Consider the following 115,343-nt stretch of genomic DNA (forward strand, 5'->3'; position numbering starts at 1 on the left):
ATTGCTTTTCTAACATACGTTCCTGGTACTAAAAGACGGTTGATTTCGTTTGTTCCTTCAAAGATCCGGTTGATTCTAGAATCACGGTAAGCTCTTTCCACTTCGTATTCTGCCATAAAGCCATAACCACCATGTAATTGAACCGCCTCATCCACTACATAATCTAGAACTTCTGTAGAGAAGAACTTATTTAGTGAGCATTCTATTGCATATTCAGCTATAGACTTCGCTACTTCTTTACCGTCTTTGACTTCTTCATCACTCAGTTGACTCATTCTGTCATCAAATAGACCCACTGTACGGTAGACAGAGCTTTCAGCTGCATAAATTTTACTTGCCATTGTTCCGAATTTTTCCTTCGTTAAATTAAAGGCAGAAATAGGCGTACTGAATTGTTGACGTTGGTTAGCATAAGTGACCCCTAATTTAAAGGCATGCTTAGAACCCCCTACTGCACCTACACCAAGTTTGTAACGACCAATATTTAAAATGTTAAAGGCAATGACATGACCACGGCCAATTTCACCTAATACATTTTCAACTGGTACTTGTGCATCTTCTAAAATAAGTGTTCTTGTCGACGAGCTCTTAATACCCATTTTCTTTTCTTCAGCACCTGTTGATACGCCCGGATATTCTCTCTCAACAATAAATGCTGTGAATTGGTCACCGTTTATTTTGGCATAAACAACGAACACATCGGCAAACCCAGCATTCGTAATCCATTGTTTTTCCCCATTTAATACATAATGTGTGCCTTCTGCGTTTAATTTAGCGGTTGTTTTTGCTCCTAATGCATCAGATCCTGAACTTGGTTCTGTTAGTGCATAGGCAGCTAATTTTTCACCTGTCGCCAGCACAGGTAAGTATTTTTGCTTTTGCTCTTCATTTCCAAACAATACAATTGGAAGAGAACCAATACCCACATGGGCACCGTGTGAGATAGAGAAACCACCAACACGTGACATTTTTTCAGCGATAAGGGCTGAACTTACCTTATCTAAGCCAAGTCCACCGTATTCTTCTGGCACATCTGTACCAAGTAAGCCTAAGTCACCAGCTTTTTTCAATAGTTTTACAGAGCGATCGAATTCATGTTGTTCTAAATAATCCACTTGTGGTACCACTTCGTTTGTCACATAATCTTCTGTCGTTTTCGCAATCATGATTTGCTCTTCGCTAAAATCCTCTGGTGTGTACATATTTTCATAAGAAATATCTTCAATTAAAAAGCTTCCACCTTTAATAAATTTTTCAGTTTGTTTTGACATGTTCTTCATCCTCCATCTTCATTCTTTTTGCAGTTTCGTTAACTTTGTTATTTACAAATTTCTATTTCGCTTCATTGCTCCTTAGACACTCGTTTTCTGCAGGCTGACTCAAAACTTCTTTGATCTATTTCCTGTAGGAGTCAAGTGTCTTCCGCTCTATCACACGATTAGTTTTAAAAAGTAGTCAAAAGTTCAATCGTTACGAACATAGTGTTTTTAAAGAAGTTCAAACACACCTGCGGCACCCATTCCGCCACCAATGCACATCGTTACCACACCAAATTGCTCGTTTCTACGCTTCATTTCATGAATTAATGATAGTGTTAGCTTAGCACCTGTACACCCAAGTGGATGTCCTAAAGCGATAGCTCCTCCGTTAACATTCACTTTCTCTTCATCCAACCCTAACTCTCTAATTACTTGAATGGATTGAGAAGCAAAGGCTTCATTTAGTTCGAATAATCCGACATCTGATAGTTCTAACCCAGCTAGTTTTAAAGCTTTTGGAATCGCTACAATCGGTCCAATCCCCATAATCTCTGGCGGTACGCCACCGACAGCAAAGGAACGGAACTTCACTAAGGACTGCAGTCCTTGGGCATCTGCTTTCTCTCTGTCCATAATCATTACAGCTGCTGCACCATCACTTGTTTGTGATGAATTTCCCGCTGTAACTGAGCCTTTCACATTAAATGCTGGTCTCAGTTTCCCTAAAGTGGCAACTGTTGAATCGCTCCGTACACCCTCATCTTGTGAAAACTGAAAGGAGCGTTCTTTCACTTTATTATCCGCTGCAATTTGACGGAGTGTTACATCAACCGGAGTAATCTCATCAGCAAATTTACCTTCACTTATTGCTTTCGCTGCTTTTTGATGACTACGAACAGCGAAGGCATCTTGCTCTTCTCTTGAAATGCCGTATTTTCCAGCAACTTGCTCAGCTGTATGCCCCATACTCATATAATATTCAGGAGCTGTCTCGGCTAAAGTTAAATTAGGACGGACAACATGACCCATCATTGGTACAAGACTCATTGATTCTGCTCCACCGGCAATCACTGTATCAGCGTGACCAAGCATGATTTTTTCCGCGCCATACGCGATAGACTGCAACCCTGATGAGCAATAGCGATTGACGGTGATTGCTGGTACCGAGTCTGGAAGCCCAGCTAATGCACCAATATTTCTAGCCATATTCAAACCTTGCTCTGCTTCTGGCATGGCACATCCGATAATTAAATCATCAATATTGCCTTCATAATTTCCAGCTCGTTTCAATGTTTCTTTTACAACAAGTGCACCTAAGTCATCCGGGCGAACAGTGGCAAGTGAGCCTTTTTTTGCTTTACCGACAGGTGTTCTAGCACCTGCAACAATAACCGCTTCTTTCATTGCTTTTTCCCTCTCCTTCTACTCTTTGTATCTCTTATTCTTTCTAGCAATCTATGTTTAGTTACGGAGTGGTTTACCCTTTAAGAGCATATGTTGCATCCGTTGTTGAGATTTTGGCTCTGCAATAAGTTTTAGAAATGCTTCTCTTTCAAGGTCTAACATATATTGTTCATCCACTTCTGTACCAAAAGGCACCTTACCGCCAGCAATTACATACGCCAGTGCTTTGGCAATTTTTAAATCATGTTCAGAAATATAACCAGATAAATGCATAGAATTAGCACCTAAAAGTAATGCAGCATACCCTGTTTCACCTACAACTGGGAATTTCGCTTTTGCTGGTGGAACGTAGCCTGCAGCTGCCAATGCTAATACTGCTTGTTTGGCATCATAAATGAGATGATCTCCATTCACACTAATTGCATCCGAAGCATTCAAGAAATTATTTTCTCTAGCCTCTTCTCCTGAAGAAGATACCTTTGCCATCGCAATTGTTTCAAAGACTTTATTTGCTACGCTTTGTAGATCAAACTGAACTCCTTTAGGCATGCTTGCTAAATGCTTCAAATATAGTGACTTGTTACCTGCACCGCCAGGAATTAAGCCAACTCCTGCTTCCACCAAGCCCATGTAAGTTTCACTAGATGCTTGAATATGCGCCGCACTTAAAGCTACTTCCGCACCCCCACCAAGTGTCATACCGAATGGTGCCACGACGACTGGTTTTGCACTATACTTGATTTTCGTCATTGCGTTTTGGAAATGCTTAATGACCATATCTAATTCGAAGTAATTATCATCTTGAGCTTCCATTAACATCATTCCGATATTGGCACCGACACAGAAGTTCTTCCCTTGATTGGAGATAACAAGACCTTTATAATTTTTCTCTACCTCATCAATAGCAAAATTTATCATTTGAATAATGTCTAAACCAATCGCATTACTCTTTGAATGAAATTCTAAGATAGCGACGCCATCGCCTAAATCGATTAAGCTTGCTCCAGTATTTTTCTTAATGACACCTTGCTTTTCTTTTAATTGCTTTAAGTTTATTACTTTTGGGTTCAATTTAATCGGCTGATACTCTCCATTCTCATACACAAAAGTTGTCGCGTTCTCTTCCTTATAAAACTGTGTATGTCCATCAGCGATCATTTTTTCGACCCAGTGTGGAATGTCTATCCCTTCCGCTTTCATTTTGTTTACTGACTGTTCCAAGCCAATGGCATCCCATGTTTCAAATGGGCCCATATTCCAACCAAAACCCCATTTCATTGCATCATCAATGGATTGAATATCATCGGCAATTTCCCCTAGGAGTTGGGCAGAATAAATTAATGTTGGTGATAACACCTTCCACAATAATTCTCCAGCAGGGTCATCTGCGTATACAAGCGCTTTCATTTTGTTTGCTGTCCCTTTTTGTTGTTTAGCTATTTCTACCGCTGCCGTTTTCAACTTTTTACGAGGACCGTATTCCAATGTATTAGGATTTAATTCTAAAATTTCTTTCCCTTGTTTTAAGAAAAATCCTTGGCCTGTCTTACTGCCTAACCAGCCTTTGTCTAACATCTTATTCATAAAATCTGGTACATCGAATACTTGTTTTTCTTCGCCATCTACTTGGTCATAGACATTTTTCGCAACATGGGCAAACGTATCTAAACCGACAACGTCTAGTGTACGGAAAGTCGCACTTTTCGGTCTACCAATGAGTGGTCCCGTAATTGAATCAACTTCCCCAACAGTAAACCCGCCCTTTAACATTTCTTGTACGGTTACAAGGAGACCGTATGTGCCGATTCTATTGGCAATAAAGTTCGGCGTATCCTTTGCTATAACCACACCTTTTCCTAAAACATCCTCACCAAAAGTTTGCATAAAGGAAAGGACTTCAGGCGATGTTTCCTTAGTTGGGATGACTTCCAATAGTTTTAAATAACGCGGCGGATTGAAGAAATGAGTGCCTAGGAAATGCTTTTTAAAGTCTTCTGAACGTCCTTCAGCCATTGCTTCGATAGAAATACCAGATGTATTAGAACTGACAATTGTCCCAGGGCGACGATATTTGTCAACTTGGGCAAATACATCTTTTTTCACGCTGAGATTTTCTACAACAACCTCAATGATCCAATCAACTTCTTTCAAGCGCTCCATATCATCCTCGAAGTTACCCGCCTCAATAAGATGGATATTTTTCTTTGCTGTTAACGGTGCAGGTTTTTGCTTTAATAGTTTTTGCTTACCACTTTCAGCAATTTTATTTTTGAACTTTTTATCCTTAAGGGTGATCCCCTTTACTACTTCTTCTTTACTTAATTCGCGAGGAACAATATCTAATAAAAGTGTTGGTATACCAATATTCGCTAAATGTGCGGCTATTCCAGAACCCATAACACCTGAGCCTAAAACAGCAGCCTTTCTAATCTGTTTGGTCAACTGTTCTTCCTCCTTCGATTTTGAATGAATGCTCATTCATTTTTTCTGTAAAAAATTTTGGAAATTCCTTTGATACTTATAATAATAAAATATTTGCAAAATTTAATCAATCATTTTCCTTACAGATTTTCATTTCTTTTTCTCTTTTTTCTTTCTGCATAAATTTTTCAGCAATTGACAAACTATTTTTGAAGAGAATCATCAAAATGGAGGTATTGGGATGCAACAACAAAATACAAACTTTTCGAATCAACAAGGAATTATGCAACAACCCCCAGTTATGGTTTCGACAAAAGATGCACTTTACTTTAATGATATGCTTTCTTGGAATTTATTAGCGATGAAAAAAGCTCATTTTTACGCCGAACATTGTCAAGATCCTGCTTTAAAAACTGCTTTCGAACAATGTGGACAAATGCATCAACGTCATTATGAGCAAGTTTTGAAACATCTTAATACGACACAACCGTTTAATAATATGCAATAAGGAGGAGACTCAATGACTAATTCAAAAAAAGTACAAAATCCTGAAAAACAAATAGCTAAAACATCTCAAATGAATGATCGTGATTTTACAAACGACCTACTAGCAATGGAAAAGTACATGAGTGATTCTTATAGCATTTATTTAAATGAAGCTAGTAATCAAACGCTGTATGGAGATTTTATGCGTATATTTACTGAAACGAAGAATGAACAACGTCATCTATATAACCTTATGTTTGAAAGAGGTTGGTACAGTCTTGATGCAGCAGATCAACAAAGTCTGCAACAATCTTACCAACAATTCCAGGGATACTCTACACAATTTCCCTATGGAACAAACGGTAACATTCAATAGTTAGGATAAAGAAGTGATAAAACAAGAACAGATGTTGACAAGCAATCATCATCTGTTCTTGTTATCTCTATTTATTCATCAGTTTTTTGTTGAAGCCGCTGTTTTTCATTTAATTCTTTTATCTTTTTAATCATTTCCATCATTTCTTGCTTCCCATCAGGGTACAATTGATTCCAATGCTTCACTAAAGGTGGCATCTGTTTAGCGATAAATGAGTAAATTATCCATGATTTTACTTCTCTTTGCAATGTTTCATCACTTTCTCCTACTAACAATTCCGTATATTTTTCTACTAGTGCCTCTATCTTTTGCTCCATATCGTAAGCCAACTTATATCTCTCCTTTACCATTTTTAATCCTCATTCATAATGACAACAAATTTGGTAACAATATTCAGTAGATGCATTTAATACTTCTGATTGACGGTGATACCTTTGAGCATATGGGATAAGTTTAAAAAAATCAAAGATGATGGTTGGAAATCTTTATTAAAGCAGTCAACTGATTTTCAATCTACCTATTATTTTAATGAAAAAACGAATGAACGATTTGGTTTTCATTTTTATGCGACTTTAGTAGATGAACAAATTATCCAGGAAAGTGCTTTACCGGCGCTTTTAACCAAAAAATTTGAATCACTGGATGATTTGCACAAAATTGTTCCCATAGCAGACATTCATATTTTAAAAAACCCAAAGGATATAGAACAAAAGCTATTGAATGGATATGTACTTGTCACACTAGATTCTGATAAAAATCGTTTTGGGTTTATTGCCGCTCAAAAAGAAATTGTCCGTTCTCTCAGTCAACCTGAAATTGAGTTTTCTGTAATCGGACCGAAGGAAGCGTTTGTTGAGGCTATCGGTCAAAATTTAAACTTGATTAGAAAAAGATTACCTATTAAAGAATTAATTTCGCAAGAGTATACTGTTGGAAAACTTTCGAAAACAAAAGTAGCTGTCTTACATATAGAAGGAATTACGAATAAAGACAATGTCGATACTGTGAAACAACGTATACGAAATATTGAGATAGACACGATTTCCGATAGTTCTAATATTGTTGAATTATTAAGTGATAATTCCAATTCACTATTTCCACAATTGCTTGACACCGAGAGACCCGATCGTGTAGCAGCTATTCTTGCTGAAGGAAAAATCGCCATCATTGTGGATGGATCACCACATGTGTTAATAGCGCCCACAACGTTAATTGAATTTTTTAGCGCTTTCGAAGATTATTTTCTCAATTGGATTGTCGCTACATTTTTTCGTTTAGTGCGATTTTTTGCTGTTGTCTTTTCAGTTCTGGTTACACCGGTTTACGTTGCAGCTATGACTTATCAATATGAGCTCATTCCGCCAGACTTATTAGGGATATTGGTCACTTCAAGAAGAACCATTCCGCTCCCACCCATTCTCGAAGCATTATTTCTTGAGCTAACTATTGAATTATTGCGCGAAGCCGGAGCACGCCTCCCTACAAAAGTCGGGCAAACAATTGGTATCGTAGGCGGTATTGTTATTGGTACAGCATCTGTTGAAGCCGGTCTTACGAGTAACGTACTATTAATCTTTGTTGCATTAGGCGCATTAGGCTCCTTTACAACACCTGTTTATAAAATGGGTAATACAATCAGGGTTCTACGCTTTCCCTTTCTTCTTTTTGCACAATTTTGGGGTGTGTTAGGGATCGTTTTTTGTTTCTGTATTCTCATTGCCCACTTATTACGTCTGACTTCACTAGGAAGACCTTTTTTGGCGCCGATATATCCACTTAGATTAGCTGATATGAAAGATACACTTATTCGCACACCATTACAAAAAATGTCCAAGCGTCCACAAGTCTTAAGAACGCAAAAACCAAAACGATTTAATAAGAAGAAAGCAGAAACCCCAAAAGACATTGATGAATAATCCCAGCCTTAGTAGAGGTGATTAATATGCAAAGCCAAACGATTCCCAATAACTTAAAAATATCTCCCTATCTCGTTTTTTATGTGATTATCTCTATGCAAATTGGCATTGGCGTTCTAGGATACCAAAGAATTATTGCCGACTATGCTGGACATGATGCATGGATTTCCATTCTCATTCTTGGTAGTTATATTCATCTTGTATTATGGATGATGTACAAATTATGTGAAATGGTTAATGGAGATATTATTACCGTTCATGAGTTTCTTTTTGGCCGATTCATTAGTAAGGTGGTAAGCTTCGCCTTTATTTTATTTTATATCATTTATCTTCTATCCTTTATATTGAATTTTATTGAAGTTATTCAAATATGGATGTTTCCAGATATAAATAATTTTGTCTTTTCATTGTTTTTCTTACTTTTATCCATATATATTGTATACGGTGGTCTTAGGACAGTTGTGGGTATTTGTTTTTTTGGAACTATATTACCAGTCTATTTAATATTTACATTCACCTTTACTCTAAAGTACGCCGACTTCACCCACTTATTACCGATTTGGGAACATAATATTACTGAGTTACTACAAGCTTCCTATCATATGTCCCTCACTTCTGTTGGATTTGAAGCTATTTTATTCATCTATCCATTTATTAACAAACCAGAGAAGTCGAAAAAATGGGCACATATCGGAGTCGCCACCACAACAATTTTTTATACGGTATTAGCGATTATTGCTTTTTCCTATTTCTCAAAAAAGCAATTAGAAAATACAATTTGGGCTACACTTTCTATGTGGCAAATGGTGCAATTTCCATTTGTTGAACGCTTCGAGTATATTGGGGTCGCCAATTGGTGTTTGATATTATTACCGAATATATGTCTCTCTCTTTGGGTCGCTTCTAGGTTACTAAAAAGAGCCACTAAACTAAAGCAAAGAAAAGGTGCCATACTGATTTCAACCATCGCTGTTATTATTGTTACTCTTTTTGAGAAAGGCGTAGACATTGAAAGTTTTAATAACATTGTTGAACAGATGACTGTTGCTTTTGTATTCGTTTATATTCCCTTATTGTACTGTTTATCCCTCATTATAAAGAAGGTGAAAACATGAGAAAATGGATTTGTATCATTTGCTGCCTGTTCATACTATCTGGGTGTGTAGAAAAAAGGATTATAGATGAACTTAATATTGCGGTCGCAACTGGCTTTGATCCTGATACGAGTGATGAGCATTTGTTAAAGACAACTTTTCTTATGCAAATATTTAATAAAGAAATGAGTGTAGAGAACAAAACTGTCACAACAAGCGGCGACCTCAGGAGAGAGACATTGTATAAAGCAAACCGGCAATCACCCTCGCCTATTGTGGTCGGAGGTTTAAGGCTTACTTTATATAATATTGCCATTGCCGAACGTGGATTAACTCCTTATGTAGATGCTTATCAGCGAGATGCATCCATTGGAAAACGAATCTACTTCGCAACCACAGATAGTAGTACAGAAGAAATATTAAAAGGAGAATACGGCCCCCAAGGGAATGGAACCTTTATATCAGACTTAATTGATCATAATATTGAATATGGTGATTTACCTAAAACGAACTTAACCTTATTTATGAGAGATTTTTATCAAGAAGGGAAGGATGTTTTTTTACCACACATCAAAAAAATAAATGAGCAGGAAATTGAACTAGACGGGATATCTTTATTTAAAGATCATGCTTCATATAAAATTCTTCCAAGTGATAAATTATTTTATTTTAAATTACTAGTTGACCGTTATAGTAAAGGCGATTTCGCTATCGACTTGCCGGATGGTGAAAAATTAGCTATTAAAAGTATACATTCCAGTCATAAATATAAATTAGACACCAATAATCCAACAAACATCACCATTAAAATCAAAGTCCAAGGGAATATAAAGGAATATTCCGGAAATAATTTGAATGATGATAAAATAAAAGAAATAACGAAATTTATCGATAAGAAAATAAAAAATGAATGTACAGCGCTTATTCAGTCTTTTCAAGAAGATAATGTCGATCCAATCGGAATAGGGAAGGAATATAGCACAAAAATCAGGAATTTTGATTATGAAGAATGGAAAAAGGGATATCCCGACTTAAACATTAAAGTTGATACGAAGGTAGTTATATTGGATATTGGTACATCTATCTAAATAGCATTAACCCGAGAATAAAGATTCTCGGGTTTTTTCTTACGATGATCTGGAAAACATGTATCGTTTACTATGAAAACCAATTGAAAAAATCAGCCCCATGGCCAGCATATTGCCCATGAGCGAGCTTCCTCCATAACTTATGAATGGTAGTGGAATCCCAGTAATCGGTAAAACACCAATTGTCATTCCGATATTTTGAAAGACATGAAAGGTAATTAAACTAATTACCCCTACACAAACATAGGTATAGAATGGCGTTCTCGTACTAATGCCTACTTTAGTCAAATGATAAATTAATAAGAAAAATAAACTCACTACCACACTTGCCCCAACAAAACCGAACTCTTCTCCTATAATACTAAAGATAAAATCTGTGTGACTCTCTGGTAAGTAAACTTCTCTTGTGCCATATCCCTTTCCTGTTGTCTCTCCAGAACCAATTGCAAGTAAGGAACGCGTTAATTGAAATCCTGTAGAACTTTGATAATTATAAGGATCGATCCAAGAATAAATTCGCCCTAATTGGTATTCCTTCACGCCCAAATATTTTTCCAACAACTCTGGGTGCCACAATACAAAATAAAAAATAGAAACAACTAGCGTAACACCTACACTTACAATAGGTGCGAGTATTTTCCATGTAATACCTGAAATGAAAACCATTCCGAGCATTATGGCTAAAATTACTAAGGAAGTGCCTAAATCCGGTTGTTGCATGATGAGTAATAAAGGGAATCCCGTAACAACTAGCATTTTAAATAATAGGAAAAAATCTGTTTTTACTGTTTTTAATTGTGTCTTTTGATGATGATCATCGATGACCCTGGCTAGAGCGAGTATAAGAAAAACCTTAACTAACTCAGCTGGCTGTATTTGCCCAAGACCAGGCAGTCGTATCCATGATTTAGCGCCATTAATTACCGGAGCAATACTCTCAGGTGCGACAACAAGAAATCCAAGTAGCAATAGTCCAAAACCGTAAGCATACCAAGAGATTTTCTTTAATTGCTCAGCATCTAATGTTATGACCGCTAGTATAATCCCTATACCCACTACATACCATACAATTTGCTTAAGTAAAAAATTTTCACCGTATTGTTCAGTTGTTTGTGCACTATATATGGAAATACAGCTAACTAAAAACAATAAAAATAAAATAAGAACTAAAGTATAATCAATTCTCGATGTTGTCGTTCGTTTAGAAGTCATTAATCAATCTCCTTATGAAACAAAGGCTCTTCATTAAAAATAATCTGTGTACAATACTTCATTATATTTTTTTTAGATAAAAATCACAACTGCTACGTATATTTCTTTTTTGTAACAGAGTAATCATTCACCTATAATTGTACATATTTACTTTGAATATCTTTTACCATCCACATAATATTATTAGGTACTTGCGGCAAGAAAAATCCGATAAAAAGCGGACTTGTTACGTATCGAGGGACAATCTTTGCATATATCTCATTCTCAAAATGGTAAAAAAATAGATTATAACTGTTACATGTAAATGGAAAATCTCTCAGAATATATTTCGTTGCCATTTGAATATATTTAGCAAACGCTGCTATATCCCTTTTCTCACCTAATTTAACATTAAATTCATAAAAGCCAATACGTGGTTTATTCGATAGAGAAAATTCAGTATCACCATGTTGATCAATTAATTCTCCTACAAAATCGTCAACCTGAACTTTATGTTGATACACAATATCATATAAGCCAACAATTTGCATATGAGGATGAGCAATGCTTCCACCTGAATGAGGTCCATGATTCTTGAAAAAAATCACAGATTTATATTTATCACTTTTCTCCATACTTAACCATTTGTCTAAACCAAATGTAATCAAGCTGACTAAATGCTTGTCATCATATTGTGAAAGTTCCGAGTTACACTTATCTGTCTCGATTAAGACCGTTTGATGAGCATTTTCTAAAACGGGATATTTATTCTCCAACCAAATGATTGGACCTTCCTCCGCAATAATATTCGTCAATTGCTCTCTCTGACAGAATGGACACACTTGTTCTTTATTCCTTATACTATTAGGTTTCTGTTTACCAATGCTTGTATTAAAAAATAAATGAGTATTTGTCATTAGCTATTCTCTCCTGATTTCAATTACTTACTTCTATTATAAAGGGCTTCTTCTTTATAGTGTGAAAGTTTGATTATGATTAGTATAAAATTCATCAATATTAAAGGCAACTTCACTTGCTTAACAAGAAAACTACCTATTAAATAAGCTAAAAAAGATATCTGCATATGCAAATATCTTTCTTTTACCGTTAATTTACTATGACCTCAAACTCACTATGTTCATGTAAACCTTCATCGTTTTCAACATGAACGACAATCTTGTATGTTCCATTATCAGTAAATGCATAGGTTGCTGTATACATCCCACTAGTTTGCTCTGCTGCATCTACCCAAGCCACCTGATGTTCATCAATTGTTTGAACGATTTCTAACCTCACATTTGCCTCTTCAAGTCCATGTTCTTCTTTAGTTATATGAATATCAAATGGCGTTTCCTCATTCGTCTTAATATCAGCAGTAGGACTTATATGTATCGCTACATTTCCATCATGCTCATGTGCGCTGTGGCCTTGATTTTCTTCTTCGTTATCTATTATAGCACTACCTACCGCCACTTTAACCTTAGGCATCGTGTGCATACTTCTTGCTGTGACATGTGACTGAATATGATAGATAGCATCTTTTTCAAATGTATAAGATGCCACATACTTTCCATCATTCTCGTGATCAGCTTCTATTAATTCACTATTATCCTTTTTCCCATCTTCCCACACTTCAAATTTCACTTCATCTGCATCTTCCACAGACTCGTCTCCCTGAGTAACGCTCACTTCCAAACGCACTTCTTCGTTCCTTGTAATCTGACTTGGTATTGAGATACTGGCATCGATTGCAGCAGGAACTGATCCTTCGCTACCACTAGAATCTGCATCATTCCCCGCACTTCCACAAGCAGCTAGAAAAGTAATCATGATTACAGAAAACATTGTTGATATCCACTTCTTCATAAAAAGCCCCTCTTTCTTAAACTTCTAATCCTTCTTATTTTATTTTACTAATAATATGTGTTAGAAAAGTGAAATAATTTGTTAATAATAAAAATAAGTAAAGTGAAGAAATAATAGGTATAAGAAAAGATTCATTTGGAGAAACTTTTATTACAAGTGTAAATCCCCCTTTTTAGCTTCCATTTATGGAAGCTTTTTTTATGGACTATTCAATATAGCTTTAACTAGATGCTAGAAGCTGGTTTTAAAACTTAATCATACAAAAAAAGCTCATAAATCTTATAAAAGATTTATGAGCTTTGACGCGCCTTAGAGGATTCGAACCTCTGACCCACAGCTTAGAAGGCTGTTGCTCTATCCAGCTGAGCTAAAGGCGCAAACTAAAAATATGTATGGCTCCGCAGGTAGGATTCGAACCTACGACCGTTCGGTTAACAGCCGAATGCTCTACCACTGAGCTACTGCGGAATAATATAAATGGTGGGCCTAAATGGACTCGAACCATCGACCTCACGCTTATCAGGCGTGCGCTCTAACCAGCTGAGCTATAGGCCCCTATTTAAGCGGGTGAAGGGAATCGAACCCTCATCATCAGCTTGGAAGGCTGAGGTTTTACCACTAAACTACACCCGCATTTAAGAAATTCAACATACCGGTGGTCGGGGTCGAACCGACACTCCCGAAGGAACACGATTTTGAGTCGTGCGCGTCTGCCAATTCCGCCACACCGGCATAAAGGCAACACCCGGATTTGAACCGGGGATAAAGGTTTTGCAGACCTCTGCCTTACCACTTGGCTATGCTGCCATAACTGGGCTAGTAGGGTTCGAACCTACGAATGACGGAATCAAAATCCGTTGCCTTACCACTTGGCTATAGCCCAATAAAAATATTTAAAATGGGGCGGCTGATGGGAATCGAACCCACGAATGTCGGAACCACAATCCGATGCGTTAACCACTTCGCCACAACCGCCATAATTGGCAGGGGTAGTAGGAATCGAACCCACATCAAAGGTTTTGGAGACCTTCGTTTTACCATTAAACTATACCCCTAGATGGTGGAGGGGGGCAGATTCGAACTGCCGAACCCGAAGGAGCGGATTTACAGTCCGCCGCGTTTAGCCACTTCGCTACCCCTCCAAAAAAGACTAAATGGTGGCTCAGGACGGAATCGAACCGCCGACACAAGGATTTTCAGTCCTTTGCTCTACCGACTGAGCTACTGAGCCAAAATAATGAATATGTAAATGGCGGTCCGGACGGGACTCGAACCCGCGACCTCCTGCGTGACAGGCAGGCATTCTAACCAACTGAACTACCGGACCAGATTGCGGGGGCAGGATTTGAACCTGCGACCTTCGGGTTATGAGCCCGACGAGCTACCGGACTGCTCCACCCCGCGATAATAAATATTAATGGCGGAGGAAGAGGGATTCGAACCCCCGCGGGCTTTAACACCCCTGTCGGTTTTCAAGACCGATCCCTTCAGCCAGACTTGGGTATTCCTCCATTAATAGAAAAGCAATAGCGGCGGAGGGGATCGAACCCCCGACCTCACGGGTATGAACCGTACGCTCTAGCCAGCTGAGCTACACCGCCATAGTATATATTGTATAAAAATTGAATTGGTGGAGCCTAGCGGGATCGAACCGCTGACCTCCTGCGTGCAAAGCAGGCGCTCTCCCAGCTGAGCTAAGGCCCCTAGAAAGTATTCGTGGTCGGGAAGACAGGATTCGAACCTGCGACCCCTTGGTCCCAAACCAAGTGCTCTACCAAGCTGAGCTACTTCCCGAAACAAAACGCGCCCGAGAGGAGTCGAACCCCTAACCTTTTGATCCGTAGTCAAACGCTCTATCCAATTGAGCTACGGGCGCATATGGAGCGGAAGACGGGATTCGAACCCGCGACCCTCACCTTGGCAAGGTGATGTTCTACCACTGAACTACTTCCGCAAATATTGAAAATAAAAATGGTGCGGGTGAAGGGAGTCGAACCCCCACGCCTTGCGGCGCCAGATCCTAAGTCTGGTGCGTCTGCCAATTCCGCCACACCCGCATATATAAATGGTGAGCCATGAAGGACTCGAACCTTCGACCCTCTGATTAAAAGTCAGATGCTCTACCAACTGAGCTAATGGCTCGTACAAGTGGTGCCGGCCAGAGGACTTGAACCCCCAACCTACTGATTACAAGTCAGTTGCTCTACCAATTGAGCTAGGCCGGCAAATATGCACAAAAATGGTGGAGGATGACGGGATCGAACCGCCGACCCTCTGCTTGTAAGGCAGATGCTCTCCCAGCTGAGCTAATCCTCCAAAATGGTGACCCCTACGGGATTCGAACCCGTGTTACCGCCGTGAAAGGGCGGTGTCTTAACCGCTTGACCAAGGGGCCAAAAAATAACCCCAAAAATGGGGTAGCTTGCCCGGCAGCGTCCTACTCTCACAAGGGGACAGCCCCTAACTACCATCGGCGCTGAGAAGCTTAACTTCCGTGTTCGGTATGGGAACGGGTGTGACCTTCTCGCTATCGCCACCGGACTATGAAATTGTAAGGGAATCGTTCCCTCAAAACTAGGTAATGTTGAAGAAGATTGTTTTGAGTAATCGCCTATGCGTTGCTAGTTGGCTACTACTTACGTAGTGCTGTCTAGCTGCGGCGCCTAGGTGCTCGAGGTCATAAGCCAAATTTGTCATGAGGTTAAAGAACAACCTCCTGTCAAATTTGGCTTATGCTTGTCGCACCTGGGCAAGGCGCCTCCGCATTTCGAATTGGTTAAGTCCTCGATCGATTAGTATTAGTCAGCTGCATGTGTCGCCACACTTCCACCTCTAACCTATCAACCTGATCATCTTTCAGGGATCTTACTAGCTTACGCTATGGGAAATCTCATCTCGAGGGGGGCTTCATGCTTAGATGCTTTCAGCACTTATCCCTTCCGCACATAGCTACCCAGCGATGCCTTTGGCAAGACAACTGGTACACCAGCGGTGCGTCCATCCCGGTCCTCTCGTACTAAGGACAGCTCCTCTCAAATTTCCTGCGCCCACGACGGATAGGGACCGAACTGTCTCACGACGTTCTGAACCCAGCTCGCGTACCGCTTTAATGGGCGAACAGCCCAACCCTTGGGACCGACTACAGCCCCAGGATGCGATGAGCCGACATCGAGGTGCCAAACCTCCCCGTCGATGTGGACTCTTGGGGGAGATAAGCCTGTTATCCCCGGGGTAGCTTTTATCCGTTGAGCGATGGCCCTTCCATGCGGAACCACCGGATCACTAAGCCCGACTTTCGTCCCTGCTCGACTTGTAGGTCTCGCAGTCAAGCTCCCTTGTGCCTTTACACTCTACGAATGATTTCCAACCATTCTGAGGGAACCTTTGGGCGCCTCCGTTACTCTTTAGGAGGCGACCGCCCCAGTCAAACTGCCCACCTGACACTGTCTCCCATCCCGATAAGGGATGTGGGTTAGAATTTCAATACAGCGGGGGTAGTATCCCACCGACGCCTCCACCGAAGCTAGCGCTCCGGCTTCTAAGGCTCCTACCTATCCTGTACAAGCTGTACCAAAATTCAATATCAGGCTACAGTAAAGCTCCACGGGGTCTTTCCGTCCTGTCGCGGGTAACCTGCATCTTCACAGGTACTATAATTTCACCGAGTCTCTCGTTGAGACAGTGCCCAGATCGTTACGCCTTTCGTGCGGGTCGGAACTTACCCGACAAGGAATTTCGCTACCTTAGGACCGTTATAGTTACGGCCGCCGTTTACTGGGGCTTCGATTCAAAGCTTCGCGTGAGCTAACCTCTCCTCTTAACCTTCCAGCACCGGGCAGGCGTCAGCCCCTATACTTCGCCTTGCGGCTTCGCAGAGACCTGTGTTTTTGCTAAACAGTCGCCTGGGCCTATTCACTGCGGCTCATCAAGGCTTTAACACCCTAATGAGCACCCCTTCTCCCGAAGTTACGGGGTCATTTTGCCGAGTTCCTTAACGAGAGTTCTCTCGCTCACCTTAGGATTCTCTCCTCGCCTACCTGTGTCGGTTTGCGGTACGGGCACCTTATTCCTCGCTAGAGGCTTTTCTTGGCAGTGTGGAATCAAGAACTTCGGTACTAAATTTCCCTCGCTATCACAGCTCAAGGTATGTGACCATGGGATTTGCCTCATGGTCCCTCTAACTGCTTAGACGCACATCCAATAGTGCGCTTACCCTATCCTCCTGCGTCCCCCCATCACTCAAACAGAATACGGTGGTACAGGAATATCAACCTGTTGTCCATCGCCTACGCTTTTCAGCCTCGGCTTAGGTCCCGACTAACCCTGAGCGGACGAGCCTTCCTCAGGAAACCTTAGGCATTCGGTGGATGGGATTCTCACCCATCTTTCGCTACTCATACCGGCATTCTCACTTCTAAGCGCTCCACCAGTCCTTACGGTCTAGCTTCAACGCCCTTAGAACGCTCTCCTACCACTGAACATCTACGATGTTCAATCCACAGCTTCGGTGATACGTTTAGCCCCGGTACATTTTCGGCGCGGAGTCACTCGACCAGTGAGCTATTACGCACTCTTTAAATGGTGGCTGCTTCTAAGCCAACATCCTGGTTGTCTAAGCAACTCCACATCCTTTTCCACTTAACGTATACTTTGGGACCTTAGCTGGTGGTCTGGGCTGTTTCCCTCTTGACTACGGATCTTATCACTCGCAGTCTGACTCCCATGGATAAATCTTTGGCATTCGGAGTTTGTCTGAATTCGGTAACCCGATGAGGGCCCCTAGTCCAAACAGTGCTCTACCTCCAAGATTCTTACGCATGAGGCTAGCCCTAAAGCTATTTCGGAGAGAACCAGCTATCTCCAAGTTCGATTGGAATTTCTCCGCTACCCACACCTCATCCCCGCACTTTTCAACGTACGTGGGTTCGGGCCTCCATCCAGTGTTACCTGGACTTCACCCTGGACATGGGTAGATCACCTGGTTTCGGGTCTACGACCACATACTATATTCGCCCTATTCAGACTCGCTTTCGCTACGGCTCCGTCTGTCCAACTTAACCTCGCATGTAATCGTAACTCGCCGGTTCATTCTACAAAAGGCACGCTATCACCCATTAACGGGCTCTAACTACTTGTAGGCACACGGTTTCAGGATCTCTTTCACTCCCCTTCCGGGGTGCTTTTCACCTTTCCCTCACGGTACTGGTTCACTATCGGTCACTAGGGAGTATTTAGCCTTGGGAGATGGTCCTCCCTGCTTCCGACGGGATTTCTCGTGTCCCGCCGTACTCAGGATCCACTCTGGAGGGAACGAAGTTTCGACTACAGGGCTTTTACCTCCTATGGCGGGCCTTTCCAGACCTCTTCGTCTATCTCGTTCCTTTGTAACTCCGTATAGAATGTCCTACAACCCCAAGAGGCAAGCCTCTTGGTTTGGGCTAATCCCGTTTCGCTCGCCGCTACTCAGGGAATCGCGTTTGCTTTCTCTTCCTCCGGGTACTTAGATGTTTCAGTTCCCCGGGTCTGCCTTCCATACCCTATGTATTCAGGTATGGATCCTATCCCATAACGGATAGGGGGTTTCCCCATTCGGAAATCTCCGGATCAAAGCTTACTTACAGCTCCCCGAAGCATATCGGTGTTAGTCCCGTCCTTCATCGGCTCCTAGTGCCAAGGCATTCACCGTGCGCCCTTATTAACTTAACCTATGTTTGGGTTGCTTTCGCTTCCCTCACGGTTGTGTTCATTAAAAAAAGTTTAGTATTTCATGCTCTATATAATATAGAGAGAAAATAACTAAGGTGGCGATTACTCGGTAATCTTCTTCATTACATTATCTAGTTTTCAAAGAACGATTGAATTGAGAGATTATACTCTCAAAACTGAACGAACAATCTAACATCAAGTTAATTCCGTATATTCCTTAGAAAGGAGGTGATCCAGCCGCACCTTCCGATACGGCTACCTTGTTACGACTTCACCCCAATCATCTGTCCCACCTTAGGCGGCTGGCTCCAAAAGGTTACCCCACCGACTTCGGGTGTTACAAACTCTCGTGGTGTGACGGGCGGTGTGTACAAGGCCCGGGAACGTATTCACCGCGGCATGCTGATCCGCGATTACTAGCGATTCCGGCTTCATGTAGGCGAGTTGCAGCCTACAATCCGAACTGAGAATGGTTTTATGGGATTGGCTAAACCTCGCGGTCTTGCAGCCCTTTGTACCATCCATTGTAGCACGTGTGTAGCCCAGGTCATAAGGGGCATGATGATTTGACGTCATCCCCACCTTCCTCCGGTTTGTCACCGGCAGTCACCTTAGAGTGCCCAACTAAATGCTGGCAACTAAGATCAAGGGTTGCGCTCGTTGCGGGACTTAACCCAACATCTCACGACACGAGCTGACGACAACCATGCACCACCTGTCACTCTGTCCCCCGAAGGGGAAAGTCCTATCTCTAGGATTGTCAGAGGATGTCAAGACCTGGTAAGGTTCTTCGCGTTGCTTCGAATTAAACCACATGCTCCACCGCTTGTGCGGGCCCCCGTCAATTCCTTTGAGTTTCAACCTTGCGGTCGTACTCCCCAGGCGGAGTGCTTAATGCGTTTGCTGCAGCACTAAAGGGCGGAAACCCTCTAACACTTAGCACTCATCGTTTACGGCGTGGACTACCAGGGTATCTAATCCTGTTTGCTCCCCACGCTTTCGCGCCTCAGCGTCAGTTACAGACCAGAAAGTCGCCTTCGCCACTGGTGTTCCTCCAAATCTCTACGCATTTCACCGCTACACTTGGAATTCCACTTTCCTCTTCTGCACTCAAGTTCCCCAGTTTCCAATGACCCTCCACGGTTGAGCCGTGGGCTTTCACATCAGACTTAAGGAACCGCCTGCGCGCGCTTTACGCCCAATAATTCCGGACAACGCTTGCCACCTACGTATTACCGCGGCTGCTGGCACGTAGTTAGCCGTGGCTTTCTGGTTAGGTACCGTCAAGGTACCGGCAGTTACTCCGATACTTGTTCTTCCCTAACAACAGAGTTTTACGATCCGAAAACCTTCATCACTCACGCGGCGTTGCTCCGTCAGACTTTCGTCCATTGCGGAAGATTCCCTACTGCTGCCTCCCGTAGGAGTCTGGGCCGTGTCTCAGTCCCAGTGTGGCCGATCACCCTCTCAGGTCGGCTACGCATCGTCGCCTTGGTGAGCCGTTACCTCACCAACTAGCTAATGCGCCGCGGGCCCATCTGTAAGTGATAGCAGAACCATCTTTCAATCTAATTATATGTATAAATAGATATTATCCGGTATTAGCCCCGGTTTCCCGGAGTTATCCCAGTCTTACAGGCAGGTTGCCCACGTGTTACTCACCCGTCCGCCGCTAATCATCGGGAGCAAGCTCCCTCCGATTCGCTCGACTTGCATGTATTAGGCACGCCGCCAGCGTTCGTCCTGAGCCAGGATCAAACTCTCCAATAAAGTGTTTGATTAGCTCGTTTGCACCTATGGTGCTTTGTTGCTGATAAATCAGCTTTTTTAGAATTACGCTTGACGTTTTATGTTCGTTCAGTTTTCAAAGAACAATCTCGTTCGCTTCATAAGCGACTTTCTTAATATATCACCCAGTGCGTTTGATGTCAATAACTTTTTTAAAAAATCTTATGTAAGTTACTGCGTCATTAACGACTGCTTTAATATAGTAGCACTTGTTATTATTATTCGTCAATAACTTTTTTTAAATAAAATTAAACCATTTCAATTAATCCCTTTATATAAATAAAAAGGTGTCAGCACTTTCATTTTATGCTAACACCTTTTACATTATAATATTTGCGATAAGAATGCTTTCGTCCTTTCATGTTGTGGGTTATCAAATAATTCTTCTGGAGTACCCTCTTCAACAATTTCACCGTAATCGAATAGAACAATACGGTCAGCTACTTGGCGAGCAAACCCCATTTCATGTGTAACAACTACCATTGTCATTCCAGATTCAGCTAACGTCTTCATTACATCCAATACTTCTTTTACCATTTCAGGATCTAACGCTGAGGTCGGTTCATCAAATAACATGATTTTCGGTTGCATTGCCAACGCTCTCGCAATTGCTACCCTTTGTTGTTGCCCACCTGAAAGTTGACCTGGGTATTTTTCAGCTTGTTCAGGAATACCCACTCTTTCAAGCAATTCCTTCGCGATTTGTTCAGCTTTATTCTTCTTCCACCTCCGAACCCAAATCGGTGCTAAAGAAATGTTCTTTAGAATTGTCATATGTGGAAAGAGATTAAAAGATTGAAAAACCATTCCTGTTTCTTTTCTTATTTCTTCTATATTCCTTAAATCATCAGTCAACTCAATACCATCTATTTTTATTTGTCCTTGTTGAAACTCTTCTAAAGCATTAAGGGTGCGAATAAAAGTAGACTTCCCTGAACCAGATGGTCCCAGTACAACAACAACCTCACCTTGTTTCACATTAATATTTACATTTTTTAAAACATGCAGTTGTCCAAACCATTTATTTAATTCCTTCACTTCTATTATATTTTCTCTTCTTTCAATAGGTATATCTAATTTCTCAACTCCAAATATACTTTCCATGTCTATATATCCTCCTAACGCTCTCCGGCACCTAATGTATTTTCTAATCTTCTACTTACATATGACATAAGCGAACAGAATATAAAGTAAATAAACGCGATAAAAAGAAATACTTCCATGTTCTTACCTAAAAAAGCGGGATTTGCAATCACCTTTTGTCCCATTCCTAATAATTCAGTTAATCCTACAATCGCTACTAGAGAAGTATCTTTGAAAATTGAGATAAACTGACCGACACAAGCCGGAATAACAGCTTTGATAGCCTGAGGAAGAACAATAAAACCCATAGTATATGTGGAATTTAAACCTAAAGCATGTGCTGCCTCGAACTGTCCTCTCGGGATCGATTGCAATCCGCCTCTAATATTTTCAGCTAAATACGCCGCACTAAATAATGTGAAACCAACCATCGCCCTTAGGACATTACTCACTTCAATACTATTGCCTAGAAACAACGGCAACATTAACTGAAATACAAACAGAATAGTAATTAGAGGAATTCCTCTTATCAATTCAATATAAATGATACAAAACCATTTCACTACAGGGAGTTTACTTCTTCTTCCTAGAGCTAATAAAACGCCCAATGGGAAAGAACAAACAATTGCCACGCTTGCAATAAGTAGCGTTAACAAGAAACCTCCCCAAATATTAGAATTTACTTTTGGCAAAATACCGAAACCATTAAATAGAGAAATAACAAGCGGAATAAATAGAATCCATAGTAATAAGACTGGTATTTTTAGTTTTGTTACTTTTCTTCCTATGATATAAAAGAGGAAAATGCAAATAATATTTCCAACGAGAATGAGCCTCGTATTTGTTTGAATAAATGGTAGGATAAGCGAAACGACCATTAGCCCAGCAATAACCAACGCCACATGTCTCATCACTCCTCGCCATAGCCCCCATGAACTTCCTAAAAGAGCAGAAATGAGAAATACAGCTGCCCAAACTCTCCAAGTCTCCTCTAATGGAAATTGACCAACCATGAGTAAACGAAAGTTCGATTCTATAACTGTCCAATCAGCTAAAAAAATAAATTTGCCTGTATGGAAGACAACATATGAAATAATGGTAGCTGACACGATGGTTAATATAATGTTTGCCCAACCACTGAATAAGTTCGTCTTTAACCAACCACCTACACCGACTGTGTTTTTAGGGGGCCCCACAACCGATGAATCAGAAGTTGCATTTATTTGAGGTTCATTGTTCATGCTTACACCTACCTTTCAACGAGTTGTGCTTTTTTATTAAAGTAGTTCATCAATAAAGAAGTAATTAAACTAAAGGTTAAATAAACAGCAATCATTATCGCAATGGCCTCTATCGGTCGTCCAGCTTGATTCATTACTGTGTTTCCAATACTCACAATCTCTTGATAACCAACAGCAACCGCCAAACTTGAATTCTTAGTTAAGTTCAAATATTGACTTGTTAAAGGCGGAATGATAATTCTAATGGCTTGGGGGAAAATCACTAATCTTAGAGCTGTAGAATTCTTTAACCCTAATGCCTTTGCGGCTTCAGATTGTCCCTTATTGACTCCATTGACACCAGCGCGTATGATCTCTGCAATAAACGTCGATGTATAAATGACTAACCCGAGTAATATTGCGGAAAATCCAGGTGATAGGACAAAACCACCATCAAACCCATTTCCTGCAACAGTCGGAGTATGGAAGGATACCGGTGCGTTTCCAGTAACTACGTAAGAGACAATAGCAACCACCACAATAACACCTAGCGCCCATAATGATGGGAAATTTTTCTTCCCTGACTCTATTTGTTTCTTTAACATCAAACGATATACAAAGAATGCAATAACGAAAGATACGAGAAATAAAATGCCCCAGAGTAAAATCCCTTGATTTTTTTCGTACCAAGGAATAGCTGTCCCTCGATTTGAGAAAAGCATAGGTCCCATTTGAAGGGCTTCTTGAATTTTTGGCATTGGTAAGAAAACGGCATAAAACCAAATGAATATTTGTACAAGCAATGGCGTATTTCGAAAAATTTCGATGTATGCTCCAGCAAGTTTACTTAATAACCAGTTTTTCGACATTCTTGACAAACCGACAATCAATCCAAGAATAGTCGTCAAAATGATACCAAAAAATGCAACCCTCAAAGTATTAAGCATGCCTATGACTAAAGCTTTTCCATATGTATCTGTCGGTTGATAATCAATCATCGCCTCAGAAATTGAAAACCCCGCTGTATTGGCAAGGAAATCGAAACCTAACTGTATACCTATTTGTTTAAGCCCACTTAATGCATTATTAATTAAAAGATAGCCTAACGCTAAAATGATTATGGCAAATACAACTTGTAGAATTATCGGGATAATCTTCTTATTTCGCCAAAATGGTGGAGAAATCGTCTTCTTCTGATTCAACAGTTTACTCACATCTTACACTCCCTTCTAAAGGTAACTATTTGACTAAGGGTTAAAAAAAGACCTGCTATAGAGAAGTCTCATCAAGCAGGTCTATCTTTACTTAACGGAATGGAGGAGAATAAAGAATTCCGCCATCAGTGTGTAATGCGTTTAATCCTCTATCTAATTTGAATATGGTTTCAGCCCCAAGATTCTTCTCAAAAATCTCACCATAGTTCCCTACTTGCTTAATAATCTGGTAGGCAAAGTCTTTTGGTAGACCTAACTGTTCTCCAAGATTCCCTTCAGTTCCTAACAATCTTCTAATTTCAGGATTTTCCGATTCTAAAAATTCATCCACATTTTTAGAAGTGATACCAAATTCTTCAGCTTGAATCGTAGCAAAAACCATCCAATTAACCGCATCGAACCATTTATCATCTCCACCTTTTACTGATGGTCCTAGGGGCTCTTTCGATAAGTTCTCTTCTAAAATCTTGTGGTCATCAGGATTTTCCATAACCGCCTGCCTTGCAACTAATCCTGATTTATCTGTAGTCCAAGCATCAATACTTCCTGATTCATACGCTGCTACTACTGCATCTTGACCATCAAACACAACCGCATCATGCTCAATACCAAGCGCTCTCATCTGATCTGCTAAGTTCAGTTCTGTTGTGGTTCCTGTATCTACACCAATACGCATACCTTTTAAGTCCTCAAGAGACTCTACTCCACTGTCAGCTCTTACCATAATACCTTGGCCATCATAAAATGTTGTTGGAGCAAAATTCAAGCCAACTTCCGAATCACGGTTTGTTGTCCAAGTTGTATTTCTAATTAACACATCAACTTCGCCTGTTTGCACAGCTGTAAATCTCTCTTGAGCAGATAAAGGTCTAAATTCAACGGCTTCTGCATCCCCTATCGCACCCGCTGCAAGTACTCTAGCGAAATCAACATCAAACCCAACGTTCTTACCACTCTCATCAATGTATCCAAACCCTGGCAATTCATCATTCACTCCAGCTACTAACTTCTTATTATCAATCACCTTACTAAGAATAGAACTTCCAGATGATCCGTTACTTGAATCCCCGCTTTCCTTTCCGCCTGTGTCTTCATTTGAGCAACCTGTTAGCGTAAGCAACACTACTAAAACGCAACTCATAAACACAAAAGAAATCTTCTTCATCATTGCCCCCCTTTATTCTGTTGTTTAACAGAATTTTTAGATATTTAACAATAGTAATAGATTCACTATGTAAGATTGTCTACCACCATATGTTATATATTAACTTTATTGTTTTTTATAGTCAACATCACATTTTTAATTTTCTTAAAAATTAAACTATTCATAATTAATAAATATATTATTGTACTTTACTAAAAAGTAATCTCTTCCTATACTAATGGGGTCTAATGAGGTGCACTTTCAAATGAACAGTATTTCTTAATCATGTATGATTGTTTAACTAACGCTCATGCTAAATACCTATTCTACTAATCAGATTAATATTCTTTTTTTGCAAAACGGGCAACATCTTACCATCCCTTTTCTTCATTAATTGTTCCGGGATCGTTTCAGGAAAGTAGTTTTCAATATAACATTTTACCTTCTTTTGACGTATTAATTAATGAAAGCGATATATCTTTAGATTACAAATGCCAAACGATTATACTATTGATGAGGTGAATAAATTTGGGTAGAGATAGAAAGTTCTCCATTACAGAATTATACGAACATACACAAGTATTATTACTAGAAGTTGGATATGAAGCATTTACGTTTAGTTTATTGGCAGAAAGGCTAAATGTAGCAAGAGGGACAATTTATAAGTATTTTGATAATAAGGATGAACTTATTACGGCTTTTATGATTTATGAAATGAATCAATTTATGAAAAAATTAGAACAAATCGAGGAGAAAGGGGATTTTGAGCAGCAATTTGCGTACTTAATGGAAATTATCTTTGAACGAACTGAAATTCAGGAATTAATCAATATTACTATGCAAGTGAATGCAACAAACGAAAAAGCGGTCGCAAATCAAACTTATTTCAAAGACATGAGAATCAATATGTATACATGCTTACAAAACTTTATCCGATTAGGAAAGCAAGAAGGAAAGTTAAACCCCTCCTTGCCAGATACAATGATATTAGGCTTTATTTTTCAATCAGTAGCCATTCCAAATCATTTTCAGTTACCCCGTGAGAAATGGATTCAATCCATAATTGAAATGGTAAGTAACGGGATACGCACTTAATAATTGACACATGTGTCACTTTGGAGCAGAATATGATAGAACAATTGAATTTTTATGATATTTACCTCAACCTAATTTGAAAGGAAGTCCTATCAAATGAAAAACTTGCTCCATACTATTACCGATCGAGTAGCAACGAAAAAAGGGGCGTGGACTACCATCGTCTGTTGGCTAGTCATCGCACTAGGCTTAGCATTTTTTGCTCCTAATGCGAAAGATTATCAAGTGGGGAGAATTGCTACGCTCCCAGAAGATAGCCAATCGATTATCGCCCAAAACAAATTAGAAAAATATTTTCCAAGCGCTGACGGTATTCCTGCTATCCTTGTCTTTCAGGATAAAAATGATGAGCAACTCGCAACCTCTGTATTAGCAGAACAGCTAAATAGTTTTAAAAATAATGACATTAAAGGAATAACTGAAACCATTCCACTAGAACAATTACCACCTGAAGCACTTAAAGGGTTTTTCTCTGATGATCAATCTATAGCAGTCATTCCACTACAATTTGCATCAAGTATGGAGAGCGGAGATATTCAAACTTCCATTCACCAAATGCAAGATATCGTCAAGGATCAAACAGACCTAAACTTTTGGGTAACTGGGCCTGCTGGCATTAGTGCTGACTCTCTTGACCTATTTTCAAGAGCTGATGTTGTCCTTATTTTATCAACTGTCGCTTTAATATTAGTCTTACTGATTGTTATTTATCGGTCGCCACTGCTTGCTATCATCCCTCTATTAGCAGCTGGTTTTGTTTATGAAGTCGTTATGAAGTCATTAGGTATTTTCGGAAGTCTAGGATTAGATCTTAGTCAACAAACGATTTCGATTATGTTGATCTTGTTATTTGCAGCAGTAGTTGACTATTCGCTTTTCGTATTTTCCCGTTTTAGAGAAGCATTAAAAAACCAAGAAAACTCTTTTGAAGCGATGAAAGTGGCAATGAGAAGCGTTGGCACACCTGTTTTCTTCTCTGGAGGGACAGTTCTCGCCGCTATGCTTGTTCTGTTTTTTGCCGAGTTTGGTGATTATCGAAACTTTGCACCAACTTTCGCAACAGCAATGGCGATTATCATGATCTCATCAATAACGCTCATTCCTGCTTTATTTGCGCTATTTGGGAGAAAAGCATTTTGGCCAAAAGTACCGCAAGTGGGAGAGCATTCAGTGAAAGGAAGTTCTTTCTGGAGCAAGGTAGGGCAATTCGTTATCAAAAAACCGATTGTATCAGTTATATCTGTCGGGATTATCTTAGTCGTTTCAGCATTAAATATTTCAAACTTAGACTATGAATTTGATACGATTAAATCTTTCCCTGAAGATATGCCATCTCGGGTCGGTTATGAGGTATTAGAAGAAAACTTCTCTAGCGGAGACCTTGCACCAACAACTGTTTTAGTTGAATCATCACAGACATTATCTGAAGAACAAATTGCTTCTCTTGTCGAACAACTTTCAACAAGATCAGAAGTAAATGAAGTTAGACCTTCGGGAACAACTGAAAACGGTCAAGTTCTTCAACTGCGCATGACTTTCAATGATAGTCCTTATGCAATTGAAAGTATTAATGAACTAGAAAAAATAGTAAATGAGGAAAAAGCGTTATTAGACAACAGTAATATCGATGGCGACATATATTTTGCAGGTGAAACAGCATCATCATTAGATGATCGTAAAGTGAATAATAATGATATCCTTTTGATTGTTACACTTGAAACGGTCCTCATCTTCTTGCTCCTTATTGTTTTGACCAAATCGATCAAAATGCCAATCTATATGATGGGTACCATTCTCGTATCATTCTTGGCAGCATTAGGATTGGGAACATTTTTAACAGAGATATTCTTCGGTATCGATGCTGTAAGTAACCGCGTTCCTTTATATGCCTTCGTATTTCTTGTTGCACTTGGAATCGATTATAATATTATGCTCGTTTCCCGCTTTCAAGAAGAAAGAAAGCACCATAGTGTAAAAGAAGCTGTTCAATTAGCTGTTTCTCATACAGGTGGCGTCATTTCTTCTGCCGGCTTGATTTTAGCCGCAACATTCGCTGTTTTAATGACACAACCTATTGAACTACTATTTGTATTCGGCTTTATTGTAGCTGTCGGCATTTTGTTAGATACATTCCTTATAAGAGGTGTACTTTTACCAGGATTAATTGTTTTATTAGAGAAAGATAAACAACCGGAAAAAGAAAAGTCAGTCCATAACAAATAGAATGGGTAATAAATGTTTTTCACTGCCACAAATAAAGTTTTGTGGCAGTTTTTTTATGACCTGCTTAGACTTAGAGGCAAGTTTACCTAGCATCCAATTGTTGCATTCTCCTTTTTACTTATTGTTACATCCTCTTTGTTATATCTATTAACAGATTTTTCGTTCTGTTCATATAGTACGTCCTTTTCTTCCCATCTTTAAGGTCTATCGCAAATAAAAGGCTTAACATTAATGTTGTATCTAATCTATATATATTTTGGATGAGGGAGTCAGTCTGTTCAAGGAGACTCTCACCGTACCCCTTCATAAATTCCTTTTCATCCAATTCCTTTGACTCGAAGATTCGCGTCAATTCCATAATAGGATCACCTATAAAGGCATTGTCCCAATCAATAAACGCCCTTAAACGTCCATTCTCTGTAAAGATATTCGGTGGTCTAACATCTAAATGCATTAGTACATTTGGATTTGTTGATGTATTTAGTATTTTTTCGATCTCAGCTTTATTAGGAACAGTAAATTCAGCAGATAACAATGTATTCACTTGATGTAGGCGATCCACTATTCTTGTAGAAATTATGTTAGGTAAGGATTGATTATGTTGATCTATTATAGATAGGCCCTCAACAGGGAGTTGGTGTAATTCATTTATTTTTTCACCAATTTGATCACTTCTGTAGTTATCATGTTGACCAGATATGTACTCAGATAATAGAAAATTGATATTCTCTCCTATATATAATTGATACACTTTTGCAACTGGGAAACCATGAGCATAGCAATGTTTAGAGAGTTGATATTCTTTTTTTAAAGAAATTTCACCACTCTCTCCTTCTATTTGCCAAGGGGTTCTTACTGCAAACTTTCCTTTTAATCGGTCTTGAATTAGATAAACAGCATTCACTACGCCTCTTCCTATAAAGGATATATCCTCCAATTGCCAAGACCCTTCAGATTCTAATGCTATTCGAATTTCTTTCTTTAATTGCTTATCCAACTTACTATCAAAAACCACATTAGATTCCCCTAACTATTCTAATGTTTCTATACATATTTCGATTGCCCTTGTTAAATCATGTTGACTCCAACTAGGCAGTTTACTATTGGTTAAAGCTAATCGATGAGACGCGGGAATATGAATAAACCCTGCTGGGATATTGATGTTTTGCTTTTTTAAATAATACAGTACTTGGTACATCACATGGTTACATAAATAAGCTCCTGCAGTATTAGAGATTTTTGCTGGGAAACCCTGATGATGAAGCCTTTCGACCATTTGCCTAATAGGTAGTGTAGAGAAATAACCATCGTCGCCATCCATATGAATGGGCTCATCCATTGGTTGAACTCCATTATTATCAACGGGGCCATCATTTACATTAATCGCTATCCGCTCGGGTGTTATTTTATCTCTACCAGCTGCTAGTCCCAGTAGTATCACGGCATCTGGGTTCATTTCTTCTAGTTTGGTTATCATTGCCTGCTTTACATGTTTAAAAGAGACGGGGAGCAAGGCCGTTTGAACATGATAATCCCCGATTACTTTGCCATCCAATGCTTCTACAACTTCCATGGTTGGATTAATTGGAAAATCTAAAAAAGGTTCAAAACCGGTTAATAATAATTTTTGCACTTTCTCACCTTCCATTATGTAGAATATTCAATCATTTGTTCAAAAAGAGAAACGCTTCTGTATTAAAACAAGAAGCGATTTCGTTTTTAAGAATCTTTCCCTAACATTAATTGATCATTGTTTTCCTTGTGATCTGTAAGGAGCTTGTCGGAATCAACATATACGCGAGTGCTTTCTAGCGCAATGATGACACCTTCTTGCTCTAGAATATCAAGGATTTGAAAGTTAATATTCTCTTTAATTTTAAGGAATTCTCCCCAATTGGTTGTGTTCGTAAAGAAATATAAAAATAAGTCATATGAATTATCTTTGATTTCATCGAAAGTAACAAAGATGGTTTCTGGATGGATGTCATCATTATTTACTAAAGTTGTATGAATCCTATCGACAATACGTTGCAGTTTATGTCTTGGTGTCTCATGTGAGATTGATAAATTAAACGTAATTTGTCTTTTTCCCATTCGGCTCCAATTCGTTATAGGTTCATTCGCAATTGTCCCATTTGGTAACGTAACAATCGCTTGTGCGAATGTCCGGACTTTTGTACTTCTAAAGGAAATATCCTCTACCGTCCCTTCCACGCTCGGCGTCATAATCCAATCACCGATTGTAAATGGTTTCTCGGTAATGATGACAAAACCTCCGAATAAATTACCGATAGCATCCTTCGCCGCAAAAGCAATAGCAGCACCACCGATACCAAGCCCTGCTACAAGACCACTGATTTGGTATCCAAATTCTTGCAAGATAATACTTGCAGCAATAACCATAATCACTATTCTTAACATACGTGATAAAAATGGAATGAGAATATCATCCACCTCTAACTTATACTTATCACGCATTTTTATAAAGACCGCTGATGAAGCTGATGCCACATTATATAATCCCCAAGCGATCATAGTGATAAAAGCGGATTTTACAAGAGCAACAAATATCCTATTATGTTGTTCAAAATATGGGAAAAAGTCCATTGCGATATATAGACCCACAATGATGAAAATCCATTTCACCGGTTTTTCAAATGAAAGAAAGATATGAGATAAAAGCTGAGAGTTTGCCTTATTACTCACCTTCATTAATAGCTGAAACAAATATTTTGCAAAAATACCGCGAAAAATCAAAAAAAGTATCAAGATTCCTATTGATATCCCTAGCTGAATCCAGGTGTTATCAGAATCAAGGAATGAAAAAGCGCCTTCCATTTATCTGCCCCTCCTTATAATCTAGTGTTTATCATAACATAACACCGCTTGTTACCATTAGTAAAAAATATTCCTTTATGTAAATAACTGTCCCACAAGTTAACAAACCTGATGAACGAAAATAATGCGAATGCCTCTTTCTCTCTGCCTTCTTATTCTTTCTCATTTTTAACTATTCTACCTTGGAGATTTATGTTAAGTAATGTTGTCGAAAAATATTATGCACATTATTATTGATTTTATAATACTGTATGATATACACTATAGTTATTAACGAGGTGATAACAATTGAAAGAACTATTACATTCCCTTACCACGGAGCTTAAACGCGGAACTCTTACATTAGCGGTTTTAAGTCAGTTAGACCAACCACAATACGGATACTCTTTAGTACAAAACTTAGAACAATCAGGCATAGAAATAGAGCAAAGTACTTTATACCCTTTACTTAGACGGTTGGAAAAACAAGAACTTGTCACTAGTAGCTGGGACACAACCGAAAGCAGACCGAGAAAATATTATCAGCTTAGTGACTATGGGAAAACAATATTCGCAGCATTAAAGGAGGAGTGGACAAAAATGTCTACTGAAATGAATTTATTATTAGAGGGGGAAAAGAAGAATGGAATGGATTGAGGTCTATATACATGAAGTAACAAAGCGCCTTCCTGAAAAACAACGGAATGACATTGCTTTAGAGCTAAAGTCGTCCATTTTAGATGCACTACCAGAGAATTATACGCTCGACGATGAAAAAGCTGTATTGGCGGACTTAGGAGATCCTGCAGAAATCGCGAAGAATTACCGCGACGCCCCCTCCTACTTAATCGGTCCTGATTATTATGATTTATTCATGACTACTGTGAAGATGATTTTACAGCTTGCCATAGGCTTTGCTATTGCTTATATCGTTTTTGAAGGAGTAGTCACATACCTAGACAGCAACCAAGATTGGACTTATATTTTCACTGTCTTTGGTAAAGGAATTTGGACGGTTCTATCCACAGCTATCCAAGTTGTATTCTGGGTCGCTTTTGTCTTCATCATTATGGAAAGAACTGGCGTCGCACCTTATGAAATCGCTGGTACAGGAGCAAAATGGACACCAGATGATTTAAAAAATATTACTGTTATTCCTAAGAAAAAAGGAATCACGAAGGTCGATATTTTTGCCGCCTTCCTCTGGACTGCCATTTGGGGTAGTATTTATTTCTTCGCCCTTGATATAGTCGGTATCTATACACAAAATAATCAAGAAACAGGGTTAACCCTACTGACACCGATCTTCAACCAAGAATTTCTTCTCTCATTCTGGCCACTTGTTTTAATTGTTCTTTTATGCGAGCTCACATTGACGGTATACAAATGGGTGAAGAGGCAGTGGACAAAATCTTTAGCAACCATTAATACGGTATATCAACTCTTGTATACTATCGTGTTCCTGTTAATTATTCTGCAACCAAACCTTTTTCATAGCGATTTAATCAATGAACTTAGCCAAATTTTCAACACAACAGCAGCAAATATAAGTTCCATTCTTGACACAATTATCGGGGTCTCTATTGCTGTTACAATCATTTCAGCTGTTTATGCTTCATATGATGGATTTAAGAAAAGCAAAATAAAAAATGATACTTTACTGTAACTAAAAAGAAGCGCGAACGAAAGTCCGCGCTTCTTTTAGTTATTGTTCTTTTTGTCTTTTCTTCGGCTTAATATATAAACCCAATTCTTTCTTTTCTTGCATTAATGAACGATAAATTGAAATCATCATTAATATCATTATAAATGAGAAAGGAAAAGCGGATATAATTAATGCGTTTTGTAAACCTTGTAATCCTCCACTATATAGGAGTATTAAGGCTACTAATGATTGGGCAACTCCCCAAGTCAGCTTGACTGAATTAAGAGGATTCAAAGATCCATAAGTTGTTTGCATACCTAGTACAAATGTGGCGGAATCTGCTGAAGTAATGAAGAAAATCGCTACTAATACGATGGCAATAATCGAAATTACCATTGACCATGGAAACTCGCCAAAGACGGCAAATAATACTTGTTCCGTTGGAAATTGACTTAAATCCACCGCTCCACTTCTTTGAACGTCAATGGCTGATGTGCCAAATACCGCAAACCAGAACATGCTAACCAATGCTGGAGCTAATAATACACCTGAGATAAACTCCCTTATTGTTCTGCCTTTTGAAACACGCGCGATAAAAATCCCGACAAATGGAGACCATGAAATCCACCATGCCCAATAAAAAATGGTCCAGTCATTTATCCATGATCGATGTTCCTCATTCAGTGGAGAGATACTAAAACTCATTCGCATTATATTTTGTATATAACCACCTATCGTATCAGTGAACATATTTATAATAAGTACTGTTGGTCCTAACACAAATACAAGTAGTACCAATATAACTGCTAATACCATATTTACATTACTTAAATATTGAATACCTTTACTCAAGCCTGACCAAGCGGAAAGCATAAATAATACTGTTACAATCGCAACGATGATTACTTGTACTAGAAAACTGTCAGGGATCCCGAATAAATACGTTAATCCTCCATTAATTTGTGCTGCACCAAACCCTAAGGTTGTTGCTACACCGACAACTGTTGCAAATACAGCCAATACATCAATCAGTGTACCCCAAAAACCGTCCATCGCTTTTCCAAAAAGAGGCTTTAATGTTGCAGAGATTAAACCAGGTTCGTCTTTTCTAAATTGAAAATACGCTAATACTAAAGCGACAATTCCATATATAGCCCACGCATGTATGCCCCAATGGAAAAAAGTATATCGTAAAGATTCTCTAAACGCTTCGTCTGTTTCTCCGTTAGCCAGTGGAGGTGTCACATAATGAGATACGGGTTCTGCCGCTCCCCAGAACACAAGCCCAATGCCCATACCAGCACTAAACAACATCGCAAACCAAGAGATAGTAGAGAATTCCGGTTTAGAATCTTGTTTTCCTAACTTAATCGAGCCTATGGGACTGAAAATAAGAAACAGACAAAAAGCCACTATGATTGTAACCAAAATAAGATAATACCATCCAAAACCATTTGTTAAAAAACCTTGTAAATTAGCCGTTACCCTCTCGAACACATTAGGAATAGCTACACCTACAGCCACAAAAATAAATACAATTACTACAGTAATCCAAAAAACATTCGATACTCTCTTCATAGATTATTCCTTTCCCAAAAATCTTTTCTACACTTTAATCTGCTTCTAAAATTCCTTTGTTATAGTTTAAGACAAATTTTATTTATTATTCTTTGTCTGACAGAATACACAACCGTTCGATAAACCCCTTACACTTTTTACCCAAATAAATATAACTTAAACTCGATTCTCTAAGCGTTAGCCTTGTATCTTTGCACCAGTCCACTTATAAAATAAAAAAAATGCCTCTATCCATTATCAGCATAGAAGGCATTTTTCGATTTAATATTGATCCATACAACTTGTATCAATAATCCACGGTTCCCCAGTATTCATATCAATCATCTTAATATGACCAGTCGTAAGTGGATAGGTCGGTAAATAAGTTAATGTGTATTGATGCTTTTCTATATTCTTTCCCCAGCTTAATTCCATAAAAAGTTTTTCCTTAATCAATTGTGTTGCATCTTTGAATGAAAGGGTTGAAGCAAATGATACATGTGAGAAATCTTGGAGTACCTCACTATCTACGTCTACGTATTTCACCAAACCCTTATCGTCTATTTGAATATGAACAAAAGCATCAGCAACTTGGACGCCTCTTTCTTGTCGAATAAACGTATAATCATATATGCCGTTTGTCGGTTTTTGATTGATTACATCATCGTCTAATTGTTGCAGTTTAAAATAATCATGAGGGTTATGATAAATGGCTTGCAACACTGATGTAGCAGTTAAAAGCGCCACTTTCGACTGAACATGTCGAGAAGCAACCGTTTCAGAATCATCTAAGCCCATTAATTTAAGCAGTCTTCCTTCCGAATTGAATACAAATTTTATAGCATGAGGGATATCTAGTTCATCATCTAATAAATCTTCCTCACTCACCCGTAAGGACTCTTTAGATAATTGACTCCATACCTCTAGTCTACCACTCTTCTTTTTTACTTCAGCTACAAGCATATGGTCTTCCGTCATTCCTGCCAAAGTATAAATATCAATATCATCGGCTAAATGGGGTAATGATGTCACTAGCGTTTTGCTTACACCAAATGAATCCGAGGTAAGTACCTCCCCATTTGTGTGTACACCATAAATAAAATCCTCCAACTGATAAACATAGTGATAGCCATCGTCCCCATCGACAAATACGTCTTTATCATATTTCGCTATGACAGGAACCATGTGTAAATGGTTTAAATAAATCCGCTTCGCCTCTTCATTCGTAATCAGTTTTTTTGGATAGACTAGTTCAAAATCCATGCTTTCTCTTTCGACTGCACTTAATACACCATTACTCAGCATTGTAAAACTAATGCCGGAATGAGGAAGTTCCTTATTCAATCGTTCATCTTTGCGATTATATAAAATCATATGATATTCACCTAAGTCAATATATGCTGACAAATATAACCCATGTCTGAAAGTCGAATCATAGAACTTTTCTATAAACTGCTCTGCTTGCATGATCATAGCAAACTTACTCATTTCCCCTGGGATTTCATCCAGTTCATCTGTATAAATGAAAAATTCTGCCACGCCTAATTCATCCATACGAACCGAGCCAATTGACTCTCCCCAATCTTCCAGCAGGATATCATACACATTTTCTTCAAATTCCATCTGCTCCATAACTAAATCATCTGGATTGATTCCTTTAAAATAGATTTTAAGTTGTTCCATTATTAAGTGATTCAAAGCAGCTGTTCTCCTTTAGATATGATTTAATTAGTATACAGGAAATGAAAAGTTAACATTCAATCGTTTCTATTTTAAGGTTCTCTTTAATTCTTCCCATAATTATGACATCTTTAAATTCACCCTGGCTGAAATGAGCCTTATGCAAATAACCTTCTTGTCTAAAATGAAAAAGTTCATATAAAGCGATTGCCCTTATATTATCTGCACATACATCTAACTCTAATCTGATGAGCCCTAATTCTTCATCGGCTAGCTTTACTATTCGCTCAAGAAGCGTCTTACCAATCCCTTTCCCTTGTACTTCTTCATTAATTGAGATGGACACATTACCACTATACCTCAACTTTCCACTTCTCTCTTCTAAAGAGGCTATTCCCATAACATGACCGTTCCATTCTGCAACAAATACATGGTCTTGATGCGTAAGTCCTTCAATATAATCTTCAATATTTTTTAATCGCCCTGATGATAAGGCCATAGTCTGCTGAATAATAGAATCTTGCCTATGCATTTCATGAATATCTCTTGCATCATTTATATGTATCGGTCTAATCTTTATTTCTTCTCCCATATAAAAACTCCTTTTTTTGTAAAACTGTTCTGAATGAAAACTTATAAAACTTTATCTATTTACGAATGAACAATATAAAAAGTTCCTTACTGACATAATCACTACGATACAAAATATATATGAAAGGAGGCATCGAGATATTTAATCAGCATCTAAAGGAGGGTCATTTGCATATGCTTGCTTTGTTCAGTCTATTTCTAATTGTCGGTTACAGTTTCTTTTTCTTTATTAGTGCCGTTAGAAAAAACAAAGATATAGCTACCCAATATTCTAAATGTATTCCCATGGTGGTTGGTATGACAAGTAGTTTAACAATCGGTTTAATTATATCTGTATGGTTACCAGAAATGGCGAAAGCAACTGTATTATCTATTCTCATTAGCGCTGTCATTGCCGTTTTTATAGGACTGCCGTTTAAAACAAACGGACTCGTTGAAGCTCAAGCGTCAAGTCTCATGGGAAGTATGATGGGGGCAATGCTAGGCATCATGTTAGTACCAAGTGAAGTTACATTTATGATCATTAGCATGGATTTGATTTATTTAATTAGTATTTTTGCCATGATGCTTCTCATGCACAAAAAACATTCATTAAAGGAAGCATTGAAAACTCGACCTCTTCCCTTCTATCTAACATTCTTATTAAGCATCGCCATTATCTGTGCATCGGGCATTCATCAAGAAGTGAGGAACCCAATTCATCCGATAGAAGAAAACACCCCACAGGTAGAACACCATCACTAATTTTTTGAATAATTTTAATTACATTATTGACTTTTCATGTAATAGATAATATTATGAATATAATTTAATAAAGCATTTTCTCTTATAAAGAGCGGCTGAGGGACTGGCCCTGCGACGCCCGGCAACCATTCATATACCCATATGAACAGGTGCTAAATCCTGCAAAATACTTTTTGGTATTTTGATATATGAGAGAGGTTACTACTATTCTAGTATATTTATGCCTCTCATGATGAGAGGCATTTTTGTTTTTTATTATCACATCAAAGAGAAACGAGGAGAGGAAATGACTGCAACAATCGTTAAAGGGGCGCCTGGATATTATTTATTAGATTCAGGTATCTTAACAGAACTCCCCAACCTACTTAAAGAAATTTCTGTTTCCAAATACCATATAATAACCGGTAAAAAAGCTTGGCAAGCCGTACAGCCATACTTGCCTAAGGAAGTAATCGATCACAACATTCGCCTTCATTACATAGATGGTCACACTACTTTAAAAAAGGTCCATGCCATCCAAGAAGTATTAACAAATGATGGTGCTAATGGCGTAATTGGGATTGGTGGTGGAACAGCATTGGATATAACAAAAGCAGTTGCGATTGAAGCATCAGTTCAATCCATTCTTATACCGACAATCGCTGCAACCTGTGCCGCATGGACACCATTAAGTGTTTTTTATAATGAAGAAGGAAGCTTTACTCATTATACCGAGTTTCCTATTGCGACAACCCTCGTATTGGTTGAACCTGAAATCATTGCTAAAGCGCCTCTTGCTTATTTAAAAGCAGGAATCGGGGATACATTAGCCAAGTTTTATGAAGCTGAAGCCCTAATTGAAAGTTTTTATCCTGAAGAAACACTACCTGTGCCTAAACAAATTTCTCAATTTTCAGCCAAAATTTGTCGAGAGACATTGCTTAATGATGGGGAAGCCGCACTACAAGCAGTAGCCCAAAACGAAACCTCACCAGCACTTATTCGAGTGATTGAAACGATTATCATGACTGGGGGGATGGTCGGTGGATTCGGCGAAAAGGCAGGGAGAATTGCTGGTGCCCATTCACTTCACAACGGACTAACCGTTGCGGATACGGTCCATGACTTTCTCCATGGGGAATTAGTCGCTTACGGGATACTTGGTCAATTGGCCATCGAAGAAAAATGGACAGAAATTGATTACCTTCTTCCGTTTTATGAGAGCTGGCAATTGCCAAGTAGCCTCTCTGCTCTAAATATAGATGTGAATGATGAGCGATTCATTAAGACAATTGTGAAAAAGGCTATACGCCCAACTGAATCTATTCACTTGATGAAAAACGAGATAAATGAACAATCTGTTTTACAAGCACTTCAATTATTAGAAGTACAAAATAAACAAAAGGGAGTTCGATCATCATGAAAAAATGGTTATTAACAGGTACATTCTTATTATCTTTAACAGGCTTAGCTGCATGTGGTAGTGATGAAACCAGCAACTCTACAGAAGGATTATATGACGATGAAGAATTAGTCATTGGTGTCACTGCAGGTCCACATGAGCAAATCTTAGAAAAAGTAATTGAATTAGCTAAAGAAGAAGATATCAATATTAAACCACAAGTTTTTACTGATTATGTGATGCCAAATGTCGCATTAGCTGAAAAAGAGATTGACTTAAACATTTTTCAAACAGAGCCTTATTTTAATGCATTTAAAGAAGATAGAAATTTAGATTTAGTTAAATCTTTTGATACCGTTTCATTCCCAATGGGCATCTATGCACTCGATGTAAAAGATGTCGCTGAATTAAAAGACGGCGCAAAAATCGGTCTACCGAGTGACCCAACAAATAGTGGCCGGGCACTATTACTTTTTGAAAAAGCTGGATTAATCGAATTAGATCCTGAAACAGGTATCAATTCAACTGTACGTGATATCGAAAAAAACAATGGCAACTATGAATTTATTGAACTTGACTCTGCCCAAATCGCTCGACAACTAGAAGAGTTAGACGCTGCTGCAATTAACACAAACTTTGCGATTGAAGCTGGTTTTGTCCCTTCTAAAGACGCTATCTTTATCGAGCCTAAAGATTCACCTTACGTAAACCACGCTGCTGTCCGTACGGAGAATAAAGATGATGAAATTCTTGAAAAATTAGCTGAAATCTACCGCAGTGAAGAAATTGAAAAGTTTGTTGAAGAGGAATTTGACGGTTCAGTTATCGTCTCTTGGTAAACTGATCAAAAATGAGCGTTACGGAGGGAGTATCAAATCATGATAGAGCTTAAAAATATAACCAAAACCTTTACAGGAAAACAAGGAAACATCCATGCATTAAAGGATGTTTCACTATCAGTGAATCAAGGAGAAATCTACGGGGTTATCGGATACAGCGGCGCTGGTAAAAGTACATTAATTCGCTGTGTGAACTTACTTGAAAAACCTGATAGTGGTTCTGTAAAAGTAAATGGGGTGGATTTAACCACGCTGACATCAGGAAAACTCCGTGAAGCAAGAAGTCATATCGGCATGATTTTTCAAGGGTTTAACTTATTAAAAACCGCAACAGTTTATGATAATATTGCGATTCCTCTTAAACTAACAGGATTAGATAAGAAAGAAGTAAAGAGTCGAGTGAATAAATATTTAGAGATTGTCGGTTTAAGTGAAAAACAAAATGCTTATCCAGCTGAGTTATCTGGTGGCCAAAAGCAACGGGTTGCTATTGCCCGTGCATTATCGCATGAACCAGAAGTATTACTCAGCGATGAAGCAACAAGCGCCTTAGATCCAGATACAACAGAGGCAATTCTTGATTTGCTTTTAAAAATCAATAAAGAATTAGGAATTACGATTCTCCTTATTACACATGAGATGAATGTTATCCAAAGGATTTGCGATTGTGTGGCCGTTATGGAAAATGGGGAAATTATCGAAGAGGGGCGAACGAAGGATATCTTTACCTCTCCTCAACACAGTACAACCAAAAGATTCGTCAATAGCTTATTTTCACATGATATCCCCGATGATCTATTAGAGGAATTAAGTGAAAGTGGCCAAGTGGCAACATTATCTTTCTTTGGTGAATCATCAGGTGATCCTGCACTTGCATTAGTAACGAAAAAATATGATATTTTCCCTAATATCTTATCTGGTAATATTACAAGATTAAAAGATGAAGCATTCGGACAGTTGCTTGTCCATTTTAAAGGCGATACAGCAGAGATTCACAAAGCCATTCAATTTTTACAAGAGAAACAAGTCCATGTGGAAGGAGTGACACTCAATGAACGCCATCAACGAATTTCTTGATGCATGGGGTGCTGATTTATGGGAGTCAACGATACAAACTTTCCAAATGGTTGGTATCTCTCTCGCGATTTCCATTTTGATCGGGTTACCACTAGGTATTTTTCTTGTTTTAACTAGACCAGGTAAAGCTTTAGATAATAAATTTGTATATAATGTGCTCAACGTAGTGATTAACGTCATTCGTTCCGTACCTTTTATTATCTTATTATTTTTCATTCTACCGTTTACCAAGTTTATTGTTGGTACATCGATTGGTGTTAAAGGCGTGATTGTCCCACTTGTCATTTATACCGCCCCATATATTGCGCGCTTAATGGAATCGGCATTACTTGAGGTTGACCGTGGTGTTGTCGAAGCGTATGAAGCAATGGGAATTAAAACAAGACATATTATATGGAATGTACTTGTTAGAGAGTCGCGCTCCTCAATCGTTCTTGGACTAACGATTGCTACAATTGGATTAATTGGTGCTACAGCAATGGCGGGACTCGTTGGCGGTGGAGGGCTTGGTGACTTAGCCTACCGTTATGGCCATTTGAGATATGAAGTTGATGTGATGTATGTCACCGTCATTTTACTGATTATATTAGTACAGGGCTTGCAGTCGTTGGGGAATTTTTGGGCTGCTAAGTTGAAGAAGGATTAAAGAAAAAGAGCCGAAAGCAAATGTTCGGCTCTTTTCTTATTTCTGCTTGCAAGCTCTTAAGAAAACTGGCGAAGAAATTGTTCTACTTAACTTTAGCCCTCTTCTCTTCTTCTCTTTAATTTTTCCCCAATTGCTAAAAATGATGGGACTAAAATTGGTAGCATAAGCAAGCTCAGCATGATTAGACCAATTAGCACAACGAGCGCCACTTCGATCAGTGTAATGACGCCTGAAGGGATTAATGCAGCAAAGGTCCCTCCTAAAATAATGGCAGCCGATATCACTACTCCACCTATATTTTTCGCTGCCGTTAAGATCGCATTTACCGGATTACCATCGACTTCATTAAAACGCATCATTAGAAAGATACTATAATCGACTCCAAGAGCGATAATCATAATAAATCCAAAAAATGGTACATTCCATGCGAGCTCACTTGCGCCGAGAATAGATTGACTCATCCATTCACTAATACCTAATGAAGTATAGTAGGCTAATAGGAGTGCCGCAATAATATATAATGGCTGCATCACAGATCGTGTGATAACCATTAGAACGATGCCAATGCCAATTAGCATAATGGTTGCTGTTCGAGCGAAATCTTCTGTAGCAATATTTTGTAAGTCTAGATTTTGCTGTGTTTGCCCACCGATTGCATATTCAGCATCTTGTAAAACGGTTGCATTCATACTTGCCGGCACTTGACGATTGACTTCTTCCATTACCTTCATCGCTTCATTTGTATAAGGGTTCTCTTCTAACACAATCGTCAATGTCGTCATTTTTTGATTATCTGATACATACATATCAAGTGCTTGCTGAAATTCCTCTCCATTTAATACTTCCTCAGGAATAAAGAATTTTTCTGAAGCTTTCGAGTCACTTAAGCCACTAAGATACTTATTTGCATCCTGTAAACCCTCACCTACTTGATTTAATCCATCTGTACTTTCTGCTAATCCCTTTTCTAATTCCACCATTTTCTCACTTAAATCATCTAAACCTGTTTGGAGCATGATTTGCCCCTCATTAATTTGGGCTAATCCAGACGTTAATTCACCCGTTTTTGTCGCCATTTCATTTGATGCCCTTGCACCATTTGCTAAACCTGTTTGCAACTCATTCGCACCTGACTCTAATGCATCTAAACCGCTTCGAAGTTCTCCTAAGCCAGTATGAACTTGCTCAAGTCCTGCATTCACTTCAGCAAACCGAGCCATCGCCGTTTCATATTGTGGATAAGCAGATTCTAATTGCGTACTTAACCCATCAACTTGTAGCTTCGCCTCTCTGGCTGTTCCTAATGCCAGTTGTATTTGCTCATCTGTAGCATCTTCTGGATTTTCCTCAATATAGTTTGTTAATGATTGCTCAATTTGCGTAAATGCTAAAGTCATACTTGTTACAGCAGTATTCATCTGCGTAAATACATTGCCTGTATTGGAAAGCCCTTTTTGCAGTTCCGTATAACCATTCAATAATGTGCCAGTTGCACCAGAAAGCTGTTCCACACTTTTCTTCACATCTGCAATCCCTTGATTTAACTCACTTGCCCCACTACTACCTGATTGAATTCCAGTTGTTAATTCATTCAGTGCCTCTACTAAAGTGGACGCTCCGTTTTTAGCATTTGTTGTTCCATCAATGAGTGTTTGCACATCTTCTAATTGATTACTATTTTGATTGGCTGATAATTCTCCTTCAGCAGAAGATAAACCATCATGTATCGTTCCTACCCCTTTGTTAGCATCCCCAATCCCTTGATTTAATTGATCTGTTTGATCATTTAAATAGAGTTCTGGTATTTTTTCTCCAGCTGGTCTTGTGACAGATTGTACCTTGGATACGCCATCGACAGCTAATATTTTCTCTGTCAATTCATCAATCGCTTGCAATGATTCTTGTTGATTGAGTGATTGCTCATTTTTTATAACTAATGTTGCCGGTGCTGAGAACCCAGAAGGAAAATGGTCTTCTATCCGATTGATTCCCTGTTTTGATTCAAAAGAATCATCTACTTCAAGAAGGTCGTTATAGCTTAATTCTCCTGAGTATTTGAATACAAATGGTAGAGAGATAAGAAGAACAATAAGTAATGAGAGAAAAGGACGCTTTATTGAATGTCCTGAGAGAAATCCCCAAAATTTACTGTCCGCATGACCGTCAAATTTCTTAGATGGCCAAAACATCTTTTTCCCTAACACGTACATGAAAAATGGATTAAATGTATACAACACTGCTACAAGGACTGCTACACCGATAGCTACCGCCGAACTAGCTTGATACAAGCTAAATTGAGCAAACATTAATACAATAAAACCAATAAACACGGCTAAACCACTATATAGAACAGTAATTCCTGCCGTACGATAGGTAACTTTAAGTGCCTCTAAAATGGTTTCCTGCTTACTCAGCTCTTCTTTAAATCTCGTAAATAGTAAGATATTATAGTCAGTACCTATTCCAAATAAAATCACTACTAAAAATACTTGCGTGAAATTTGAAAATGGGTAATTAAATGAATCTACTAAGTTGGCAATAATAGACATGGAGACAATATAGGATACACCCACAGATAATAATGAGATAAACGGTATAATCGGCGAACGGAAAACAAGAATTAATACGAGTAGGATGAATACGACGGCAATTGCCTCGGTTTTCTTAATCCCATCTTGCGTCGCCTGTACAAAGTCTTCCATGACAAGTTCGTTGCCAGTAATAGAAACTTCGAGTGTATCTGTTATGAACTCACTTCTAAGAGAATTAGCGACTTCCTGTAATTCACCCTGCTCCCGGTCAATAGAAATCTGCGCTAGTATGGTCGAACCATCTTCAGCTGTCAGAACCGATGCTGCTTCTTCACCATCCAAATGCGTTGTCATCTCTTCGATACCAAGTGATGATTGTCTGGCTTTTACATCTGAAAGCAGTTTATCTAATTCCTTTTGCTCCTGATTAGACATTTCCTTGCCATCTTTTGATCCTATAACTGCGATAAAATCATACGTATCTGCATTCTCATCCATTTCCTCTAACAATTGTGACGCTTCTCTACTTAAGGCATTATCTGGTATTGTTATTTGCCCCTTTTCTCTAACGAGGTCATCCATATTCGGCATCCATAGGAAACTTAATACTGAGATAACAACCCACCCGAAAAATAATAGGGTTCTTACATTTTTTAACTTTGACACGATCTGACTCCTTTCTTTTTTATGTGACTGACGGAATGAATATTCATTCCTATTTATATTCAGCTTGAAATAAACTTTCAAGCTAATGTTTAACTAGTTGGCCTTAATCGCATTCCAACAACAATCCTCTAAGTTATCCATTAAAGGAGAACTACCATCGATAGTTCCTGCCCGCACCATTTTTAATATTTGAACAATGGCACCATAAACAACACCTATCAAAGCCTCAGTTTGGAGAACGATAATTTCTCCTCTTTCTTGACCAACTCTAACAACATTGGAGATATATTCTATAAACGAATCAAATAGTTCCTGGCTTTCTTTTGTTAAAAATATTTCATTACAATGAGAATCAATGAAGTGTAGCGCATGTGTATCTTCCATCGCAAAGTGGTGAATACTCTCAAAGATATGATGAAATTGTTCACGGATACTTGATTCGGTCGGATAATCCTTTAATAATTGTTCAAATAACGCATTTAGTTTTTCTTGGAAGAGCACATTAACTAAGCTCTCTTTATGATCAAAATAACGATAAATCGTTCCCGCACCAACCTTTGCAGCATCAGCAATCATCGGTACCGTCGTCCCGTTATACCCCCTCTCTGCAAACAAAACAATCGCGGCATCTAAAATGTCTTGCCGCTTAGACTTTTTTGTCTCAGTCATACACTCTCTCCTTACTTCAATCAACATATGATTAGGAATGAATATTCATTCCTATATAGAGTAGAATAATATATTTTTTTCTATTTGACAAATATAACATGCGTTGTGCAAAGGTTTATGATTTCACTTCTTATACGTTAGCTTTTTAGTTACACTTATTTGCGTCTTTACTAATTTCTTTTTGTAGGTGCATTTCGCGTTTGCTCACACATCTTGATGGTATTTTCAAATGCAAACAAAAGAAGTGGCTAAATTATGTGCCACGCAAATGCTTGAATCAATGCAAACGAGAAGCAGTCCCGGAATATGAGCCTTGTAATAATCGAAAGCATTGCAAATATGTATGTTGGCTGGGATATGTGCATCGGAAAAGCTGGAAGCGATGCACATATGAGAAGTTGCTGATATATGTGCTTCGGAATAACCGAATGCGTTGCAAATAAGAGAAGTGGTTGATATATGTGCATCGGAATAACCGAATGCGTTGCAAAAAAGAAAAGGCGATGGATTTTGTGCATCGAAAAAAACGAAAGCACTGCAAATAAGAGAAGGCGCTGAAGTATGTGCATCGGAATAACCGAATGCTTTGCAAATATGAGAAGGCGCTGAAGTATGTGCATCGAAAAAAACGAAAGCACTGCAAATATGTGTGTTGGCTGGGGTATGTGCATCGGAAAAGCTGGAAGCGTTGCACATAAGAGAAGGCGCTGAAGGATGTGCATCGGAATAGCCGAATGCGTTGCAAATACGAGAAGGCGATGGATTTTGTGCCTTGGAATAACCGAATGCATTGCTAATATGTGTGTTGGCTGGGGTATGAGCCTCGGAAAAGCTGGAATCATTGCAAATAAAAGAAGGCGCTGAAGTATGTGCTTCGGAATTACCGAATGCATTGCAAACAAGAGAAGGCGATGGATTTTGTGCATCGGAATTACCCGAATGCGTTGCAAATTTGAGAAGTCGCTGGGGTATCTGCCTTGTAAAAAACGAAAGCATTGCTAATATGTGTGTTGGCTGGGGTATGAGCCTCGGAAAAGCTAGAATCATTGCAAATAAAAGAAGGCGCTGACATATGTGCCTCGGAAAAAACGAAAGCACTGCAAATAAGTATATTGCCTGGAACATGTGCATCGGAAAGGCTGGAATCGTTGCAAATACAAATATGAGAAGTCGCTGAAATATGTGCCTCAGAATAACCGAATGCGATGCAAACAAAAGTGTTGACTGGAGGTTATGCCAGCTTGTGGGTGCATTTCACTTTTCCTTACACATCTTGATGATTTCCCGGTATCTTGTGGGTGCATCTAGCTTCATGTTTCCATGTAACGTCTAGTTACAGTTCTCAATTTAAAAAGACTGACTCAATAATTAGAGTCAGCCCTAGAGCCATTTTACTTCACCGATTCACGTACAATAAAAGAAGCCGCAGTTGCCTCTTTTAATTCTTCTAATGTCACACCTTCTTGTAGTTCTACAAGTTCCATACCTTTTTCAGTGAATTCGAAGACTGCCATGTCCGTAATAAGTACATGAACAACTCCTTCACCAGTTAGTGGCAACTCACAACTCTTTTTCACTTTAGACTCACCATATTTATTACGATGGTCCATGATGACAACAATGCGTTTTGCCCCTTGAACAAGGTCCATGGCACCGCCCATACCTTTAACCATTTTTCCTGGTATCATCCAGTTGGCTAAATCACCTGTTTCAGATACTTCCATACCACCAAGGATAGCAAGGTCGATATGACCGCCACGAATCATAGAGAAGGACTCTGCGCTATCAAAATACGAAGCATTGCGTTTAGCTGTCACTGTTTCTTTTCCAGCATTGATAAGATCTGCGTCTACTTCAGACTCTTTCGGGTAGCTACCAATGCCCAATAAACCATTTTCGGATTGAAGCATCACATCAAATTCTTCAGGGATACGATCGGCAATTAAAGTAGGCATACCAATACCAAGGTTTACACACATACCATCTTTAATTTCTTTTACTGCTCGATTGAGTATTTTCTCTCTTCCAATCATGATTATGTCCTCCTTTTAAGCTTCTTTTCTCGTTGTTAGTCTCTCAATTCTTTTCTCGTAAGTTTTTCCTTCATATACATGTTGAACATATACGCCCGGTGTATGAATCTCATCTGGATCTAATTCTCCCGCTCCAACTAATTCTTCTACTTCAACAATCGTTATTTTTCCTGCCGTCGCCACAGTTGGATTAAAATTACGGGCTGTTTTTCTAAAGACTAAGTTGCCAAATGGATCTGCTTTCCATGCTTTTACAAAAGCGAAATCCGCTACAATTCCTCTTTCTAAAATATATGTTTTTCCGTCAAATTCTTTATGCTCTTTACCTTTTGCTACCTCTGTGCCTACACCAGTTGCTGTATAAAATCCTGGAATTCCAGCGCCACCAGCTCTTAACCTTTCAGCTAATGTACCTTGAGGAACGAGTTCAACTTCAAGCTCGCCGCTTAAAAATTGTTTTTCAAATGTTTTATTTTCTCCTACATAAGAGGCGACCATTTTTTTGATTTGTTTATTTTGTAGAAGTAAGCCTAATCCCCAATCATCCACACCACAGTTATTACTGTATACCGTTAGTTCCTTCGTTCCTTTTTCTTGTAGGGCTATAATGAGTTTCTCTGGAATTCCGCATAAACCAAAACCACCTACTGCTATAGAAGCACCATCCTGAACTTGTTCTAACACTTCATCTAAAGATGTAATTATTTTACTCATGGTATGACTCTCCTTCCATTTTATAAACGATAAAATTAAATAAATAGTGAAATAGCAAAAGCTAATGCAAATACAGTAACCGTTTTTAATATTGTCAATACAAAGATGTCTCCATATGATTGTCTATGTGTTAAGCCTGTAATCGCTAATAACGTAATAACAGCTCCGTTGTGAGGAAGGGTATCCATACCACCTGAAGCCATAGAAGCAATCCGATGAAGTAACTCTGGTGAAATACCTAATGTTTGTGCCATCTGTAAATATTGTGCGCCCATTACCTCTAATGCGATCGATAACCCACCAGAGGCTGACCCAGTTACCCCTGAAAGTACGTTTACAGCAATTGCTTCCGAGACTAGCGGATTATTGCTTGCATTAAATACCCAGTCTTGAATAGCTGTAAAGCCCGGTAGCGTTTTTACAACATTACCAAACCCAACTTCAGAAGCAGTATTAAAGATTGCTAGTAATGAACCCATCGCTGCTGTCGTTAACCCTGCTGCTAAACCTGTTTTGATTTTTCTCACATTCGTGAGCATTGCGACAATTATCCCGATAGTTAATGCTGCAACGAGCGCCCATGTTGAAGTGACTGTACTTGGATCAGCAATATTATATTGTTCAGAAAGCTGCGATGCATCGTACCAGAATTTCGCAGACCAACTTGTGCGGCTAAAAATAAAGTTTAATGCAATAACAACAACGAGTGGTAAAATCGCTAACCAAAAACTCGGTAACGTATTCGGATCAACTTTTTCAGGCTCGTTTTTATGCCCTGTACCATAACCTTCGCCATTGGCAAGCGCTTTCCTTCTACGACGTTCTAACCAAATCATCCCGCCAGTGAAGATAATAATGGCTCCAATAATACCTACAAGAGGGGCCGCATAAGCATCTGTACCAAAATAATTCGTTGGAATAATATTTTGAATTTGTGGTGTACCAGGTAGTGCGTCCATTGTATACGTGAATGCTCCTAATGCAATTGCACCTGGAATTAAACGTTTAGGAATATCTGCTTCTTTGAAGATAGCTGCTGCAAAAGGATAAACAGCAAATGCGACAACAAATAGAGAAACGCCTCCATATGTTAACGCAGAACAAGCAAGGACAACAGCTAAAATGGCATGTTTTGATCCTAGTGAGGATACAATTGTCTTTGCAATGGCTGCTGCTGCTCCTGTCATTTCCATCACTTTTCCGAAAATCGCACCTAGTAAGAAGATTGGGAAAAATGATTTGATATAATTAGCTGCGTTCGACATATATGTCTCTGTATAACTCGGTAATAATAACCCGCCAGATATTACAACAGCTAATAACGTAACAATTGGGGCAATAATAATAACTGGATAACCACGATAAGCTAAGAAAATTAAAAGTCCTAATGCTAGTATAATAGCAAAAATCTCAATAAACAATGAAATCCCCCTTTATTTTCGCTAACAATTCAAACTGACTTCTCCCCAGAGTCATCTGATTGTTGCTATTCTCCCCCTTTTGTAACCCCCTATTACGTTACATACAGAAAACGTTTTCATTTCCATTTACAAATCTTCTTTAGAGTCATACTGACAATAAACCATCTGTCCATACTATGCAATGAACGTGCCAACTGAAGGATTCACTCTATTCTTATTCTTTTTTTTAATTCATACGCGTTTTTTTCAACAAAAACCGTTCAGAATAACTGTCATTTTTAAAACATCAAAATATTTCTGTATGGATTTACGTACATCTTATAAATTTCTACCACGTTCTTGTACGGATTACTTAACAGATTTATGTAAAATCGCTTCATTTCCAACTGCCGTTAATCTATTTTATTTTTGTGGGGAATAGGGGGGTACGGATAATGTGGATAAAACGTTGATATCCACAATTCTCTTGGGATTTCCACTCTTTAGTGTGGGCAAACTCCAATTGCCCACACTCCTTTGGGGGTTTCCGTTCTTTTTGTGTGGACAATTAACAACTACACTAAAAAAACCCTACCAAATTTGATAGGATCTCGTTCATACCTTACTTACACCTCTAGCAAATGATATTTGTTCATTTTTTCATACAATGTCGTACGGCTAATGCCGAGACGTTTGGCTGCTTCTGTTTTCTTGCCACCAACTGCTGTTAGACATTGTATAATGGTTTGTTTTTCTGTTTCTTCTATAACTTCAGCTAATGTACGTGTAGGTACTTCTGTTTCTTGTAATTTAATATTTGCCGACAAGTGCTTCGGTTCAATCAAACAATTGAGATCAACCATATTCATCGCGCGTTCTATTACATTTTCAAGTTCGCGAATATTGCCTGGCCAATGGTAGTTTTTCAAGATATGGAGTGCCTTTTCGCCAATCCCCTTGACTGGCTTTGCCATTATGTTTGCATATTTTTCAGTAAAATAATGAGACAGTCGTGAGATATCTTCTTTTCTTTCTTTTAAAGAAGGGATCGTTATTTCCATCACTTTTAGGCGATAATAAAGATCTAATCTGAATTCACCTTTATCTACCATTTCCTCTAAGTTTCGGTTAGTGGCTGCAATAATACGGACATCGATGGCTTTACTATTAGTTGAACCGACTCGTTCAACTTCTTTTTCTTGCAACACGCGCAATAACTTCACTTGCATATGAATTGGCAGCTCACCTATTTCATCTAAAAAAATCGTGCCTCCATCTGCTGTTTCAAACTTTCCTGCTTTGCCGCCTTTTCTCGCACCTGTAAACGCTCCCTCTTCATAACCAAAGAGTTCGGACTCAATTAATTCAGCTGGAATAGCCGCACAATTCACTTTTACAAATAGCCCCATTCCTCTACTGCTCGCCTGATGAATTGCATGTGCAAATAGTTCCTTTCCTGTTCCGCTCTCACCTAATAGCAGGACATTGGAATCATTTTCAGCCACTTTGATCGCTTGTGCTTTTACTTGTTTAAAAGCAGGAGATTCACCAATCAAATGATGAAAAGAGTATGATGCTTTATTACTTTCTCTAAAATCACCTTTATATTTCTTCAACTCTTTTTCTAATGAGTGTAATCGTTTAAACAATGCGGAAAACTGACCAACATTTTTAAATAGGAGCTTACCAACCGCACCAACTACTTTGCCATTTTTAAAAATAGGCGAACGGGTCGCAATCATATAGCCACCATTTACTTTCTGTAAAGAGGCTGTTTCTTGCTTACCTGTTTTTACAACGATATGCATTCTCGTATTTTCGATTACTTCTGTAACATGCTTGCCTATTGAGCTTTTCTGATCGACCTTCAAAAATTCGGCATATGCTTGCGTCAACAGAACGACATAGCCTTTTGCATCGACAAGTACTAAGCCGTCATAAGCATATTCGAGAATGTCTTCTATTAACATCTCATTCTCTTGCTGTCCTTGGCCGGTAGTTAGCATCTCTGCAATAGGTTCATTTGACAGTGCACAAAGATACATATAGGCAGCGCCATTTATCCCTTCTAACCGTTCACCCTTAATTAATAGCTCTTTTTTATTTATTTTCATCTTCACAATTGTACTGAGAGGGAAGTCTTGTTGGAGAAGATGAGTCATTTCGCTTTCATCATCCATCATCCACAACAATCTTTGATTACAAAACAGTAGCTCCTTTTGGTGATTAAGGATCATCACCCCTAACGGCAGCTCATCTATGATTTTGTTAAATAACTGTTCATTCTGGATGACATGACTGTTTTGCATCTGAGATCTCTCCTTACGCTCGCTGATTACTATCTGATAATTTTCATTATTATATCATAGCCAGGCAATAGATTATTTTTAATCACAAAAAAGGTGTAGAACTTTTTGTCGTCCTACACCTAAGAATCATTTTTTCATTTTTGCTAAGCGAATAAAGGAACGGTCTCTTTCTAATAGTTTATTAGAAACCATCTCTCCTTCATATTGGAAAATCCCTTCACCTGTCTTCACACCAAGCTTCTTATCGGCTACTAAGTCAGAGATGATTGCTGGCGCTTCCTTTGTGTCATTTAATTCTGGAGCAACGTTATGAAATACTCTTTCCCAAGTATCTAATCCCCCGAAGTCAGCAATCTCAATCGGCCCTGTAAATGCCCAGCGGAACCCCGGTCCTGCGGTAATAGCCGTATCTATATCTTCAGCTGTTGCCACCCCTTCAGCCAATAGAGAAAAAGCTTCTCTCATTAAGGCTGTTTGTAATCGATTAGCAATAAAGCCAGACTTTTCTTTTTGTAAAATGACAGGTGCTTTGCCGATATCTTTCATAATGCTTCCTACTTCTTCAACAATTGCATCAGAAGTCTGTTCATGTTTAATCATTTCTACTAACGGAACTAGATGTGCTGGATTAAAGAAATGCGTGATCATCATTTGATTAGCAAACGTGGACTTCTCCATTAATCTCGTAATTGGAAAAGTAGATGTATTTGAGGCAACAATTGCTGTTGGTTGCTTCAATTCTTCCAACTGTTTATATAAATCCCACTTCCATTCAATCACTTCTGGTATTGCTTCAATAATTAAATCTGCTTTTTGAACAGCTTGAGATAAGTCAGCAACATATCCAATAGCATTCAAGCTTGTATCCGCTTCCTTTTCTGATAACACTTCCTCTTCAACAAGTAATGCTACATCTGCTGATATTCTTTTTTCTGCCTTATGTAATAATTCATCGTTTAAATCATTCAGTATCACGTCGTATCCTTTAGTCGCAAACGATATCGCAATACCTGTCCCCATTACACCTGAACCAATCACAGTGATATTTCTTATCATCGTTGTAACCTCCTTTAACTTTTCAATCATAAAAATGCAATAACTGTGCCAAAAATAAAATAATTGCGAAAACCATGAATGTATGTTACGATTTTTCCAGTTTTAACTCCCCAACTCCCTATTACTACTTTACACATCTTCATACTGAAATAAGCCACTAGATTGATATGGAGGAATGTCAAAATGGTATCTAATAAAGTGGCAATTATAACAGGTTCAGCACGAGGCATTGGCTATGAGATAGGCAAAATTTTTGCCGAAAACGGAGCAAAGGTCGTTCTATCTGATATGAATGAAGAGGAAGTCAAAAAATCTGCGCAATTACTTCAAGAAAAAGGGTTAGAAGTGTCTGGCTTGAAAGCTGATGTAACAAAAGAGGAAGACATTATCAGCCTGATTGAAGAAACAAAAAAAACGCACGGAAGCATTGATATCTTTATTAATAATGCCGGTTTGCAGCATGTTGCACCGATAGAAGATTTCCCTACTGAGAAATTTGAGCTGATGATTAAAATCATGCTCACAGCACCATTTATTGCACTCAAACACGTACTACCAATAATGAAAGAACAACAATCTGGTCGCATCTTAAATATTGCATCCATTAATGGATTAATCGGTTTTGCCAACAAAGCAGCCTACAATAGTGCGAAACATGGTGTGATCGGCTTAACAAAAGTGGCCGCACTAGAGTCAGCAGCAGATGGCATTACAGTCAACGCCCTTTGCCCTGGTTATGTTGACACACCACTAGTCCAAAACCAATTACAAGACTTAGCCACAACTAGAAATGTTCCATTAGAAAATGTACTTGAAGAAGTCATCTATCCGCTCGTTCCACAAAAACGCTTACTACAAGTAAAAGAAATTGCTGACTACGCTATGTTCCTAGCCAGTGATTTAGCAGGAGGCGTAACTGGTCAAGCGATCGTGATGGATGGTGGGTATACGGCGCAATAAGTGCCAAAAAGAGAAAGCTAGAATCAAACTAAAAGAAGTGCTGCTCCTTATCAGTACTTCTTTTAATTGTATTTACATCATTTTGAGAACTTTTTGTAAGCAACTTACTATCACGGCGATAAATAATACTATCCCACTATTAACAAGCAATATATATCCTATTTGCAGACCATAAAAAACGGTAAACGGACCGCAGATTATAGAGACAGCTATTAAACTCCCCATACCACCAAATACAGGGGCAAATGCTAGAATAATGAGTGCTCCCCTTGTATATACTTCTTTTGTTAAACGCTGCATACGCTCCAACTATATTGGCAATGGCAATAAAAACAATCATCAAAATTGAAAGAATCACCATTTATCCTCCTTAAGTTAAATCGCTTATTTTAAATCCGTATTCACTAAGAAAGTTTCCACTTCCTTTGCAAATTGTTGCGGCATTTGTATATTCAGTTCATGGTTACCCTTCTCTATGATTTGTAATTGAGCACGAGGGATCAATTCTGTCAATTCTTTTGCAGCAGGCATATTGATACGGTCTTTTGAACCAACCAACACTAAGGTGGGAATGTTGATTTGATGCAATGAATGAGATAAATCATAACTAACCATTGATTGGTAAAGGGGAATGATCGTTGATTTTTCTATCCCTTGCTTTCGCCACACTTTTGCTGGTATTAGCTTAAATATATATTTTTGCAGCTGAAATATGCTTTTGATTTGCCACCCATTTACTAATGAGTACGGTGTTCCTGATAACACCATACCTCTTAAATGAGGGTTTGTGATAAGTGCTTGTTGCAATGCAAAACACCCGCCTAATGATAGCCCAATGATGATAAACGGGGTATTTATTGTATGAAGCACATTTGTTAAAGACTTAGATAACTGATTGAAAGTAATAGTGTCAGATGTTTTCACTAATTCATCTATAGAAATGAACGTAGTATCGTATCCGTCCCCCATAAACTTCTTAACCTTAATCCAACTATCATTGGTTTGGCCTAATCCATGCAAAAAAACTAGTTTCATCCATTTCCCACCACCGATTTTTAATTATGTCCTGTAGCTTAGTTATTTTGTATATACCTACATCCCAAAATTTTACCAACTCTTTTTGCTACTAAATATCCCGCGCATATCGCAAAGTTTTATATTCGCCTTGCCCCTTGTTATACCAACCTTTCTGTTCATGTTGCAAAACGAAACCTTTTGCCTCATAAAAGGGAATGCCCATTCTATTTCCCTTTTGAACAGAAACCCATTGTTCTTTTACACCGTAGATTTCTTTTTGTTGTTTCGTGATTGCATGTAATAATTTTGTGCCGATACCTTGGTTTTTCCTAGTTGGATCAAGGTATAAAACAAAGATTTCCCCGATTCCTTCACCAGTCAATCCACCGCCACCTGCACCAATAACATGCTCATTATCTACTGCTACAAAATAACCTCCCCATTGTCGATTCCTCGTTTCAACTTCTGCTGAAACTCTAGCAACATTGTAAAAATCACTGATCACGCTCTCAATATATTCCTTTGTATATAAATCCTTATAGGTCGCCCGATATCCATCCGAACACACCTTAATAATCCCATTAACATGGGTTGAATTAGCTTGCATGATTTTTATCATGTACATCCCCCTTTCATAGAAAAATCAGAATTTTGTTACACTAATTTTACCATAGAAAGAAGTGACGGATGGCAAGACATGTTATTCTCAACAAAAAACCTACTGTCTTTTTCAGACAATAGGTTTTTCCTTCACTTATGATTCGTAAATAACTTCTCCACATTTGCCTAAATCATAGCCGTATAGCTGTTCGATTTCCTTTTTATAACTAGAAGAATTAACCGTTTCTTTCAGCAATTGCACGAGTTCTTCATTTTCCTTAAGAATGATGAGATCATATTGTTCAGATATTAATGGAATAAAGTCAACATTGACCATTTTTGTTACGTTTTCAATACCTATACCAATATCAGCCTGACCGCTCGCGACAGCTGATGCAACTGAGTAATGGCTTGTTAACACATGATCATACCCATTCAGCTTGTTAGCATTGAATCCATGAACTCTAAGTTGTTCATCCAATAATACTCTTGCCCCTGAGCCAACTTCCCGATTCATGATCGTAACATCCGAACGTCCAAGATCTGCCCACCCTTGAATATGAAGAGGGTTTCCTTTTTGTACGTAGATACCCGCCGTACGGTAAACAAGATTCAGCTGGATAAACGGTTGACTGACAAGAATCTTCTTCACATAGGACGTATTATATTCTCCAGTATCACCATCAAACAAATGACAACTAACGACATTACATTCTCCGCGATACATCGAAAATAAACTATTCAAGCTCCCACTATATAGCCTTAATGGCGATTGTCCTTTTTTATTTTCTATATGCTTAGCCAGTATATCTAGAACAATATCTTGTCCACTTATAATCACATGACCATCATCAATGGATTGATCTTTCTCTTTTCCTTCTTTCACAGGTTTATTCTTGGTGATGCCTGTTTTACTTTTGGATTTGTAACGCTCCAAATCAATGGCATCAATTCTCATTTGCCTCCCTACTCGATAAGCAGGGAGTTGATCCTTTTTAATAAGATCATATACTGTTAGCTTTGAAACCTTTAATAATTGTGAAACTTCTTCAATTGTATAAGATGCATCATTCGTCAAGCGCATCACCTCCAGGATATTTCAAAAAAGGTTCGTCTTTTGTTTATGTTTTTATTATAATAAACAATAACTAATTATAACTAATTAAAAGGCGGGCAAAATGACACAATTAATCTTTGAACATATTTCTAAATCTTACCAGGTTGGTGAACCAGTCATAAAAGACTTCCACTTTGAAACAAAAGAACAAGAGTTCATTGTCTTTGTTGGACCATCTGGTTGTGGAAAATCAACGATTCTAAAAATGATAGCCGGCTTAGAAGACATCACTTCCGGAAGATTACTGATTGATGGGAAAGAAATGAATAACGTCCCTACTAGAGAGCGCAATCTATCAATGGTCTTTCAAAATTATGCATTATATCCTCATATGACAGTATATCAAAACATCGCTTTCGGTTTAAAGATGAGGAAAGAAAAGAAAACTGATATAAAGAAAAAAGTGTTGAAAACCGCAGAGATTACTGGCTTAACAAATTTGTTGACAAGAAAACCGGCAGATCTATCCGGAGGACAAAGGCAGCGTGTAGCCCTTGCTCGGGCAATCGTTTGCGATAATCCCGTTTTTCTAATGGATGAACCACTTTCTAACCTAGATGCCAAGCTGCGTACACAAATGCGCAGAGAAATTACACTTTTGCATGAAAGGCTAGCCACTACGACAATTTATGTCACCCATGATCAAACAGAGGCAATGACAATGGCTGATCGTATTATCGTATTAAAAGATGGAAGTATTCAACAAGTGGGTACACCACATGAAATATACGAAACGCCAGCTAATCTTTTTGTCGCCAGCTTTATAGGATCACCAGCTATTAATGTTTTAAACGGAAAGATCGAATCCAATGTCATTACAATTGACGGAATTCCGACTATTTTCTCACGTAAAAACTTAAGAACAACTAAGGAGGTCCTAGTTGGCATTCGTCCAGAGCATTTAATCATAGATGAATATAATTCACTCTTGACCGCCACCGTTGAAGACTTAGAAACTCTTGGTGCAGATACTATTATTTATGCAAAACACAACCAGATTCATTTAACGATCAAAGCACCTGGATTATTATCCTTCACTAAAGGTGACCAATTACCTTTATCAATCGCCGATGAACATCTCCTTCTATTTGATAAAGCGTCAAAAAAAGTAATTCTTTAGTATAAAAAGTATTTTATTTTATAACTAGTTATAATAAGATATAAAAAGATATAACCAATTAGAGGAAAGATGGAGATGATTCAACTTGTCAAAACAATTAAAGCTTATCTGTTTATTACTCTTAGTCACTTTATTTACCGTAGCGTGTTCTCCAAATGAAGAAGAAGCTGCCCCAAAAGAAACAGATCATGAAGGAAAAGAATCCGTAGAATTAACAATTTCTGCTGCTGCCAGTTTGCAAGATGCCCTGTCAGAAATCGATGAAATGTATGCAGATCAACACCCTGAGACAAAACTAACATTCAATTTCGGTGGTTCAGGTTCTCTCCAACAACAAATATCCCAAGGCGCACCAGTTGACCTCTTCTTCTCAGCTGCAGAAGATAAATTCGATACTTTAGTAGAAGAAGGAAATATTGCAAAAGAAGATGGTGTGGATCTATTAGGGAATAGCTTAGTGTTAATCGCGCCAAGAAATGAAGAAAATTTAACAAGTTTTACAGATTTAACGCAAGAGGATGTTGAACAAATTTCACTTGGTACACCCGAATCTGTTCCAGCAGGTGCTTACGGTGTCGAATCACTTGAAAATATGGGCTTATGGAACGAGCTAAAAGCTAAAACCGTTTACGCAAAAGATGTGAGACAAGTTCTTTCTTATGTGGAAACCGGCAACGTAAATGCAGGCATTGTTTATAAAACAGATGCACTCGTTTCTGATAAAGTTGAAATTATTGATACAGCAGGTGCAGATACACATACACCCATTATTTACCCTGTTGGTATCGTAAAAGACACAAAAAATTACGATGCAGCGAAGGAATTCTATACCTTCTTACAAACCGATGAAGCATTAAAGGTCTTTGAAAAATATGGATTCACTGCTCAATAATATTACCAGTCCAACCTTTTTAAGTCCCATATGGATCTCTTTAAAAATTTCCATTCTCGCTGGAATAATCGTAGTAATCATCGGAACAATTGCTGGCTATTTTCTAGCAAGGAAGTCTTTTAAAGGAAAAGCAGTCGTCGAAACGATTTTAATGTTGCCAATGGTACTACCACCGACGGTCGTCGGCTTCTTATTAATTGTCATTTTTGGTAAAAATAGTTGGGCTGGTCAAGCCCTCACTTGGTTATTCGATCGGCCCATTATTTTCACTTGGTCGGCTGCAGTCCTTGCCGCCATCGTCGTCGCTTTCCCTTTAATGTATCAATCAGCTAAATCTGGCTTTCTCAGTATTGATCGTGATATCGAGGATGCCGCACGTGTGGATGGTGCAAATGATTGGAAAGTATTTTGGCTAATATCTGTTCCATTAGCTTCTAAAGCGCTTATTTCTGGCGCTATTTTAAGCTTTGCCAGAGCACTAGGAGAATTCGGCGCAACATTAATGTTTGCAGGTAATATTCCTGGGGAAACACAAACGATTCCTATTGCTATCTATCTAGCCATCGATTCCGGTCAAATGACCATGGCTTGGCTATGGGTAGGTGCTATGATTATTATTTCCTTTATCATCCTTTTAACGATTAGAGTAAAAGAATAAAAAAATCGTAGAGATTATCCACACACTCTGCGATTTTTTTGCTAAATCAATTGGCCTATGATTCTTATAATGAAAAAGTAGGAAGTTCCTCTTGCAGAAAAGAGGAAAAAGCGTTATCCTTTAATGAGAATGATAATCAATTGCGGAAATTAGGAGGGATCAAGATGGAACAGCACGAGTTATTTGATGTGACGGTTATTGGTGGAGGTCCAGCAGGCTTGTACTCTACTTTTTATAGTGGGTTACGTTCCATGAAGACCAAGATTATTGAATTTCAACCACAGCTTGGCGGGAAAATTCATGTGTACCCAGAAAAGATGATTTGGGACGTAGGTGGCCTAGCTCCTGTGCCTGGTGAGAAACTAATCGAACAACTCGTTACTCAAGGCTTAACATTTGATCCCACTGTTGTACTAAATGAAAAAATTGTAAAAATCGATCAAGATGACAACCGTATCTTTCATCTACATACCGCATCAGGACAAATACATTTTTCCAAAACGGTCATTGTCGCTGTAGGTGGGGGGATCTTAAAACCACAGAAGCTTCAAATCGAAGGTGCAGAAAAATATGAAGTATCCAATCTCCACTATACAGTGAAATCCATTCAAAGCTTCCGTGATAAAACGGTTGTGATATCAGGTGGAGGAAACTCAGCTGTCGATTGGGCAAATGAACTTGTTCCTTATGCAAAAAAAGTTTATTTGACTTACCGTAAAGGTGAATTAAGCGGACATGAGGCACAAGTAGAACAACTGAAGAATAGCTCAGCTGAAGTCATTTTCCACTCTTCTATTACTAAGCTTGTTGCTGGTGAGAGACAAGATCGTATTGAACATGTTGAATTAACTAATCATGAATCAGGTGAAATATCCACCCTTGCTATAGATGATGTGATTATCAACCATGGATACGAAAGAGATTCAGCCCTCCTCAATAATTGTGATATGCAAATCGACATGATTGATGATTTTTATATTGCAGGTAGTAGCAGAAGTGAATCATCTATCCCTGGCTTATATGCAGCAGGAGATATTCTGAAACATGATGGTAAAGTTCACCTCATTGCCGGCGCCTTCCAAGACGCTGCCAATGCTGTCAACCATGCGAAGACCTATATCGATCCAGAAGCCAATGGATTTGGAATGGTTTCTTCACATAACGAATTGTTTAGTGAGCGGAATAAGGAATTGAAGAAGAAAATCTATAAATAATTTCACGTATTAAATATAGATTGTATATATGGAGAGTGTATGGTCAAAAGTATGGATACTTTTGATCATTTTCTATATAGGCGTGCAAAACTAAATTCTTGTCTCTCAGTTCACATCCCCAAGATATACAGGAGAATGATCATCGAGAATGTATTTTGTTAGCTCTTGAGGATATATCCGAAGTGCCTCAATGCTTTTTAAGGGTATCCAATCTATCCCCACTTGGTGATCATCTTCCAGAATCGCATCATTCTGCTCTAACAGATGACAGGTGAAGAAGAATTCAACTTGATGTACCTCTTTATGCTGTGATGAAAACTCATGATTTCTCCCTATGTATTCACGAATATAACGAAGATTTCCTACTTTAATAATTGCTCCCGTTTCTTCTAAACACTCTCTTTTCACTGTTTCTTCAAGGGTTTCCCCATGGTTTTGTCCTCCCCCAGGAAAAACATAAAAGATGCCACATTCATCAATACATTTAACTAATAACAAGCGTTCGCCTTCTATTGTTATCGCTCTACTTGCATTTCTTATTTCCATCTCTCCACCACCTTTTCTCCTATTACCACAGTGTAAATGCACAAAAATACTGAAAACACTCATTTTTTATGGTACTATATAACTAGTTAACTTCATTTGTAAAAATAACCAAGGAGCCTCTATGTCTAAACAATTAGGATTGAACTTAAAAGTAGAAAGATTAAAGAAGCATATGACGCAAAAGGAATTAAGTGAGCGCATAGGCATTAGTGCCCGTACGATTTCACGGTATGAATTGAATCAAGCAAATCCAAAGGAAAAAACATTGATTAAGTTTGCAGAATTTTTCGGAAAAACAATAGAGCAACTGAAGTAATATGGTACTATTCAAACAAAAAGGAGGCATTACGCCTCCCTACTCTTTCACTTTCATTAAGCGCATACTATTTAAGGCCACAATTAAAGTAGCACCAATATCTGCTACAATTGCAATCCATAAAGTTAACCAACTTGGGACAACGAGTAGTAGAGCAATCAGCTTAATCGTAAGTGAGAAGATAATGTTTCCTTTTATGATTCTCATTGTTTTTCTACTTAACTTCATCGCAAAAGGAAGCTTTGATAAATCATCACCCATGAGAGCAATATCCGCCGTTTCTAAGGCCGCATCCGTACCTGCTCCTCCCATCGCAATCCCCACTTGTGCAGAAGCAAGAGCAGGAGCATCATTTACGCCATCACCGACCATTGCTACATGTCCGGACTCTTTTTGCAGTCTTTTTACGAGTGCTAATTTTTCTTCCGGTAATAATTCTGCATACACTTTCGATACTCCAGCTAATTCCCCGATTCTACTGGCAGCCTTATGGTGATCTCCTGTCAACATCACCGTTTGTTTAATACCTAATTGGTGTAGCTTTTCTATTACCGCTTTGCTTACTTGGCGGATTTCATCAGCAATGGCCATTGTTACGAGTATCTTTTTTTCTGTTCCAAAAACAATGACTGTTTTTCCTTCACTTTGTTGTCTTCCAATTATTTCACTTATAATCTCAGGCATTACTTGTAATTGGGTAAAAAGTTGCGGATTTCCAATATAGTATTTATCTCCATTTATCTTTGCCTGAACCCCTTTACCTGTTAGTGAAGCAAAGTCTGTTACTTCAATGTCTTTATCTTTTAACCCTTTTTCATCTGCTAAATGAATAACAGCAGCAGCTAATGGATGTTGAGAAAGTTTTTCAATACTAGCAATCATTCGTAGCCACTCATCGCTTTCTTTCTCATCATCATGGACATTAAAATCAGTAACTACCGGTTCCCCTCTTGTTAACGTCCCTGTTTTATCAAAAGCTACTGTTTGTATATGCGACAACTCTTCTAAATAGATACCACCTTTAATGAGCACGCCGTGTCTAGCTGCATTCCCGATTGCTGAAACAAGGGCAATTGGTGTCGAAATGACAAGGGCACAAGGACAACCAACGACTAAAACGGCTAATGCTTGGTAAACCCAAGTTTCCCAGCTCCCATTTAACAATAATGGCGGGATGATGGCAATGAGAACAGCTATGAACATAATCACTGGTGTGTAGTATCTTGCAAAACGGTCGATGAAAGCTTGTGCAGGTGCTTTTTCACCCTGTGCTTCCTCTACTAAGTGAATGATTTTGGCAATTGTCGTATCACCAACCAATTTTGTAATCTTCACTTCTAAATAACCGTCTTGATTCAGAGTACCTGCATATACCTCATCATCTACACCTTTTTCAACTGGAATGGACTCACCAGTAATCGATGCCTGATTGATGGATGATAAACCTTTAACAATCATGCCATCCATGGCAATTTTTTGTCCTGGCTTCACTAACATAATATCGCCAACTAGAATTTCTTCAACAGACACAACCTGCTCTATATCGCCCCTTCTAATGGTTGCTTTCTTCGGAGCAATTTTCATAAGGGAGCGAATAGACTGTCGTGCTTTTTCCATCGAATAGCGCTCCAGTTCTTCACTTATGGCAAATAAAATGACAACAACGGCTACTTCACCCCACTCGCCTATGATCGCCCCACCAATGACGGCTACAGTCATTAATGTTTTCATATCAAAATCTAGCTTTATTAGATTCTTTACACCTATCTTTAATAAATCTAAGCCACCAATAATTATCGAGAAAAGAAACATTGAAACCGTAAGATAATGGCTCTCTCCTAACCCAATCCAGGATAGATAGCCAAATATTACAAACAAACTAGCAATAAGCACACGACTGTATTTTTGTATAAACGAAGTTGACTCCTTTTCATTTAATCCGACATGGGCATTTTCTTCGACTACCTTTAAATTTTCAAAAGCGCCTGCTTGTTCTAATGCTGCAATCGATACTTCCCCCTGTACAGAGAGTTTACTTGCACCAAAATTCACATGGGCATCTTGTACACCAGACAAATTCTTTACATTTCTTTCAAACTTGGCAGCACAATTTGCACAAGAAAATCCTTCCACACGATAAGTCTTTTCAGTTATTCTCTGTTCAGGAATAACTTTAAGTTTTTCAAATGCACCCGCTTTTTCAATGTCGCTAAGAGGGGCTTCTCCTACAATTGAAAGTTTAGAAGCACCGAAATTTACATGCGCTTCTTTTACTCCGGGTATGTTTTGTACGTTTTTCTCAAATTTCCCAGCACAATGAGCGCATGAAAATCCTTCAATCCGATAGTTCTGTTTAGCTTCACCTTCACTCATTGATTTGGCCGCCCTTCCTGATGATGAATATATGCAATCTGAATTAATTGTTTCACATGGAGATCATCTAAAGAATAATAAACAAGCTTTCCTTCTTTGCGAAATTTCGCTAATCCAATATTTTTTAATAATCTTAAATGATGGGAAGCAGTTGCCATTGAACAACCAATGATTGTTGCAACGTCACAAACACAAAGTTCTTCTTCTATTGTAAGAGCATAAGCAATTTTTATACGTGTAGCATCCGATAAAGCTTTAAAGATTAGCTCAAGTCCTGTTATATCGTTCATTTCTTGCTTGACGCGACTAACCTTCTCTTCATCATTACAAATCACTTCACAAACCTCAGCATCTATCTTCACCTTGGCAACCAAAATAAAAGCACCTCATTCAAACGAATATTTGATTATATCTTCAGTCTATGTAATGGAAGTGGTTATTGTCAAAGAAAAAAGGAAGAATATTTCAAAAGTAATGAGCATTTCTATACTCAATTGCCAAAAATAGGTTTAAATGCAAGAGAAAAGAGGAATACAGGTAAAAATATTTAATTATACAATAGACACACATTTGTGAAGAAAACACTTCAGATATAAACGATGGGAGGGAAGAGAAATATGGCTTACGTAATTACATCTCCTTGTATTGATGAACAGGCCGCTGATTGCCTTGACTCATGCCCGGTCGATTGCATTGAAAAAGGGGAAGATCAATATTTGATTGATCCTTCAATTTGTATTGATTGCGGCGCATGTGAAGCGGTTTGTCCAGTAGATGCTATCTTCTATGAAGAAGATGTACCTGATGAGGAAGATTCTTTTATCGCGAAGGCAAAAGCCTATTTTGATGCTTAATGAAAGTGTGAACGGAGTGTACAAACGATGGTACTCCGTTCACATTTTTGTATTTAGACTATAGCCGGTGGTAAGCTGTTGTATGTTAGAATCGGGGATTCTATCGCATTTAACATTGTTTCGAAGGAAACTTCTTTTATTCTAGCTCCTCTTCTGAATCATAAGGCATCATAGTAACACCCTCTACCAATTAGATAGAGGGTATTATACTTTATTTTAGATTTCTCTTTAGAAACGCTTTTGTTCGCTCATGTTGAGGTGAAGTAAATAATTGATCTGGCTTACCTTCTTCAACCACTTCACCTTGATCCATAAATATGCTTTTTGTTGAGACTTCTTTGGCGAAGCCCATTTCATGGGTCACAACGATCATCGTCATTTTTTCTTTTGCTAATTCCTTCATTACTTGCAATACTTCAACGGTTAGCTCAGGGTCCAATGCCGAGGTCGGTTCATCGAACAACAGAATTTCTGGTTCCATCATTAGAGCTCTTGCAATGGCCACCCGTTGCTTTTGCCCACCGGATAAATTACCAGGAAAGGCATCCATCCATTCCCTTAATCCTACCTTAGCTAATAATGTCTCGCTTCGTTGTCTGATTTCCGCTTTTGTCCCCATTTTAGCCATGTTCGGTGCGATTTCTAAGTTCTCTCGGACTGTTAAATGTGGGAATAAATTAAAATGTTGAAACACCATACCCATTTTCGCAATCATATTTTTCACATTTTGAGGTTTAGCATACTTTCCATTTTCCACTAATGCCTCCCCATCAATGATGATTGAACCGCTGTTGATTTCTTCTAATTTAATCATACTGCGAAGTAGCGTACTTTTTCCTGAACCTGAAGGACCGATAATTGACACCACTTCATTTTTCTTAATATTAAGGCTGATTCCTTTTAATACTTCTGTTTTACCGAATGACTTTTTTACATCAACCACAGAAATAACTGTCATACTAAGCGCTCCTTCCTATGCGTATCTAAATCTTCTTTCAATCCATTTAAAAATAAACGAAAGCACAAGTGTCATCAGTAGATAGATGATGCCTGCTAAGAAGAATGGCATGATAGTAAAATCACGATTGACTGCCGTTTGAGCAAAGTGTAAAAGTTCCGGAACAGCGACTGCATATAATAACGCTGTATCCTTTACTAACGTAATAGATTCATTCGCAATCGCTGGTAATGCCACCCGGATCATTTGAGGAATGATGATACGTGTCATTGTTTGCCAGCGATTTAACCCTAGTACATGCGCTGCTTCATATTGACCTTTATCTATTGAGATTAAGCCCCCGCGAAATATCTCAGCAAAATAAGCGGCATAATTCAAGATAAACCCTAAAGCTGCGGCAACAAAGCGATCAAGGACTAAATATTCACCTACGACTGGAAGCATCGGTAACCCGAAACAAATAAATAATAATTGCAATAGTAAAGGTGTTCCCCGCATCACATAAATATACGTATGGGCAAACCAAGATAAAGGCTTGATCTTACTACGAGCTGCTAGTGTTAATAAAAATCCAAGTGGAATTGAGGCAATAATGGCAATGATAAAGAGCAACACTGTAATTTGCGCGCCTTCTAGCATAGGTTTAAGTAACGTCATAATATAATCAAGTGACATCGTTCATCCTCCAAAAACAAAACAGGGTTTCCTCCAATTAGGAAATCCTGCTGTTATTCATTTATTATTTCAATAATAAATCTTCACCAAACCATTTCTCGGAAATATCTGCCGCCGTACCATCCGCAATCATTTCATCTAATGCTGCTTGTAAATCTGCTAACAATTCTTCATTTCCTTTTTTCACACCAATACCATACTCTTCTGGTGCCAGTGATTCCTCAAGGACTTTAAAATTTTCATTTTCCTTTGTCATATAATAATCAATGACGATTTCATCAATGACTACTGCTTCGACGCGACCATTCTTCAAATCTGCTAACGCTAAAACATTATCTGAGAACTCTGTAACCTCTTTTACTTTTTCACTAATTTCATTTCCACTTAAGGCATCAGCAGCCGATGATAAGGATTGTAAGCCTACTACTTTTCCTTCTAAATCATTAATAGTTTCAATATTAGAATCTGCCTGCGTCACAACCACTTGTGCATTACTTAAATATGGCTTAGTAAATAAGACCTTCTCTTTTCTTTCATCTGTAATCGTATAACCATTCCATATGAGATCGATACGACCACTACTTAATTCAGACTCTTTTGTTTTCCAATCAATCGGTTGAAAGACAGGTGTTGCTCCCATTTTTTCTACTACCGCTTTTGCTAAATCAATGTCAAAACCGACAATTTCATTATTCTCATCCCGGAACCCCATTGGTGCAAACTTATCATCTATTCCGATAACGATTTCCTTTCCTTCTTCTGAACCTTTCTCCTCACTAGATGTTGTTGAGCCGCAAGCAGCTAGAAATCCGACTGCTAAAAGTGATAAAACAAAAAGCGTTAATTTTTTCCCCATGATTAAGCCCCCAATTTATAAATATACAAATACTTTAGTCTGCTAATATATTAGAGTGATAAAACAAATCTATCATATGAGTCAAATCTATGTCAATCATTATTTTAATATATGCAAATCAAGTGTATATTCTGATACTTCATAGTTACTTCAAAGTAACTATGTGTAACGAAAGTGCGTTCTTCACATTTGTTGTTTAACGATTTACGATAAGAATAGATTACAAAGTAGGAGTGATATTGAAATGGGTAAAAAAATTGCCGCTCTTGTAACAGATATGGTGGAAGAAATTGAATTAACTGATCCGGCTGAGAAAATGAGAGAAGCTGGCCACACGGTGTCCATTGTAAATGCTGAAGTAGGAAAAGAAATCAGAGGAAAAAATGGCCAAACTTTCACTGTGGATAAAGGGCTTGATGAAGTAAGTCCAGAAGACTTTGACGCTTTGCTTATTCCTGGAGGGTTTTCTCCGGATTTATTAAGAATTAATCCTGACCACGCCACATTTGCCAAACATTTTATCGCAGAAGGCAAACCGGTATTCGCTATTTGTCATGGACCTCAATTTTTAATTGATACAGATTTATTAGAAGGAAAAAGGGTGACGAGCTTCATTTCTGTTCGTAAAGACTTAATCAATGCTGGAGCACAATTTGTCGATGAAGAAGTAGTTGTTGATCAGCAACTTGTAACAAGTCGTACACCAGATGACTTACCTGCTTTTAATCGTGAGGCATTGAAATTATTAAATAACTAATAATAAGGCTAAAGCTTAGCTAACAATAAAAACCAGCTTAGGATTACTTCTCCTCAAAGCTGGTTTTTAAAATGCCTTCTTCTTGTAGCTGTTGGATGCGGTTCGTACCCCATTCATACATCATTTCTATGATAGGTAATAACGAATAACCTAATTCCGTCATAGAATACTCCACTTTCGGCGGCATCTCCGGATACACTTTTCTACTGATCATCCCGTCTTCTACTAACTCTTTTAATTGATTAGATAGCGTTTTATGCGATACACCATCAAAAAGTTTTTGGAGGCCATTAAAACGGTAAGGACCTTCTACACCTAAATGCCAAAGGATGACAACTTTGTACTTGCCACTTATCACTGATAAAGTGAACTCCTTCGCACAGTGGTAATAACCACTTTCTAGCTTTTCTTTTATATCTTCCCGAAGAGACTCACACATGATTATCTACCTCCATCTCACCTATCCATCCTTTAAGAGTTTATTTTAACATATCAAACCTTTTGTATATCTAATGGTATTTCTATCCCACCATCTACAGATTCTAAATAATGTATTTCTACTTCGTTTAGCGACTAATATTGCTGAAATTTGCCAACTAATTTTTATTGCTTTTACTTAAACCCTCTGATAAGATAACTTACGAACGTTCGTTAATCAGGGGTGAGTGAAATGAAAAGTGATGATATAAAGGAAGCAGCTTTGAAATATTTTACGATACATGGATATGAAGGTGCTTCCCTTTCCCAAATAGCAGAAGAAGTTGGCATGAAGAAACAATCATTATATGCTCATTTTCGCGGGAAAGATGATTTATTTCTTCAGGTGTTACATGATGCCAAAGAAACTGAACTACTAAGCAAATTACAATATTTTAGTAACCTTCGTAGCTCACAACCAGAAAAAGATTTATACGGATTTTTACAACTAATTGTTGATCTCTTTCAACAGAATGAGCAATTGAAGTTCTGGCTAAGAATGTCTTTCTTCCCACCTGCTCATCTTCAAAAAGAGGTTGACCTTGAAGTCATTGATATAGAAGAAAAAACGCAAGCCTTATTACAGGAAAAATTCCAGCAATGGATAAATGAAGGGCTATTGCATGCGGAACATCCACGCATACCTACACTTGCATTCTTTGGTGTTGTCGATAGCATCATGCTTGAGCTTGTCTATATGAGTGATACAAAACGATTACAAGAAAAACTAGAAGCCTCATGGAAAGTATTCTGGAGAGGCATCTCGATACGTTAAGAAAAAAGAGGTGTTTCAAATGGAACAAAAACCGTTAAAAGAACAAAAAACTGTCTTACTTATTTTATTAAGCAATATTTTCATTGCCTTTTTAGGCATAGGACTCATTATTCCGGTCATGCCTTCATTTATGAATATTATGGACTTATCTGGAAGTACAATGGGCTATTTAGTTGCTGTCTTTGCTTTAGCTCAATTGATTACTTCCCCTTTTGCAGGTAGATTCGTTGACCGATTTGGTCGAAAAAAAATCATTACAATTGGGTTATTTCTATTCGCTATCAGTGAGTTGGTTTTTGGATTAGGTACTCATATTTCTGCCTTATATCTATCCAGAATTTTAGGCGGGATCAGTGCAGCTTTTATTATGCCTGGGGTAACAGCCTATGTAGCCGATATCACTACATTAAAAGATCGGCCAAAGGCAATGGGATACGTGTCAGCGGCCATTAGCACTGGATTCATTATAGGGCCAGGAATCGGTGGCTTTATCGCCGAGTATGGGATTCGCCTGCCTTTCTTCTTTGCAGCAGGTATTGCCTTCTTGGCATGTATTTTATCCATCTTTATATTAAAAGAACCACTTACAAAAGAGCAGATGAAAGAGCTTTCTGAAAATGCAAAGAAAACTAGCTTTATCGCAGACTTTAAACGCTCCTTCAATCCGTTATACTTTATTGCGTTTATCATCGTCTTTATTCTAGCTTTCGGTTTATCTGCCTATGAAACCGTATTTAGCTTATTCTCAGACCATAAATTTGGCTTTACACCACAAGATATTGCGATCATTATAACGGTCAGCTCAATATTCGGGGTCATCGTCCAAATCTTCTTATTCGGAAAAATGGTCGACAAAATTGGTGAGAAAAAAGTGATCCAGTTTTGTTTAATCATGGGGGTAGTCTTAGCATTTGCTTCAACAGTTATATCTGGATTCTGGATGGTGCTATTAGTGACGGCCTTCATCTTCTTAGCATTTGATTTACTACGTCCGGCACTTACCACATTCCTTTCCCGATCAGCTGGGAAAGAACAAGGCTTTGTCGCTGGAATGAACTCAACTTACACAAGTCTCGGTAATATTGCCGGACCAGCAGTTGCAGGCATTCTATTCGATGTCAATATCCATTACCCTTTCCTATTTGCAGGTGTTGTGATGCTGCTGGGTCTGGGGATAACGTATTTATGGCGTGAGAAAGAGTTTGTTGAAAGTACAGCGGAATAATTAAAAAGAGTCATCATGTGTATACCTCTCAGGAACACATATGACTCTTTTTTTCTATGTAACAAAAAGGGCGGATTTCTTATTTCCTTCTTCACATTGAATGAATATGATGCCTCTAATGAGTCTAATATCAGGGGCGGGTATAATGGAGACAATTTTTTACACGATGAGCACATTTGATAAACAACTGGGGGAATTCCTTGCTTCTTATGGTTTATATATTTATGCACTGTTATTTTTGTTTATATATTTAAAAACAGCATTCATCGTACTTACCTTTATTCCAGGTGATTCACTCGTCTTTGCAAGCGGCGCTCTTGCAGCAGTCGGTAATTTGAATATCGAAACACTAGCCATCGTCTTTTTCCTTGCTACAATCTGTGGAGATAACCAAAACTTTTCGATTGGAAGAGTAATCAAAGGCTGGAATAGTAAAAGATTAAAGCCATTTTTATTTAAAGAAACACAACTCCAACGAGCAGAGCAATTTATGAATCGTTACGGTAAGATATCTATTATCACTGCTAGATTTATTCCACTTATGCGTACAACTGTCCCGGTAGCAAGTGCGATGATGAATTATTCTTATCGATCTTTCTTTAAACATAATGCCCTTGGCGGCTTTCTCTGGGTGTTTTTTTGGTTATTAGCTGGACTTTTATTGGGGCAAATGCCAATTGTAGAACAACACCTCGTTGCCTCACTTTTGGTCCTTTCACTTATCCCTTTTAGTATACCGGTCGTTTTCTTATTAATGAAAAGAAAAAACAGATCTAGGATTAAATCGAATACCTAGATCTGTTTTTGTTGGTGAAAAAAAATAATTGTCGCTCTTCAACGAAGGTTTTCATTTTCCTCAGCAAACCGCTTCAACCGCTCGCCTATTTCATCTCTTACACGGGTAAACATCTGCCACTTTTCCTCTTCCGTGCCGATTGCTTTGGCAGGATCATCAAATCCCCAATGTTCTCGTTTCACTTTTGAAGGCGTCATTGGACATTTATCAGCAGCATCGCCACATAAGGTGACAACCAAATCCGCTTGATTTAAGATGGCGTCATTTATCACATCCGATGTTTGCTTTGAGATATCTATCCCCGCTTCTTTCATCGCTTCTACCGCTTTTGGATTCAGTCCATGTGCTTCGATTCCTGCACTGTAAACTTGCCAGTCGTTACTTAAATAATGCTTTGCCCAACCTTCAGCCATTTGACTTCGGCAAGAATTCCCTGTACAAAGAAAATAAATGATCTTTTTCGTCATATAAACACTCCTTAATGAATAATCAATAACCATATATAGAGACCTAATAAGGTGATAAATAAGGTGGGAATCGTTAGGATGATACCAGTTTTAAAGTAGGTACCCCAAGAAATCTTCACCCCTTTAAGCGATAACACATGTAACCATAATAAAGTAGCAAGTGACCCTATTGGCGTGATTTTAGGTCCAAGGTCAGAACCGATCACATTGGCATAAATCAAGGCATCTTTCATTACACCTGTTGCATTCGTATCAGCAATCGCTAACGCATCAATCATCACTGTCGGTAGATTATTCATGACCGAAGACAAAATGGCGGCAATAAAGCCCATGCCCATTGTTGCGGCAAACAATCCTTGATCAACGGTTATTTGAAGAACATCTGTTAACAAGCTCGTTAACCCGACATTCCGTAAACCATACACAACAACATACATCCCGACTGAGAAGAAAACAATATTCCACGGTGCGCCCTTCATGACGGTTTTTACATCAACCGCTTCACTTCTCCTGGAAATAATCAGAAAAACAAACGCTATAATACTAGCAATAATCGATACCGGCACACCAACAAACTCACTAGCAAAATAGCCAACTAGTAAGATCGCCAAAATCCACCATGAGAGTTTGAATAATCGTGGATCTTTTATCGCTACACGCGGCTCCCGCAATTGCGTACCATCATAACGACCGGGTATGCTTTTTCTAAAAAACAAATAGAGAACCAAAATACTTGCTGCAACAGAAAATAAATTCGGCACAATCATGACAGTGAAAAATTCCACAAATCCGATGCCAAAGAAATCAGCCGATACAATATTAACAAGATTACTAACCACAAGGGGTAATGACGCTGTGTCAGCGATAAAACCACTTGCAATAATGAACGGAAAGACCATTTTCTCATTAAAATTCAAGTTCCTTACCATCGAAAGAACAATCGGTGTCAAAATCAAGGCAGCCCCATCATTCGCAAACAGAGCCGATACAATCGCTCCAAGCAAAATCACATAGACAAACATTTTTACACCATGTCCTTTTGCCGCTCTAGCCATATGCAAGGCAGACCATTCAAAGAAACCAATCTCATCTAAAATTAAAGAAATAATAATAATAGCGATAAATGTTAACGTTGCATTCCAGACAATTGATGTCACATCCAAAACATCTTGGAAATCTACTACACCAACTAGTAAAGCAAATATCGCTCCACCACAGGCTGACCAACCAATAGACAAACCTTTAGGTTGCCAGATGACTAAAATAAGTGTGATTAAAAAAATCACCGATGCCAAAACCACTGACGTTGTCATACAAATCCTCCTTAATCACACATAACGCGCAACCCTTGTTTTTCAAGACTTTCGAGTAACCCCTCTTGACTAGGAAGCTGATTTAATAAAGTACAGACGAAGGGAAAGTTCTCATATTGTTTATTCAAACCGTAATAAACCCATTGTCCTTTTCTCGATTCAATGATCAAACCAACATCACGTAACTTCCGTAAATGCTGACTAATAGCCGGCTGACTCATATCAAATAAATGAACTAGCTCACATACACAGCATTCCCTTGATTCAAGAATCTTCACCATCTTTAACCTTGTTTTATCGCCTAACAGCTTTAACACAAGCGCAACTTCCTCAATTGTACTTTTCATTTAGGTACTCCTTTATTATATAAGTAAATGCTTATATTCTTATGCTATTTTATAGGTAAATGTATGGTTAGGCAATCCCTTTTGTAAAAAACACATCAATTTTTTTTGATATATAGCTTGTTTTTCCAATTATAGTTAAAGTATACTGAAGTCACATCAAAAAAATTTGATAGGAAGTGTAATCTATTGAAACCATTTATTGAATATGAAAAACAATTTAAAGCATTAGCCGACCAAAAAAGGCTAGAAATTATGTATGAGTTATGCCAACGCGGACAGACATGCGTTTGTGATTTATCTGAGATTTTCTCCCTTCCGCAATCGAAATTATCCTATCATTTAAAGATTTTGCTCGAAGCTGGTTTAATTACAAAAGAGACAAAAGGAAAATGGAATTACTATGAATTAAATGAGCAATCCGTGAATCATCTCTTATCAGAAGAACTTTGTTGTATCTTTAGAAAATCAAGTCATTCGTGTTGTAATTAAAAAAAGGAGGCATTTCAAATGAAATATGTGCATATCGGTATGAACGTAAGCAATTTAGAAGCATCCATTGCCTTTTATTCAAAAGTATTCGGTGTTTCTCCAATCAAGGTCAAACCCACTTACAGTAAGTTTTTACTAGAACAACCTGGACTCAACTTTACCCTTAATGTTAAAGACGAAGTAAACGGTAATCAAAGTGAATCACTTTGGCTTCCAAGTAGAAACACAAGAAGAAATCGATCACCATAAACAACGATTAGAAAAAGAAGGATTCTTCGCACGTGAAGAACGCGATACCACTTGCTGCTACGCCCTACAAGACAAGTTTTGGATCACTGATCCGGATGGGAATGAGTGGGAGTTTTTTTATACGAAGGCGGATCGTGGGGTTCAGAATGAGGAATGTTGTGTGAATAGATAAGGGATAATGTTTTTTTGTTCCGTAATTCTAAATGCTTGGTCTTCTTTATAGGTGAACGATAATTTTTTGAGAACTTCCTTAATCAGTTAAAATCCGAAATTTCAGCAATGATCACTCATCCGCTTGTTTGCATAGCCCCAACTAATTATTTTTTTCAAAGCTAGAGTTGCAAGTTACTTTTGAACTTCATAACCACCAATTTATAAAAAAGGAGGAATAAGCCCTGTTAAAGAAAAAATACTATAAAATATTTGTTCTATTGATTCTATTAAGTGTCATTATTTATATAGCGTATTATTATATAAATAATAATAGACTTGTTAGTGCAGTTTATTCTTTTAGGGGTGAAGGAACAGATTGGCTTGTAACATCTAAATATACATCTATTCATCAGAATAACTATAGGCATGAGGTAATAATAGAATATACTGGTGATGAAGAAAATGTGTTAGTTGATCGTTGGCTTTATAGGTCTCCACAATTCGGAACCGGTGGCGGTGAACAAACGCTTGATGAAAATAACCAGCTTAGTAAAAGAGATGAAGGGACATTCATGTTTACTCCAAATAAAATGCATACATTCGAAATAGAATGGAATGGAAATAAAGAGAAGTTTGATGTTAACTTATTAAAGAATGATTAATTTTTAGTACAAATCTATGCATGGTTGTTACTATAATTAGTGCTTGAAATTTTTTAATCAAATAAAAAACCACCAAATATGTATTTGGTGGAGACGGAGGGAGTCGAACCCTCGTCCAAAGATATTGGCACTTAAGCTTCTACGAGTGTAGTCGATATATTCGTGTTTCGCTGCTCCTTATGCCTATCGACGGGCGTCCGGGCAGCTAGTCTGGTTGTTCTCTTCCTTCATCCTCAGACGGTGGAATCCGGCGTAGCCCACTTAATTTGAGTCCCTTACCCTACCACATGGGCGATGGTGGGAGGAACCGCTAAAGGCCTATTAGGCAGCTAAAGCGAAGTTGTTTTGTTGTTTGCCAGTTATAGGCTTTGACGTTTTAACGAGGACGATCCCCTCGACTCGCAACCTAAGCTCAAACTATCCCTGTCGAATCCGTAGCGTCCCCATTGTTTAGTAGCAGTTTTTAAAGCTGCTAGCTGTATTAGGTGCGCAACTGTATCGTTGCAGCATACGGAATGCTCGATGAACTTTGAGCATAGATTGTGCACTTCTTTTTGAAGTGACAATTACTATTATAGCACAAACAAACAAAATATCAATTGTAAGCTTTTGGTATATTACATTTTTTGTCTTTCGCGGAAGGCACGCTCCACTTCTCGTTTCGCTTCTTTGCGTTTTAAGTCTTCGCGCTTGTCATATTTCTTTTTACCCTTTGCTAATCCAACTAAAACCTTTGCGAAACCATTTTTTAAATATAGTTTTAATGGAACAAGGGCATAGCCGCTTTCTTTTGACTCACCAATTAGTTTGTTGATTTCTTTCCGGTGTAGTAAAAGCTTTCTCGTTCTTAATGGATCGTGGTTATGAATATTACCTTGCTCGTAAGGACTAATATGCATACCAATAATGAATAATTCATTATTAACAATTCGTGCATAAGCATCTTTTAGGTTCACACGTCCGTTACGAATAGATTTAATCTCTGTTCCTTGTAAAACAATACCCGCTTCATATGTTTCTTCGACCGTATAATCATGATAGGCTTTTTTATTTTGGGCGATTGTTTTCCCTGTACCTTTTGGCATCTCTTTCTCATCTCCCTTAAATCACAGCAGTTTTATTTATTTTAGCAAAAACAATGGGAAGAAGGAAGAAAGCCTTACAAAAAAGGCTTCCTCCATTAGATTATTAACGCTTCTTTTTTCGTTTGGCTTTCGGCGCATTCTCATAGAATTTGCGCTTTTTCTTTTTTTTACCATCTGGCTTACCAGGTTTTGCGCCTCGTTCTGGCGCCGCAGATTTCCTTGGTTTTCTTTCTGAACTGCCTGTTTTAAACACTTTTGTTTCTTGTCGGCGTTCTCTTCTAGGCGTACCTTTCATTCCGACAATCTCAAAGTCAATCGCACGTTCGTCTTTATTGACATTAATGACGCGAACGGTAATTTCATCACCAATGCGGAATACATTGCCTGTACGTTCGCCGATCATCGCCATTTGTCGTTCTTCATAGCGATAATAGTCATCGGTCATATAGCTGACATGGATTAAACCTTCTATCGTGTTTGGTAGTTCAACAAACATCCCAAAGTTCGTGACAGAGCTAATCATACCATCATATTCTTCGCCAATTTTATCAAGCATATATTCTGCCTTTTTCAATTCATCGGTTTCACGTTCGGCATCGACTGCTCTGCGCTCCATTTCAGAAGCATGATCCGCGATTTCAGGTAACATCGCATTCCATTTTTCTTGGGTGCGATCGTCTATCTTACCTTCGATCAAATACGTACGAATGAGACGGTGAACAATCGTATCTGGATATCGACGAATAGGTGAGGTGAAGTGTGTATAAAACTCTGTTGATAACCCAAAGTGACCCAAGCTTTCTGGATCATACTTCGCTTGTTGCATAGAACGAAGCATCATTGTTGAAATCACCATTTCCTCTGGTGTTCCTTGTACTTCTTCTATAATATCTTGTAATGCCCGCGGATGAACGGAGTTGGCTGTTCCTTTCACGATATAACCAAAGTTTGTAATAAACTCAAAGAATCTTCTGAGCTTATCTTCTTTCGGATCTTCGTGAATACGGTAGATGAACGGAACTTCCATCCAATGAAAATGCTCGGCAACCGTTTCATTCGCAGCTAACATAAATTCTTCAATGAGTCTTTCTGCTACTGAACGTTCGCGAATGACCACATCTTTTGGGTCACCCTCTTCATTTACTAACACTTTCGCTTCTTTAAAATCAAAATCAATGGCACCACGATGCATACGCTTTTTGCGAAGAATCGCAGCTAATTCTTCCATACGTTTAAACATCGGTACAAGTGGCTCATAGCGTTCAATTAATTGTTCATCATTGTCTTCTAAAATCTTATTCACGTCCGAATAAGTCATTCTTTCCGTTGTTTTGATGACGCTTTGGAAAATCTCATGATTGACCACTTCACCATCAGGCGTAATTTCCATCTCACATGAAAGCGTGAGACGATCTACTTTTGGATTCAATGAACAAATCCCATTCGATAGGCGATGAGGAATCATTGGAATCACACGATCGACTAAGTACACACTTGTTGCTCGTTCCTCTGCTTCGACATCAATCGGTGATCCTTCAGTTACGTAATAAGATACATCAGCAATATGCACACCTAATTTATAATGACCATTATCAAGCTTCGTCACAGTAACAGCATCATCTAAATCTTTCGCATCTGCCCCATCAATCGTAACAATCGTTTCGCCTCTTAGGTCCCGGCGATTTTCAATTTCTTTTTCATCGATTTCATCAGGCGTTTCTTCTGCCTGCTTTAACACATCATCGGGGAATTCCATCGGTAAGCCATGTTTGTGAATAATGGAAAGAATATCAACACCTGGATCGTTTTTATGACCCAGAATTTCCATTACTTCACCTTCCGCACTCTTTCTTCCTTCAGGATAAGTAGTGAGTTTAACAACGACTTTATGTCCTTCTACTGCCCCTTTAGAAGCAGCTTTCGGGATAAAGATATCACTGGCAAACTTTTTATCATCTGGAATAACAAAGCCAAAATGCTTACTCTCAGTGTATGTACCAACGATTTGTTGCACACCACGTTCTAAAATGCGGACGATGGTTCCTTCTTTTCTTTGACCAGCGCTTTCTGCTGCTACACGTGCTAAAACAATATCACCGTGCATAGCATTATTTGTTTCATTTGGTGGGATAAATAAATCATCGAGTCCAGGTTCGTCTGGAATAACAAAGGCAAACCCCTTGGCATGGCCAGATAATTTCCCGCGCACAAGATTCATTTTTTCAGGTAATCCGTAGCGATTACTTCTTGTCCGCACAACTAAACCTTGTTCCTCCATAATAACTAATGTCTTGACAAAATCCTTAAATTGGGTGGAGTCTTCTATCCCAAAAGCCTCCTCCATTTCTTGTACTGTTAGCGGCTTGTACGCCTCGTCCTTCATATAATTTAATAGTTTATCGACCAGCTCTTTTTTGTGGTTATCCACGATTGACAACACTCCTCAAACTTCGATCTGACTTACACTTGCCAATCAAGCTGCTCTAAAAATTGATACACATCTTCATGCAGTTGATCTCTTTCCTTATCAAGTGTAATGACATGACCGGATTCTTCATACCATTTAATTTGTTTTTGATCATTTTCTACTTCATTGTATATAATATTCGCGCTTTCAGTATTAATCATATGATCTTCTCTTGATTGCACAACAAAAGTCGGAGAATAAATCATATCCACATTATGACGGACATCTGCAATTAAAGCTTGTAATGCCTTTAATGTGTTCATTGGTGTTTCTTTAAACTTAGCTACTTCTTCTTCGATTTGTTCAGGTGATTTTCCTTCTAGCTTCTTATATTGACGGGCATAATCAACGACGTTATCGTACATCACTTCTTCAGACTTAATATGCATAGGTGCACACATTGTTACAATACCCTTTACAGGTACAGTGTAACCTAATTTCAAGGAAAATACCCCACCAAGAGATAAGCCGGCAATCGCGATTTCTTCATGCCCCATTTCCTTTAGGTGTTGATAACCATTCATGACATCTTGCCACCAATCTTCTGGCCCCGTATACACAAGTTCTTCCGGCGGGACACCATGACCTTTATATAATGGCGCATGACAAGTATAACCTTTCCCTTCTAGGAATCTTGCCATCATGCGAACATCTGCTGTATTGCCAGTAAACCCATGTAATAATAATACTGCTCGTTTACCGTTTCCAAATGTGAATGGTTTTGGTTGAACTACTTTCATTATGTAAACTTCCTTTCAATCAAACGTTTGTTTAACATTATTAGTTTTCCCTGTCATAGGCAAAATAAAAACCCGACCTTTCGTTGAGGCCAGGCATTGCATTGTTCGTCTCTATTTATAGAGCAAAATAAGAAACTGCGATTGTTAAAATAAAGAATAAAACAGCTAAAACAATCGTCAAACGATGTAAAATCAAATCTAAGCCGCGTGCTTTTTGTTTACCAAAAAGTTGCTCCGCTCCACCAGAAATCGCACCTGAAAGACCTGCACTTTTTCCTGATTGAAGTAAAACAACGGCAATTAAACCGATAGACACAATGACTAGCAATGTAATTAAAAGTGTATGCATAACAGTACCTCCAACTCGGTCATTTACGTACAATGATAATACTCAAATTTTAGCATATTTACTATGTCCAGACAAGTTAATCTATCGCGAAAAGTCAAGTTCATGCGCACATGCCTATGTACACTTCGGAAAGATATTTTTTATTTAAGCAGGTAACCATTTATTATATAATGATTTTAACTAAATGGAGGTGGAAAATGGACTTTATTTTAGATCATAAATGGGCTTTTTTAATCACCGCTGAAGTGATTTTCTGGCTATCTATACTTGCCTTCTTAATCCTCAGATATTGGTTCAAGTTGGATAAATGGAGCTTCTTATTTTTAGGCATTTTTCTTTTGAATGATATTTGGATTGCTACGATGGGTTATATGGATTATAGAAGGACGGGCGAGTTTTCTAGCTATCAAATCATTATTTTAATTATTATTATCTATGCCTTTACTTACGGAAAATCCGATTTTAAAAAACTAGATCACTTTATTAAAAGAAAAGTCGCGCAATGGAAAGGCGAATCAGTTTCAATCGACAAGCCGGCAAAGCTCTCTGGTCGGGAGCATGCAGCGTTAGAGAGAAAACAATTCTTTCTCCACTTGCTTGTATTTGTTTTAGCTCATATTGTTTTGGCTCTATTCCTCGGACTTTCAGAAGAGGCCCGTTCTATTGATTCTATTACTGAGCTAGGGAACCAATGGTTTGCTGCAAACGACGCTGTCTTCCCGTTTACTCATTCCACGGTAAATAATATTAGTCGCATTTGGGTCATTATATTAGTTATTGATGGTATCATATCGCTTTCTTATACCCTATTTCCACGAAAAGCAAGCTAAAATTTAGTCTAATTGCTGAGTGGCTTTCTTGTAGTCATAACTCTTAGACTTTTTGTTCTCACTTGTGCGCGCATATGACTTTTTGCGCGCAATTCTTTTTCTTACCGTACTTTCATTTGCAAACTATTCAGGGGCTTTCCGTCACTACTTGTACCAACGAAAAAAACAAACACCATTTACAAAAATGATGTTTGTTTATATAGTCATTTTATTTCATTATTTACTCAAATTATAAAAAGATTTCAATCCATCATACACAGCTAAATCACCAAGCTCATCTTCAATGCGAAGAAGTTGGTTGTATTTTGCGATACGATCTGTACGGCTCATTGAACCTGTTTTGATTTGACCAGCATTTGTAGCAACAGCGATATCAGCGATTGTTGCGTCTTCTGATTCACCAGAACGGTGAGAAACAACTGCTGTGTATCCCGCACGTTTCGCCATTTCGATCGCTTCAAACGTTTCAGTTAATGTACCGATTTGGTTAACTTTAATAAGGATCGAGTTTCCTACGCCTTGTTCGATTCCTTCTGCTAGTTTTTTCGTGTTTGTAACGAATAGGTCATCACCTACTAGTTGAACTTTTCCACCGATACGTTCAGTTAGCAATTTGTGGCCTTTCCAATCGTTTTCATCTAAACCATCTTCAATAGAGATAATTGGGAATTCAGATACAAGCTCCTCATAGAAAGAAACCATTTCTTCTGAAGATAATCCAAGGCGACCTTCACCTGTTAAATCATATTTGCCTGTTTCTTTGTTAAAGAACTCAGATGAAGCAACGTCCATTGCAAGGTAAATATCTTTACCTGCTTCGTAACCTGCATTGCTAATTGCTTCAATGATGACTTCTAGCGCTTCACGGTTTGACCCAAGGTTTGGAGCGAAGCCACCTTCGTCACCTACTGCCGTGTTTAAGCCTTTAGATGAAAGAACTTTTTTTAATGAATGGAAAACTTCAGCACCCATACGGATCGCTTCTTTGAAAGAAGGAGCGCCAACAGGCATAATCATGAATTCTTGGAAATCAACATTGTTATCCGCATGAGAACCACCGTTAATGATGTTCATCATTGGTGTTGGTAATTGTTTTGCATTGAAACCACCAAGATAGCGGTATAGTGGTAAACCAACAGACTCTGCTGCTGCATGGGCACAAGCCATAGATACACCAAGAATCGCGTTAGCACCTAATTTGCCTTTATTTTCTGTGCCATCAAGGGCGATCATTGTACGGTCAATCCCTGCTTGATCCGTTACGTCAAAACCGATAATTGCTTCAGAAATTAAGTTATTCACATTATCTACTGCTTTTTGAACACCTTTACCTAAATAACGATCCTTGTCTCCGTCACGAAGCTCAACTGCTTCATATTCACCAGTTGATGCACCAGATGGTACAATCGCACGGCCGAAAAAACCAGACTCTGTTAATACTTCTACTTCTACTGTTGGATTTCCACGTGAATCTAATACTTCACGAGCATATACATGTTGGATAAATGGCATGATAATCTCTCCTTTTTCATTGGCTGTCATCTTGTCAAACTTCATTTATATGTAAGGCACGGATATTCACTAAAAAGTGAACACCGGCACTTATTTAATTAACGTAGAACCAGTCATTTCTTCAGGTTTAGTCACCTTTAATAAATCAAGCATAGTTGGAGCTAAATCTCCTAATATTCCATCTTCACGTAATATTAGACCTTTTTCCGTTACAATCACAGGCACAGGATTAGTTGTATGAGCTGTCATTGGATGATCATCAAGGGTAATCACCTCATCCGCATTACCGTGGTCAGCTGTGATAATCGCTTTTCCACCTTTAGCAATAATGGCGTCAATCACTTTTCCAAGACATTCATCAACCGTTTCAACTGCTTTAATTGTTGGTTCTAGCATTCCTGAGTGCCCCACCATATCAGGGTTAGCAAAATTCAATATAATGGCATCATGCTTATCCTGACTAATTTCATCAAGCAAAGCATCTGTTACTTCGTAAGCGCTCATTTCCGGCTTCAAATCATAAGTAGCGACTTTAGGTGAGTTAATCAAAATTCGTTCTTCACCAGGGAATTTCGCTTCTCTTCCGCCACTCATAAAGAAGGTAACATGAGGATACTTCTCTGTTTCAGCAATTCTCAGTTGAGTTAAATGATTTTGTGAGAGTACTTCTCCTAGAGTATTATCTAGGTTTGTCGGTTTAAATGCAACATACCCGTCAACTGTTTCACTAAAATGGGTTAAGCAAACAAAGAATAAAGACTTTGGATGGCCTATTCCACGATCAAAGGAACGGAAGTCTGTGTTTGTAAACGTATTCGAAATTTGAATTGCTCGGTCAGGTCTAAAGTTGTAAAAAATCATGGCGTCGTTATCACTAACTTTTCCAACAGGTAATCCATCTTCCTTCACAATAACAGAAGGAATAACAAATTCGTCATAAATACCGTTCGCATAACTATCTTCTACTAACTCGTGCGCACTATGATAAGTTGGCCCTTCTCCGTATACCATCGAACGATATGACTTTTCCACACGTTCCCAACGATTGTCACGATCCATTGAGTAATAACGACCAGAAATAGAAGCAAACTCACCTACACCGATTTCTTTCATTTTCTCTTCTGCCGCTTGAATATATCCTTTAGCTGTCTGTGGTCCCACATCTCGGCCATCAAGAAAACCATGGACATAAACTTTTTTCAAGCCTTCGTCACTTGCAAGCTGAAGGAGGGCATATAAGTGATTAATATGACTATGCACACCACCATCAGATAAAAGCCCCATTAGATGCAGGCTTGTATTGTTTTGCTTCGCATGATTAATCGCTGCAAGGAATGTTTCATTCTGCTCAAAGTGCCCCTCACGAATGGCAACATTTACTCTTGTTAAGCTTTGATAAACAATACGCCCGGCCCCGATATTCATATGACCCACTTCAGAGTTTCCCATTTGTCCTTGTGGTAAGCCAACCGCTTCTCCACTTGCTGTTAAATAAGCATGTGGATACTCATTCCATAACCGATCAAAGTTCGGTTTTTTCGCTTGAGCAACAGCATTGCCTTTGACTTCTTCTCTATGAGCAAAGCCATCAAGAATAATCAAAGCAACAGGTGATTTACTCATACTTACCCGCCTCCAATAATTGCAGGAAAGAAGATGGTTCAAGACTTGCGCCACCGACAAGTGCACCGTCAATATCCGCTTGACTCATATATTCTTTAATATTTGCTGGTTTTACGCTCCCACCGTATTGAATGCGAAGAGCTTCAGCAATCTCCTCAGAAAACTGTTTACTGACGACCGAACGAATATGGGCACATACTTCGTTCGCATCTTCCGCTGAAGATGACTTGCCTGTACCAATAGCCCAAATCGGTTCATAAGCGATGACAACCTGTTTTAATTGCTCATCAGATAACCCTGACAACGCTGCTTCCACTTGATGCCCAACAAAACTCATTGTTTCATTGTTTTCTCTTTGCTCAAGCGTTTCACCTACACAAATGATTGGAGTGAGGTTATGAGCAAATGCTGACTTCGCTTTTTTATTTACAGTCTCATCTGTTTCATTGAACATTTCGCGACGTTCTGAATGCCCAATGATGACATAAGATACACCTAAGTCTTGAAGTGCAACAGGGCTGATTTCGCCAGTGAATGCGCCATTCTCTTCAAAATGCATGTTTTGTGCACCGATGGCAACAGGTGAACCTTCTACACCATCTACAAGGCGCTCCAAGAATAGAGCAGGTGCACATACGACTGTATCCATATCCATTTCACCTGGAACAAGACCGTTAATTTCCTCAATAAATGACTTCGCCTCATTCATTGTTTTATGCATTTTCCAGTTACCTGCAATAATCGGCTTACGCATACTATCTCGTCCTTTCTTTTATTACTTATTTATCATTTAAAGCAACAACACCTGGAAGCGCTTTTCCTTCCATGAATTCTAATGATGCACCGCCACCTGTTGAAATATGGCTCATGCGATCAGCAAAATGGAATTTCTCAACAGCTGCAGCTGAATCACCACCACCGATAACAGAGTACGTGTCATTTGCTTCCGCTAATGCTTCTGCTACTGCTTTGGTTCCACCAGCAAACTGATCCATTTCAAATACACCCATCGGTCCATTCCAAATGACTAGCTTACTATCTGCAATGACTTCACTATATAAATTAGCCGTTTCAGGACCAATATCTAATGCCATCCACTCTGCTGGAATCTCGTTAATCGCAACTGTTTTACTATCTGCGTCTTCAGCAAAACGATCGGCAACGACAGCATCAATTGGCATCAGAAAGTTCACGCCTTTTTCTTCTGCTTTTTGCATAAATGTTTTCGCTAATTCTAGTTTATCTTCTTCTAATAGAGAATTGCCGATATCATGACCTTGTGCTTTTACAAACGTAAAGGCTAAACCGCCACCGATAATTAAATTATCTACTTTATCTAATAGATTATCAATGACATCGATTTTGTCTTTAACTTTTGCACCACCAATGATAGCTGTAAATGGTCTATCAGGGTTTGACAATGCTTTGCCTAACACTTCTAATTCCTTTTCCATTAGTAAACCAGAAACCGCTGGGATATGATGGGCAATTCCTTCTGTCGATGCATGTGCACGATGGGCCGCACCAAACGCATCATTTACATAAACATCTGCTAATTGGGCAAAAGCTTTTGCAAGTTCAGGATCATTCTTTTCTTCACCTGGGTAGAAGCGAACATTCTCTAATAATAGAACATCGCCCTCTTCTAAACCGTCTACTGCCTGTTCAACTTTTTCTCCGTACGCCTCATCTGCATAGGCAACATTTTTTCCAAGCAAGGCAGATAATCTTTCTGCAACAGGAGTTAACCTTAACTCTTCTACTACTTGTCCTTTTGGACGTCCTAAATGAGAAGCTAAAATCACTTTCGCTCCTTGGTCAATTAGATAGTTAATAGTCGGAATCGCTGCGCGAATACGTGTTTCATCCGTGATTTGTCCCTCTTTCATCGGCACATTAAAGTCTACACGACAAAATACGCGTTTTCCTTTTAGTTCAACATCTTTTACGCTCTTTTTGTTCATAGTAAAAGGCCCTCCTAAACATAATAATGACTATTTTCTAGTTAGCTGCTTGTACTACAAGAAAGGCGAATGTTCATTCATTTATATGTATAAAAATCACCGTTTTCTTTCTTACTCGCGCAAGAAAAGCGCGAAAACGTTTAGAAAAAGTCAAAATAAAAGGGAGAGGTATGGTCCCTTTCTCCCTTCACCATTTATCATTATAGACGTTCATTCATGTAATATCCATAAAGATGTGAGTTTGTAAGCAAAAATTTTATTTTTAATGTTTACTTAACTTATATTTATAATCCTTTTTCAGCCATATATTCCATTAAATCAATCACTCTGTGAGAATAACCACTTTCATTGTCGTACCATGAAATGACTTTGACCATATTGCCTTCCATGACCATTGTAGATAAACCATCAACGGTTGATGAGGCAGGATTGCCATTGTAATCACCTGAAACTAATGGTTCCTCACTAAAGCTAAGAATATCTTTTAACTCTCCATTTGCGGCAGATTTCAATGCTTCATTCACTTCATCGATTGTAACATCTTTATCAAGTTCAGCAACTAAATCGACTAGAGATACATTCGGTGTTGGAACACGAATGGCTCCACCATTTAGTTTCCCTTTTAATTCTGGTAAAACAAGGGAAACGGCTTTTGCTGCTCCAGTGGTTGTTGGAATAATATTTTCTGCAGCTGCTCTTGCTCGACGATAATCCTTATGAGGTAAATCAAGTATTTGCTGGTCATTTGTATAGGAATGAACAGTTGTCATCATTCCACGTTTAATCGTAAATGAATCATGTAACACTTTCGCCAACGGTGCTAAGCAATTCGTCGTACAAGAAGCATTTGATACGATATGATGTTTGTCGGGATCATATGACTCGTGGTTTACACCCATTACAACTGTTAAATCTTCGTCAGTTGCTGGAGCAGATATAACCACTTTTTTCGCACCTGCTTCTAAGTGTTTCGCTGCATCTGCTCGTTTTGTAAAGCGACCTGTAGATTCAACAACTAACTCAACACCTAAATCACCCCAGCCAATATCAACTGGATTTCTTTCTGCTAACACTTTAACCTTTTTGCCACCTACGATTAAGTGATCGCCATCTACTTTTACCTCGTGCGGAAATGCGCCATGAATAGAGTCATACTTTAATAAATGAGCAAGCATATTCGCATCTGTTAAGTCATTTATCGCCACGATTTCTACATTTTCCTTTTCAAAGCTCGCACGGAATACGTTTCTACCAATTCTTCCAAAACCGTTTATTCCCACTTTAATTGTCATATCATAAAACCTCCATTAATTAATTGTTTTTTAGTAATTCCTCTGCCACAACCTCATCTGTGACAAGTATTGTTTGCTTCGGTGCTTGCTTCATGTACGCAGCAATCGCTTTAGCCTTTGTCGATCCACCTGCAACAGCAATCACATAATCTGCCTGTTGCAAATCTTCTAGTTGTAGTCCTACTGTTTGCAATCGATGAACCACTTTGCCCTCTTCATTAAAGTAATACCCGAATGCTTCAGCAATCGCACCTGATTCAGTTAATTCCTTTATGTTCTCCGTATGGGTGCCACGTCTTTCTGCCATCTCAAGTGCGTTGCCAATACCGTGAATGACGATATCCGCTTTTTTAATAACTGTCAGCACTTGCTTTATTTCTGGTTCCTTGATGATGGATTGATACGCATCTTCACCGACAACATCTGGTACATACAATGTTTGATATGTGGCACCCGATTCTTCTGCCATACGCGCCGCTAATGTATTGGCTTGGAATTTCATATCTGTCCCGACACCTCCACGGGCTGGAACAAATAAGACATCCGACATATGTTGCTGTTTCTTAAGCGCATCAGCTACAGTTGAAATCGTGGATCCACCCGTTACTGCAATGGTCATCCCTCCATTAGCTAACACCTGAATAAGACGTGCTACTTCTTTTCCTAACTCAGACTTTACTGTTTCATCCTTATCAGTATCCCCATAAGTAAGTAACACCTTTTCTATTTGAAGCATTTTTGTCAAATTTATTTCTTTATCATTTAATCCCGACCATTCTTTAATCACCTCGTGCAGATCTACAAGGAGATGCTTTCCAGCTTCCGATAGTCTCGTTCCTTGTGCATCTACAATCATTAACCCTTGTTCTCTTAAAAAATCGAGTTCAGCTCGTAATACTCTTTCGGTCATCCCTACTTTTGCCGCTAAACTCCTTCTTCCTACAGGCTCCATCAAAGAGGTTTGTTGCAAAATTTCATATCTTCTTTTCATTATTTCCATTAAATCTGGAATTACTTTTTGGGTAACATTCATCCACTTATTCAATTGTTTACTCCTTTACATGGACATTATATGTCCATGCGAGACGTTTTGTGTCCCGCTAGAATAAAAATATATAATGAAGTGTAAACTTCATTTTTTTCTTCTTTATTCTTATACCCTTTTTACAAAACTTTAATCATAAATTTTATAAAATAACCCTACAACATTATATTAGCAGGGTTATTTTTATTTTTCAATCATTTAACGTTTTTCCACTTAACTTCTCAGAAAGAGTGACATAATCCACTTGCCCATATTGAAGAATCTCACCATCTACTTCAATAACTGGAATCATTAATCCAAAGCGTTCTGTTAGATCATCACTCGTTTCAATATCAATGGCTTCATATTGAAATAAACAATCTTCTTGGACCATATCAATGACAAGCTCAGCTTGCTCACATAAGGGGCAATTTTTTCTTGTATACAGTTTAACACTATGCAATCGGCCCACCCCACTCTCTATTCGTACCTTTTTCTTTTTGAGGAAGAAGGAATTTTTAATTGATCACGATATTTTGCTACTGTTCTTCTTGATATTACAATACCTTTTTCCTCTTCTAGTCGCTGAACTATCACTTGATCTGAAAGAGGTTTCTTCTTATCTTCACCTTTGACCATTTCACTTATTGCGTTTTTCGCCTGCTCAGATGATGTATTCTCAAAGGACGTCGTCTTGATTGTACTAGAGAAAAAGGATCGCAATTCAATCGTTCCAAATGGTGTTTGCGCATATTTTTCACGGACCGCCCGACTGACAGTTGATTCATGTATCTCTAACTCATCAGCGATCTCTTTCATTGTCATCGGTTGCAAATAATTTGGGCCTTTCCAGAAGAATTCAGGCTGTTTTTCTACAATTTTTAATGCTACTTTTAATAATGTTTCTTTTCTTTGTTCTATACTTCTAGCAATCCATTGAAAATCCGTTTTTTTCTCTTGTAAAAAACGATTTACATCCTGATCTCCATCTGTTTGAAACTTGCGAAAATAACCTTCATTAAAACGAATCTTTGGTAGTACATCATCATATATACTTACAGAAAAATCCCCATCTTCCCACTGAATAACGACCTCTGGTGTAATATAAGGTGCTAACTCATTTTGGAAGGCTGCCGCTGGTCTTGGGTTTAATGTTTGCACAAGATCAAACACTGCTTGGATTTCTTTTAGTTCTACTTTCAGTTTTTTCGCAATTTCTTTCCATTTCTTTTCAGCAAAAAGAATAAAATAATCACTAATGACTTTCTCAGCGATTTCATTATAAGGGTGAAGTCTCTCTAATTGTAACCATAGACACTCCTGTAAGTCTCTCGCTGCTACTCCTGCTGGCTCTAAACTTTGTATCTCAATCAAAGCTTCAGTCATATCCTCTTCACTTACATTGAATTTTTCCGCAACAGCTTGTAGATCTGTTTGTAAGTAACCGTTTTCATCTAAACAGCCAATAAGATAGGAAATGAGCTTAAATTCCATATGATTTAATTCTGCAATCGCTAACTGCGAATGTAAGTATTCTTGTAATGTTGTATGGTTTTTCGAACCGATTTGTTCAATCCAGTTTTGTTTATTGTCATCTACTTTTTGTTTCGATGATTTCATTCGATCAAATCTCGGTTCGGCTGCTTGTGCAGGACTCTCTTCAATTTGCATAAGGGGATTTTCTAACGCCTTACTTTCCAAAAAGGCAGATAATTCTTGTGTATTATATTGTAACAGCGCAATCGCTTGTGTAAGCTCTTGCGTCATGGTCAATTTTAATGTTTGCTGTTGCCACAACCCTGCTTTCAAGTTCATTCTAATCCCCCCTTAACCCCATTCTACAATATTCATCAGAATTAGTGTATAGAAATAAATTGGTACTCACCACATAACTATTCATTTTCTAGAGTAAATATCATCAAAAAAGAAAAAGGAAGATTAATCGATGGCGGAAAGACGATTTGAGATTGCAGCGGTACAGGAAGAAAAAAAGGGAAAGAAATTATGGTGGAGTAAACTATTTCAACATAAGGGAGTGTCTCTTTTGCAACATTTGTTGTTTTAAATTACTTGATTAGGTTATTCCGCAAATTGGCGAGATTGTTGCATAAGGGAAAGACAATAATAAGTAATGCTTATCATATTTTATAATAAATTAGTATTTTTGCTTATGCTGAATGATAGATATACTATTTATTGACAGAGAGGGTTGCAAAAGAGAAGGAGGAGATATTAAATGGGAATTGACTTTCATAACAAAGGAAATCGCGATACTTATACAACACGAAGAGCTGACGACTCATGGATGGAAGTAATACACAATCTCGTGCCCATCGAAAATATATCAAATGCCTTAGATGTTGGATGTGGTGGAGGTATCTATTCCAAGGCAATGGCAGACATGGGGATTGATTCCGTTACTGGTATTGATTTTTCAAAAGTTATTCTAGAAGGTGCAAAAGAAAATTGCAAAGCATACGAAAGTATTTCGTTTAAGCATGGTGATGCTTTGGAAACAGGTTTAAATGATAAGAGTTTCAACTTAGTGCTTGAAAGAGCGTTGATCCATCACATTAAAGATTTAGAATCCTGTTTTAAAGAAGCATATAGAATGCTGAAAGACAACGGCTTTTATATTGTTCAAGACCGTACTCCTGATGATTGTTTGGTGAAGGGTAGTGAGAGTCATATTAGAGGATATTTCTTTGAACTTTTCCCAAGGTTAGCTAAAAAAGAGAAGAATCGCAGATATAATAGTCAATTTATAATTAAAAACCTTAAGGCCGCAGGATTTAAAGATATTGAAGAAGTGAAGTTGTGGGAAGTAAGAAAAGTGTATGAAAGTAAAGGGGAATTGTTTAAAGACCTAAGTGAAAGAACAGGAAGAAGCATTTTACATGAGCTAAACGATGAAGAATTAGAACATTTAATAGATCATATTGATGAGTCAATAACAGCAGATCATCACATAGTTGAAAAAGACAGATGGACAATTTGGAAATCAGTGAAATAGTTCGTTTGATGAATTGTAATAAAAATGATTGCCTGCAAAAAGCCACGTTTGTTTAGTAAAAGTTCGAATGCAACGATTGTGGAAACTAAACAATTATTAGATTTTTCAGTTATTTTTCCCTTTAGTTACAAAAGGGCCTTTGTCGACCACACTTTATGAATATATGATAAAATCTATCATATTGGGCAAATTTTACGAAAGTAAAAGACGCAAAGCCACGGGCCTAAAGCATATATTGTCATGGCAGCCGGGTTGCAGATGTGTAAGGTGATTATTTTTCGCTTGAATCATTCTTACCTCTTTACGGACTTTCTAAAAGTCTCCTATATAAAAACCTTTCTAATTTTGCCTAAATTTCCCACAAAAAAGAAAGGCGTGTCTTATGATCTATCCAACCGTACAAAGCGAAGAAACCCATTTAACCCATATTGTCAAAGACCAACACTCTTGTATATGCGGTTTCCGCTATAATGTTTTTGCTACATTTACGAGGAAAGATTTGAAGAAAATCCAATTTAGATCGAATGAAAAAATCACTTGTCCCGTATGCAAAGCAACAGTAAATGAGGATTAATAGTATACATACCAAATTTAAAAGCCAACCATCTCTTAATCCGAGGGTTGGCTTTTATGATGAAGTTGAAAATTTAAGGATGACAAAGCGAATCAGCCAACCAATTATGATACCAGGAATGACAGCTAACATCGGTAACCATACGGGCCCAAAAAACACGCCAAATATTGATACCTCTGTTGAATACATCAGACCAACCGTTACAAAATACGCACAAAATACAAATGGTAAGAATGAATACTTACTCCCTTCTCCTCCAGCATCCTTATAAGCATCCCAAATAGCGAAGAAGTATAAACAAGGATAAAACATAAGCCATCCATAGTTTGCGGCCTCAGCAGCTTGATGAACTTTACCTTGAAAGCTCAACATAATAATTTCATTAAAATTACCCATGACATTAAATAAAATTTCTAAAACTAAAAATACAGTACCTTTAAACAATCTTCCATTTAAATATTGACCAAAACCGGGAAAAGCAATCGACCAAAACAATTTTTCAATCGGGTTATTTTTTTTCACAGAACATCCCTATTTCCTTTTCTTTTTGGAAATATTTCTATGATTTACTGATTGAGGGGCTTGTTCAAGCCAACCGTATTTAATTAATAAACTTGCCGATTGATTGCCTAAGTCTAATGTTTCGGTCATTATCTTTGCATACATTACCGTTAAATCCCGTCTTGTAGTCGTACCTAATGCTGTCCCATAATAGCCGGACAACGTAGCAATAAACATCACTACTTGGTATAGCATTAACTTTTCTGAAAAAGGTGGTGTCGTGGAATTAAGCACTTCTGAGTCCCAAGTTGGTGAAACAGAAATGCTATCTTTAATTAAAGCATTAGCAAATTCTTGGACATTTTCATCGAATAAATCAAGGCCTTTCCGCAAAAATTTCTTGATATCATCTGAACTAACTGTTTGACAAAGACCTAAAAACAGGGCCTTTCCTAAAGCATTTCTTTGCATATCATTGTATACATTCATAATTTCAATGACTGATAATGCTCGCTGTTCACCTATAAAGCCACTTAAGTAACTATTTTTTTCAGCGATTTCAATTTTTTCTGGGATAGGAATAGACGGTGAGGGGTGAAAAACACCCTTATCTTGCTGCAATTTAATCGCGTTTCTATATAATTGTGAACATTTTTTTAATGCCTTTGAGAAAATTTGGTCCACATCTTCATGAATCGCAATAGCTAATGCAGTTCCATAACCAATCATGCCATAACGGGTCATATCATGCATATACGCAAGGATAAATACATCTGAGTAAAGCTTTGGAGCAGTTACATTGACATCTTCTTCTTCACTAAAGGCTTTCGGCAATGGATGGTTGTTCTTATTGTAGATCGTCGTTATATCAAAAATAATTTCATCACACATCTCGATAGCCGTCTCAATAAATTCCTTAATATCGCCTTTATCAGCTTTTTCATAAAAATACTGCAGGACGCATTTATACATTTTATTATTCATATAGGCATTCCATAGCTGCGCTAACTCAGATGCCGTTAACCTTTGATCTTTCTCCGCCATATTAACCCTCCCACTGAAAGATTATCTTTAGCGTGTCCTTAACCTCAAGGAAACATTCCCAGTTTTTTTACATTCACATACAATTAAATTTTTCAGGATCTATCATCTCTCCGTTACGTAATTTTTATTTCAAAAAGCCGCAGGATTATCGGCTCTTTTTTTAATCCATCTTTTGTTAATTAATTTGATTAATATTTATTTTGAAGCAGTTAACATTCCAGTAATTATTGTAGACTTTCTCCCTAGAGCCTTTTGTCACCTTTTCAGTGTTTCTAATAGCTTTTGCTTCCTTTGCATACTTTTCATTTATATAATACTTTTAATAAAGGGAGAAGTTGAGGTGTAGAACAGATGAAATATCTTCAAGAAAAAATGCATTTATTAGGAGAAAGACACTCAAATGTATACATAATTAAAACTCCAGATGAAAAATATATTGTCTCTATTCCTGATCTCCATTGGTCAGCACAAATAGGTTGTTTAGATGAATTCCAACAAAAAGTAGAATACCTCGATGACTCACTCTCATTTCATCTTTATGAAGGAAATTCATACGAGTTAGCCTATAGACTGTCAAAACTTACTGAATTAAAACTACTTCGTTAAACTTCGGATTAAAATGTTTTTTTATTCTTCATACATAGAAATTTATTTAGTAAACAAACTAATTAGAAAAACTTGCTGTAGGTGATTATCTTCTTCTATTCAAATGAAATATTCGGAATGCTCATTTTCGGGGGATTGTTAGCCCCAACGTCATTGTTCTTTTTTAAAAAAATTCATTATGGCATAGTCATAGCAGCCATGTACATAAATATTATAGTTGTCATGTTTCTTTTCAGCGTTTTTATAGATTTATGAGCAGGCTCTTTTTATGAAGCATAATTTATGGCATCCAAGCATTAAAATGATTGAACATAAAATAAATGATTATATTGTTCACCAACCAATTATCCCTTTCGACAGGGCCTGCTCACGCTCACATACTTTTCTTTAGGAGAAATTTTCTTAAATTGCTGATTACCCTTTAGTCATCATAAAATCGCCTATTATATTCTCTATTGAAGAGTCACTGCTTGGCTCTTCTTTTTTGTTGCGAATAATGATGTATATCGAGAGCTAATAAGAGGCGTTTTTTAGAAAAACTTCTTAAATAGTAGAATATTAAGAATAATTCAAGAGTACATTGATTCATGTACATCCGATTAAGGCAAATAAAATAGGCGTTTTTTATTCTTTGCCGGACAAAAGTCGGGCAAAAAAATAAAAAACGCCTACAATCTCTTATATCATCACTTTTAGCGCCCTCGGAGGGAATCGAACCCCCATTTTAAGAACCGGAATCTTACGTGCTATCCGTTGCACCACGAGGGCATTTTTTTATGTAAGAACACGTTTTTTCTTGGTGTTACGAATATTAATTATATGGGAAAAGCCCTTTATTTGCAAGCATTCGTTGTTTAAAAGCGAAAATTTGTGGGTATCATGGATACGAGTAAATCAACTTAGAAAAAAATGTCGAATAATTCTCTTGAAATAATCAAGCGATTCGTTTGACCTTAATTGACCAACCATGTATGATGAAACTACATACATTTACCAATGGCGAGGTATAAAATACCTTTCCAAAACTTTTTTTGACCTTTAAAGGAGGAATTGGAAATGAACTTAATCCCTACAGTAATCGAACAAACAAACCGAGGGGAACGCGCTTATGACATTTACTCTCGCCTATTAAAAGATCGCATTATCATGTTAGGCAGTGCGATTGACGATAATGTGGCTAACTCCATCGTGGCTCAGCTATTATTCTTAGAAGCAGATAATCCTGAAAAGGACATCACGCTTTATATTAATAGCCCAGGCGGAAGTATCACTGCTGGTATGGCCATCTATGATACGATGCAATACATCAAACCAAATGTTTCAACAATCTGTACTGGTATGGCTGCATCCATGGGTGCATTCTTACTAGCAGCTGGTGAAAAAGGAAAACGTTTTGCGCTTCCAAATAGTGAAGTCATGATTCACCAACCACTAGGTGGCGCTCAAGGGCAAGCAACTGAAATCGAGATTGCTGCTAAACGCATCCTATTCTTACGTGAAAAATTGAACCAAATTCTAGCTGAACGCACTGGCCAACCTTTAGATGTGATTTCTAAAGACACAGATCGTGATAACTTCATGACTGCAGAAAGAGCACTAGAATATGGTCTTATCGACAAGATCATTACAAACAATACACCAGAAGCGAAAAAATAAGCATCACAAAGAACAAAAGCCATCAGCATTTCATTTGCTGATGGCTTTTGTTCTGCAAAAAATCGGTAGTTGTTAGATTAACTATTTAGTGATCATGCATAGTTAAATAAGATTACGTTTCATTATGGATTTACAAATAGTTGAGGTGAACGAAAAATGAGGGGATAAAAGTAGTAGAAATAGAATAACTTGTTGCGTTTGATTTTTGAGTGGCCATTTCAATCGATATAAGAGGAGAAATTACATAGCTGCGCAATTTCACTTTACTCAGTCTTCTTTGCCATTTCTCTTCTCGATAGCTGAACAATTTCTTTTCACTCATTCTTCACAATAAAGCGCACCGCCATCGGTAGAAACATCTAGCAATGAGGGTGCGCACTTATTCGGGTTTTAAGCAGATTATGAAACAATGTCCTCTTGTAAGAGGGCAGTCAGTTTATTTAAGGCTTCGTTTTCATCGTTGCCTTCAGCAAGGAGGGTGACGGTTGAACCAGCACTTAGAGATAGGCTCATTAATCCCATGATACTTTTGGCATTTACTTTTTTTCCGCCTTTTTCGATAAAGAGATCGGCTGTGAAGCGATTGGCTTCCTGCACTAACTTTGCAGCTGGGCGTGCCTGTAAGCCTGTTTTTAGTTTGACTTTCACTTGTCTTTCTACCATGTCCTAACCTCCAAAAAACTTAAGATTCCTTCCATTGCCCTGTTTTAATTTTTTCTGCAATTTCATCAATTTTTCTTAGGCGATGATTGATACCCGATTTGCTTATCGTGCCACCAGAGACCATTTCTCCGAGTTCCTTTAAAGTCACATCTTGATACGTCACACGCAATTCTGCAATTTCGCGTAATTTCTCAGGTAACACCTTTAGTCCAACGGTACCCTCTATATATCTTATGTTTTCGACTTGTCTTAAGGCAGCTCCAATTGTTTTATTTAAATTGGCTGTTTCGCAATTGACCAAGCGGTTAACCGAGTTTCGCATATCTCTAACAATCCGTATATCTTCAAATCGTAAAAGCGCACTATGAGCACCAATAATATTAAGGAATTCTGTAATTTTTTCCGCCTCTTTTAAGTAGGTAATAAAACCTTTCTTTCTTTCCAATGTTTTACTATTCAATCCAAAAGTATTCATTAATTTCGACAAGGCGTCATTATGTTCCTTATACATCGAAGCAATTTCTAAATGATACGAAGAGGTTTCAGGGTTATTGACTGATCCCCCTGCTAAAAAAGCTCCTCTTAAATACGCACGTTTACAGCATTTCTTTTTAATTAAATCCATTGAGATATCATGGATAAATTGAAAGCCAGCACTAATAATGTGCAGATCATCAAGAATTTTTTGTGCTTGCTCCATAAGTCTAACAATATAAACATTATTTTTCTTAAGTCTCATTTTCTTTCGAACAAGCAATTCAACTTGCACATCATAATTCCTTTTGATAAGCGTATAGATTCTTCTGGCGATCGCTGCATTCTCAGTTTGAATATCTACAATTAACATTTTATTTGAAAAAGAGAGAGATCCGTTCATACGGATCAAAGCGGATAGTTCTGCCTTTCCGCAACAATCCTTTGTCTCCAAGTTCGTTAATTCTTTTTTCGTTTCCGAAGCAAAAGACATACTTTCTCCCCCCTAACCAGACAAATACTAGTTTTTCATTATATCATCTACAATTAATTGATAAATCATTTTTGCAACTTCATTCGTTTTATGACGGATTGCTCCTTTTTCAAGGCTAACAATCTCACCCTGTAGCACTTGCAAGCCCTGTTCGACTAATCGATCACGGTCATAATAAACAGGCTTCGCACGTTGCTCTTCATAACGTTCTTGAATATCTTCTGGTATTTCTTCATGATTGACAAGAATCAGATCTAAACACGGCTCAGCCATATGATCAAATATTGCCTGTACGTGGTCACTGGCACGATAGTCCAATGTTTCCCCTGCCTGCGTCATTAAATTACAGATATACAGCTTTTTGGCATGAGAACGGCACACTTCCTTACCTACAGACGGTACAAGTAGATTGGGAAGTATGCTTGTGTAAAGGCTTCCGGGACCAATGATAATGAGATCAGCCTCTCGAATCGCTTCAATCGTTTCCGAAAGTGGACTTACCGTCTCAGGTGTCAAAAATACTTTCTTAATCTTTTTGCCAGAGTAAGGGATTTTTGATTCTCCTGAAACGATACTGCCATCTTCCATTTCTGCATGTAATACAACACTCTGTTCAGCTGCAGGTAAGACTCTTCCATTAACATTCAATACTTTACTCATCTCTTGAATCGCATGAACAAAGTCACCAGTAATAGAAGTCATCGCTGCTAGAATCAGATTACCTAAAGAATGACCCGATAATTCATTGGACGTTTTAAAACGATGCTGAAACATTTCTTCCACAAGAGGTTCCACATCTGATAACGCTGCCAAAACATTACGAATATCTCCTGGAGGTGGGATATTTAATTCTTCTCTCAACCTACCAGAGCTACCGCCATCATCAGCAACTGTCACAATGGCTGTCAAATCAAGGGGATATTTTTTTAATCCTCTTAATAAAACTGGCAACCCTGTTCCACCGCCAATGATAACGACCCTCGGCTTTCTATTCATGTTGTTTGCCTTCTCCTCTCAATGTCACGGTGAGTGATGCGAGTGTTGTAGTCTTGCTTAAAATGGTTAGCGATATACTCGGTTAGTGCTACAGATCGATGCTGTCCACCCGTACATCCAATCGCAATAACAAGTTGGGATTTTCCTTCACGTTTATAATGCGGGAGCATAAATGCTAGTAAATCCGTGACCTTTTCTAAAAATTTATTTGTTTCATTCCATTTCAAAACATAGTTAGACACTTCTTCATCCAAGCCTGTCTTCGGACGCATATGCTCAATATAATGCGGGTTTGGCAAGAAGCGAACATCAAATACAAGATCGGCATCAATCGGTAATCCATGTTTAAAACCAAATGACATCACATTGACAGTGAAGATAGATTGTTTATTCACAGAAAACTCATGGAGTATCTTTTCTCTTAATTCACGCGGCTTCATATTAGATGTCTTATAGATAATCTGCGCCCTACCTTTTAGATCATCTAATAATTCTCTCTCCAATTTGATGCCTTCCATCGGTAAGCCTGATGGCGCTAATGGATGAGAGCGACGCGTTTCTTTATATCTACTTACAAGGGTTGCATCGTCCGCATCAAGGAAAAGAATTTCTGGTGTGACCCATGACGTATCTGCTAAATCATCTAACGCTTTGAAAAGATGCTCAAAAAACTCACGGCCACGTAAATCCATCACAAGCGCAACCTTATTCATCTTATTCCCTGAATCCTTCATCAGTTCAAGAAATTTCGGCAATAAGGTCGGTGGTAAATTATCTACACAAAAAAAGCCTAAATCTTCGAAGCTTTGAATCGCCACTGTTTTACCTGCGCCAGACATTCCTGTAATAATGACCATTTGTGTTTCTTTTGCTACAACCGAACTCATTTCTCGCTTCCCCCTGTATTCATTTTTAGCTTGGATCTAAGCGGTAACTAATTAATTCAAAATCAGGTGTATAAGTAAATGTACCGTAAATCATGCGATTACCATTAATCATATATTCAAGAATATGATGATCTCCTGCAGCCATTGGTAAATCTTTCACTTTATCCACTTCGACCCATCGCAATTTTCCTTCTTCAGACTCATCTACATTCAACCCGTCCGCATCTGTAGCAAAAAATGTAAACATCATCCATTCCGAAAGTACTTGATCTCCATCCTTCATAATGAAAGTAAATATCCCTTTTATGTTTGGATTCCTTAAGTAAATCCCCGTTTCTTCTCTATATTCTCTGATACAAGAGTCACGCACCGATTCACCTGGCTCCATCTTTCCGCCCGGTGCAACCCACCATCCACGGCGTGGCTTTTGTAGCAACAATACTTGGTCATCTTTTAATAATACGCAGTTTGTGACCCGCTGCATCCTATTCACCTCTTACTTTGTGCTACTCATTATTAGAGAACAGACTAGACTTAAAGGAAAAATACTCTAATGAATGAAAGCATAGTATTTATCATTATATTATACTATTTTTGTCATAGCGCTACAACGATACAGGTTGAACATGATTCTTCGCCCTTAAAAAACCGTTCTAAGCAAATTGTCACGGTCTTCTTTAGTAGAATGTCATCTTTCATATAATCTGTGGAAAAAAACTTCAGAGTGATTCGCAAATACATTTTCCTCCACTCTTATTTCTATATTCGGAGTACGTTCGTTCCTTTTTCTCCTACTTGTACAAGTAGTTACTGATATTGCTCTGTTTAAACATCCATATATTATGAGAATTGTACTTGAACCAAAAAAAGAGCACAGGAGCTACCTGTGCTGTAAAAGGAATATATCTTTAAAAGGGGGTCAATTTCTATTATTATCATAACCGAAATTTGTTTCACCCAGGTTACAGTAGAGTTAAAACAAAATGACTTTTTGTAAATGATGGATAAAGTCGGTTTATGATCCCCTTTTTTCATTAATTTGCAGCTGTTTTTAGACTTTCTTGAAGTTCTTCAATATAGTGCTGAGCCGCTTGGGCTGCAATGCTACCATCACCAGTTGCAGTAACGATTTGGCGCAATGTTTTTTCACGAATATCCCCAGCAGCGAAGATACCAGGAACTTTTGTTTCCATTTGATCATTGGTTACAATATAGCCTTCTTCATTTGTAATACCAAGACTTGCAAAAGGTTTAGATAGTGGATTCATACCGATGTAAACGAACACGCCATCCGCTTTGAATTCTTTTTCTTCACCTGTTTCTGTAGATACAATCGTGACACTGCCTACTTTTCCGTCCTTATCATTGACTTCTTTCACTGTATGGTTCCAAATGAAATCAATTTTATCATTATCAAAGGCACGTTGTTGTAAAATTTGTTGTGCACGTAGTTTATCGCGACGGTGAATGATTGTTACTTTACTTGCAAAGCGTGTTAAGTAAACACCTTCTTCAACCGCAGAGTCGCCTCCACCAATAACGACAAGTTCTCTTTCTTTAAAGAATGCACCATCACAAACCGCGCAATAAGATACACCGCGGCCGCCTAGCTCTTTTTCACCAGGAATGCCTAGTTTTTTATATTCTGCACCTGTTGTAATAATAACCGCACGTGCTTTGTATTCTTTAGAACCAGCAATGACTGTTTTATATTCCTTGCCATCGATGATTTCTTTAATATCTCCGTATGCATATTCCGCACCAAATTTTTTCGCATGATCGAACATTTTTGTAGAGAGTTCAGGTCCAAGAATATGATCAAACCCTGGATAGTTCTCCACTTCTTCCGTATTCGCCATTTGCCCGCCTGGTACCCCGCGTTCAAGCATTAATGTAGATAAATTTGCACGAGATGTATATACTGCCGCGGTCATTCCTGCTGGACCTGCCCCTGCAATAATGACATCGTAAATTTTTTCTTCAGCCATCATTCCCACTCCTTTGTCTTGAAGCCTTCTGTTCTATTATGACCTTCTTGGTTTTATCCTATAAAATTTATAGGAAAACGTCCAAGTTTTTGCTCAACGAAGGTATTCATTCAATAAACGCAAATATTTTCTTAAAGTTGATGTAGAAATTCCGAAATTCTTTGCTATTGTTGCTTGTGATACCGTCTCATTTCTTAGCTTATGCCAAGAGTAAGTGATTGCACCGGCATATGCATGAGGGTTTTTAATTGTCACGCCTGCTTGGGTTAACTGTAAATAGGCAGAAAACCACATTAAATATAAACTTGCTTCTTTTGCCCCAACTGGTGAGTAATTTTCATAAAGCAATCCAGCGATATCATGTGCCGTTGAGGTATCTTGAGACGCCTCACCAAATTTTAAATAAGCTAAATAATCCCTCTCTAACGCAGAGAACTTCCTATTCCCTTTTAAATGGTCAGAGTCTAGTAATTGTTCTTTCTTGCCTGAAACGGCTGTTAAAAACAAGGCAAACAATCGTTCTTCTGGATAGTCACTTTCTAACCTTTGTTGAATAGAAGAAACATGATCTTCGAACCCTTGGGCACTTTTTGATGATTCACTCCAAGGCTCCAATCCTTCTTTTTCTGGATTTAATTCAACAGCCCTTTTCCATGCCACTTGAGCAACAGATTCTTTACCAGTATGATAAGCAGCGTATGCGAGCCAGTAGTAAAATGAAGCGTCCCCGTTAAACCCTAGTTTATAGAGGCGACCGAGCCATGCATAAGCTTTATCATATTCACCAATAAGTGCTAAAGTGGCCCCTAATTTAAATTGATGCTCAACTGATATAGGATGTACCTTTAATAAAGCATCTTTTAGCACTCGCATCTCTATAAAGTCGTTTTCGTAAAAAGCAAAAACAAGCTTATTACAAAGGGCATGCAAATTCCCCGGATTGTCTTTGAATACTTGTTTCAACACATCCGAGGCTTTATCTGTTTCACCTAGATAAAAATAAGCTAGCGCTAAATTATTATAAGCAGACCAATATTCGGGGTACTCTTCAATGACACCATTGAGTAATTCGACAGCTTTTGGAAAATAACCCGTCTCAAGTAACTCCCTTGCTTGTTCCTGTTTGATCATTAAGTCGTCCTGCTCATATAGATGTTCATTTAGGTCGTCGTCCTCTAATGTAAGAAGCTCCAACAACTCTTCTGTATCTTCAACAAACTCGCCTTCTGGGTCTAATTCTATATATAATGTCGCATGATGGTAAGCGTCTTTGAAAAAACCTAAATGTGCATAATTATTTGCTAAAAAATAATGGCACTCGATCATCTCTCCGTCTAATTCCTCTAAGATCAATCGGAGTAGCTGATTAGAATCTTGATATTCTCCCATTTCGGCATGCACCACTGCCAATTGACAAACAATCATCGGTTCGCCTGGCTCTAAATGCATTGCACGTTGGAGGTACTTCTTCGCTCTATGAAAATCCCTGCGGTGGTATGCTTTAATGCCTTTTGAAAAATAATACTCACCTGTAGGGATAAATGATAAAATTTTTCCTTTATGATCTCTTGCTTTAGAGTCTTTACGCATGGAATCCTCCATAAAATATATTAACCAATTGAGTATAACATACGAACAACCGCTCGAGAAGGGGGTGACAAGATAAGGAAAAAAGCGAAGATAGAAAGATTATCTAACTCAGCTTAAAAAATCAACATTTTCGAAAAATATGACTATTTTATGATATTTTTTATTAATAAAGTGGAACCTCGCACTATAGCAAAGGAATAACTGTGGAATTAGAATGGATGGAAATTGAATGAGCAACAAATGAGGGTAATGAACAGTTTTGTATGAACATATTATAAATGTCAGTCCTGATTATTTGATAGTGAACGATTTGATTGCCCTTCTCTTCCGGTTTTTGCTCACTCTTACTGCTCTCTTCCTACACTCTTGTGGGGGCATTACCTTTTTGCCCACTCTTCCGGTTCACTTCCCTACACTCTTGTGGGGGCATTTCCCATTTGCCCACTCTTCCGGTTCAATCCCTACACTCTTATGGGGGCATTACCCATTTGCCCACTCTTACTGCTCTCTTCCTACACTCTTGTGGGGGCATTACCTATTTGCCTACACTTCCTGCTCTCTTCCTACACTCTTGTGGGGGCATTTCCCATTTGCCCACTCTTCCGGTTCACTTCCTACACTCTTATGGGGGCATTACCCATTTGCCCACTCTTCCAGTTCAATCCCTACACTCTTATGGGGGCATTACCTATTTATTCACTCTTCCGATACACTTCCTACACTCTTGCCCACCTATTCCCTTTTTCACATCTAGTCGTTTCTACTAACCTTATAATCCCAACAGCAGGCGCACCAAAAGACGATTTCTATTCCACAGAAATCGTCCCATTCAATCGTTTATGAAACTGGCTTTTTCTCTTCATGTCTTTTCTTCAAGACATTTAATACTTCTGCAAAAGGCAGTTCTTGTTCACGTAAAAGCACCATTAAATGATAGAGTAAATCAGCAGATTCCCATTTAAGTTCTTCTCGATCACGATTTTTAGCAGCAATGATTACTTCTGCTGATTCCTCGCCCACTTTCTTCAATATTTTGTCGATGCCACTATCGAATAAATAGGTCGTATAAGCTCCATCGGGACGGGCGTGTTCACGCTCAGCTATTACCTCTTCCAACCTTTTAAGAATTTGATAATCTGCAGCAATGCTTTTTTCTTCCTCGGTATAAATCGTTTCATGAAAACAGCTAACTTCGCCTTTATGACAAGCTACACCGTTTGGTAATACTTGCACTAAAATGGCATCCCGATCACAATCCCACTTCATTTCTACTACCTTTTGCGTGTGACCACTGGTTTCACCTTTATGCCAAAGTTCATTACGTGAACGGCTGAACAACCAAGTTTCCCCTGTTTCAATCGTCTTTGCTAAAGATTCTTTATTCATGTACGCAAGTGTTAAGACTTCTTTCGTTTCACTATCTTGAATAATTGCTGGCACAAGGCCTTGATCATTGAATTGCACTTGATCAATCATCTTACATACACTCCCTTATCTTTTATATATGCCTTCACTTCTGCGACAGAAGTTTCTTTATAATGAAAAATAGAAGCAGCGAGGGCAGCATCTGCTTTACCATCAAGGAATATATCAGAAAAATGACTAGCTCCACCTGCTCCACCTGAAGCAATGACAGGAACGGTTACTGCCGTACTTACAGCTTTCGTTAAGGCAATATCAAAGCCTTTCTTTTCACCATCACAGTCCATGCTTGTGAGAAGAATTTCACCCGCACCTCTTCGCACGGCTTCTTTTACCCAATCAAGTACTTTCCAATCTGTTTTTACTCTTCCACCATGTGTATACACTACCCATGTACCGCAATCTTCATCGTACTTAGCATCGACAGCTACAACCATACACTGTGCCCCAAAGAAATCTGCACCTTCAGTAATCAACTCTGGCCGATTGACAGCTGCCGTATTTAGTGAGACTTTATCTGCACCGGCACGAAGAATCTTTTTCATATCATCAAGTGTATGAATACCACCACCCACTGTAAATGGAATGGCTAGTTCCGCCGCTACTGCTTGAACAACATCAACCATTGTTTTTCTTCCCTCATGTGAAGCAGAAATATCAAGAAATACAAGCTCATCTGCTCCTTGCGCGTCATAAAAACGTGCTAATTCCACTGGGTCACCTGCATCTCTTAATTGAACAAATTGGATACCCTTTACAACCCTTCCTTCTTTTACATCGAGACAAGGAATAATTCGTTTAGTAAGCACGAAAAGACACCCCTTCCAATGCTTCCTTCACGGTAAAACATCTCTCATATATGGCTTTACCTACAATAGCACCAGGAATCCCTGCTTGATCAATGCATTGTAAATCAGCAAGAGAACTGACTCCACCTGAAGCAATGACCTCTTTACCTGTTGCTTGTGCTAATTGAACAGTTGCGTCAATATTCGGTCCAGATAACGTACCATCTGTTGCAATATCTGTAAAAATAAACGTTTCGCAACCGATGTCAGCGAATTGTTTACCTACCTCAACAGCTGTTGCTTGTGATGTATTCAACCAGCCATTTGTTGCCACAAAACCGTCTTTAGCATCTAAACCAATGACAATACGCTCTTTATACTTCCTAATCATTTCAATCGCAAATTGAGGGTTTGAAATGGCTACACTGCCGATAATTACTCTTGATACCCCAGCATCTAGATAGAAATGTATATCTTCCTCGGTTCGAATACCGCCACCAATTTGGATATGCGCATTTAACTGTTTTGCTGCTTGAATGACATAACGATCGTTCACCGGCTTACCGGATTTCGCCCCGTCGAGGTCCACCATATGCACCCAGCTAGCCCCATCTTCTACAAAGGTTTTTGCCATATCAAAAGGAGAGTCTCCGTATACCGTTTCCTTATCGTAGTCGCCTTGTAATAACCGGACACATTTCCCTCCCCGCATATCAATCGCAGGATAGATGGTTAGACTCATTTTACACTCACCCTTTCTGATACAAGCACTGTAAAGTTTTTTAATATTTCCATGCCAGTCATACTGCTTTTCTCCGGATGAAATTGAGTACCAAATACATTATTTCTTCCTACAACTGCTGGGACACTAACATCATATAAGCTATCTGCCAAAATAATTTCTTCGTTTTCTGTTGTTACATAATAAGAATGAACAAAATAAGCAAACCCCTCTTCGACATTCTTTAAAATCGGTGATTGTCGTCGTAACTGTAATAAGTTCCAGCCCATATGTGGGACTTTATATTTTTCACCTTGAATTGTTACACCAGGAATTTTCACAACCGTTCCAGGAAGCAATCCTAGTCCACGGCATCCACCGTTTTCTTCACTTGCTTCAAACAGTAATTGCATCCCTAGACAAATACCTAATATTGGTTTACCACTAGCCGCATAGTCTTTGAGAACATCTGCCATACCCGTTTCATTTAAAAGTCGCATGGCATCACTGATTGCTCCAACTCCAGGGACAATCACACCATCGGCTGAAAGGATCTCATTCTTATTATTTGTAATAAAATAAGGTTCGCCTAACCTTTCCAGAGCTTTACTCACACTGAATAAATTACCCATACCATAATCAATGATCGCAATCATTTATAACATCCCTTTCGTGGAAGGAATGCCTTTTATTCTTGGATCAACCGTTGTTGCTTCATCCAAGGCTCGACCAAGTGCTTTAAATACTGCTTCAATCATATGATGGGTATTCTGACCATAGTGAACGATTACATGAAGATTCATTCTCGCCTCGAGTGCGAATTTCCATAAGAATTCATGCACTAGTTCGGTATCAAATGTACCTACCTTTTGATTAGGAAAAGTAGCCCGCATTTCTAAATGTGGTCGATTACTTAAGTCGACAACCACTTGCGCTAGTGCTTCATCCATCGGAACAAAGGCATTGCCGTATCTTTTAATCCCTCTTTTGTCACCGAGACCCTCTCGCAATGCCTGTCCGAGGCAAATCCCTATATCCTCCGTCGTATGGTGATCATCAATTTCGACATCACCTTTTGCATCGATTGTTAAATCAAATTGCCCATGCTTAGCAAATAAATCAAGCATATGTGTCATAAAAGGAACGCCTGTCTCCAAATCACTTGTTCCTTCTCCATCAATATTGAGGGATAGTTGAATTTCAGTTTCATTTGTCTTTCTTAGCAACTCAGCCGTTCTCGTCATTTCCCTTCTTTCCTTTCACTTTGGAGTCTTTTTTCAATCGCTCTTGCATGAGCCTCTAAACCTTCTAGTCTCGCAAATGAAGCGATTTTTCCCGCATTTGCTGTAAATCTACTTTCACTGTAGTAAATAATGCTCGATTTTTTGCGAAAATCATCTACATTCAGTGGGCTTGAAAATCGTGCTGTACCGTTAGTTGGTAAGACATGATTAGGACCAGCAAAATAATCACCAACAGGCTCAGGGCTATATCTACCTAAAAATATTGCACCTGCATGGCGGATAGCTCCTAAAAGCGCTAAAGGATGAGCCGTTAAAACCTCCAAATGTTCAGGAGCAATTGTATTAATCACTGCAATCGCTTCTTCTATCGTTTCTGTTACATAAATCCGACCAAATTGCTTAATCGACTGGCTGGCAATATCGTATTTTGGTAGAGTAGCTAACTGTTCTTCCACCTCGATGGCCACTTCGTTAGCGAGTTTTTCGCTATTCGTAACAAGGATGCTACAAGCCATTTCATCATGTTCTGCTTGTGATAATAAGTCTGCCGCTACTTCAGTTGGTAGCGCTGAGTCATCAGCGAGAATAGCAATTTCACTTGGCCCAGCAATCATATCGATATCGACATCACCATACACTTCTCGCTTCGCCAATGCGACGTAAATATTACCTGGACCTGTAATTTTATCCACCGGTGCGATTGTCTCTGTTCCATAGGCAAGTGCAGCTACCGCTTGAGCTCCACCTACTTTATATATATCTGTTACTCCGGCAATATTCGCCGCTACTAGGACAGCAGCTGGTATTTTTCCTGTTTGGCGATCTACAGGAGAAACCATCACAATTCTTTCTACTCCTGCTACTTTTGCCGGCAAAACATTCATTAACACAGAGGAAGGATAAGCGGCTTTTCCACCTGGTACGTATACACCAACAGAATCAAGTGCCGTTATTTTTTGCCCAAGCAAGGTACCATCTTCTTCAGTCGTCATCCATGAATTTTGTAATTGCTTCTGATGATAGTTTTTTATATTTTCTGCTGCTTCTTTTATAATTGAAATCGTTTCTTTAGATAATTCTTGATAAGCTTGGTCTATATCTGCATCCTTCACTTGATAATCATCTAATAGAATCCCATCAAATTTTTCCGTATAACGAATGACCGCTTGATCACCTTCTTGACGTACAGCTGCTATGATTTCCTTTACTGTTTGCCTTTGTTCTTCTGTACCACCGTCAATGGAACGCTTGATTGAAAGGTCGTCTGTTACTTTTAATATATCCACCTTTACTTAACCACCTTTTCCTGCTCGATTACTTCTGTCAGTCTCTCAACTACATCACTTATACGTGCGTCTTTCATACGGTAACTAACAGGATTGACGATGAGCCTTGAGGTAATATTGACAATGTCTTCATATTCTCTTAATCCATTTTCTTTTAATGTTCTTCCTGTAGAAACAATGTCAACAATACGATCAGCTAAACCAATCAGCGGTGCCAATTCAATCGAACCGTTCAATTTAATAATCTCTACTTGCTCGCCTTGTTCGCGGAAATAAGCTGCTGCTACATTCGGATATTTTGTAGCGATTTTCGGTGCGACATCATTCATTTGCGTATGAGGCAAGCCAGCAACTGCTAAATAGCAAGCACTAATCTGCAGATCAAGTAATTCATATACATCACGCTCTTCTTCAAGCATGACATCTTTCCCGGCTATTCCAAGATCGGCAACACCATATTCCACATATGTCGGCACATCCATCGGTTTAGCTAAAATAAAGCGGAAACATTCTTCAGGTACATCGATAATTAATTTCCGCGAATCATCGAACTCAGGAGGCAACTCGAAGCCCGCCATTCTCAGCATCTCCACTGCCTCAGTAAAAATTCTTCCTTTTGGCATCGCAACTGTTAACCAATCTTTCATCGCGATCCCTCCTTCTGTTTACCAACTAAATAAGTAATATCTTCATAAAGTGCCGAACAAGCATCGATATCTTCTACCCCATTAATATCTTGCAAAACGACCTTCTTCCCTTCAAGACGTTGCTGTTCAGCTAACATAAAGGCTTCTTTTCTTCTTTCTAAACTAAACACAATGCAGGAAAGAGGTGGTTGTTCAAATGGTTTATCTAAAGATTCAAGCAGATGATCTAATCGAATGGCAAAGCCCGTTGCACTTTTGGCTTTCCCGAACTTTTCTAGTAATAAATCATACCGCCCACCACTGCCAATTGGAAAACCAACATTATCTGCATACACTTCATAAACAATGCCTGTGTAATAACTCATATGACTAACTAATGTTAGATCCAATTTTATGAGGGCATCTTGTTGATAGTCAGTGATAACCCCCCATAAGGTTTTCAATTCATTTAATGCTTCCACACCGGCATTGCACTCTAATAGGGCTTCCGCTTCCTTAATGACTTCCGGTCCGCCCCTTAATTTTAGAAACTTTTTCAGCCTTTGTTTATCAATGGATGACAATGATAGCTGATCCACATGTACGCGATAACCAACATAATTTTTCTCGTATAGGAATCGCATCAATTGCTCCACTCTTTCATCTGTACCGAGTATCTCTTGGAAAAAGCTTCTTACAAAGGCAATATGACCAACAGAAATCTGGAATTGCTCCAGTCCTGTTTTCATTAAAGCCGAGGATATTAATCCTAAGCACTCTCCATCCGCACTTACTGTTGGATCACCAATACATTCGACACCGATTTGCTCAAATTCTGCCGGACGTCCACCTTCGCGCTGCTGCGTTCGAAACACATTAGCAGAATAAGCTAAACGCTGTGGCAACTTTTCCTTTAGTAACTTAGACGCAGCCACACGGGCAATCGGTGCTGTCATATCTGGCCTTAATACAAGTGTATGTCCCTCATGATCCAGCAGTTTGAACAATTGTTGATCGAGAATAGCTGAAGCCGCACCAACTGTCTCATAATATTCCAACGTAGGCGTTTCAATAAATTGATAGCCCCAGCATTTCATTTCATTGGCCATTGTCACCCGTACTTCTTCCTTCATCATATATAGATTAGGCAAGGTATCCCTCATACCTAAAGGCTTTTCAAACATAAATAACCGACTCAACTCGTTCACCTCATTTTTACTTTAGTTCGCTACCATGCTAATAAATTGAAGTTACTTAGTAGTGTACGCTTCTCAACTTTAAACGTCAACCCTAAACACTTAATTTTGAGAAAAATGAGAGAAATCCACAAGAAAGGAACGTTTTCTAAAATCTAACGGTGGATGTAGCGAGTTCTCCTGTTTCAGTGGGTGCTTAAGGGCAACGAATTCCTTTTCGTAAACTTTGTTTAAACACGTACCCACTATCCGTCTTTTTTCTCTTCATCACAAAAAAACACCTGCCATCTCACTCTCTTTTCGAAAGCGAAATTAGCAGATGCTTATGACCGTTGCTCCATTTCTTCTTTTGTAAATATGATTTTCATTGGGTTACCACCTACGAAAGCACCAGGGGGTACGTCTTTATGGACAAGTGTACCTGCGGAAACAATCGCACCATCTCCAATCACTACGCCTGGAAGTATCGTGCAGTTGGCACCAATCATGACTTCGCTCCCGATTTTTACAGGACCGAGGCGGTATTCTTTAATTAAATATTCATGGGCCAAAATAGTGGTATTGTATCCAATCACACTATTGCGCCCAACACTGATTTTCTCGGGGAACATAACATCAAGCATCACCATAAGCGCAAATGATGTTTGCTCACCGATTTTCATTCGTAAAAAAGTGCGATAAAGCCAGCTTTTTACTCCTAAGAACGGAGTATAACGCGCCAGCTGAATCACAATAAAGTTCTTTACTACTTTCAAAAAAGGAACCGTTTTATACACATGCCATAGGGAGTTCGCTCCTTCAACTGGATAGCGTTCGGTTCTTCTCATCTATTTACTTCCTCTAAGATCGTTAATAAATCCGGCATAGTCTCTAGCATATAGTCAGGATCGAATTGAAGAAGATGATCTCTTCCTTTACTTGACCAAGCGACTCCAGCTGTCACCGTACCTGCATTTCTGCCACCTATAATATCATGATGATTATCACCAATCATAATGGCTGCATGTGGTTCTGAACCCAATAGTGATAATGCTTTTAAAACGGGCTCAGCATCGGGTTTCGGTTTTTCTACATGATCAAGGGCAACAATCACTTCAAAAAATTCATCTAGCTTTGTTAAGCGTAAACCCTTTTCAACAACGTCTAGCATCTTTGTTGTAACGATGCCCAATTTATAACCAGATTCCTTTAGTGTGCGGACCGTCTCATATACTCCTGAGAACTCTTTCACTAATACATCATGGTTTTCTTTATTGAATGCACGATACATATGAACCATCTCATCTGCACGGTCCTTATCAATTGATGTAAATGTCTCGACTAACGTTGGACCCATAAAAGGCAAAACATCCTGACGCTGATATCTTTCTGGATAATAATGATTTAATGTATGCAAAAATGAAGAGATAATGAGTTCATTCGTATCTATCAACGTTCCATCTAAATCGAATAATATTGTATCAATCTTAGCCATAATACGCTTCCTTTCTCGGTGTTGCTTCAAGCTTCTTCCAAATCATCCCGACAATCATTGTTAAAATCACAGCGACGACGATACGAATAAGAAGAAGTGGTAACACAGGTATTCCTAGAGGTACAAAGATCAGAGTATCTTCAACAACAGCATGACAAGCTACTAAGAAAATAAACGCTAAAGTTACATCTTTATGACTAACGCCATCCTCTTCTACTGCTTGAATCATCACACCGGCTCCGAATGCTAAGCCGAATAATAATCCTGATGCTAAAGTAGTCGATGTATTTTCTTTCATCCCTAGCTTTCTTGTTAATGGTGCCATCCATTTGGAGAATACGGCAAGCCATTTACGGTCCTTCATAATCTGTACGATAACCATTAATGGAATAACAATGATCGCTAATTGGAAAATACCCAGACCTGCTTTTTCTACTGCATTCCAAATAATCGGCCATACCCCTTCAACCGTTTCTTCACTTGCTCCAACAAGCCCATACTCCGCCATCTCAGAACCACCATGCCAGACGAGATTAATAATAATTCCCGATAGAAAAGCTAAACCGAGTCGAACAGCGAGCACAATCCATAGTTTAACGCCTACTTTCATGGCTACACTTGTTTCAATCAGTAAGTTATGAGAAAACGAGAGCATGACCGCTAGTATAAATACTTCTTTTACCGTTAAATCCAACGTGAGAATCGCACCAATACCAGCATAAACATTTAAGAAGTTTCCTAAAACTAAAGGAATGGCCGCATCCCCCGATAGACCAAATATCCCCATAATTGGTGCAATTAATTCAATCACCCACGGTAAAACTGGCGTATGCTGCAATAATGCAACAATTAACGTAACAGGAAAGATAATTTTCCCCAATGTCCAAGTCGTTTTAAAACCAACCTTTAATCCTGCCTTAACAGAATGTATCACCTGCTACTCCCCCTCTGTTGACCCTTACTTTGCTTTCGCTTTTTTCTGTGGTGGATCTAAATACCTCTCTTTTGCCGTCCCACTTACTCTTCTATATATAATAATGGCGATAGCTCCAACAATTAATATAATCGAAAGCATTTGCGCTGCTCTTAACATTTCAGTCACCATTAAACTATCAGTTCTCATCCCCTCGATAAAGTATCTACCGATAGAGTACCAAATAACGTAGCTAAGGAATAGTTCCCCTCTTTTTAAATTTGCACGTCTTAGTAGGAGTAGAAGTGCAAATCCAGCGAAATTCCAAAGTGATTCATATAAAAATGTCGGATGATAATAAGCCCCGTTAATGTACATCCCATTAATAATAAATTCTGGTAGATGCATGTTTTCTAAGAATTGTCGACTTACTTCACTACCGTGTGCCTCTTGATTGACGAAGTTCCCCCAACGTCCAATTGCTTGGCCTAGGATGATACTTGGTGCAGCAATATCCGCTAATTGCCAAAAGGATACACCACGCTTCTTCGCAAAAATAATCGCAGTGATCACTGCTCCGATTAATGCACCGTGAATGGCGATGCCCCCGTTCCAAATTTTAATGATTTCGCCTGGATACTGAGAATAGTAATCCCACTCAAAAATCACATAATAAATCCTTGCACAAATAATTGAAATAGGAATAGCCCACAACAATAAATCAGCAAATAAATCCTTACCGAGTCCTCTTTTGTCTGACTCTCTCATCGCCAAAATAAGACCGAGTGCAATGCCGATACCGATGATCAGGCCATACCATCTTACAGACAATGGCCCTAAACTAAAGGCAACCGGGTCAATTGGCGCCACTGTTAACAACATAGTCATATCTCCTTTAATTATGTATTAATAAAACTTAACGATCTTCATGATCGCCATCTTCAATTACATCCGTTAAACGATTGGTAAATTGCTCTGCTGCATTTACACCCATACGTTTTAATCTAAAGTTCATTGCTGCTACCTCAATAATGACCGCTAAGTTTCGACCTGGACGAACAGGAATGGTCATTTTATTTAACTCCGTATCAATAATCTTCATCTTTTCTTCTTCTAACCCTAAACGATCATACTGCTTTTGCGCATCCCATATTTCTAAGTCCATTACGAGGGAAATCTTTTTAAATCGGCGAATGGCACCTGCCCCAAACAAGGTCATGACATTAATAATACCGAGTCCGCGAATTTCTAATAAATGCTCAATGAGTTCTGGCGCACTACCGACTAATGTGTCTTCATCCTCTTGTCTAATTTCTACACAATCATCCGCCACTAAGCGATGTCCTCTTTTGACAAGTTCTAATGCCGTTTCACTCTTACCGACACCACTCTTTCCAGTAATCAGGACTCCCACACCATATATATCGACTAACACCCCATGAATGGCCGTCGTAGGGGCTAACTTACTTTCTAGGAAATTCGTCAAAAGACTAGAAAAACGCGTTGTTTTTTGCTTAGTTCTTAAAATCGGCACAGCTTCTCTTTCAGCCGCTTCAAGTAATTCTTCTGGTACTTCTAGCTCTCTCGTAATAATGATTGCTGGAGTGATGTCTGAACATAACATCTCCAGTCTTGCTTCTCTCTCTTCATCATTTAGTTTTTCAGCAAATGATAGTTCTGTCTTTCCTAATAATTGTATACGTTCTGCCGGAAAATAATCAAAATAGCCAGCCAATTCTAGACCTGGTCGAGAAATATCACTCGTAACAATCGGACGGTTAATACCTTCTTCACCGCTTAGTAATTCTAACCCGAATTTTTCGATAACATCCTTTGTGCGAACCTTTGCCACTCTTGTCCCCTCCTTATCCTGTAGTTATCTATTCTTCTTTCATCCATTCTCATCTGATACGCTCTTTATTTTAGCACTTTTTACACGAGAACCAAACGCCTTTATATTGAAACTGCCCTTGTATACGAAAATAAACAGTTCCATACCATTGTCGACTCTCGTTGTTTATTATACACTGAAACGAAATAAATGGAGAGAATGACTAATCAATACAATGAACAAAAGAAGGGATGAAGCGAATGGATAAGAAGACCCTTTTTATAAATGCTGATATTATTTTTCCACATTGCGTATTATCAAACTGTTATCTGACAACGACTGGACACCTGATTGAAGATTTCGGTGAAATGGCTTCATGTCCACCGACTACTGGCTACGATAAAATCTATGATTTAAAAAACAGGAGATATATTAGTCCTGGTTTTATTGATCTCCATATACACGGTGTGGCTGGTGCGGATGTGATGGATGGTACAGCAACTGCCTTAAAGACCCTGTCACAAATATTACCTAAAGAAGGAACAACAAGTTTTTTAGCAACTACCATTACTTCCCCAACAAAAAAAATAAGTCAGGCCATTGAAAATATCGCCCATTTCCATTCCTATAAAGGGGCAAAAATACTTGGCATTCATCTAGAAGGACCTTTTATCAATCGTCATCAGGCAGGTGCACAGCCAAAAGGGGATATACAAGAGCCCAATCCCGAATTATTTTCCTACTGGCAATCTCTCTCCCAAAATCGAATCAAGCTTGTTACGTATGCACCCGAGATGGATTCTAACCAAAAGTTATTACATCAAATAATTGCTGATGGAGCCATTCCATCAATTGGGCATTCAGAAGCTACTTATGAACAAGTCGAAACCGTTCATTCTTACGGCGTCTCTCATATGACTCACCTATTCAATGGTATGCTAGGCATACATCACCGTGAAATTGGGACAGCAGGTGCCGCACTTTTACTTGATTCCTTTACTGCCGAAATCATTGCTGATGGTCGACATATTAGCCCAGAAATGATTCAACTGCTGTTAAAGGTTAAAGGCTATCAAAACCTGATATTAATCACTGACAGTATGAGGGCAAAGCATATGGAAGATGGGGATTATGAGTTAGGTGGGCAAACGGTTCATTTGCAATCAGGTGTGGCAACATTAGTAGATGGAACGCTTGCCGGAAGTATACTAAAGATGAATGACGCGATTAAAAATATCAGACATTTCACTGGTATCGCCTTGCACGAAGCCATCCACATGGCTACCGTCAACCCAGCAAAAAAAATCGGACACTTTCATTGTATTGGTAGTATCGATCGTGGCAAAGAAGCTGATTTAGTGATTTTAGACAAGGAATTAAATGTAATAGACACCTTTTGTAAAGGTGAAAGGATGTTTAGTTAAGAGAGTCTATTCTGTTTCCGCAAACCATATTATCGCTTTAATAGCTAGGCTGTGCACCTCTTTTGTAATTAACGAGATATTTGAACGGCTACACTAATCTGATAGTGAAACACAATCGTGTGATGACATTAAAAACTCAAAAAAGCAGGAAGATGTCTCATCTCCCTGCTCCAATCACCATTAATATTAATATTTGTAAGATTGTCCACCATCGATTGGTACAACCGTTGCATTAATGAAGTCTGCTTGGTT

The 115,343-nt window shown here is 38.5% G+C and carries 105 protein-coding genes, 25 tRNA genes, 3 rRNA genes, 1 other RNA gene, 1 pseudogene and 2 riboswitches (2 of these 137 only partly in view); of the genes and pseudogenes, 33 read left to right on the forward strand and 102 right to left on the reverse strand.

What is annotated here, in order from left to right; genetic code table 11:
* The 3 genes from MHH73_RS18665 to MHH73_RS18675 form a co-directional block, all read right to left on the reverse strand.
* Positions 1-1,271: the 5' portion of an acyl-CoA dehydrogenase family protein gene (locus MHH73_RS18665; RefSeq protein WP_191817079.1), read on the reverse strand. Its footprint begins 514 nt before the window's first position; only the first 1,271 of its 1,785 coding nucleotides appear in the window; the start codon lies at positions 1,269-1,271; its stop codon lies beyond the left edge, outside the window.
* A gap of 216 nt (positions 1,272-1,487) precedes the next feature.
* On the reverse strand, positions 1,488-2,663 hold the full coding sequence (locus MHH73_RS18670) for an acetyl-CoA C-acetyltransferase (protein ID WP_191817080.1): 1,176 nt from the start codon (positions 2,661-2,663) through the stop codon (positions 1,488-1,490).
* Positions 2,664-2,720: 57 nt separating this feature from the next.
* Positions 2,721-5,105 carry a 3-hydroxyacyl-CoA dehydrogenase/enoyl-CoA hydratase family protein gene (locus MHH73_RS18675; protein ID WP_191817081.1) on the reverse strand — a complete coding sequence of 795 codons (2,385 nt, stop codon included), beginning with the start codon at positions 5,103-5,105 and terminating at the stop codon, positions 2,721-2,723.
* A 220-nt stretch (positions 5,106-5,325) separates the two neighbouring features.
* On the opposite strand from MHH73_RS18675, the gene MHH73_RS18680 reads away from it, so the two are divergent.
* Positions 5,326-5,592, forward strand: coding sequence for a hypothetical protein (locus tag MHH73_RS18680; RefSeq protein WP_191817082.1), 267 nt, complete (start codon positions 5,326-5,328; stop codon positions 5,590-5,592).
* A gap of 12 nt (positions 5,593-5,604) precedes the next feature.
* Positions 5,605-5,946 (forward strand): spore coat protein, encoded by a 342-nt coding sequence (locus tag MHH73_RS18685; RefSeq protein ID WP_191817083.1) that lies wholly within the window; start codon positions 5,605-5,607, stop codon positions 5,944-5,946.
* A gap of 71 nt (positions 5,947-6,017) precedes the next feature.
* Here MHH73_RS18685 and MHH73_RS18690 read toward each other — a convergent pair whose 3' ends face one another.
* The gene (locus MHH73_RS18690) at positions 6,018-6,296 is read right to left on the reverse strand and encodes a DUF2573 family protein (protein WP_404826123.1); all 279 of its coding nucleotides are present in this window, start codon (positions 6,294-6,296) and stop codon (positions 6,018-6,020) included.
* Between the two features lie 84 nt (positions 6,297-6,380).
* Between MHH73_RS18690 and MHH73_RS18695 the strand changes: the two genes are divergently transcribed.
* The 3 genes from MHH73_RS18695 to MHH73_RS18705 are packed head-to-tail and all read left to right on the forward strand — an operon-like array spanning position 6,381 to position 10,044.
* Positions 6,381-7,862 carry a spore germination protein gene (locus MHH73_RS18695; RefSeq protein ID WP_191817085.1) on the forward strand — a complete coding sequence of 494 codons (1,482 nt, stop codon included), beginning with the start codon at positions 6,381-6,383 and terminating at the stop codon, positions 7,860-7,862.
* A 26-nt stretch (positions 7,863-7,888) separates the two neighbouring features.
* The gene (locus MHH73_RS18700) at positions 7,889-8,977 is read left to right on the forward strand and encodes a GerAB/ArcD/ProY family transporter (RefSeq protein ID WP_191817086.1); all 1,089 of its coding nucleotides are present in this window, start codon (positions 7,889-7,891) and stop codon (positions 8,975-8,977) included.
* Positions 8,974-10,044, forward strand: a complete 1,071-nt coding sequence (locus tag MHH73_RS18705; RefSeq protein WP_191817087.1) for a Ger(x)C family spore germination protein — start codon at positions 8,974-8,976, stop codon at positions 10,042-10,044. The genes MHH73_RS18700 and MHH73_RS18705 overlap by 4 nt, the downstream gene beginning before the upstream one ends.
* Before the next feature lie 39 nt (positions 10,045-10,083).
* Here the strand turns inward: MHH73_RS18705 and MHH73_RS18710 are convergent, their stop codons facing one another.
* The 34 genes from MHH73_RS18710 to MHH73_RS18875 all read right to left on the reverse strand — a co-directional run bounded on the left by MHH73_RS18710 (position 10,084) and on the right by MHH73_RS18875 (position 25,277).
* A complete protein-coding gene (locus MHH73_RS18710; protein ID WP_191817088.1) occupies positions 10,084-11,256 on the reverse strand; it encodes an FtsW/RodA/SpoVE family cell cycle protein in 1,173 nt (390 codons plus the stop codon).
* Between the two features lie 131 nt (positions 11,257-11,387).
* Positions 11,388-12,152 (reverse strand): DUF4931 domain-containing protein, encoded by a 765-nt coding sequence (locus tag MHH73_RS18715; protein WP_191817089.1) that lies wholly within the window; start codon positions 12,150-12,152, stop codon positions 11,388-11,390.
* Positions 12,153-12,342: 190 nt separating this feature from the next.
* A complete protein-coding gene (locus tag MHH73_RS18720) occupies positions 12,343-13,101 on the reverse strand; it encodes a FixH family protein (RefSeq protein WP_191817090.1) in 759 nt (252 codons plus the stop codon).
* A 303-nt stretch (positions 13,102-13,404) separates the two neighbouring features.
* Positions 13,405-13,478 (reverse strand) — tRNA-Arg (locus tag MHH73_RS18725).
* A 16-nt stretch (positions 13,479-13,494) separates the two neighbouring features.
* A tRNA-Asn gene (locus MHH73_RS18730) sits at positions 13,495-13,569 on the reverse strand.
* A 10-nt stretch (positions 13,570-13,579) separates the two neighbouring features.
* Positions 13,580-13,656, reverse strand: a tRNA-Ile gene (locus MHH73_RS18735).
* Between the two features lie 7 nt (positions 13,657-13,663).
* Positions 13,664-13,734, reverse strand: a tRNA-Gly gene (locus MHH73_RS18740).
* A 17-nt stretch (positions 13,735-13,751) separates the two neighbouring features.
* Positions 13,752-13,833: transfer RNA gene (locus MHH73_RS18745), tRNA-Leu, on the reverse strand.
* Between the two features lie 4 nt (positions 13,834-13,837).
* Positions 13,838-13,908: transfer RNA gene (locus MHH73_RS18750), tRNA-Cys, on the reverse strand.
* A 4-nt stretch (positions 13,909-13,912) separates the two neighbouring features.
* Positions 13,913-13,984 (reverse strand) — tRNA-Gln (locus MHH73_RS18755).
* 16 nt (positions 13,985-14,000) lie between these two features.
* A tRNA-His gene (locus tag MHH73_RS18760) sits at positions 14,001-14,076 on the reverse strand.
* A gap of 6 nt (positions 14,077-14,082) precedes the next feature.
* Positions 14,083-14,156: transfer RNA gene (locus MHH73_RS18765), tRNA-Trp, on the reverse strand.
* 3 nt (positions 14,157-14,159) lie between these two features.
* Positions 14,160-14,243: transfer RNA gene (locus MHH73_RS18770), tRNA-Tyr, on the reverse strand.
* Positions 14,244-14,256: 13 nt separating this feature from the next.
* Positions 14,257-14,332, reverse strand: a tRNA-Phe gene (locus MHH73_RS18775).
* A 19-nt stretch (positions 14,333-14,351) separates the two neighbouring features.
* A tRNA-Asp gene (locus tag MHH73_RS18780) sits at positions 14,352-14,428 on the reverse strand.
* A 3-nt stretch (positions 14,429-14,431) separates the two neighbouring features.
* Positions 14,432-14,505, reverse strand: a tRNA-Met gene (locus MHH73_RS18785).
* Positions 14,506-14,519: 14 nt separating this feature from the next.
* Positions 14,520-14,612 (reverse strand) — tRNA-Ser (locus MHH73_RS18790).
* Positions 14,613-14,628: 16 nt separating this feature from the next.
* A tRNA-Met gene (locus MHH73_RS18795) sits at positions 14,629-14,702 on the reverse strand.
* 27 nt (positions 14,703-14,729) lie between these two features.
* Positions 14,730-14,805: transfer RNA gene (locus tag MHH73_RS18800), tRNA-Ala, on the reverse strand.
* A gap of 13 nt (positions 14,806-14,818) precedes the next feature.
* Positions 14,819-14,895 (reverse strand) — tRNA-Pro (locus MHH73_RS18805).
* An 8-nt stretch (positions 14,896-14,903) separates the two neighbouring features.
* Positions 14,904-14,977 (reverse strand) — tRNA-Arg (locus MHH73_RS18810).
* Between the two features lie 3 nt (positions 14,978-14,980).
* A tRNA-Gly gene (locus tag MHH73_RS18815) sits at positions 14,981-15,055 on the reverse strand.
* An 18-nt stretch (positions 15,056-15,073) separates the two neighbouring features.
* Positions 15,074-15,158 (reverse strand) — tRNA-Leu (locus tag MHH73_RS18820).
* A 9-nt stretch (positions 15,159-15,167) separates the two neighbouring features.
* Positions 15,168-15,243 (reverse strand) — tRNA-Lys (locus MHH73_RS18825).
* 7 nt (positions 15,244-15,250) lie between these two features.
* Positions 15,251-15,326: transfer RNA gene (locus tag MHH73_RS18830), tRNA-Thr, on the reverse strand.
* 15 nt (positions 15,327-15,341) lie between these two features.
* A tRNA-Val gene (locus MHH73_RS18835) sits at positions 15,342-15,417 on the reverse strand.
* A gap of 4 nt (positions 15,418-15,421) precedes the next feature.
* A tRNA-Glu gene (locus MHH73_RS18840) sits at positions 15,422-15,496 on the reverse strand.
* Positions 15,497-15,525: 29 nt separating this feature from the next.
* A 5S ribosomal RNA gene (gene rrf, locus MHH73_RS18845) occupies positions 15,526-15,642 on the reverse strand.
* Between the two features lie 231 nt (positions 15,643-15,873).
* Positions 15,874-18,807: ribosomal RNA gene (locus tag MHH73_RS18850) — 23S ribosomal RNA — on the reverse strand.
* A 221-nt stretch (positions 18,808-19,028) separates the two neighbouring features.
* Positions 19,029-20,577: ribosomal RNA gene (locus tag MHH73_RS18855) — 16S ribosomal RNA — on the reverse strand.
* The 16S, 23S and 5S rRNA genes sit together here with 24 tRNA genes alongside, the layout of an rRNA operon.
* 342 nt (positions 20,578-20,919) lie before the next feature.
* Complete coding sequence (locus MHH73_RS18860; protein WP_191812711.1) at positions 20,920-21,699, reverse strand: amino acid ABC transporter ATP-binding protein; 780 nt, start codon at positions 21,697-21,699, stop codon at positions 20,920-20,922.
* 14 nt (positions 21,700-21,713) lie between these two features.
* Positions 21,714-22,919, reverse strand: a complete 1,206-nt coding sequence (locus MHH73_RS18865) for an amino acid ABC transporter permease (protein WP_341068637.1) — start codon at positions 22,917-22,919, stop codon at positions 21,714-21,716.
* A gap of 8 nt (positions 22,920-22,927) precedes the next feature.
* Positions 22,928-24,112 carry an amino acid ABC transporter permease gene (locus tag MHH73_RS18870; protein ID WP_341068640.1) on the reverse strand — a complete coding sequence of 395 codons (1,185 nt, stop codon included), beginning with the start codon at positions 24,110-24,112 and terminating at the stop codon, positions 22,928-22,930.
* 91 nt (positions 24,113-24,203) lie between these two features.
* Positions 24,204-25,277: an amino acid ABC transporter substrate-binding protein gene (locus tag MHH73_RS18875; protein WP_341068642.1), complete on the reverse strand. Its 1,074-nt coding sequence runs from the start codon at positions 25,275-25,277 to the stop codon at positions 24,204-24,206.
* Between the two features lie 507 nt (positions 25,278-25,784).
* Between MHH73_RS18875 and MHH73_RS18880 the strand changes: the two genes are divergently transcribed.
* On the forward strand, positions 25,785-26,351 hold the full coding sequence (locus tag MHH73_RS18880; RefSeq protein WP_191812717.1) for a TetR/AcrR family transcriptional regulator: 567 nt from the start codon (positions 25,785-25,787) through the stop codon (positions 26,349-26,351).
* A 96-nt stretch (positions 26,352-26,447) separates the two neighbouring features.
* A complete protein-coding gene (locus tag MHH73_RS18885; RefSeq protein WP_341068645.1) occupies positions 26,448-28,574 on the forward strand; it encodes an MMPL family transporter in 2,127 nt (708 codons plus the stop codon).
* Between the two features lie 124 nt (positions 28,575-28,698).
* Here MHH73_RS18885 and MHH73_RS18890 read toward each other — a convergent pair whose 3' ends face one another.
* The 3 genes from MHH73_RS18890 to MHH73_RS18900 form a co-directional block, all read right to left on the reverse strand.
* Positions 28,699-29,589 (reverse strand): aminoglycoside phosphotransferase family protein, encoded by an 891-nt coding sequence (locus tag MHH73_RS18890; protein ID WP_341068647.1) that lies wholly within the window; start codon positions 29,587-29,589, stop codon positions 28,699-28,701.
* A gap of 15 nt (positions 29,590-29,604) precedes the next feature.
* The gene (locus MHH73_RS18895) at positions 29,605-30,207 is read right to left on the reverse strand and encodes a pyroglutamyl-peptidase I (RefSeq protein ID WP_341068650.1); all 603 of its coding nucleotides are present in this window, start codon (positions 30,205-30,207) and stop codon (positions 29,605-29,607) included.
* An 86-nt stretch (positions 30,208-30,293) separates the two neighbouring features.
* Positions 30,294-31,412: a mechanosensitive ion channel family protein gene (locus MHH73_RS18900; protein ID WP_341068652.1), complete on the reverse strand. Its 1,119-nt coding sequence runs from the start codon at positions 31,410-31,412 to the stop codon at positions 30,294-30,296.
* A 288-nt stretch (positions 31,413-31,700) separates the two neighbouring features.
* Between MHH73_RS18900 and MHH73_RS18905 the strand changes: the two genes are divergently transcribed.
* Positions 31,701-32,048: a PadR family transcriptional regulator gene (locus tag MHH73_RS18905; RefSeq protein ID WP_191812726.1), complete on the forward strand. Its 348-nt coding sequence runs from the start codon at positions 31,701-31,703 to the stop codon at positions 32,046-32,048.
* On the forward strand, positions 32,035-33,057 hold the full coding sequence (locus tag MHH73_RS18910) for an HAAS signaling domain-containing protein (protein WP_191812728.1): 1,023 nt from the start codon (positions 32,035-32,037) through the stop codon (positions 33,055-33,057). Before MHH73_RS18905 ends, MHH73_RS18910 begins: the two co-directional genes overlap by 14 nt.
* 39 nt (positions 33,058-33,096) lie before the next feature.
* On the opposite strand, the gene MHH73_RS18915 is transcribed toward MHH73_RS18910, so the two are convergent.
* The 3 genes from MHH73_RS18915 to MHH73_RS18925 form a co-directional block, all read right to left on the reverse strand.
* Complete coding sequence (locus tag MHH73_RS18915) at positions 33,097-34,614, reverse strand: glycine betaine uptake BCCT transporter (protein WP_191812730.1); 1,518 nt, start codon at positions 34,612-34,614, stop codon at positions 33,097-33,099.
* Between the two features lie 261 nt (positions 34,615-34,875).
* Positions 34,876-36,291 carry a hypothetical protein gene (locus tag MHH73_RS18920; RefSeq protein ID WP_341068657.1) on the reverse strand — a complete coding sequence of 472 codons (1,416 nt, stop codon included), beginning with the start codon at positions 36,289-36,291 and terminating at the stop codon, positions 34,876-34,878.
* A 52-nt stretch (positions 36,292-36,343) separates the two neighbouring features.
* The gene (locus MHH73_RS18925) at positions 36,344-36,865 is read right to left on the reverse strand and encodes a GNAT family N-acetyltransferase (RefSeq protein WP_191812734.1); all 522 of its coding nucleotides are present in this window, start codon (positions 36,863-36,865) and stop codon (positions 36,344-36,346) included.
* A gap of 173 nt (positions 36,866-37,038) precedes the next feature.
* Here MHH73_RS18925 and MHH73_RS18930 point away from each other — a divergent pair, with 173 nt between their 5' ends.
* From MHH73_RS18930 to MHH73_RS18950, 5 genes are all read left to right on the forward strand, one after another.
* Positions 37,039-37,608: a hypothetical protein gene (locus MHH73_RS18930; protein WP_191812736.1), complete on the forward strand. Its 570-nt coding sequence runs from the start codon at positions 37,039-37,041 to the stop codon at positions 37,606-37,608.
* Between the two features lie 79 nt (positions 37,609-37,687).
* A riboswitch (SAM riboswitch) is annotated at positions 37,688-37,803 on the forward strand.
* A gap of 91 nt (positions 37,804-37,894) precedes the next feature.
* Positions 37,895-39,010, forward strand: a complete 1,116-nt coding sequence (locus MHH73_RS18935; RefSeq protein WP_341068662.1) for an iron-containing alcohol dehydrogenase family protein — start codon at positions 37,895-37,897, stop codon at positions 39,008-39,010.
* Entirely contained in the window at positions 39,007-39,828 is an 822-nt protein-coding gene (locus MHH73_RS18940; RefSeq protein WP_341068665.1) for a MetQ/NlpA family ABC transporter substrate-binding protein, read from the forward strand. Before MHH73_RS18935 ends, MHH73_RS18940 begins: the two co-directional genes overlap by 4 nt.
* A 39-nt stretch (positions 39,829-39,867) precedes the next feature.
* Complete coding sequence (locus MHH73_RS18945; protein ID WP_341068667.1) at positions 39,868-40,905, forward strand: methionine ABC transporter ATP-binding protein; 1,038 nt, start codon at positions 39,868-39,870, stop codon at positions 40,903-40,905.
* The gene (locus tag MHH73_RS18950; protein ID WP_341068670.1) at positions 40,880-41,551 is read left to right on the forward strand and encodes a methionine ABC transporter permease; all 672 of its coding nucleotides are present in this window, start codon (positions 40,880-40,882) and stop codon (positions 41,549-41,551) included. The genes MHH73_RS18945 and MHH73_RS18950 overlap by 26 nt, the downstream gene beginning before the upstream one ends.
* 92 nt (positions 41,552-41,643) lie before the next feature.
* On the opposite strand, the gene MHH73_RS18955 is transcribed toward MHH73_RS18950, so the two are convergent.
* The 7 genes from MHH73_RS18955 to MHH73_RS18985 form a co-directional block, all read right to left on the reverse strand.
* Entirely contained in the window at positions 41,644-44,748 is a 3,105-nt protein-coding gene (locus tag MHH73_RS18955; protein WP_341068673.1) for an MMPL family transporter, read from the reverse strand.
* Positions 44,749-44,841: 93 nt separating this feature from the next.
* Entirely contained in the window at positions 44,842-45,417 is a 576-nt protein-coding gene (locus tag MHH73_RS18960; protein ID WP_191812745.1) for a TetR/AcrR family transcriptional regulator, read from the reverse strand.
* A 1,391-nt stretch (positions 45,418-46,808) separates the two neighbouring features.
* Positions 46,809-47,450, reverse strand: coding sequence for a 3-oxoacid CoA-transferase subunit B (locus MHH73_RS18965; protein ID WP_445662529.1), 642 nt, complete (start codon positions 47,448-47,450; stop codon positions 46,809-46,811).
* Between the two features lie 15 nt (positions 47,451-47,465).
* Positions 47,466-48,164 carry a CoA transferase subunit A gene (locus MHH73_RS18970; protein ID WP_191812749.1) on the reverse strand — a complete coding sequence of 233 codons (699 nt, stop codon included), beginning with the start codon at positions 48,162-48,164 and terminating at the stop codon, positions 47,466-47,468.
* Positions 48,165-48,199: 35 nt separating this feature from the next.
* Positions 48,200-49,585 carry a GntP family permease gene (locus MHH73_RS18975; RefSeq protein ID WP_191812751.1) on the reverse strand — a complete coding sequence of 462 codons (1,386 nt, stop codon included), beginning with the start codon at positions 49,583-49,585 and terminating at the stop codon, positions 48,200-48,202.
* Between the two features lie 605 nt (positions 49,586-50,190).
* The gene (locus MHH73_RS18980; protein ID WP_225230507.1) at positions 50,191-51,873 is read right to left on the reverse strand and encodes a sigma-54 interaction domain-containing protein; all 1,683 of its coding nucleotides are present in this window, start codon (positions 51,871-51,873) and stop codon (positions 50,191-50,193) included.
* A 126-nt stretch (positions 51,874-51,999) separates the two neighbouring features.
* Entirely contained in the window at positions 52,000-52,929 is a 930-nt protein-coding gene (locus MHH73_RS18985) for a 3-hydroxyacyl-CoA dehydrogenase family protein (RefSeq protein ID WP_191812753.1), read from the reverse strand.
* A gap of 183 nt (positions 52,930-53,112) precedes the next feature.
* On the opposite strand from MHH73_RS18985, the gene MHH73_RS18990 reads away from it, so the two are divergent.
* Positions 53,113-53,889 (forward strand): 3-hydroxybutyrate dehydrogenase, encoded by a 777-nt coding sequence (locus MHH73_RS18990; RefSeq protein WP_191812755.1) that lies wholly within the window; start codon positions 53,113-53,115, stop codon positions 53,887-53,889.
* A gap of 72 nt (positions 53,890-53,961) precedes the next feature.
* On the opposite strand, the gene MHH73_RS18995 is transcribed toward MHH73_RS18990, so the two are convergent.
* The 4 genes from MHH73_RS18995 to MHH73_RS19010 all read right to left on the reverse strand — a co-directional run bounded on the left by MHH73_RS18995 (position 53,962) and on the right by MHH73_RS19010 (position 56,584).
* Positions 53,962-54,189 carry a hypothetical protein gene (locus MHH73_RS18995; RefSeq protein ID WP_191812757.1) on the reverse strand — a complete coding sequence of 76 codons (228 nt, stop codon included), beginning with the start codon at positions 54,187-54,189 and terminating at the stop codon, positions 53,962-53,964.
* Between the two features lie 84 nt (positions 54,190-54,273).
* Positions 54,274-54,924, reverse strand: a complete 651-nt coding sequence (locus MHH73_RS19000) for an alpha/beta fold hydrolase (RefSeq protein WP_341068684.1) — start codon at positions 54,922-54,924, stop codon at positions 54,274-54,276.
* A gap of 91 nt (positions 54,925-55,015) precedes the next feature.
* Entirely contained in the window at positions 55,016-55,525 is a 510-nt protein-coding gene (locus MHH73_RS19005) for a GNAT family N-acetyltransferase (RefSeq protein WP_341068688.1), read from the reverse strand.
* 135 nt (positions 55,526-55,660) lie between these two features.
* Positions 55,661-56,584 carry a helix-turn-helix transcriptional regulator gene (locus MHH73_RS19010; protein ID WP_341068690.1) on the reverse strand — a complete coding sequence of 308 codons (924 nt, stop codon included), beginning with the start codon at positions 56,582-56,584 and terminating at the stop codon, positions 55,661-55,663.
* Between the two features lie 100 nt (positions 56,585-56,684).
* On the opposite strand from MHH73_RS19010, the gene MHH73_RS19015 reads away from it, so the two are divergent.
* The 4 genes from MHH73_RS19015 (at position 56,685) to MHH73_RS19030 (ending at position 60,507) form a co-directional block, all read left to right on the forward strand.
* A complete protein-coding gene (locus MHH73_RS19015) occupies positions 56,685-57,743 on the forward strand; it encodes an ABC transporter ATP-binding protein (protein WP_341068693.1) in 1,059 nt (352 codons plus the stop codon).
* An 85-nt stretch (positions 57,744-57,828) separates the two neighbouring features.
* A complete protein-coding gene (gene modA / locus MHH73_RS19020) occupies positions 57,829-58,635 on the forward strand; it encodes a molybdate ABC transporter substrate-binding protein (RefSeq protein ID WP_341068695.1) in 807 nt (268 codons plus the stop codon).
* Positions 58,616-59,293, forward strand: coding sequence for a molybdate ABC transporter permease subunit (gene modB / locus MHH73_RS19025; RefSeq protein WP_341068697.1), 678 nt, complete (start codon positions 58,616-58,618; stop codon positions 59,291-59,293). Before modA ends, modB begins: the two co-directional genes overlap by 20 nt.
* Before the next feature lie 164 nt (positions 59,294-59,457).
* Positions 59,458-60,507, forward strand: a complete 1,050-nt coding sequence (locus MHH73_RS19030; RefSeq protein WP_191812771.1) for an NAD(P)/FAD-dependent oxidoreductase — start codon at positions 59,458-59,460, stop codon at positions 60,505-60,507.
* A 105-nt stretch (positions 60,508-60,612) separates the two neighbouring features.
* On the opposite strand, the gene MHH73_RS19035 is transcribed toward MHH73_RS19030, so the two are convergent.
* Positions 60,613-61,053: an NUDIX domain-containing protein gene (locus tag MHH73_RS19035; RefSeq protein ID WP_191812773.1), complete on the reverse strand. Its 441-nt coding sequence runs from the start codon at positions 61,051-61,053 to the stop codon at positions 60,613-60,615.
* Positions 61,054-61,174: 121 nt separating this feature from the next.
* Here MHH73_RS19035 and MHH73_RS19040 point away from each other — a divergent pair, with 121 nt between their 5' ends.
* Positions 61,175-61,369 carry a helix-turn-helix transcriptional regulator gene (locus MHH73_RS19040; RefSeq protein ID WP_191812775.1) on the forward strand — a complete coding sequence of 65 codons (195 nt, stop codon included), beginning with the start codon at positions 61,175-61,177 and terminating at the stop codon, positions 61,367-61,369.
* 39 nt (positions 61,370-61,408) lie between these two features.
* Here the strand turns inward: MHH73_RS19040 and MHH73_RS19045 are convergent, their stop codons facing one another.
* Positions 61,409-63,742, reverse strand: coding sequence for a heavy metal translocating P-type ATPase (locus MHH73_RS19045; RefSeq protein ID WP_341068702.1), 2,334 nt, complete (start codon positions 63,740-63,742; stop codon positions 61,409-61,411).
* Positions 63,739-64,098, reverse strand: coding sequence for an ArsR/SmtB family transcription factor (locus tag MHH73_RS19050; protein ID WP_318245465.1), 360 nt, complete (start codon positions 64,096-64,098; stop codon positions 63,739-63,741). Before MHH73_RS19050 ends, MHH73_RS19045 begins: the two co-directional genes overlap by 4 nt.
* Positions 64,099-64,359: 261 nt before the next feature.
* Here MHH73_RS19050 and MHH73_RS19055 point away from each other — a divergent pair, with 261 nt between their 5' ends.
* Positions 64,360-64,596 (forward strand): indolepyruvate ferredoxin oxidoreductase subunit alpha, encoded by a 237-nt coding sequence (locus MHH73_RS19055; protein WP_341068705.1) that lies wholly within the window; start codon positions 64,360-64,362, stop codon positions 64,594-64,596.
* A gap of 211 nt (positions 64,597-64,807) precedes the next feature.
* On the opposite strand, the gene MHH73_RS19060 is transcribed toward MHH73_RS19055, so the two are convergent.
* The 3 genes from MHH73_RS19060 to MHH73_RS19070 form a co-directional block, all read right to left on the reverse strand.
* Positions 64,808-65,554, reverse strand: a complete 747-nt coding sequence (locus MHH73_RS19060) for an amino acid ABC transporter ATP-binding protein (RefSeq protein ID WP_341068708.1) — start codon at positions 65,552-65,554, stop codon at positions 64,808-64,810.
* Between the two features lie 15 nt (positions 65,555-65,569).
* Positions 65,570-66,229 carry an amino acid ABC transporter permease gene (locus tag MHH73_RS19065; RefSeq protein WP_191812784.1) on the reverse strand — a complete coding sequence of 220 codons (660 nt, stop codon included), beginning with the start codon at positions 66,227-66,229 and terminating at the stop codon, positions 65,570-65,572.
* 64 nt (positions 66,230-66,293) lie between these two features.
* Positions 66,294-67,085, reverse strand: coding sequence for an amino acid ABC transporter substrate-binding protein (locus tag MHH73_RS19070; RefSeq protein WP_191812786.1), 792 nt, complete (start codon positions 67,083-67,085; stop codon positions 66,294-66,296).
* A gap of 244 nt (positions 67,086-67,329) precedes the next feature.
* Between MHH73_RS19070 and MHH73_RS19075 the strand changes: the two genes are divergently transcribed.
* On the forward strand, positions 67,330-67,842 hold the full coding sequence (locus MHH73_RS19075) for a type 1 glutamine amidotransferase domain-containing protein (protein WP_341068710.1): 513 nt from the start codon (positions 67,330-67,332) through the stop codon (positions 67,840-67,842).
* 43 nt (positions 67,843-67,885) lie between these two features.
* Here the strand turns inward: MHH73_RS19075 and MHH73_RS19080 are convergent, their stop codons facing one another.
* Positions 67,886-68,281, reverse strand: a complete 396-nt coding sequence (locus tag MHH73_RS19080) for a winged helix-turn-helix transcriptional regulator (RefSeq protein WP_191812790.1) — start codon at positions 68,279-68,281, stop codon at positions 67,886-67,888.
* Positions 68,282-68,512: 231 nt separating this feature from the next.
* Here MHH73_RS19080 and MHH73_RS19085 point away from each other — a divergent pair, with 231 nt between their 5' ends.
* From MHH73_RS19085 to MHH73_RS19095, 3 genes are all read left to right on the forward strand, one after another.
* Positions 68,513-69,094, forward strand: a complete 582-nt coding sequence (locus MHH73_RS19085) for a TetR/AcrR family transcriptional regulator (RefSeq protein ID WP_191812792.1) — start codon at positions 68,513-68,515, stop codon at positions 69,092-69,094.
* Between the two features lie 19 nt (positions 69,095-69,113).
* Positions 69,114-70,319, forward strand: coding sequence for an MFS transporter (locus MHH73_RS19090; protein ID WP_341068713.1), 1,206 nt, complete (start codon positions 69,114-69,116; stop codon positions 70,317-70,319).
* A gap of 145 nt (positions 70,320-70,464) precedes the next feature.
* Complete coding sequence (locus MHH73_RS19095; RefSeq protein ID WP_341068716.1) at positions 70,465-71,115, forward strand: VTT domain-containing protein; 651 nt, start codon at positions 70,465-70,467, stop codon at positions 71,113-71,115.
* A 38-nt stretch (positions 71,116-71,153) separates the two neighbouring features.
* Here MHH73_RS19095 and arsC read toward each other — a convergent pair whose 3' ends face one another.
* The 3 genes from arsC to MHH73_RS19110 are packed head-to-tail and all read right to left on the reverse strand — an operon-like array spanning position 71,154 to position 73,242.
* Entirely contained in the window at positions 71,154-71,582 is a 429-nt protein-coding gene (gene arsC, locus MHH73_RS19100; RefSeq protein ID WP_341068718.1) for an arsenate reductase (thioredoxin), read from the reverse strand.
* A gap of 11 nt (positions 71,583-71,593) precedes the next feature.
* Positions 71,594-72,895 carry an arsenic transporter gene (locus tag MHH73_RS19105; protein WP_341068720.1) on the reverse strand — a complete coding sequence of 434 codons (1,302 nt, stop codon included), beginning with the start codon at positions 72,893-72,895 and terminating at the stop codon, positions 71,594-71,596.
* Positions 72,896-72,906: 11 nt separating this feature from the next.
* Positions 72,907-73,242 carry an ArsR/SmtB family transcription factor gene (locus MHH73_RS19110; RefSeq protein ID WP_191812803.1) on the reverse strand — a complete coding sequence of 112 codons (336 nt, stop codon included), beginning with the start codon at positions 73,240-73,242 and terminating at the stop codon, positions 72,907-72,909.
* Between the two features lie 186 nt (positions 73,243-73,428).
* Between MHH73_RS19110 and MHH73_RS19115 the strand changes: the two genes are divergently transcribed.
* From MHH73_RS19115 to MHH73_RS19125, 3 genes and pseudogenes are all read left to right on the forward strand, one after another.
* Positions 73,429-73,731 (forward strand): ArsR/SmtB family transcription factor, encoded by a 303-nt coding sequence (locus MHH73_RS19115; protein ID WP_341068723.1) that lies wholly within the window; start codon positions 73,429-73,431, stop codon positions 73,729-73,731.
* Between the two features lie 18 nt (positions 73,732-73,749).
* Positions 73,750-74,152, forward strand: a pseudogene (locus MHH73_RS19120) (ArsI/CadI family heavy metal resistance metalloenzyme).
* 259 nt (positions 74,153-74,411) lie between these two features.
* Complete coding sequence (locus MHH73_RS19125) at positions 74,412-74,795, forward strand: hypothetical protein (RefSeq protein ID WP_341068725.1); 384 nt, start codon at positions 74,412-74,414, stop codon at positions 74,793-74,795.
* Positions 74,796-74,880: 85 nt separating this feature from the next.
* On the opposite strand, the gene ssrA is transcribed toward MHH73_RS19125, so the two are convergent.
* The 5 genes from ssrA to secG all read right to left on the reverse strand — a co-directional run bounded on the left by ssrA (position 74,881) and on the right by secG (position 79,436).
* Positions 74,881-75,240: a transfer-messenger RNA gene (ssrA, locus tag MHH73_RS19130) on the reverse strand.
* A gap of 172 nt (positions 75,241-75,412) precedes the next feature.
* A complete protein-coding gene (gene smpB / locus MHH73_RS19135; protein ID WP_341068727.1) occupies positions 75,413-75,880 on the reverse strand; it encodes an SsrA-binding protein SmpB in 468 nt (155 codons plus the stop codon).
* A 103-nt stretch (positions 75,881-75,983) separates the two neighbouring features.
* Positions 75,984-78,263, reverse strand: a complete 2,280-nt coding sequence (gene rnr, locus MHH73_RS19140; RefSeq protein WP_404826085.1) for a ribonuclease R — start codon at positions 78,261-78,263, stop codon at positions 75,984-75,986.
* 77 nt (positions 78,264-78,340) lie between these two features.
* Entirely contained in the window at positions 78,341-79,087 is a 747-nt protein-coding gene (locus tag MHH73_RS19145) for an alpha/beta hydrolase (RefSeq protein WP_341068731.1), read from the reverse strand.
* 115 nt (positions 79,088-79,202) lie between these two features.
* Complete coding sequence (gene secG, locus MHH73_RS19150) at positions 79,203-79,436, reverse strand: preprotein translocase subunit SecG (RefSeq protein ID WP_095371911.1); 234 nt, start codon at positions 79,434-79,436, stop codon at positions 79,203-79,205.
* Between the two features lie 197 nt (positions 79,437-79,633).
* Here secG and MHH73_RS19155 point away from each other — a divergent pair, with 197 nt between their 5' ends.
* Positions 79,634-80,266, forward strand: coding sequence for a hypothetical protein (locus tag MHH73_RS19155; RefSeq protein ID WP_341068734.1), 633 nt, complete (start codon positions 79,634-79,636; stop codon positions 80,264-80,266).
* Positions 80,267-80,482: 216 nt separating this feature from the next.
* On the opposite strand, the gene eno is transcribed toward MHH73_RS19155, so the two are convergent.
* From eno to rpoN, 8 genes are all read right to left on the reverse strand, one after another.
* The gene (gene eno / locus MHH73_RS19160) at positions 80,483-81,778 is read right to left on the reverse strand and encodes a phosphopyruvate hydratase (RefSeq protein ID WP_341068737.1); all 1,296 of its coding nucleotides are present in this window, start codon (positions 81,776-81,778) and stop codon (positions 80,483-80,485) included.
* Positions 81,779-81,868: 90 nt separating this feature from the next.
* Positions 81,869-83,401 carry a 2,3-bisphosphoglycerate-independent phosphoglycerate mutase gene (gene gpmI / locus MHH73_RS19165; RefSeq protein WP_341068740.1) on the reverse strand — a complete coding sequence of 511 codons (1,533 nt, stop codon included), beginning with the start codon at positions 83,399-83,401 and terminating at the stop codon, positions 81,869-81,871.
* Entirely contained in the window at positions 83,394-84,155 is a 762-nt protein-coding gene (gene tpiA, locus MHH73_RS19170; protein WP_341068742.1) for a triose-phosphate isomerase, read from the reverse strand. The genes gpmI and tpiA overlap by 8 nt, the downstream gene beginning before the upstream one ends.
* Before the next feature lie 25 nt (positions 84,156-84,180).
* Positions 84,181-85,365, reverse strand: coding sequence for a phosphoglycerate kinase (locus MHH73_RS19175; RefSeq protein ID WP_191812824.1), 1,185 nt, complete (start codon positions 85,363-85,365; stop codon positions 84,181-84,183).
* A 284-nt stretch (positions 85,366-85,649) separates the two neighbouring features.
* Positions 85,650-86,657, reverse strand: a complete 1,008-nt coding sequence (gap, locus tag MHH73_RS19180) for a type I glyceraldehyde-3-phosphate dehydrogenase (RefSeq protein WP_191812827.1) — start codon at positions 86,655-86,657, stop codon at positions 85,650-85,652.
* A 19-nt stretch (positions 86,658-86,676) separates the two neighbouring features.
* On the reverse strand, positions 86,677-87,702 hold the full coding sequence (locus MHH73_RS19185) for a sugar-binding transcriptional regulator (protein ID WP_341068745.1): 1,026 nt from the start codon (positions 87,700-87,702) through the stop codon (positions 86,677-86,679).
* Positions 87,703-87,892: 190 nt separating this feature from the next.
* Positions 87,893-88,153, reverse strand: a complete 261-nt coding sequence (locus MHH73_RS19190; protein ID WP_445662530.1) for a glutaredoxin family protein — start codon at positions 88,151-88,153, stop codon at positions 87,893-87,895.
* A gap of 8 nt (positions 88,154-88,161) precedes the next feature.
* Positions 88,162-89,496: an RNA polymerase factor sigma-54 gene (rpoN, locus tag MHH73_RS19195; RefSeq protein ID WP_341068750.1), complete on the reverse strand. Its 1,335-nt coding sequence runs from the start codon at positions 89,494-89,496 to the stop codon at positions 88,162-88,164.
* 421 nt (positions 89,497-89,917) lie between these two features.
* On the opposite strand from rpoN, the gene MHH73_RS19200 reads away from it, so the two are divergent.
* Positions 89,918-90,694: a class I SAM-dependent methyltransferase gene (locus MHH73_RS19200; RefSeq protein WP_341068753.1), complete on the forward strand. Its 777-nt coding sequence runs from the start codon at positions 89,918-89,920 to the stop codon at positions 90,692-90,694.
* Between the two features lie 174 nt (positions 90,695-90,868).
* Positions 90,869-90,954: riboswitch (cyclic di-GMP riboswitch) on the forward strand.
* Positions 90,955-91,322: 368 nt separating this feature from the next.
* On the opposite strand, the gene MHH73_RS19205 is transcribed toward MHH73_RS19200, so the two are convergent.
* Both MHH73_RS19205 and MHH73_RS19210 read right to left on the reverse strand, forming a co-directional pair.
* Complete coding sequence (locus MHH73_RS19205; protein ID WP_191812837.1) at positions 91,323-91,790, reverse strand: hypothetical protein; 468 nt, start codon at positions 91,788-91,790, stop codon at positions 91,323-91,325.
* 9 nt (positions 91,791-91,799) lie between these two features.
* Complete coding sequence (locus MHH73_RS19210; RefSeq protein ID WP_191812839.1) at positions 91,800-92,813, reverse strand: DUF3231 family protein; 1,014 nt, start codon at positions 92,811-92,813, stop codon at positions 91,800-91,802.
* Between the two features lie 351 nt (positions 92,814-93,164).
* On the opposite strand from MHH73_RS19210, the gene MHH73_RS19215 reads away from it, so the two are divergent.
* Complete coding sequence (locus MHH73_RS19215; protein ID WP_191812841.1) at positions 93,165-93,419, forward strand: YueH family protein; 255 nt, start codon at positions 93,165-93,167, stop codon at positions 93,417-93,419.
* A 696-nt stretch (positions 93,420-94,115) separates the two neighbouring features.
* On the opposite strand, the gene MHH73_RS19220 is transcribed toward MHH73_RS19215, so the two are convergent.
* Positions 94,116-94,187 (reverse strand) — tRNA-Arg (locus tag MHH73_RS19220).
* Between the two features lie 288 nt (positions 94,188-94,475).
* On the opposite strand from MHH73_RS19220, the gene clpP reads away from it, so the two are divergent.
* Positions 94,476-95,075, forward strand: a complete 600-nt coding sequence (gene clpP / locus MHH73_RS19225) for an ATP-dependent Clp endopeptidase proteolytic subunit ClpP (RefSeq protein ID WP_191812869.1) — start codon at positions 94,476-94,478, stop codon at positions 95,073-95,075.
* A gap of 399 nt (positions 95,076-95,474) precedes the next feature.
* On the opposite strand, the gene MHH73_RS19230 is transcribed toward clpP, so the two are convergent.
* From MHH73_RS19230 to hprK, 20 genes are all read right to left on the reverse strand, one after another.
* Positions 95,475-95,738 carry an HPr family phosphocarrier protein gene (locus MHH73_RS19230; RefSeq protein ID WP_341068757.1) on the reverse strand — a complete coding sequence of 88 codons (264 nt, stop codon included), beginning with the start codon at positions 95,736-95,738 and terminating at the stop codon, positions 95,475-95,477.
* 19 nt (positions 95,739-95,757) lie between these two features.
* Positions 95,758-96,705 (reverse strand): DNA-binding protein WhiA, encoded by a 948-nt coding sequence (gene whiA / locus MHH73_RS19235; protein WP_191812871.1) that lies wholly within the window; start codon positions 96,703-96,705, stop codon positions 95,758-95,760.
* Between the two features lie 27 nt (positions 96,706-96,732).
* The gene (locus MHH73_RS19240) at positions 96,733-97,701 is read right to left on the reverse strand and encodes a gluconeogenesis factor YvcK family protein (RefSeq protein WP_191812872.1); all 969 of its coding nucleotides are present in this window, start codon (positions 97,699-97,701) and stop codon (positions 96,733-96,735) included.
* Positions 97,698-98,588 (reverse strand): RNase adapter RapZ, encoded by an 891-nt coding sequence (gene rapZ, locus MHH73_RS19245; RefSeq protein WP_191812879.1) that lies wholly within the window; start codon positions 98,586-98,588, stop codon positions 97,698-97,700. Before rapZ ends, MHH73_RS19240 begins: the two co-directional genes overlap by 4 nt.
* A 25-nt stretch (positions 98,589-98,613) precedes the next feature.
* A complete protein-coding gene (locus tag MHH73_RS19250) occupies positions 98,614-99,072 on the reverse strand; it encodes an NUDIX hydrolase (RefSeq protein ID WP_095371889.1) in 459 nt (152 codons plus the stop codon).
* 550 nt (positions 99,073-99,622) lie between these two features.
* The gene (gene trxB / locus MHH73_RS19255) at positions 99,623-100,576 is read right to left on the reverse strand and encodes a thioredoxin-disulfide reductase (RefSeq protein ID WP_341068761.1); all 954 of its coding nucleotides are present in this window, start codon (positions 100,574-100,576) and stop codon (positions 99,623-99,625) included.
* Positions 100,577-100,669: 93 nt separating this feature from the next.
* The gene (locus tag MHH73_RS19260) at positions 100,670-102,166 is read right to left on the reverse strand and encodes a tetratricopeptide repeat protein (RefSeq protein WP_341068764.1); all 1,497 of its coding nucleotides are present in this window, start codon (positions 102,164-102,166) and stop codon (positions 100,670-100,672) included.
* Between the two features lie 837 nt (positions 102,167-103,003).
* Complete coding sequence (gene hisIE, locus MHH73_RS19265; protein ID WP_341068766.1) at positions 103,004-103,642, reverse strand: bifunctional phosphoribosyl-AMP cyclohydrolase/phosphoribosyl-ATP diphosphatase HisIE; 639 nt, start codon at positions 103,640-103,642, stop codon at positions 103,004-103,006.
* On the reverse strand, positions 103,639-104,397 hold the full coding sequence (hisF, locus tag MHH73_RS19270; protein WP_341068769.1) for an imidazole glycerol phosphate synthase subunit HisF: 759 nt from the start codon (positions 104,395-104,397) through the stop codon (positions 103,639-103,641). Before hisF ends, hisIE begins: the two co-directional genes overlap by 4 nt.
* Positions 104,387-105,118, reverse strand: a complete 732-nt coding sequence (gene hisA, locus MHH73_RS19275; protein ID WP_341068772.1) for a 1-(5-phosphoribosyl)-5-[(5-phosphoribosylamino)methylideneamino]imidazole-4-carboxamide isomerase — start codon at positions 105,116-105,118, stop codon at positions 104,387-104,389. Before hisA ends, hisF begins: the two co-directional genes overlap by 11 nt.
* Positions 105,115-105,753, reverse strand: coding sequence for an imidazole glycerol phosphate synthase subunit HisH (hisH, locus tag MHH73_RS19280; RefSeq protein WP_341068774.1), 639 nt, complete (start codon positions 105,751-105,753; stop codon positions 105,115-105,117). Before hisH ends, hisA begins: the two co-directional genes overlap by 4 nt.
* Positions 105,754-106,341, reverse strand: a complete 588-nt coding sequence (gene hisB / locus MHH73_RS19285; RefSeq protein ID WP_191812891.1) for an imidazoleglycerol-phosphate dehydratase HisB — start codon at positions 106,339-106,341, stop codon at positions 105,754-105,756.
* On the reverse strand, positions 106,338-107,627 hold the full coding sequence (gene hisD, locus MHH73_RS19290; RefSeq protein ID WP_341068777.1) for a histidinol dehydrogenase: 1,290 nt from the start codon (positions 107,625-107,627) through the stop codon (positions 106,338-106,340). The genes hisB and hisD overlap by 4 nt, the downstream gene beginning before the upstream one ends.
* Before the next feature lie 2 nt (positions 107,628-107,629).
* The gene (gene hisG / locus MHH73_RS19295; RefSeq protein ID WP_341068778.1) at positions 107,630-108,274 is read right to left on the reverse strand and encodes an ATP phosphoribosyltransferase; all 645 of its coding nucleotides are present in this window, start codon (positions 108,272-108,274) and stop codon (positions 107,630-107,632) included.
* Complete coding sequence (locus MHH73_RS19300) at positions 108,271-109,452, reverse strand: ATP phosphoribosyltransferase regulatory subunit (protein ID WP_341068779.1); 1,182 nt, start codon at positions 109,450-109,452, stop codon at positions 108,271-108,273. Before MHH73_RS19300 ends, hisG begins: the two co-directional genes overlap by 4 nt.
* A 320-nt stretch (positions 109,453-109,772) precedes the next feature.
* Positions 109,773-110,276, reverse strand: a complete 504-nt coding sequence (locus tag MHH73_RS19305; protein WP_341068781.1) for an acyltransferase — start codon at positions 110,274-110,276, stop codon at positions 109,773-109,775.
* Positions 110,273-110,923 (reverse strand): pyrophosphatase PpaX, encoded by a 651-nt coding sequence (gene ppaX, locus MHH73_RS19310; protein ID WP_445662531.1) that lies wholly within the window; start codon positions 110,921-110,923, stop codon positions 110,273-110,275. The genes MHH73_RS19305 and ppaX overlap by 4 nt, the downstream gene beginning before the upstream one ends.
* Entirely contained in the window at positions 110,916-111,857 is a 942-nt protein-coding gene (locus MHH73_RS19315) for a nucleoside recognition domain-containing protein (protein WP_341068782.1), read from the reverse strand. Before MHH73_RS19315 ends, ppaX begins: the two co-directional genes overlap by 8 nt.
* 24 nt (positions 111,858-111,881) lie before the next feature.
* On the reverse strand, positions 111,882-112,718 hold the full coding sequence (gene lgt, locus MHH73_RS19320; protein ID WP_191812899.1) for a prolipoprotein diacylglyceryl transferase: 837 nt from the start codon (positions 112,716-112,718) through the stop codon (positions 111,882-111,884).
* 34 nt (positions 112,719-112,752) lie between these two features.
* Positions 112,753-113,688 carry an HPr(Ser) kinase/phosphatase gene (gene hprK, locus MHH73_RS19325; RefSeq protein WP_191812901.1) on the reverse strand — a complete coding sequence of 312 codons (936 nt, stop codon included), beginning with the start codon at positions 113,686-113,688 and terminating at the stop codon, positions 112,753-112,755.
* 239 nt (positions 113,689-113,927) lie between these two features.
* Between hprK and nagA the strand changes: the two genes are divergently transcribed.
* On the forward strand, positions 113,928-115,091 hold the full coding sequence (nagA, locus tag MHH73_RS19330) for an N-acetylglucosamine-6-phosphate deacetylase (protein WP_341068783.1): 1,164 nt from the start codon (positions 113,928-113,930) through the stop codon (positions 115,089-115,091).
* A gap of 186 nt (positions 115,092-115,277) precedes the next feature.
* Here the strand turns inward: nagA and MHH73_RS19335 are convergent, their stop codons facing one another.
* A protein-coding gene (locus MHH73_RS19335) for an SDR family oxidoreductase (protein WP_341068785.1) crosses the window boundary here: on the reverse strand, positions 115,278-115,343 show its 3' end. 717 nt of this gene lie beyond the right edge of the window; only the last 66 of its 783 coding nucleotides appear in the window; the start codon falls outside the window, past its right edge — the gene reads right to left on this strand; its stop codon occupies positions 115,278-115,280.

The sequence above is a fragment of the Cytobacillus sp. FSL K6-0265 genome (genome assembly GCF_038003465.1).
Lineage (GTDB): Bacteria > Bacillota > Bacilli > Bacillales > Cytobacillaceae > Cytobacillus > Cytobacillus stercorigallinarum.

What these genes read in the sequence shown, in the direction of transcription:
- MHH73_RS18925 (WP_191812734.1), bottom strand. Translation starts at nt 36,865, where the DNA reads ATGGGAGAAGAAATAAAGATTAGACCGATACATATAAATGATGCAAGA.
- MHH73_RS18685 (WP_191817083.1), top strand. Translation starts at nt 5,605, where the DNA reads ATGACTAATTCAAAAAAAGTACAAAATCCTGAAAAACAAATAGCTAAA.
- MHH73_RS19015 (WP_341068693.1), top strand. Translation starts at nt 56,685, where the DNA reads ATGACACAATTAATCTTTGAACATATTTCTAAATCTTACCAGGTTGGT.
- MHH73_RS19060 (WP_341068708.1), bottom strand. Translation starts at nt 65,554, where the DNA reads ATGACAGTTATTTCTGTGGTTGATGTAAAAAAGTCATTCGGTAAAACA.
- rnr (WP_404826085.1), bottom strand. Translation starts at nt 78,263, where the DNA reads ATGAAGGACGAGGCGTACAAGCCGCTAACAGTACAAGAAATGGAGGAG.
- gpmI (WP_341068740.1), bottom strand. Translation starts at nt 83,401, where the DNA reads ATGAGTAAATCACCTGTTGCTTTGATTATTCTTGATGGCTTTGCTCAT.
- MHH73_RS19075 (WP_341068710.1), top strand. Translation starts at nt 67,330, where the DNA reads ATGGGTAAAAAAATTGCCGCTCTTGTAACAGATATGGTGGAAGAAATT.
- ppaX (WP_445662531.1), bottom strand. Translation starts at nt 110,923, where the DNA reads ATGGCTAAGATTGATACAATATTATTCGATTTAGATGGAACGTTGATA.
- MHH73_RS19070 (WP_191812786.1), bottom strand. Translation starts at nt 67,085, where the DNA reads ATGGGGAAAAAATTAACGCTTTTTGTTTTATCACTTTTAGCAGTCGGA.
- MHH73_RS18860 (WP_191812711.1), bottom strand. Translation starts at nt 21,699, where the DNA reads ATGGAAAGTATATTTGGAGTTGAGAAATTAGATATACCTATTGAAAGA.
- MHH73_RS18980 (WP_225230507.1), bottom strand. Translation starts at nt 51,873, where the DNA reads ATGCAAAACAGTCATGTCATCCAGAATGAACAGTTATTTAACAAAATC.
- MHH73_RS19005 (WP_341068688.1), bottom strand. Translation starts at nt 55,525, where the DNA reads ATGATAAAAATCATGCAAGCTAATTCAACCCATGTTAATGGGATTATT.
- MHH73_RS19110 (WP_191812803.1), bottom strand. Translation starts at nt 73,242, where the DNA reads ATGAAAAGTACAATTGAGGAAGTTGCGCTTGTGTTAAAGCTGTTAGGC.
- hisA (WP_341068772.1), bottom strand. Translation starts at nt 105,118, where the DNA reads ATGAGTCTAACCATCTATCCTGCGATTGATATGCGGGGAGGGAAATGT.
- MHH73_RS19105 (WP_341068720.1), bottom strand. Translation starts at nt 72,895, where the DNA reads ATGACAACGTCAGTGGTTTTGGCATCGGTGATTTTTTTAATCACACTT.
- MHH73_RS18720 (WP_191817090.1), bottom strand. Translation starts at nt 13,101, where the DNA reads ATGAAGAAGTGGATATCAACAATGTTTTCTGTAATCATGATTACTTTT.
- MHH73_RS18865 (WP_341068637.1), bottom strand. Translation starts at nt 22,919, where the DNA reads ATGAACAATGAACCTCAAATAAATGCAACTTCTGATTCATCGGTTGTG.
- MHH73_RS19145 (WP_341068731.1), bottom strand. Translation starts at nt 79,087, where the DNA reads ATGAAAGTAGTTCAACCAAAACCATTCACATTTGGAAACGGTAAACGA.
- MHH73_RS19055 (WP_341068705.1), top strand. Translation starts at nt 64,360, where the DNA reads ATGGCTTACGTAATTACATCTCCTTGTATTGATGAACAGGCCGCTGAT.
- MHH73_RS19035 (WP_191812773.1), bottom strand. Translation starts at nt 61,053, where the DNA reads ATGGAAATAAGAAATGCAAGTAGAGCGATAACAATAGAAGGCGAACGC.
- MHH73_RS18945 (WP_341068667.1), top strand. Translation starts at nt 39,868, where the DNA reads ATGATAGAGCTTAAAAATATAACCAAAACCTTTACAGGAAAACAAGGA.
- MHH73_RS19155 (WP_341068734.1), top strand. Translation starts at nt 79,634, where the DNA reads ATGGACTTTATTTTAGATCATAAATGGGCTTTTTTAATCACCGCTGAA.
- tpiA (WP_341068742.1), bottom strand. Translation starts at nt 84,155, where the DNA reads ATGCGTAAGCCGATTATTGCAGGTAACTGGAAAATGCATAAAACAATG.
- MHH73_RS18950 (WP_341068670.1), top strand. Translation starts at nt 40,880, where the DNA reads ATGAACGCCATCAACGAATTTCTTGATGCATGGGGTGCTGATTTATGG.
- MHH73_RS19175 (WP_191812824.1), bottom strand. Translation starts at nt 85,365, where the DNA reads ATGAACAAAAAGAGCGTAAAAGATGTTGAACTAAAAGGAAAACGCGTA.
- MHH73_RS19200 (WP_341068753.1), top strand. Translation starts at nt 89,918, where the DNA reads ATGGGAATTGACTTTCATAACAAAGGAAATCGCGATACTTATACAACA.
- MHH73_RS19210 (WP_191812839.1), bottom strand. Translation starts at nt 92,813, where the DNA reads ATGGCGGAGAAAGATCAAAGGTTAACGGCATCTGAGTTAGCGCAGCTA.
- MHH73_RS19030 (WP_191812771.1), top strand. Translation starts at nt 59,458, where the DNA reads ATGGAACAGCACGAGTTATTTGATGTGACGGTTATTGGTGGAGGTCCA.
- MHH73_RS18690 (WP_404826123.1), bottom strand. Translation starts at nt 6,296, where the DNA reads ATGGTAAAGGAGAGATATAAGTTGGCTTACGATATGGAGCAAAAGATA.
- MHH73_RS18670 (WP_191817080.1), bottom strand. Translation starts at nt 2,663, where the DNA reads ATGAAAGAAGCGGTTATTGTTGCAGGTGCTAGAACACCTGTCGGTAAA.
- MHH73_RS18995 (WP_191812757.1), bottom strand. Translation starts at nt 54,189, where the DNA reads ATGCAGCGTTTAACAAAAGAAGTATATACAAGGGGAGCACTCATTATT.
- MHH73_RS19240 (WP_191812872.1), bottom strand. Translation starts at nt 97,701, where the DNA reads ATGAATAGAAAGCCGAGGGTCGTTATCATTGGCGGTGGAACAGGGTTG.
- whiA (WP_191812871.1), bottom strand. Translation starts at nt 96,705, where the DNA reads ATGTCTTTTGCTTCGGAAACGAAAAAAGAATTAACGAACTTGGAGACA.
- MHH73_RS18935 (WP_341068662.1), top strand. Translation starts at nt 37,895, where the DNA reads ATGACTGCAACAATCGTTAAAGGGGCGCCTGGATATTATTTATTAGAT.
- trxB (WP_341068761.1), bottom strand. Translation starts at nt 100,576, where the DNA reads ATGGCTGAAGAAAAAATTTACGATGTCATTATTGCAGGGGCAGGTCCA.
- MHH73_RS19090 (WP_341068713.1), top strand. Translation starts at nt 69,114, where the DNA reads ATGGAACAAAAACCGTTAAAAGAACAAAAAACTGTCTTACTTATTTTA.
- MHH73_RS18915 (WP_191812730.1), bottom strand. Translation starts at nt 34,614, where the DNA reads ATGAAGAGAGTATCGAATGTTTTTTGGATTACTGTAGTAATTGTATTT.
- MHH73_RS19040 (WP_191812775.1), top strand. Translation starts at nt 61,175, where the DNA reads ATGTCTAAACAATTAGGATTGAACTTAAAAGTAGAAAGATTAAAGAAG.
- modB (WP_341068697.1), top strand. Translation starts at nt 58,616, where the DNA reads ATGGATTCACTGCTCAATAATATTACCAGTCCAACCTTTTTAAGTCCC.
- clpP (WP_191812869.1), top strand. Translation starts at nt 94,476, where the DNA reads ATGAACTTAATCCCTACAGTAATCGAACAAACAAACCGAGGGGAACGC.
- MHH73_RS19230 (WP_341068757.1), bottom strand. Translation starts at nt 95,738, where the DNA reads ATGGTAGAAAGACAAGTGAAAGTCAAACTAAAAACAGGCTTACAGGCA.
- MHH73_RS19065 (WP_191812784.1), bottom strand. Translation starts at nt 66,229, where the DNA reads ATGTCACTTGATTATATTATGACGTTACTTAAACCTATGCTAGAAGGC.
- MHH73_RS19095 (WP_341068716.1), top strand. Translation starts at nt 70,465, where the DNA reads ATGGAGACAATTTTTTACACGATGAGCACATTTGATAAACAACTGGGG.
- MHH73_RS18970 (WP_191812749.1), bottom strand. Translation starts at nt 48,164, where the DNA reads ATGAGTAAAATAATTACATCTTTAGATGAAGTGTTAGAACAAGTTCAG.
- nagA (WP_341068783.1), top strand. Translation starts at nt 113,928, where the DNA reads ATGGATAAGAAGACCCTTTTTATAAATGCTGATATTATTTTTCCACAT.
- MHH73_RS19215 (WP_191812841.1), top strand. Translation starts at nt 93,165, where the DNA reads ATGAAATATCTTCAAGAAAAAATGCATTTATTAGGAGAAAGACACTCA.
- MHH73_RS19305 (WP_341068781.1), bottom strand. Translation starts at nt 110,276, where the DNA reads ATGAGAAGAACCGAACGCTATCCAGTTGAAGGAGCGAACTCCCTATGG.
- MHH73_RS18705 (WP_191817087.1), top strand. Translation starts at nt 8,974, where the DNA reads ATGAGAAAATGGATTTGTATCATTTGCTGCCTGTTCATACTATCTGGG.
- MHH73_RS18875 (WP_341068642.1), bottom strand. Translation starts at nt 25,277, where the DNA reads ATGAAGAAGATTTCTTTTGTGTTTATGAGTTGCGTTTTAGTAGTGTTG.
- rpoN (WP_341068750.1), bottom strand. Translation starts at nt 89,496, where the DNA reads ATGAACTTGAAAGCAGGGTTGTGGCAACAGCAAACATTAAAATTGACC.
- MHH73_RS19250 (WP_095371889.1), bottom strand. Translation starts at nt 99,072, where the DNA reads ATGCAGCGGGTCACAAACTGCGTATTATTAAAAGATGACCAAGTATTG.
- MHH73_RS18930 (WP_191812736.1), top strand. Translation starts at nt 37,039, where the DNA reads ATGCTTGCTTTGTTCAGTCTATTTCTAATTGTCGGTTACAGTTTCTTT.
- MHH73_RS18680 (WP_191817082.1), top strand. Translation starts at nt 5,326, where the DNA reads ATGCAACAACAAAATACAAACTTTTCGAATCAACAAGGAATTATGCAA.
- MHH73_RS18965 (WP_445662529.1), bottom strand. Translation starts at nt 47,450, where the DNA reads ATGATTGGAAGAGAGAAAATACTCAATCGAGCAGTAAAAGAAATTAAA.
- smpB (WP_341068727.1), bottom strand. Translation starts at nt 75,880, where the DNA reads ATGCCAAAAGGTACAGGGAAAACAATCGCCCAAAATAAAAAAGCCTAT.
- MHH73_RS19045 (WP_341068702.1), bottom strand. Translation starts at nt 63,742, where the DNA reads ATGAGTGAAGGTGAAGCTAAACAGAACTATCGGATTGAAGGATTTTCA.
- eno (WP_341068737.1), bottom strand. Translation starts at nt 81,778, where the DNA reads ATGCCATTTATCCAACATGTATATGCTCGTGAAGTATTAGATTCACGT.
- hisH (WP_341068774.1), bottom strand. Translation starts at nt 105,753, where the DNA reads ATGATTGCGATCATTGATTATGGTATGGGTAATTTATTCAGTGTGAGT.
- MHH73_RS19080 (WP_191812790.1), bottom strand. Translation starts at nt 68,281, where the DNA reads ATGTGTGAGTCTCTTCGGGAAGATATAAAAGAAAAGCTAGAAAGTGGT.
- MHH73_RS19000 (WP_341068684.1), bottom strand. Translation starts at nt 54,924, where the DNA reads ATGAAACTAGTTTTTTTGCATGGATTAGGCCAAACCAATGATAGTTGG.
- rapZ (WP_191812879.1), bottom strand. Translation starts at nt 98,588, where the DNA reads ATGAGTTCGGTTGTAGCAAAAGAAACACAAATGGTCATTATTACAGGA.
- MHH73_RS18960 (WP_191812745.1), bottom strand. Translation starts at nt 45,417, where the DNA reads ATGACTGAGACAAAAAAGTCTAAGCGGCAAGACATTTTAGATGCCGCG.
- hisB (WP_191812891.1), bottom strand. Translation starts at nt 106,341, where the DNA reads ATGACGAGAACGGCTGAGTTGCTAAGAAAGACAAATGAAACTGAAATT.
- secG (WP_095371911.1), bottom strand. Translation starts at nt 79,436, where the DNA reads ATGCATACACTTTTAATTACATTGCTAGTCATTGTGTCTATCGGTTTA.
- gap (WP_191812827.1), bottom strand. Translation starts at nt 86,657, where the DNA reads ATGACAATTAAAGTGGGAATAAACGGTTTTGGAAGAATTGGTAGAAAC.
- MHH73_RS18700 (WP_191817086.1), top strand. Translation starts at nt 7,889, where the DNA reads ATGCAAAGCCAAACGATTCCCAATAACTTAAAAATATCTCCCTATCTC.
- MHH73_RS18900 (WP_341068652.1), bottom strand. Translation starts at nt 31,412, where the DNA reads ATGGAAGGCGCTTTTTCATTCCTTGATTCTGATAACACCTGGATTCAG.
- MHH73_RS18910 (WP_191812728.1), top strand. Translation starts at nt 32,035, where the DNA reads ATGGAATGGATTGAGGTCTATATACATGAAGTAACAAAGCGCCTTCCT.
- hisG (WP_341068778.1), bottom strand. Translation starts at nt 108,274, where the DNA reads ATGAAAGATTGGTTAACAGTTGCGATGCCAAAAGGAAGAATTTTTACT.
- MHH73_RS18885 (WP_341068645.1), top strand. Translation starts at nt 26,448, where the DNA reads ATGAAAAACTTGCTCCATACTATTACCGATCGAGTAGCAACGAAAAAA.
- MHH73_RS18990 (WP_191812755.1), top strand. Translation starts at nt 53,113, where the DNA reads ATGGTATCTAATAAAGTGGCAATTATAACAGGTTCAGCACGAGGCATT.
- MHH73_RS18715 (WP_191817089.1), bottom strand. Translation starts at nt 12,152, where the DNA reads ATGACAAATACTCATTTATTTTTTAATACAAGCATTGGTAAACAGAAA.
- MHH73_RS19085 (WP_191812792.1), top strand. Translation starts at nt 68,513, where the DNA reads ATGAAAAGTGATGATATAAAGGAAGCAGCTTTGAAATATTTTACGATA.
- arsC (WP_341068718.1), bottom strand. Translation starts at nt 71,582, where the DNA reads ATGACGAAAAAGATCATTTATTTTCTTTGTACAGGGAATTCTTGCCGA.
- MHH73_RS18710 (WP_191817088.1), bottom strand. Translation starts at nt 11,256, where the DNA reads ATGACTTCTAAACGAACGACAACATCGAGAATTGATTATACTTTAGTT.
- MHH73_RS18985 (WP_191812753.1), bottom strand. Translation starts at nt 52,929, where the DNA reads ATGATAAGAAATATCACTGTGATTGGTTCAGGTGTAATGGGGACAGGT.
- hisIE (WP_341068766.1), bottom strand. Translation starts at nt 103,642, where the DNA reads ATGATTGATCAAGTGCAATTCAATGATCAAGGCCTTGTGCCAGCAATT.
- MHH73_RS18940 (WP_341068665.1), top strand. Translation starts at nt 39,007, where the DNA reads ATGAAAAAATGGTTATTAACAGGTACATTCTTATTATCTTTAACAGGC.
- MHH73_RS19260 (WP_341068764.1), bottom strand. Translation starts at nt 102,166, where the DNA reads ATGCGTAAAGACTCTAAAGCAAGAGATCATAAAGGAAAAATTTTATCA.
- lgt (WP_191812899.1), bottom strand. Translation starts at nt 112,718, where the DNA reads ATGTTGTTAACAGTGGCGCCAATTGACCCGGTTGCCTTTAGTTTAGGG.